116 protein-coding genes and 1 tRNA gene (2 of these 117 running past the window's edge) are annotated in these 111,237 nt (G+C 64.3%); 80 read left to right on the plus strand and 37 right to left on the minus strand.

The genetic code is table 11. The features are described from left to right. Positions 1–329, plus strand: the 3' portion of a protein-coding gene (locus WS89_RS30725) for a DoxX family protein (protein ID WP_059504810.1). 85 nt of this gene lie to the left of the window's left edge; only the last 329 of its 414 coding nucleotides appear in the window; its start codon lies beyond the left edge, outside the window; the stop codon is at positions 327–329. Between the two features lie 147 nt (positions 330–476). Then, on the plus strand, positions 477–1,136 hold the full coding sequence (locus tag WS89_RS30730; RefSeq protein WP_059504812.1) for a ParA family protein: 660 nt from the start codon (positions 477–479) through the stop codon (positions 1,134–1,136). A gap of 191 nt (positions 1,137–1,327) precedes the next feature. On the opposite strand, the gene panD is transcribed toward WS89_RS30730, so the two are convergent. From panD to WS89_RS30750, 4 genes are all read right to left on the minus strand, one after another. Then, on the minus strand, positions 1,328–1,714 hold the full coding sequence (gene panD / locus WS89_RS30735; protein ID WP_059504814.1) for an aspartate 1-decarboxylase: 387 nt from the start codon (positions 1,712–1,714) through the stop codon (positions 1,328–1,330). A gap of 45 nt (positions 1,715–1,759) precedes the next feature. Beyond that, complete coding sequence (gene panC, locus WS89_RS30740) at positions 1,760–2,599, minus strand: pantoate--beta-alanine ligase (protein WP_059795801.1); 840 nt, start codon at positions 2,597–2,599, stop codon at positions 1,760–1,762. Between the two features lie 261 nt (positions 2,600–2,860). Then, complete coding sequence (locus WS89_RS30745; protein WP_012329011.1) at positions 2,861–3,733, minus strand: segregation and condensation protein A; 873 nt, start codon at positions 3,731–3,733, stop codon at positions 2,861–2,863. Between the two features lie 4 nt (positions 3,734–3,737). Then, complete coding sequence (locus WS89_RS30750; protein ID WP_059795803.1) at positions 3,738–3,926, minus strand: DUF3460 family protein; 189 nt, start codon at positions 3,924–3,926, stop codon at positions 3,738–3,740. Positions 3,927–4,173: 247 nt separating this feature from the next. Here WS89_RS30750 and WS89_RS30755 point away from each other — a divergent pair, with 247 nt between their 5' ends. Both WS89_RS30755 and WS89_RS30760 read left to right on the plus strand, forming a co-directional pair. Further along, entirely contained in the window at positions 4,174–5,988 is a 1,815-nt protein-coding gene (locus WS89_RS30755) for an autotransporter assembly complex protein TamA (protein WP_059795805.1), read from the plus strand. A gap of 40 nt (positions 5,989–6,028) precedes the next feature. Next, entirely contained in the window at positions 6,029–10,072 is a 4,044-nt protein-coding gene (locus WS89_RS30760) for a translocation/assembly module TamB domain-containing protein (protein WP_059795986.1), read from the plus strand. Positions 10,073–10,163: 91 nt separating this feature from the next. On the opposite strand, the gene metG is transcribed toward WS89_RS30760, so the two are convergent. Together metG and WS89_RS30770 are read right to left on the minus strand one after the other, a co-directional pair. Continuing rightward, the gene (gene metG / locus WS89_RS30765) at positions 10,164–12,314 is read right to left on the minus strand and encodes a methionine--tRNA ligase (protein WP_059795808.1); all 2,151 of its coding nucleotides are present in this window, start codon (positions 12,312–12,314) and stop codon (positions 10,164–10,166) included. A 379-nt stretch (positions 12,315–12,693) separates the two neighbouring features. Next, a complete protein-coding gene (locus WS89_RS30770) occupies positions 12,694–13,341 on the minus strand; it encodes an OmpA family protein (protein ID WP_006485420.1) in 648 nt (215 codons plus the stop codon). Between the two features lie 351 nt (positions 13,342–13,692). Between WS89_RS30770 and apbC the strand changes: the two genes are divergently transcribed. The 5 genes from apbC (at position 13,693) to WS89_RS30795 (ending at position 19,386) form a co-directional block, all read left to right on the plus strand. After that, the gene (apbC, locus tag WS89_RS30775) at positions 13,693–14,784 is read left to right on the plus strand and encodes an iron-sulfur cluster carrier protein ApbC (protein WP_059504822.1); all 1,092 of its coding nucleotides are present in this window, start codon (positions 13,693–13,695) and stop codon (positions 14,782–14,784) included. A gap of 133 nt (positions 14,785–14,917) precedes the next feature. Continuing rightward, positions 14,918–15,454, plus strand: coding sequence for a superoxide dismutase [Cu-Zn] (sodC, locus tag WS89_RS30780; protein ID WP_034208121.1), 537 nt, complete (start codon positions 14,918–14,920; stop codon positions 15,452–15,454). 189 nt (positions 15,455–15,643) lie between these two features. Then, a complete protein-coding gene (gene dcd, locus WS89_RS30785; protein WP_006398615.1) occupies positions 15,644–16,213 on the plus strand; it encodes a dCTP deaminase in 570 nt (189 codons plus the stop codon). 81 nt (positions 16,214–16,294) lie between these two features. Beyond that, entirely contained in the window at positions 16,295–18,574 is a 2,280-nt protein-coding gene (locus tag WS89_RS30790; protein WP_059795810.1) for an arginine/lysine/ornithine decarboxylase, read from the plus strand. After that, positions 18,574–19,386 (plus strand): lysozyme inhibitor LprI family protein, encoded by an 813-nt coding sequence (locus WS89_RS30795; RefSeq protein WP_059795812.1) that lies wholly within the window; start codon positions 18,574–18,576, stop codon positions 19,384–19,386. The genes WS89_RS30790 and WS89_RS30795 overlap by 1 nt, the downstream gene beginning before the upstream one ends. An 88-nt stretch (positions 19,387–19,474) precedes the next feature. On the opposite strand, the gene WS89_RS30800 is transcribed toward WS89_RS30795, so the two are convergent. From WS89_RS30800 to WS89_RS30810, 3 genes are all read right to left on the minus strand, one after another. After that, positions 19,475–20,158, minus strand: a complete 684-nt coding sequence (locus tag WS89_RS30800; protein ID WP_059795814.1) for an HAD family hydrolase — start codon at positions 20,156–20,158, stop codon at positions 19,475–19,477. A gap of 95 nt (positions 20,159–20,253) precedes the next feature. Continuing rightward, the gene (argH, locus tag WS89_RS30805) at positions 20,254–21,663 is read right to left on the minus strand and encodes an argininosuccinate lyase (RefSeq protein ID WP_059504829.1); all 1,410 of its coding nucleotides are present in this window, start codon (positions 21,661–21,663) and stop codon (positions 20,254–20,256) included. Between the two features lie 104 nt (positions 21,664–21,767). Further along, complete coding sequence (locus tag WS89_RS30810; RefSeq protein WP_059504830.1) at positions 21,768–22,577, minus strand: helix-turn-helix transcriptional regulator; 810 nt, start codon at positions 22,575–22,577, stop codon at positions 21,768–21,770. A gap of 216 nt (positions 22,578–22,793) precedes the next feature. Between WS89_RS30810 and WS89_RS30815 the strand changes: the two genes are divergently transcribed. Next, the gene (locus WS89_RS30815) at positions 22,794–23,546 is read left to right on the plus strand and encodes a class I SAM-dependent methyltransferase (protein WP_059504832.1); all 753 of its coding nucleotides are present in this window, start codon (positions 22,794–22,796) and stop codon (positions 23,544–23,546) included. Positions 23,547–23,657: 111 nt separating this feature from the next. On the opposite strand, the gene ppc is transcribed toward WS89_RS30815, so the two are convergent. Continuing rightward, positions 23,658–26,648: a phosphoenolpyruvate carboxylase gene (gene ppc, locus WS89_RS30820; RefSeq protein ID WP_059795816.1), complete on the minus strand. Its 2,991-nt coding sequence runs from the start codon at positions 26,646–26,648 to the stop codon at positions 23,658–23,660. A gap of 207 nt (positions 26,649–26,855) precedes the next feature. Between ppc and hemC the strand changes: the two genes are divergently transcribed. Genes hemC through WS89_RS30835 form a run of 3 tightly spaced genes read left to right on the plus strand, consistent with a single transcriptional unit; the run spans position 26,856 to position 31,020 of the window. Next, positions 26,856–27,860: a hydroxymethylbilane synthase gene (gene hemC, locus WS89_RS30825; RefSeq protein WP_059504836.1), complete on the plus strand. Its 1,005-nt coding sequence runs from the start codon at positions 26,856–26,858 to the stop codon at positions 27,858–27,860. Then, a complete protein-coding gene (hemDX, locus tag WS89_RS30830) occupies positions 27,860–29,830 on the plus strand; it encodes a fused uroporphyrinogen-III synthase HemD/membrane protein HemX (protein ID WP_059795817.1) in 1,971 nt (656 codons plus the stop codon). Before hemC ends, hemDX begins: the two co-directional genes overlap by 1 nt. A 2-nt stretch (positions 29,831–29,832) precedes the next feature. Continuing rightward, a complete protein-coding gene (locus WS89_RS30835; RefSeq protein ID WP_059795819.1) occupies positions 29,833–31,020 on the plus strand; it encodes a heme biosynthesis protein HemY in 1,188 nt (395 codons plus the stop codon). Positions 31,021–31,278: 258 nt separating this feature from the next. Here the strand turns inward: WS89_RS30835 and WS89_RS30840 are convergent, their stop codons facing one another. The 3 genes from WS89_RS30840 to WS89_RS30850 all read right to left on the minus strand — a co-directional run bounded on the left by WS89_RS30840 (position 31,279) and on the right by WS89_RS30850 (position 35,134). Then, positions 31,279–32,583, minus strand: coding sequence for an MFS transporter (locus tag WS89_RS30840; protein ID WP_034208110.1), 1,305 nt, complete (start codon positions 32,581–32,583; stop codon positions 31,279–31,281). A 148-nt stretch (positions 32,584–32,731) separates the two neighbouring features. Next, positions 32,732–33,490, minus strand: a complete 759-nt coding sequence (locus tag WS89_RS30845) for an SDR family oxidoreductase (RefSeq protein WP_059795820.1) — start codon at positions 33,488–33,490, stop codon at positions 32,732–32,734. Between the two features lie 204 nt (positions 33,491–33,694). After that, a complete protein-coding gene (locus WS89_RS30850; RefSeq protein WP_059795822.1) occupies positions 33,695–35,134 on the minus strand; it encodes an aldehyde dehydrogenase family protein in 1,440 nt (479 codons plus the stop codon). Positions 35,135–35,471: 337 nt separating this feature from the next. Here WS89_RS30850 and ppa point away from each other — a divergent pair, with 337 nt between their 5' ends. Next, positions 35,472–35,999 carry an inorganic diphosphatase gene (ppa, locus tag WS89_RS30855; protein ID WP_059504845.1) on the plus strand — a complete coding sequence of 176 codons (528 nt, stop codon included), beginning with the start codon at positions 35,472–35,474 and terminating at the stop codon, positions 35,997–35,999. Positions 36,000–36,051: 52 nt separating this feature from the next. Here the strand turns inward: ppa and WS89_RS30860 are convergent, their stop codons facing one another. After that, positions 36,052–36,867 carry a GIY-YIG nuclease family protein gene (locus WS89_RS30860; protein ID WP_059795824.1) on the minus strand — a complete coding sequence of 272 codons (816 nt, stop codon included), beginning with the start codon at positions 36,865–36,867 and terminating at the stop codon, positions 36,052–36,054. 49 nt (positions 36,868–36,916) lie between these two features. Continuing rightward, positions 36,917–37,951: a helix-turn-helix transcriptional regulator gene (locus WS89_RS30865; RefSeq protein WP_059795825.1), complete on the minus strand. Its 1,035-nt coding sequence runs from the start codon at positions 37,949–37,951 to the stop codon at positions 36,917–36,919. Between the two features lie 152 nt (positions 37,952–38,103). Between WS89_RS30865 and WS89_RS30870 the strand changes: the two genes are divergently transcribed. Continuing rightward, a complete protein-coding gene (locus tag WS89_RS30870) occupies positions 38,104–40,350 on the plus strand; it encodes a glycoside hydrolase family 3 C-terminal domain-containing protein (RefSeq protein ID WP_059795827.1) in 2,247 nt (748 codons plus the stop codon). A 71-nt stretch (positions 40,351–40,421) separates the two neighbouring features. Here the strand turns inward: WS89_RS30870 and WS89_RS30875 are convergent, their stop codons facing one another. Continuing rightward, a complete protein-coding gene (locus WS89_RS30875; protein ID WP_059795828.1) occupies positions 40,422–41,600 on the minus strand; it encodes a GNAT family N-acetyltransferase in 1,179 nt (392 codons plus the stop codon). Positions 41,601–41,709: 109 nt separating this feature from the next. Here WS89_RS30875 and WS89_RS30880 point away from each other — a divergent pair, with 109 nt between their 5' ends. Both WS89_RS30880 and WS89_RS30885 read left to right on the plus strand, forming a co-directional pair. Continuing rightward, a complete protein-coding gene (locus tag WS89_RS30880) occupies positions 41,710–43,419 on the plus strand; it encodes an NAD+ synthase (protein ID WP_059795830.1) in 1,710 nt (569 codons plus the stop codon). An 83-nt stretch (positions 43,420–43,502) separates the two neighbouring features. Next, positions 43,503–43,841 carry a P-II family nitrogen regulator gene (locus WS89_RS30885; RefSeq protein ID WP_006398637.1) on the plus strand — a complete coding sequence of 113 codons (339 nt, stop codon included), beginning with the start codon at positions 43,503–43,505 and terminating at the stop codon, positions 43,839–43,841. Between the two features lie 175 nt (positions 43,842–44,016). On the opposite strand, the gene WS89_RS30890 is transcribed toward WS89_RS30885, so the two are convergent. Both WS89_RS30890 and WS89_RS30895 read right to left on the minus strand, forming a co-directional pair. Next, a complete protein-coding gene (locus WS89_RS30890; protein WP_059795988.1) occupies positions 44,017–45,096 on the minus strand; it encodes a porin in 1,080 nt (359 codons plus the stop codon). A 545-nt stretch (positions 45,097–45,641) separates the two neighbouring features. Next, positions 45,642–46,568, minus strand: a complete 927-nt coding sequence (locus WS89_RS30895; protein WP_059795990.1) for a LysR family transcriptional regulator — start codon at positions 46,566–46,568, stop codon at positions 45,642–45,644. Positions 46,569–46,704: 136 nt separating this feature from the next. Here WS89_RS30895 and WS89_RS30900 point away from each other — a divergent pair, with 136 nt between their 5' ends. Continuing rightward, complete coding sequence (locus WS89_RS30900; protein WP_059795833.1) at positions 46,705–47,202, plus strand: GNAT family N-acetyltransferase; 498 nt, start codon at positions 46,705–46,707, stop codon at positions 47,200–47,202. A 64-nt stretch (positions 47,203–47,266) separates the two neighbouring features. On the opposite strand, the gene WS89_RS30905 is transcribed toward WS89_RS30900, so the two are convergent. The 4 genes from WS89_RS30905 to WS89_RS30920 form a co-directional block, all read right to left on the minus strand. After that, positions 47,267–48,046 (minus strand): ABC transporter ATP-binding protein, encoded by a 780-nt coding sequence (locus WS89_RS30905; protein WP_059504866.1) that lies wholly within the window; start codon positions 48,044–48,046, stop codon positions 47,267–47,269. 18 nt (positions 48,047–48,064) lie between these two features. Beyond that, positions 48,065–48,778 (minus strand): ABC transporter permease, encoded by a 714-nt coding sequence (locus WS89_RS30910; RefSeq protein WP_034208097.1) that lies wholly within the window; start codon positions 48,776–48,778, stop codon positions 48,065–48,067. Beyond that, positions 48,775–49,464 carry an ABC transporter permease gene (locus WS89_RS30915; protein WP_034208096.1) on the minus strand — a complete coding sequence of 230 codons (690 nt, stop codon included), beginning with the start codon at positions 49,462–49,464 and terminating at the stop codon, positions 48,775–48,777. Before WS89_RS30915 ends, WS89_RS30910 begins: the two co-directional genes overlap by 4 nt. 229 nt (positions 49,465–49,693) lie before the next feature. Then, on the minus strand, positions 49,694–50,476 hold the full coding sequence (locus tag WS89_RS30920; RefSeq protein ID WP_059795992.1) for an ABC transporter substrate-binding protein: 783 nt from the start codon (positions 50,474–50,476) through the stop codon (positions 49,694–49,696). A 365-nt stretch (positions 50,477–50,841) separates the two neighbouring features. Here WS89_RS30920 and WS89_RS30925 point away from each other — a divergent pair, with 365 nt between their 5' ends. Next, a complete protein-coding gene (locus WS89_RS30925; protein ID WP_059795835.1) occupies positions 50,842–51,558 on the plus strand; it encodes a pirin family protein in 717 nt (238 codons plus the stop codon). A 69-nt stretch (positions 51,559–51,627) separates the two neighbouring features. Here WS89_RS30925 and WS89_RS30930 read toward each other — a convergent pair whose 3' ends face one another. Next, positions 51,628–52,182: a periplasmic heavy metal sensor gene (locus WS89_RS30930; RefSeq protein WP_034208093.1), complete on the minus strand. Its 555-nt coding sequence runs from the start codon at positions 52,180–52,182 to the stop codon at positions 51,628–51,630. A gap of 224 nt (positions 52,183–52,406) precedes the next feature. Here WS89_RS30930 and WS89_RS30935 point away from each other — a divergent pair, with 224 nt between their 5' ends. Both WS89_RS30935 and WS89_RS30940 read left to right on the plus strand, forming a co-directional pair. Further along, positions 52,407–53,132, plus strand: coding sequence for a response regulator (locus tag WS89_RS30935; protein WP_006493394.1), 726 nt, complete (start codon positions 52,407–52,409; stop codon positions 53,130–53,132). Then, positions 53,116–54,435 carry an ATP-binding protein gene (locus WS89_RS30940; protein WP_059504872.1) on the plus strand — a complete coding sequence of 440 codons (1,320 nt, stop codon included), beginning with the start codon at positions 53,116–53,118 and terminating at the stop codon, positions 54,433–54,435. The genes WS89_RS30935 and WS89_RS30940 overlap by 17 nt, the downstream gene beginning before the upstream one ends. Before the next feature lie 42 nt (positions 54,436–54,477). On the opposite strand, the gene WS89_RS30945 is transcribed toward WS89_RS30940, so the two are convergent. Then, a complete protein-coding gene (locus WS89_RS30945; protein WP_011545926.1) occupies positions 54,478–54,744 on the minus strand; it encodes a double-stranded DNA-specific endonuclease in 267 nt (88 codons plus the stop codon). 508 nt (positions 54,745–55,252) lie between these two features. Here WS89_RS30945 and WS89_RS30950 point away from each other — a divergent pair. Together WS89_RS30950 and WS89_RS30955 are read left to right on the plus strand one after the other, a co-directional pair. Further along, positions 55,253–57,010, plus strand: a complete 1,758-nt coding sequence (locus WS89_RS30950) for an ABC transporter permease (protein ID WP_059504874.1) — start codon at positions 55,253–55,255, stop codon at positions 57,008–57,010. Positions 57,011–57,032: 22 nt separating this feature from the next. Then, the gene (locus tag WS89_RS30955) at positions 57,033–58,370 is read left to right on the plus strand and encodes an ABC transporter ATP-binding protein (protein WP_034208090.1); all 1,338 of its coding nucleotides are present in this window, start codon (positions 57,033–57,035) and stop codon (positions 58,368–58,370) included. Between the two features lie 88 nt (positions 58,371–58,458). Here the strand turns inward: WS89_RS30955 and WS89_RS30960 are convergent, their stop codons facing one another. Then, positions 58,459–58,953, minus strand: a complete 495-nt coding sequence (locus WS89_RS30960) for a hypothetical protein (protein ID WP_059795994.1) — start codon at positions 58,951–58,953, stop codon at positions 58,459–58,461. Next, entirely contained in the window at positions 58,950–59,501 is a 552-nt protein-coding gene (locus WS89_RS30965; protein WP_059795837.1) for a hypothetical protein, read from the minus strand. Before WS89_RS30965 ends, WS89_RS30960 begins: the two co-directional genes overlap by 4 nt. Positions 59,502–59,788: 287 nt before the next feature. Between WS89_RS30965 and WS89_RS33430 the strand changes: the two genes are divergently transcribed. The 3 genes from WS89_RS33430 (at position 59,789) to WS89_RS30975 (ending at position 62,177) form a co-directional block, all read left to right on the plus strand. After that, positions 59,789–59,998 (plus strand): hypothetical protein, encoded by a 210-nt coding sequence (locus WS89_RS33430; RefSeq protein WP_082742018.1) that lies wholly within the window; start codon positions 59,789–59,791, stop codon positions 59,996–59,998. 138 nt (positions 59,999–60,136) lie between these two features. Further along, positions 60,137–61,558 (plus strand): alpha,alpha-trehalose-phosphate synthase (UDP-forming), encoded by a 1,422-nt coding sequence (gene otsA / locus WS89_RS30970; RefSeq protein WP_059795839.1) that lies wholly within the window; start codon positions 60,137–60,139, stop codon positions 61,556–61,558. Next, positions 61,551–62,177, plus strand: coding sequence for an AAA family ATPase (locus WS89_RS30975; RefSeq protein ID WP_059795841.1), 627 nt, complete (start codon positions 61,551–61,553; stop codon positions 62,175–62,177). The genes otsA and WS89_RS30975 overlap by 8 nt, the downstream gene beginning before the upstream one ends. Positions 62,178–62,207: 30 nt before the next feature. Here WS89_RS30975 and WS89_RS30980 read toward each other — a convergent pair whose 3' ends face one another. Beyond that, the gene (locus WS89_RS30980) at positions 62,208–63,575 is read right to left on the minus strand and encodes an MFS transporter (protein WP_059795843.1); all 1,368 of its coding nucleotides are present in this window, start codon (positions 63,573–63,575) and stop codon (positions 62,208–62,210) included. A 185-nt stretch (positions 63,576–63,760) separates the two neighbouring features. Beyond that, complete coding sequence (locus tag WS89_RS30985; RefSeq protein ID WP_059795845.1) at positions 63,761–64,141, minus strand: DUF5594 family protein; 381 nt, start codon at positions 64,139–64,141, stop codon at positions 63,761–63,763. A 117-nt stretch (positions 64,142–64,258) separates the two neighbouring features. Between WS89_RS30985 and WS89_RS30990 the strand changes: the two genes are divergently transcribed. Beyond that, positions 64,259–64,660: a hypothetical protein gene (locus tag WS89_RS30990; protein WP_059499108.1), complete on the plus strand. Its 402-nt coding sequence runs from the start codon at positions 64,259–64,261 to the stop codon at positions 64,658–64,660. A 192-nt stretch (positions 64,661–64,852) separates the two neighbouring features. On the opposite strand, the gene WS89_RS30995 is transcribed toward WS89_RS30990, so the two are convergent. Further along, on the minus strand, positions 64,853–65,182 hold the full coding sequence (locus WS89_RS30995; RefSeq protein ID WP_059499109.1) for a hypothetical protein: 330 nt from the start codon (positions 65,180–65,182) through the stop codon (positions 64,853–64,855). A gap of 143 nt (positions 65,183–65,325) precedes the next feature. On the opposite strand from WS89_RS30995, the gene eco reads away from it, so the two are divergent. Next, positions 65,326–65,826, plus strand: coding sequence for a serine protease inhibitor ecotin (gene eco, locus WS89_RS31000; protein ID WP_059499110.1), 501 nt, complete (start codon positions 65,326–65,328; stop codon positions 65,824–65,826). A 21-nt stretch (positions 65,827–65,847) separates the two neighbouring features. On the opposite strand, the gene WS89_RS31005 is transcribed toward eco, so the two are convergent. After that, positions 65,848–66,480 carry a TetR/AcrR family transcriptional regulator gene (locus tag WS89_RS31005; protein ID WP_059795847.1) on the minus strand — a complete coding sequence of 211 codons (633 nt, stop codon included), beginning with the start codon at positions 66,478–66,480 and terminating at the stop codon, positions 65,848–65,850. Between the two features lie 115 nt (positions 66,481–66,595). Here WS89_RS31005 and WS89_RS31010 point away from each other — a divergent pair, with 115 nt between their 5' ends. Further along, positions 66,596–67,336, plus strand: coding sequence for an SDR family NAD(P)-dependent oxidoreductase (locus tag WS89_RS31010; protein WP_059795849.1), 741 nt, complete (start codon positions 66,596–66,598; stop codon positions 67,334–67,336). A 53-nt stretch (positions 67,337–67,389) separates the two neighbouring features. Here WS89_RS31010 and WS89_RS31015 read toward each other — a convergent pair whose 3' ends face one another. Continuing rightward, a complete protein-coding gene (locus WS89_RS31015; RefSeq protein ID WP_059795851.1) occupies positions 67,390–67,722 on the minus strand; it encodes a hypothetical protein in 333 nt (110 codons plus the stop codon). A 221-nt stretch (positions 67,723–67,943) separates the two neighbouring features. After that, a tRNA-Met gene (locus WS89_RS31020) sits at positions 67,944–68,020 on the minus strand. Positions 68,021–68,191: 171 nt separating this feature from the next. Here WS89_RS31020 and WS89_RS31025 point away from each other — a divergent pair. The 15 genes from WS89_RS31025 (at position 68,192) to WS89_RS31080 (ending at position 78,964) form a co-directional block, all read left to right on the plus strand. After that, positions 68,192–68,773 carry an RNA polymerase sigma factor gene (locus tag WS89_RS31025; RefSeq protein ID WP_082742019.1) on the plus strand — a complete coding sequence of 194 codons (582 nt, stop codon included), beginning with the start codon at positions 68,192–68,194 and terminating at the stop codon, positions 68,771–68,773. 12 nt (positions 68,774–68,785) lie between these two features. Next, complete coding sequence (locus WS89_RS31030; RefSeq protein WP_059795854.1) at positions 68,786–69,094, plus strand: hypothetical protein; 309 nt, start codon at positions 68,786–68,788, stop codon at positions 69,092–69,094. Between the two features lie 2 nt (positions 69,095–69,096). Further along, positions 69,097–69,393, plus strand: a complete 297-nt coding sequence (locus tag WS89_RS33435) for a 4Fe-4S dicluster domain-containing protein (protein ID WP_082742029.1) — start codon at positions 69,097–69,099, stop codon at positions 69,391–69,393. Between the two features lie 97 nt (positions 69,394–69,490). Then, on the plus strand, positions 69,491–70,213 hold the full coding sequence (locus WS89_RS31040) for an O-methyltransferase (RefSeq protein WP_059795857.1): 723 nt from the start codon (positions 69,491–69,493) through the stop codon (positions 70,211–70,213). Positions 70,214–70,476: 263 nt separating this feature from the next. Continuing rightward, positions 70,477–71,580: a hypothetical protein gene (locus tag WS89_RS31045; protein ID WP_156440316.1), complete on the plus strand. Its 1,104-nt coding sequence runs from the start codon at positions 70,477–70,479 to the stop codon at positions 71,578–71,580. Between the two features lie 8 nt (positions 71,581–71,588). After that, positions 71,589–72,005, plus strand: a complete 417-nt coding sequence (locus tag WS89_RS31050) for a hypothetical protein (protein WP_060354538.1) — start codon at positions 71,589–71,591, stop codon at positions 72,003–72,005. Further along, positions 72,002–72,652, plus strand: a complete 651-nt coding sequence (locus WS89_RS34065; protein ID WP_156440317.1) for a hypothetical protein — start codon at positions 72,002–72,004, stop codon at positions 72,650–72,652. Before WS89_RS31050 ends, WS89_RS34065 begins: the two co-directional genes overlap by 4 nt. Positions 72,653–72,687: 35 nt before the next feature. Then, positions 72,688–72,870 (plus strand): hypothetical protein, encoded by a 183-nt coding sequence (locus WS89_RS34070; protein WP_060354539.1) that lies wholly within the window; start codon positions 72,688–72,690, stop codon positions 72,868–72,870. Between the two features lie 105 nt (positions 72,871–72,975). Next, positions 72,976–73,491 (plus strand): hypothetical protein, encoded by a 516-nt coding sequence (locus tag WS89_RS31055; RefSeq protein WP_059795864.1) that lies wholly within the window; start codon positions 72,976–72,978, stop codon positions 73,489–73,491. Between the two features lie 42 nt (positions 73,492–73,533). Continuing rightward, positions 73,534–74,280, plus strand: a complete 747-nt coding sequence (locus WS89_RS34075; protein WP_156440318.1) for a hypothetical protein — start codon at positions 73,534–73,536, stop codon at positions 74,278–74,280. A 21-nt stretch (positions 74,281–74,301) separates the two neighbouring features. Continuing rightward, positions 74,302–74,688, plus strand: coding sequence for a Rap1a/Tai family immunity protein (locus WS89_RS31060; RefSeq protein WP_156440319.1), 387 nt, complete (start codon positions 74,302–74,304; stop codon positions 74,686–74,688). A 247-nt stretch (positions 74,689–74,935) separates the two neighbouring features. Continuing rightward, positions 74,936–75,658, plus strand: coding sequence for a hypothetical protein (locus WS89_RS31065; protein ID WP_059795867.1), 723 nt, complete (start codon positions 74,936–74,938; stop codon positions 75,656–75,658). 787 nt (positions 75,659–76,445) lie between these two features. Continuing rightward, the gene (locus WS89_RS34080) at positions 76,446–77,564 is read left to right on the plus strand and encodes a hypothetical protein (protein WP_218921307.1); all 1,119 of its coding nucleotides are present in this window, start codon (positions 76,446–76,448) and stop codon (positions 77,562–77,564) included. Positions 77,565–77,669: 105 nt separating this feature from the next. Beyond that, positions 77,670–77,900, plus strand: coding sequence for a hypothetical protein (locus WS89_RS31075; protein ID WP_059795871.1), 231 nt, complete (start codon positions 77,670–77,672; stop codon positions 77,898–77,900). Between the two features lie 68 nt (positions 77,901–77,968). Next, positions 77,969–78,964 carry a hypothetical protein gene (locus tag WS89_RS31080; RefSeq protein WP_059795873.1) on the plus strand — a complete coding sequence of 332 codons (996 nt, stop codon included), beginning with the start codon at positions 77,969–77,971 and terminating at the stop codon, positions 78,962–78,964. A gap of 8 nt (positions 78,965–78,972) precedes the next feature. Here WS89_RS31080 and WS89_RS31085 read toward each other — a convergent pair whose 3' ends face one another. Further along, complete coding sequence (locus WS89_RS31085; RefSeq protein WP_059795875.1) at positions 78,973–79,464, minus strand: hypothetical protein; 492 nt, start codon at positions 79,462–79,464, stop codon at positions 78,973–78,975. A gap of 94 nt (positions 79,465–79,558) precedes the next feature. Between WS89_RS31085 and WS89_RS31090 the strand changes: the two genes are divergently transcribed. From WS89_RS31090 to WS89_RS33445, 3 genes are all read left to right on the plus strand, one after another. Then, entirely contained in the window at positions 79,559–80,455 is an 897-nt protein-coding gene (locus WS89_RS31090; RefSeq protein WP_059795996.1) for a DUF72 domain-containing protein, read from the plus strand. A gap of 311 nt (positions 80,456–80,766) precedes the next feature. Then, complete coding sequence (locus WS89_RS33440) at positions 80,767–82,014, plus strand: glycosyl hydrolase family 28-related protein (protein WP_082742020.1); 1,248 nt, start codon at positions 80,767–80,769, stop codon at positions 82,012–82,014. Positions 82,015–82,122: 108 nt separating this feature from the next. Continuing rightward, entirely contained in the window at positions 82,123–82,434 is a 312-nt protein-coding gene (locus WS89_RS33445) for an excisionase (protein ID WP_082742021.1), read from the plus strand. Here WS89_RS33445 and WS89_RS33450 read toward each other — a convergent pair. Genes WS89_RS33450 through WS89_RS34805 form a run of 3 tightly spaced genes read right to left on the minus strand, consistent with a single transcriptional unit; the run spans position 82,424 to position 83,600 of the window. Then, positions 82,424–82,687, minus strand: coding sequence for a DUF4224 domain-containing protein (locus tag WS89_RS33450; RefSeq protein ID WP_082742022.1), 264 nt, complete (start codon positions 82,685–82,687; stop codon positions 82,424–82,426). The two genes, WS89_RS33445 and WS89_RS33450, sit on opposite strands and share 11 nt — an antisense overlap. Positions 82,688–82,734: 47 nt before the next feature. Continuing rightward, positions 82,735–83,046, minus strand: coding sequence for a hypothetical protein (locus WS89_RS31100; protein WP_257128264.1), 312 nt, complete (start codon positions 83,044–83,046; stop codon positions 82,735–82,737). 26 nt (positions 83,047–83,072) lie between these two features. Then, a complete protein-coding gene (locus WS89_RS34805) occupies positions 83,073–83,600 on the minus strand; it encodes an excisionase (RefSeq protein ID WP_179949899.1) in 528 nt (175 codons plus the stop codon). Positions 83,601–83,936: 336 nt separating this feature from the next. On the opposite strand from WS89_RS34805, the gene WS89_RS31110 reads away from it, so the two are divergent. The 9 genes from WS89_RS31110 to WS89_RS31135 all read left to right on the plus strand — a co-directional run bounded on the left by WS89_RS31110 (position 83,937) and on the right by WS89_RS31135 (position 90,321). Next, on the plus strand, positions 83,937–84,308 hold the full coding sequence (locus WS89_RS31110; protein ID WP_059795881.1) for a hypothetical protein: 372 nt from the start codon (positions 83,937–83,939) through the stop codon (positions 84,306–84,308). A gap of 272 nt (positions 84,309–84,580) precedes the next feature. Then, a complete protein-coding gene (locus WS89_RS31115) occupies positions 84,581–84,943 on the plus strand; it encodes a hypothetical protein (protein WP_059795883.1) in 363 nt (120 codons plus the stop codon). A gap of 31 nt (positions 84,944–84,974) precedes the next feature. Beyond that, positions 84,975–85,217 carry a hypothetical protein gene (locus WS89_RS31120; protein ID WP_059795885.1) on the plus strand — a complete coding sequence of 81 codons (243 nt, stop codon included), beginning with the start codon at positions 84,975–84,977 and terminating at the stop codon, positions 85,215–85,217. A gap of 155 nt (positions 85,218–85,372) precedes the next feature. Beyond that, positions 85,373–85,963 (plus strand): hypothetical protein, encoded by a 591-nt coding sequence (locus tag WS89_RS34085; RefSeq protein WP_156440629.1) that lies wholly within the window; start codon positions 85,373–85,375, stop codon positions 85,961–85,963. A gap of 42 nt (positions 85,964–86,005) precedes the next feature. Beyond that, positions 86,006–86,629, plus strand: coding sequence for a hypothetical protein (locus tag WS89_RS34090; protein ID WP_156440630.1), 624 nt, complete (start codon positions 86,006–86,008; stop codon positions 86,627–86,629). A gap of 121 nt (positions 86,630–86,750) precedes the next feature. Next, entirely contained in the window at positions 86,751–87,017 is a 267-nt protein-coding gene (locus WS89_RS34810; RefSeq protein WP_257128265.1) for a helix-turn-helix transcriptional regulator, read from the plus strand. 378 nt (positions 87,018–87,395) lie between these two features. Beyond that, entirely contained in the window at positions 87,396–87,713 is a 318-nt protein-coding gene (locus WS89_RS31125; protein WP_156440631.1) for a DNA cytosine methyltransferase, read from the plus strand. After that, positions 87,710–88,537, plus strand: a complete 828-nt coding sequence (locus WS89_RS33465) for a helix-turn-helix domain-containing protein (protein ID WP_082742025.1) — start codon at positions 87,710–87,712, stop codon at positions 88,535–88,537. The genes WS89_RS31125 and WS89_RS33465 overlap by 4 nt, the downstream gene beginning before the upstream one ends. Then, positions 88,534–90,321 (plus strand): toprim domain-containing protein, encoded by a 1,788-nt coding sequence (locus WS89_RS31135; RefSeq protein ID WP_059795891.1) that lies wholly within the window; start codon positions 88,534–88,536, stop codon positions 90,319–90,321. Before WS89_RS33465 ends, WS89_RS31135 begins: the two co-directional genes overlap by 4 nt. An 81-nt stretch (positions 90,322–90,402) precedes the next feature. On the opposite strand, the gene WS89_RS33470 is transcribed toward WS89_RS31135, so the two are convergent. Beyond that, positions 90,403–90,858: a hypothetical protein gene (locus WS89_RS33470; protein WP_257128266.1), complete on the minus strand. Its 456-nt coding sequence runs from the start codon at positions 90,856–90,858 to the stop codon at positions 90,403–90,405. 462 nt (positions 90,859–91,320) lie between these two features. On the opposite strand from WS89_RS33470, the gene WS89_RS31150 reads away from it, so the two are divergent. The 24 genes from WS89_RS31150 to WS89_RS31260 all read left to right on the plus strand — a co-directional run. Continuing rightward, positions 91,321–91,734 carry a hypothetical protein gene (locus WS89_RS31150; RefSeq protein WP_156440632.1) on the plus strand — a complete coding sequence of 138 codons (414 nt, stop codon included), beginning with the start codon at positions 91,321–91,323 and terminating at the stop codon, positions 91,732–91,734. A 41-nt stretch (positions 91,735–91,775) separates the two neighbouring features. After that, positions 91,776–92,060, plus strand: a complete 285-nt coding sequence (locus tag WS89_RS31155) for a hypothetical protein (RefSeq protein WP_218921308.1) — start codon at positions 91,776–91,778, stop codon at positions 92,058–92,060. Between the two features lie 130 nt (positions 92,061–92,190). Beyond that, the gene (locus WS89_RS31160) at positions 92,191–92,559 is read left to right on the plus strand and encodes a hypothetical protein (RefSeq protein WP_059795900.1); all 369 of its coding nucleotides are present in this window, start codon (positions 92,191–92,193) and stop codon (positions 92,557–92,559) included. 4 nt (positions 92,560–92,563) lie between these two features. Next, positions 92,564–92,854, plus strand: a complete 291-nt coding sequence (locus WS89_RS31165; protein ID WP_059795902.1) for a hypothetical protein — start codon at positions 92,564–92,566, stop codon at positions 92,852–92,854. 3 nt (positions 92,855–92,857) lie between these two features. Then, complete coding sequence (locus tag WS89_RS31170) at positions 92,858–93,052, plus strand: hypothetical protein (RefSeq protein ID WP_059795904.1); 195 nt, start codon at positions 92,858–92,860, stop codon at positions 93,050–93,052. Positions 93,053–93,054: 2 nt separating this feature from the next. Continuing rightward, a complete protein-coding gene (locus tag WS89_RS31175) occupies positions 93,055–93,501 on the plus strand; it encodes a hypothetical protein (RefSeq protein WP_059795906.1) in 447 nt (148 codons plus the stop codon). After that, a complete protein-coding gene (locus WS89_RS31180) occupies positions 93,498–94,733 on the plus strand; it encodes a PBSX family phage terminase large subunit (protein WP_059795908.1) in 1,236 nt (411 codons plus the stop codon). The genes WS89_RS31175 and WS89_RS31180 overlap by 4 nt, the downstream gene beginning before the upstream one ends. Then, complete coding sequence (locus WS89_RS31185) at positions 94,733–96,847, plus strand: portal protein (protein ID WP_059795909.1); 2,115 nt, start codon at positions 94,733–94,735, stop codon at positions 96,845–96,847. Before WS89_RS31180 ends, WS89_RS31185 begins: the two co-directional genes overlap by 1 nt. A 1-nt stretch (position 96,848) precedes the next feature. Next, complete coding sequence (locus tag WS89_RS31190; protein ID WP_059795911.1) at positions 96,849–97,154, plus strand: hypothetical protein; 306 nt, start codon at positions 96,849–96,851, stop codon at positions 97,152–97,154. Between the two features lie 106 nt (positions 97,155–97,260). After that, complete coding sequence (locus WS89_RS31195) at positions 97,261–97,983, plus strand: hypothetical protein (protein WP_059795912.1); 723 nt, start codon at positions 97,261–97,263, stop codon at positions 97,981–97,983. Between the two features lie 8 nt (positions 97,984–97,991). Continuing rightward, positions 97,992–99,200 (plus strand): P22 phage major capsid protein family protein, encoded by a 1,209-nt coding sequence (locus tag WS89_RS31200; RefSeq protein ID WP_059795914.1) that lies wholly within the window; start codon positions 97,992–97,994, stop codon positions 99,198–99,200. After that, positions 99,200–99,595, plus strand: a complete 396-nt coding sequence (locus WS89_RS31205) for a hypothetical protein (protein WP_156440633.1) — start codon at positions 99,200–99,202, stop codon at positions 99,593–99,595. The genes WS89_RS31200 and WS89_RS31205 overlap by 1 nt, the downstream gene beginning before the upstream one ends. Next, positions 99,592–100,311: a phage adaptor protein gene (locus WS89_RS31210; RefSeq protein WP_059795917.1), complete on the plus strand. Its 720-nt coding sequence runs from the start codon at positions 99,592–99,594 to the stop codon at positions 100,309–100,311. Before WS89_RS31205 ends, WS89_RS31210 begins: the two co-directional genes overlap by 4 nt. Further along, the gene (locus tag WS89_RS31215) at positions 100,311–101,735 is read left to right on the plus strand and encodes a hypothetical protein (RefSeq protein ID WP_059795919.1); all 1,425 of its coding nucleotides are present in this window, start codon (positions 100,311–100,313) and stop codon (positions 101,733–101,735) included. Before WS89_RS31210 ends, WS89_RS31215 begins: the two co-directional genes overlap by 1 nt. Further along, positions 101,732–102,655 carry a hypothetical protein gene (locus WS89_RS31220; protein WP_156440634.1) on the plus strand — a complete coding sequence of 308 codons (924 nt, stop codon included), beginning with the start codon at positions 101,732–101,734 and terminating at the stop codon, positions 102,653–102,655. The genes WS89_RS31215 and WS89_RS31220 overlap by 4 nt, the downstream gene beginning before the upstream one ends. Before the next feature lie 24 nt (positions 102,656–102,679). Beyond that, positions 102,680–103,006 carry a hypothetical protein gene (locus tag WS89_RS34095; RefSeq protein WP_156440635.1) on the plus strand — a complete coding sequence of 109 codons (327 nt, stop codon included), beginning with the start codon at positions 102,680–102,682 and terminating at the stop codon, positions 103,004–103,006. After that, positions 103,003–103,476, plus strand: coding sequence for a hypothetical protein (locus WS89_RS31230; protein ID WP_059795924.1), 474 nt, complete (start codon positions 103,003–103,005; stop codon positions 103,474–103,476). The genes WS89_RS34095 and WS89_RS31230 overlap by 4 nt, the downstream gene beginning before the upstream one ends. Next, entirely contained in the window at positions 103,473–104,324 is an 852-nt protein-coding gene (locus tag WS89_RS34100; protein ID WP_156440636.1) for a DNA transfer protein p32, read from the plus strand. Before WS89_RS31230 ends, WS89_RS34100 begins: the two co-directional genes overlap by 4 nt. A 9-nt stretch (positions 104,325–104,333) precedes the next feature. After that, on the plus strand, positions 104,334–105,731 hold the full coding sequence (locus WS89_RS31235; protein WP_059795926.1) for a hypothetical protein: 1,398 nt from the start codon (positions 104,334–104,336) through the stop codon (positions 105,729–105,731). Next, on the plus strand, positions 105,728–108,520 hold the full coding sequence (locus WS89_RS31240; RefSeq protein WP_059795928.1) for a glucosaminidase domain-containing protein: 2,793 nt from the start codon (positions 105,728–105,730) through the stop codon (positions 108,518–108,520). Before WS89_RS31235 ends, WS89_RS31240 begins: the two co-directional genes overlap by 4 nt. A 222-nt stretch (positions 108,521–108,742) precedes the next feature. Then, positions 108,743–110,596 (plus strand): hypothetical protein, encoded by a 1,854-nt coding sequence (locus WS89_RS34105; RefSeq protein WP_156440637.1) that lies wholly within the window; start codon positions 108,743–108,745, stop codon positions 110,594–110,596. A 10-nt stretch (positions 110,597–110,606) separates the two neighbouring features. Continuing rightward, the gene (locus tag WS89_RS31250) at positions 110,607–110,942 is read left to right on the plus strand and encodes a hypothetical protein (RefSeq protein ID WP_059795932.1); all 336 of its coding nucleotides are present in this window, start codon (positions 110,607–110,609) and stop codon (positions 110,940–110,942) included. Between the two features lies 1 nt (position 110,943). Then, a complete protein-coding gene (locus WS89_RS31255) occupies positions 110,944–111,213 on the plus strand; it encodes a hypothetical protein (protein WP_059795934.1) in 270 nt (89 codons plus the stop codon). Further along, positions 111,206–111,237: the start of a glycoside hydrolase family protein gene (locus tag WS89_RS31260; RefSeq protein WP_059795935.1), read on the plus strand. Its footprint extends 388 nt past the window's final position; only the first 32 of its 420 coding nucleotides appear in the window; it begins with the start codon at positions 111,206–111,208; its stop codon lies beyond the right edge, outside the window. The genes WS89_RS31255 and WS89_RS31260 overlap by 8 nt, the downstream gene beginning before the upstream one ends.

Here is a 111,237-nt window from a genome sequence, read left to right on the forward strand (position 1 = left end):
AAGTATTCGTCTTCACGCTGCCCGGCACCGCGCAGTTCTTCGCGTCGATCGGCCTGCCGGGCTGGCTCGCGTACCTGACCACGTTCGTCGAACTGGCGGGCGGGCTGGCGCTGCTCGCGGGGTTCCGCGTGCGCATCGCCGCGCTGGTGCTGCTGCCGTTCATGCTCGGCGCGCTCGCAGCGCATCTGCCGAACGGCTGGAGCTTCTCGTCGCCGCACGGCGGCTGGGAATATCCGGCGTTCTGGGCCGTCACGCTGGCCGTGCAGGCCCTGCTGGGCGGCGGCGCGTTCGCGATCGGCGCGGCGGAGGCCGCGGACCGGCCCGCGTAATGTGAACGAACGCGCACGAAAGCGGTTCGCGGTTCGCTGCGACCGGTTCCGGTGACACCCCGTTTGCCGATATCATCGCTCCCTGTATCCGCAATCGAGCGGCGCCTGCCATGCGGCCGGCGCCGCGCGGCTTTTTCGGGGGAATTCATGACGGTCATCGTGGTGGCGAATCCGAAGGGCGGCGTGGGGAAGAGCACGCTGTCCACCAATCTAGCCGGCTATTTCGCGGCGCAGGGCGCGTGGGTCGCGCTGGCCGACCTGGACCGGCAGCAGTCCGCGCATGCGTGGCTCGACCTGCGGCCGGCCGGCTTGCCGACGATCGAGGCGTGGGATCTCGATCCGGACGCGCCGTCGAAGCCGCCGCGCGGCCTCGAATATGCGGTGATCGATACGCCGGCCGGCCTGCACGGCACGCGGCTCAACGTCGCGCTGCAACTGGCCGACAAGGTGATCGTGCCGCTGCAGCCGTCGATGTTCGATATTCTCGCGACCCAGCAGTTTCTGGAGCGCCTCGCGGGCGAGAAGGCCGTGCGCAAGGGCGGCGTCGAGGTCGGGATCGTCGGGATGCGGGTCGACGCCCGCACGCGCTCGTCCGATCAACTGCACCGGTTCGTCGAAGGGCTCGGTCTGCCGGTGCTCGGCTACGTGCGCGACACGCAGAACTACGTGCAGATCGCCGCGCACGGCCTGACGCTGTGGGATGTCGCGAAAAGCCGCGTCGAGAAGGATCTCGAACAGTGGCGGCCGATCGTCGAATGGGCCGAGCGCCGCATGCCGAAGGCCGAGAAGGCCGCGAAAGCGTCCTGACCCGCTCGCGCGCGGGCCGCGCCGCAGACGGCGAGCGCGCGGCGGATTCCGTCAAACGGACAAAGGGCCTGATCCGGCATCGCGCCGAATCAGGCCCTCCGTACGTATGTGGCGGCTCGGTGTTGGCCGCCGGGCGCCCGCCGCATCGCGGCGACACCCGGCGTGTCACGACACGCCGGCGGCCGCGCGGATCAGCTCCAGCTCTGCGTCGGCACGTGGTCCCGATGGCCCTTGATCCGGTTGCCGTCGTCGATGAACACGAGCTTCGGCTTCCAGCCGGCCTGCAGTTCGGCTTCGTCGACCATCGCGAACGCCGCGATGATCACGAGGTCGCCGAGCTGCGCGCGGCGCGCGGCCGAGCCGTTCAGCGAGATCATCCCGCTGCCGCGCTCGCCCTTGATCGCGTACGTCGAGAAGCGTTCGCCGTTGTTGATGTTCCAGATGTCGATCCGTTCGTTTTCGATCAGGCCCGCCGCTTCGAGCAGGTCTTCGTCGATCGCGCACGAACCTTCGTAATGCAGTTCGCAGTGCGTGACCGCCGCACGGTGGATCTTCGATTTGAGCATGTGGCGCTGCATGGTGTCTCCGGTGAGGCGTCGTGAGAGGCGCGGGCGGGCAGCCCGTCAGATTTCCAGGTTGTCGATGAGGCGCGTCGCGCCGAGCTTCGCGGCCGCGAGCACGACGAGCGGCTCGCCGGCTTCGAGTTCGGCGGCGCTCGGTGCGATCAGGTTCGCGCGGCGGCGGATCGCGATGTAGTCGGGCAGCCAGCCGCGTTCGGCCAGGTGCGTGTGCGCGTGCCGCTCGAGCTTGCCGAGATCGCGTTCGCCGCCGAGCACGCTGTCGCGCACGCGCTGCAGCGTTTTCGCCAGTTCGGGCGCTTCCTTGCGCTCGTCGGTCGTCAGGTAGCGGTTGCGCGACGACAGCGCAAGGCCGTCGTCGTCGCGCACGGTTTCGGCCGCGACGATGTCGACCGGCAGCGCGAGCTGCTGGCACATTCGGCGCACGATCATCAACTGCTGGTAGTCCTTCTTGCCGAACACGGCGACGCGCGGCTGCACGCAGGACATCAGCTTCGTGACCACCGTGCACACGCCGGCGAAGAAGCCCGGACGGAATTCGCCTTCGAGAATCCCGCCGAGATCGTCCGGCGGCAACACGCGGTATTCCTGCGGCTCCGGGTACATGTCGCGCTCGGTCGGCGCGAACAGCACGTACACGTTTTCCTGCTGCAGCTTCTCGATATCGTCCTGGAGCGTGCGCGGATACTTGTCGAAATCCTCGTTCGGGCCGAATTGCAGCCGGTTGACGAAGATGCTCGCCACGACCGGGTCGCCGTGCTGGCGCGCGAGACGCATCAGCGACAGGTGCCCTTCGTGCAGGTTGCCCATCGTCGGCACGAACGCCGTGCGGTTCTGTCCGCGCAGCTGGTCGCGCAGTTCCTGGATCGAGCTGATGACTTTCATGATCGGGTAACGGGTTCCTCGCGCAGGCGCGCGTTGACGCCGCGGCAGCGGCGTCGGGGTCGAAGCGGAGAACGCCGGCGCGCGGGCGGCGCATCGGGCGTCGGCGGATTGTAGAGGATTTGGCCGCCGCACGCACCGATAAAAGAACGATCGTTCACTTTTTATCGGGGTGTGCCGAACACCCGCCGGACGGTCGTCCGCCGCGGCGCAGCGGCGAGCGTCGGAACGAACCGGGAACGGGAAGCGGCGGGGGGGCGGCCCTTACGCAGGCAGGTACGCGAGGCGCACGTAGATCGGCGCGAACGGCTCGGCCTGCGTGATCTCGAGCAGCGATTCGCGCGCGAGTTCGAGCATCGCGATGAAGTTCACGACGACGACCGGCACGCCGCGCGACGTGTCGAACAGGTCGGCAAACTCCATGAAGCGCGCGTTCTGCAGCCGGCGCAGGATCAGGCTCATGTGTTCGCGCACCGACAACTCCTCGCGGGAGATCTTGTGATGCTGGACGAGCTTCGCGCGCTTGAGCACGTCCGCCCACGCGGCGCGCAGATCGTCCGAATTCACGTCGGGAAAGCGCGGCGTGACGCTTTGCTCGATATATACCTCGGCGCGCAGGAAATCGCGGCCGAGTTGCGGCAACTGGTCGAGCCGCTGCGCGGCGAGCTTCATCTGCTCGTACTCGAGCAGCCGGCGCACGAGTTCGGCGCGCGGATCCTCGGCTTCCTCGCCGGTGTCGGCCTTCTTGACCGGCAGCAGCATCCGCGACTTGATTTCGATCAGCATCGCGGCCATCAGCAGGTATTCGGCCGCCAGCTCGAGATTCGACGTGCGGATCTGGTCGACGTAGCCCAGATACTGCGCGGTGACCTGCGCCATCGGGATGTCGAGCACGTTGAAGTTCTGCTTGCGGATCAGGTACAGCAGCAGGTCGAGCGGGCCTTCGAACGTCTCGAGGAACACTTCGAGCGCGTCGGGCGGGATGTAGAGATCCTGCGGCAGCTTGAAGAGCGGCTCGCCGTACAGGCGAGCGAAGGCCGCGACACCGTCGACCGTGTCGGGCGTCGAATCGGCGCCCGCGGGCGCGGCGATCGCGTCGTCCTGCCGGGCGGCGCTGGCCTCGTCGGCGGCGCTCACGTCGTCAGAAGTTCTGGTAGTAGACGTACGGCGTTTGCTTCACGCGCGATTCCTGCTGCTCGGCGCGCTCGTCGAGATCGATCGGCTGCTTGTCCCACAACAGGGAACGGCCCTTGCGTTGGTCTTCCTCGAGCGTCGGCTTCTGCTGTTTGAGCTGGTTCAGGAACTGCGTGACGTCGGACTGGTACGGCATGGCTGGATCTTCCGTTTCGGGCGGCGCACGATGCGCCGGATTCGCGATGGCGGGATTTTACCGCATCGCGGGGAACAGCCGGCGCCAATCGCGCGTCGAAACCGCGGGCGGTGCCGGCGGGCATTGGGCGGCGGCCCTGTCGGGCGCTGGCATTCTTTCACAATCGTTTGGCTGCGACGCCCGCGCCCTGTGGTCAAATACAGGGTTTTCCACGAAACCGTAACGATCCAGGACGGCGAGGTCATATTTGGCGGGGCAGTCGAACCAGCAAGCACACACGGCGCATGACGCGGGCCCGCGCGCGGCACGCGATCGCGCCGGCGCCGCGGCCCGCGTCGCGCGGGCGGCCCTCGCGGGTTGCCTGGCCGCGTGCTTCGCGCTGCCGGCCCATGCGAAGTACGACGTCGACATCGACGCGCCGCGCTCGATCCGCAAGCTCCTCAAGACCCATCTCGATATCGCCCGCTTCGCCAAGCGCGACGACATCAGCGACGACCAGTTCGACTTCCTCGTGACCGCCACGCCGCAGCAGGTGCGCGACCTGGCCGCGACGGCCGGCTATTTCTCGCCGGTCGTGCGTACCGACGTGCGCACCCGCGACGGCAAGCGCGACGTGCGCATCGCGGTCGACCCGGGGAAGCAGACCGTCGTGTCGACGGTCGAGCTGGCGTTCAAGGGGCCCGTCGAAACGGAGGATCCGGCGCAGGAGACGGCCACCCGTTTCGCGTTCTCGATGAAGCCGGGCGACCCGTTCACGCAGTCCGACTGGGACGACGCGAAGAGTGCGGCGCTCCGGCAATTGCAGGCGCGCCGCTATCTCGGCGCGAAGATCGCGTCGTCCGAGGCGCGCATCGATCCGCGCACGCGGCGCGCGACGCTCGCGGTCACGTTCGACAGCGGCCCGACGTTCACGATCGGCAAGGTCGACGTCGACGGCGTGCGCCGTTATCCGGAAAAGATCGTCACGAACGTCAATCCGCTGTCGGAAGGTGAGATCTACGACGTGCGGCGGATCAACGAATTGCAGCGGCAGTTGCAGAACACGCCGTACTACGCGAGCGTCGCGATCGACGTCGGCGACGATACGTCGAAGCCCGAGCGCACGCCCGTGCACGTGAAGGTCAGCGAGTTCCCGTACAACAACATCCGCGGCGGCGTCGGCTTCGCCACCGATACGGGGCCGCACGTGCAAGGCTCCTATACGTATCTCGACACCTTCGGCGCCGCGTGGCCGCTGACCGTGTCGGGCCGGCTCGACCAGATCCAGCAGTACGGGCAGGTCCAGCTGTCGATGCCGCCGGGCGAGAAGGGCTGGACCAACAGCGTGCTCGCGTCGTACACGAACACCAACGTGTCCGACACGCGTATCTACAGCGCGCGGGTCGGCGTGCAGCGCACGCGCACCGGCCAGTTCATCGACTATTCGTATTCGCTGATGTATTACCAGGACCGGCTCGACCAGAACGGCGCGGGGCCGACCACGAGCCGCGCGCTCGTGCCGCAATGGGCGTGGACCCGCCGCAACGTCGACGATCCGCTGTTTCCGCGCTCGGGCAACCTGATTCACGCGGAGGCCGGCTTCGCGGTCAAGGGCGCGCTGGCCGACGAAACCTTCATCCGCGGCTACGCGCGCGGGCAGCAGTACCTGCCGATCGGCAAGCGCGACCTGTTCGTGTTCCGCGCGGAGCTCGGCGGCGTGTTTACCAGCGGCAGCTCGACCGGCGTGCCGGCGTCGCTGCTGTTCCGCGCCGGCGGCTCGAATTCGGTGCGCGGCTACGGCTACCAGAGCATCGGCAACAGCGTCGACGGCTCCGTTCTGCCGACCAAGTACCTGGTGACGGGCACGGCCGAATACCAGCACTGGTTCAACCGCGACTGGGGCGCCGCGACGTTCTTCGACATCGGCACCGCGACCGATGCGTGGGGCGAGCGCGTGTTTTACCCGGGCGTGGGCGTCGGTGCGCGCTGGCGCAGCCCGGTCGGCCCGATCAACGTCGACGTCGCGTACGGGTTGCGCAACCACAGCGTGCGCCCGTATTTGACGCTCGGCATCGCTTTCTGAACCCGCCGTCCTATTGACGACGACCCGCACGACGAACCGCATGACGAAGGACCCGAACGACACGCCGCCGCCTCACGATCCGGATTCGCCCGACGGCGCGCCCGACACGCCGCCGCGCGCGCCGCGCCGCGGCCGCGCGTGGCGTGTCGTCGCGTGGACGCTCGCGACGGTCGTGCTGCTCGTCGTGCTGGCGGCGGGGCTCGTGCTGGGCGCGGTGACGACCGAACGCGGGACGCGGCTCGCGTGGCAGGCGGCCGGCAAGGTGCTCGGCGCGCGGCTCGCGGGCACGCTCGAAGGGGGCTCGCTCGCGACCGGCGTACGCCTGCGCGGGTTCGCGTGGACCAGCCCCGACGGCACCGGCACCGAGGTTCGCATCGACCGGCTCGATGGCCGCTGGGCACTGACGCGCGCGCCGTGGCGGCTGTCCGTCGCGTATCTGCGCGCCGGCACGATCGACGTGCGGATCGCGCCGGGGCCGTCGACGCCGAGTACGATGCCGCAGGACCTGAGCCTGCCGCTGCAGGTGCGGATCGACGACCTGCGCGTCGACCGCCTCGCCATTCACGAAGGCGGTTCGACGACGCAGCTCGACCATCTCGCGCTGAACGGCCGCAGCGACGGCCGTCACCATGAACTCGTGCTCGACGGCGTCGACACGCCGTACGGCGCGCTGACCGCGCGTGCGAAGCTCGACGGCGTGAAGCCGTTCGCGCTGACGGGCGAAGCCACCTATGCAGGCAAGCTGTCCGACGAAGCGGTCGATGCGCGGGCCCGCGTGTCGGGCTCACTCGAGGCGCTCGTCGCCGAGGTCGATGCGAGCGGAATGAAGCTGAACGGGCGCGCGCACGTCGAGGCCGCGCCGTTCGGCGCCGTGCCGCTCACGCGCGCGACGCTCGCGTTCGATCACGTGAACCCGCAGGCGCTTTCGCCCGGCGCCCCGGCGGCCGATCTCGCGGTGCGCGCGGAACTCGCACCGGTGACCGCGCCGGCAGGTTCGGCGTCGGCGAAGGGGTTCGCGGTGACGGGCCCGGTGTCGATCGTCAATGCGAAGCCGGGCACGCTCGGCGATCATCTGCTGCCGCTGATCGACGCGCATGCGACCGTGCATCTCGACGCGCACGCGCAACGGATCGACGGCCTCGCGCTGAAGCTGATCCGCGACGGCAGCGTGACGGGCGGCGGCACGCTCGCGGGCGGCAAGGGCCGCTTCGACATGAAGGTCGCGAACCTCGACCTGAACGCATTTGTCGCCGAGTTGCGGCCGATGCGCCTGGGCGGCCCGCTCGGCGTCACGCTCGCGGGCGATGCGACGACCGTCGATTTCGACCTGAACGACCCGAAGCTCGCACTCGGCGCGCGCGCCAAAGTCGCGCTGACGCAGAAGCAGACCGTGCTGACCGACACGCGCGTGACTGCGGCCAAGGGGCGCATCGACCTGACCGGCGTATTCCGCCACGACGCGCATTCGAGCTACGACGCGAAGGCGACGCTCACCGCATTCGATCCGCTGCTGCTCGCCGCGACGGGCGCACCGAAGGCGGGCGGCGGCAAGGCGCCGGCGAAGGCCGCCAAGGCGCCGGCCAAGCGCGGCGAGACGCGCGTGTCGGGCACGCTGACGGCGTCGGGCGCATTCGCGCCGCAGGTCTCGACGAAGGCGACCTTCAAGCTCGCCGACAGCTTGTACGACGGCGTGCCGCTGACCGGCGCCGGCGTCGTGCAGCTCGCCGGCTCGCGGATCCTGCCGAGCAACGCGACCCTGTCGATCGCCGGCAACCACGTCGACCTGCGCGGCAGCTTCGGCGCGCCCGGCGACCGGCTGCGCTTCGTCGTCGACGCGCCGCAGCTCGACCGGCTCGGCTTCGGCGTCGAAGGGCTCGTGCAGGCGCAGGGCGACCTGACCGGCAGTTTCGCGCATCCGAACGTGACGGCCACCTACAAGGCCGAGCACGTCGTCGTCGGTTCGAACCGGATCGGCACCGCGCAGGGCCGCGCGGACATCCGCGACGGCGCACACGGCGCACTCGTGTTCACGGCCGACGCGGCCGACATCGCGCTCGGCTCGTTCAAGCTGAAGTCGTTGCGCGCGAACCTCGACGGCACGCGCGCGAAGCACACGCTCGACGCAGCGGCGCTCGGGGTGGCCGGCGGCCGCGTGATCGACCTGACGCTCGCGGCGAACGGCGGCGTGGTCGAGAACCGCGACGGCATGCGCTGGGACGGCACCGTCACGCGTCTCGCGAATCGCGGCACGCCGGCGCTCGCGCTGCAGGCGCCGCTGACGATCTCGGCCGGCGCCGGGCGCGTGACGCTCGGCGCGACGCGGCTCACGCTCGAAGGCGCGGCGATCGACCTGAAATCGTTCGTGTTCGATCGCGGCCAGATGCGCTCGGCGGGCGCCGTGACCGGCGCGTCGGTCGCGCGTTTCCTCGAGGTTCGCCAGGCGCTGACCGGCCAGCGGCCGCCGGTGCGGACCGACGTCGTGCTCGATGCCGACTGGGACTTCTCGCTCGGCGCGAACGCGACGGGGTACGTGCAGGTGAAGCGCCGCGGCGGCGACGTGACGATCGAGACCGGGCGCGGCATCGCGTCGCTCGGCCTGACCGATCTGTCCGCCCGCGCGAGCTTCGCGCCCGGCAACCGGCTCAACGTGACGGCGCTCGCGAAGGCGAGCCGGATCGGCACGCTCGACGCGAACGTCGCGGTGCCGTTCGCGCTGCGCGACGGCGTGTTCGGCATCGTCGACGACGGTCCGCTGTCGGGCCGCATCGACGCCGACATCCCCGCGCTGAAGACCACCGGCAACCTGTTCGGGCCGAGCTACCTGCTCGGCGGGCGTGCGGCGCTGAAGCTGACGGTCTCCGGCACGCCGGTGAAACCGAACCTGTCGGGGACGCTGACGGGCGACGACCTTTCCGCGACACTCATCGACCAAGGCGTGCAGCTGAAGGACGGCATCGTGCGCGTGAAGCTGTCGGACAACCTCGTCGAATTCCAGCAGGTCGAATTTCACGGCGGCGACGGCACGCTGCGCGCGCTCGGCCGCGTGCGCCTCGACGGCGAGGCGCCCGACCTGACCGCCAGCATCGTCGCGGACAAGCTCGAACTGTTCGCGGCGCCGGACCGCAAGCTGTCGCTGTCGGGCAAGGCCACCGTCGCGAACGACGGGCCGCGCGGCGCGCTGTCGATCGACGGCAAGTTCGTGGTCGACCGCGCGCTGTTCGACCTGCCCGAGCAATCGGCGCCGCACCTGTCCGACGACGTCGTGATCGTGCAGCCGGACGGCACGGTGCGCGGCGAGACGCCGACCGGCACCGCGGCCGCGAAGCCGAAGCCGGTCGAAAACAAGCCGGCGCCGTCGCTGGCGCCGCGCGCGAACATCGACGTCGGTCTCGGCAACAACTTCCGCTTCAAGGGCCACGGCGCGGATCTCGGGCTGCGCGGCACGATCACGGTGATGAGCGCGCCGGGCGTGCCGCTGCGAGCGGTCGGCAACGTGCGCGTGACCGAAGGCTCGACGTACACGACGTTCGGCCGCAAGCTCGCGGTCGAGAACGGCTTCTTCACGTTCAACGGCCCCGTGTCGAACCCGGGCGTCAACATCCTCGCGATGCGGCGCAACCAGGAGGTCGAGGCCGGCGTGCAGGTGACGGGCACGATCCAGTCGCCGACGGCCAAGCTGGTGTCGGAGCCGAACGTCACGGACAACGAAAAGCTGTCGTGGCTGCTGTTCGGGCACGGCACCGACCAGGGCAACAACGTCGGCCAGCAGGGGGCGATGACGGCCGCGCTCGGGCTGCTTGGCAGCGTGACCGGCAAGCGCGTCGCGCAGACCTTCGGACTCGACGAGGTGTCGGTCGGCCGCAGTGAAGTCGGCCTGACCGATCCGCAGGTCGTGCTGGTGTCGAAGGCGATCAACGAGCGGTTCGTGCTCGGTTTCGAGCAGGGGCTGCAATCGGCGAGCAACGCGTTCAAGGCGACGATCAACCTGACGCGCTTCTGGTCGGTGTCCGCGTACGGCGGCACGTTCCAGGGCGTCGATCTGAACTACACGCGGCGCTTCGATCGCTGGTTCGGGCAGCGCTGAGCGCGGGCGCGGCGTACCGGGCGGCGATAAAAAAGCCCCGCGCGACTCGAATCGTGCGGGGCTTTTTTGCGCAGGCAGCAGCGCGTTCGGCTTACTTCACGCGCATGCCGGGCTTCGCGCCGCTGTGCGGTTCGAGGATGTAGAGGCCCGGTTCCGCCTTTTCGTCGGCGGCCGACGCGGCGAGCACCATCCCTTCGGACAGGCCGAACTTCATCTTGCGCGGCGCGAGGTTCGCGACCATCACCGTCAGCTTGCCGACGAGCTGCTCCGGCTGGTACGCGGACTTGATGCCCGAGAACACGTTGCGGGTCTTTTCCTCGCCGACGTCGAGCGTGAGCTGCAGCAGCTTGTCCGAGCCTTCGACGGCCTGGCACGCGACGATCTTCGCGATGCGCAGGTCGATCTTCGCGAAATCGTCGATCGAGATCGGCGCGTCGTCGGCACCGTTCGCGGCGGCCGGCTTCTCGTTGGCATTGCGCTTCGCATTCTTCGCGGCGTTCGCGCTCGCGGCGGCTGCACCCGTCGCTTCGGCCTGCAGCGAATCGCGGTTCGCGGCGAGCAGCGCTTCGATCTGCTTCGCATCGACGCGCGTCATCAGGTGCTGGTACGCCTTGATCGGCTGCGCCGACGACAGCGGCTTCGCGGCATCGGCCCACACGAGCGGCGGGATCCCGAAGAACGCCTCGACCGCTTCGGCGACGCGCGGGATCACCGGCTTCAGCGCGAGCGACAGCAGGCGGAAGGCTTCGAGGCTCACGCTGCAGGTTTCGTGCAGCGCGACCGCGTTGGCCGGATCCTTTGCGAGATCCCATGGCTTCGCGCCGTCGACGTACGCGTTCACTTCGTCCGCGAGCTCCATCGTGTGGCGCAGCGCGCGGCCGTATTCGCGTGCTTCGTAGTTCGCGGCGATCTGCGCAATCGCATCGCGCAGCTTCGCGACGAGCGGATGATTCATCGCGCTGTCCTGCACGCGGCCGTCGAAACGCTTGATCAGGAAGCCTGCCGCGCGACTCGCGATGTTCACGTACTTGCCGACGAGATCGCTGTTCACGCGCGCCTGGAAGTCGTCGAGGTTCAGGTCGATGTCTTCCATCGTCGCGTTCAGCTTCGCGGCGAAGTAGTAGCGCAGCCACTCGGGGTTCAGGCCCGTGTCGATGTAGCTCCGCGCGGTGATGAACGTGCCGCGCGATTTCGACATCTTCGCGCCGTCGACCGTCAGGAAGCCGTGCGCGAACACGTTGGTCGGCGTGCGGTGGCCCGAGAACTCGAGCATCGCCGGCCAGAACAGCGTGTGGAAGTACAGGATGTCCTTGCCGATGAAGTGATACTGCTCGGCCTTCGAGCCCGGGCGGATCCACGCATCGAAATCGATGCCGTTGCGGTCGCACAGGTTCTTGAAGCTCGCGTAGTAGCCGACCGGCGCGTCGAGCCACACGTAGAAATACTTGCCGGGCGCGCCGGGGATCTCGAAGCCGAAGTACGGCGCGTCGCGCGAGATGTCCCAGTCGGCGAGCTTGGCTTCGCCGGCATCGCCGAGCCATTCGCGCATCTTGTTGGTCGCTTCGGGCTGCGCGAGGCCGCTCACCCATTCGCGCAGGAACGATTCGCAACGCGGGTCGGACAGGCGGAAGAAGTAGTGCTTCGAGGTCTTGCGCACCGGCGTCGCGCCCGACACGACCGAATACGGGTTCAGCAGTTCGGTCGGCAGGTACGTCGAGCCGCACACCTCGCAGCTGTCGCCGTACTGGTCCTTCGCGTGGCACTTCGGGCACTCGCCCTTGATGAAGCGGTCCGGCAGGAACATTTCCTTGACCGGATCGTACGCTTGCTCGATTTCGCGTTCGGCGATCAGGCCGGCTTCCTGCAGCGCCAGATAGATCTTCTCGCTCAGCACCCGGTTCTCGTCCGAATCGGTCGAGTAGAAGTTGTCGAACGACACGCCGAAGCTGTCGAAGTCGCGCTTGTGCTCGGTCCACACGCGGTCGATCAGCTGCTTCGGCGTCAGGCCTTCCTGCTCCGCGCGCAGCATGATCGGCGTGCCGTGCGTATCGTCGGCGCCGATGTAGTAGACCTCGTGGCCATGCATTCGCAGCGCCCGCACCCAGATGTCGGTCTGGATGTACTCGACCAGGTGGCCGATGTGGATCTGCCCGTTGGCATAGGGCAGTGCGGACGTAACGAGGATCTGGCGGCCGCCTTGCGGCGCCGCAGCCTGCACGGAAGTGAGGTCGGATGCGGACATAGGGTCTGGAGAAGAACAGCGGGAAAAACGACGGGAAACCGCGATTCTAGCAGGGGCACGGGCCGGCGCGGCGGGCACGCGCCGCGGACCGGGCGGCGGAAGGGGCGCAGCCGCGCATGCGGCGCGCCCGACAGCGTCGTGCTGCATTGCAGCACGAATTTCGCGGGCAAAAAAAACCGGGGCGGATACGGCCCCGGAGCAACAACGACAAGAGGAGAATGGTGACGCGCCGGCAACACCAGCCGCGTACCGTAAATACTGACCACGGCCTGCGACAGAAGTTCGAAAAATTTTTCGATTTGTTACCGGCCCCGCCGAAAGCCTTGTGAGGCGGGGCTGTGCGGGCAGGGCGCCCGCACGTTTCCTCTCGTGGTCGCGCTTACTGATGCTGTTGCGGCGCGCGCAGGTAGATCTCGACGCGGCGGTTTTGTGCGCGGCCGGCTTCGGTCGCGTTGTCCGCGATCGGGTTCGATGCGCCCATGCCTTGCGCCGACAGACGGCCGCCGTTCACGCCGCGCTGCACGAGCGCGTTCACGACGCTTTGCGCGCGGTTCTGCGACAGCGTCTGGTTCAGCTGCGCCGAGCCAGTGCTGTCCGTGTAGCCGACGATCGACGCCGTCACTTGCGGGTTCTGGTTCAGCGTCGTCGCCAGGTCGTTCAGCAGCGGCGTGAACGCCGGCGTGATCGCGTACTGGTTCGTCGCGAACGTGACCGAGCTCGGCACGTTCAGCTTCAGCGAGCCGTCCGGCTGTTCGGTGACCTGCGTACCCGTCTGCGCTGCCGACGGCGCGAGCTTGTTCTTGATCGCTTGCCAGTTGTAACCCGTCACGCCGCCGACCAGTGCACCGACGCCCGCGCCGATCGCCGCGCCCTTGCCGCCGCCGGCCAGTGCGCCGATCCCTGCGCCCAGCGCCGCACCCGTGCCGGTGCCGACGGCCGTATTGTTGCCCTGCTGCGTGGCGCAGCCTGCCAGCAGCGCGCCGGCGAGTGCGAAGACGGACAGGCGAGTCGCGATTTTCATGTTCATGTTGGATTCCTCTCTTGGTTGAACGAGTCGACAACGACGACAAACAACAGCTACGGCTCCCTGCGCGGGCCGGCCGAAAAAGGAAGGCCGGCCTGCGCTCGCGGCAGCCGCCGAGGCGGTCGCATGCCCTGTCCGTCAGCGTGGCTGTTCGGACAGTGCGACGCGTCAGCCTCTACAATATAGGCGTAAGCGGCCGATTTGGCCCTATAGCGTGCCGCACGCGAAGAGTGCGCCGGGTCGCGCGTTCGCGCAATGGCGTGCAACAGATTCTTTCACTTTTCCCGATTTTCGCAGCGTAATTTGATATTTTTTGACGTTTGCGCGCGCGAAAAACGTTTTCACGGAGTTTCGATGAGCATTGACCGGGCACAAGTCGACGCCGCACTGGCGGCAGTCGTCGACCCCAATACCGGCCGCCCGTACGCGGCGAACAAGGGCGTGCGCAACGTCGCGATCGACGGCGATGTCGTGGCGCTCGACGTGGTGCTCGGTTATCCGGCGCGCAGCCAGCACGACGACGTGCGCGCGCGCGTCGCCGCGGCGCTGCAGGCCGTGCCGGGCGTGCGCGATGCGCGCGTCGCCGTGTCGCAGGAGATCGTCGCGCATACGGTGCAGCGCGGCGTGAAGTTGTTGCCGAACGTGAAGAACATCGTCGCGGTCGCGTCGGGCAAGGGCGGCGTCGGCAAGAGCACGACGGCCGTGAACCTCGCGCTCGCGCTCGCCGCTGAAGGCGCGGCGGTCGGCATCCTCGACGCCGACATCTACGGCCCGTCGCTGCCGACGATGCTCGGCATCCACGGCCAGCGCCCCGAGTCGCCGGACAACCAGTCGATGAACCCGCTCGTCGGCCATGGGCTGCAGGCGAACTCGATCGGCTTCCTGATCGAGGAAGACAACCCGATGGTGTGGCGCGGCCCGATGGCGACGTCCGCACTCGAGCAACTGCTGCGCCAGACCAACTGGCGCGAGCTCGACTACCTGATCGTCGACATGCCGCCCGGTACGGGCGACATCCAGCTCACGCTCGCGCAGCGCGTGCCCGTCACCGGCGCGGTGATCGTCACCACGCCGCAGGACATCGCGCTGCTCGACGCGAAGAAAGGGCTGAAGATGTTCGAGAAGGTCGGGATTCCGATCCTCGGCATCGTCGAGAACATGAGCATCCACATCTGCTCGAACTGCGGCCACGAGGAGCACATCTTCGGCGCGGGCGGCGCGGAGCGGATGGCGAAGGATTACGGCGTGAACGTGCTGGGCAGCCTGCCGCTCGACATCGCGATTCGCGAGCGCGCCGACAGCGGCGCGCCGACGGTTGCGGCCGAGCCGGACGGCGCGCTGGCGCGGCGCTACCGCGATATCGCGCGCGGCGTCGCGCTGGCGATCGCCGAGCGATCGCGCGACATGACGTCGAAGTTCCCGTCGATCGTTGTTCAAAATACGTAAAACCCTTGCGGGGCGGGGCCTCACGCTGTTTACGGCGCCGCGAGGCGCGGTATCATGGCGACTTTTCCCGGGTCCCTTTACCCACCCGGCGCGGCCGTCGTCTCACACGGCCGCCAGCCGGTATGAGGATCGAATGAAACAACGACATCACGGCGTGCGCGCCGGCCGCGCGCGGCGCGCGCTGCTGGCCGCCGCCGCGCTGGGCCTGCTGGCCGGCTGTACCTCCTTTTCCTCGTCGCACGAAAAACGGGCCGACGCGCAACTGCAGCCGACGGTCGGCTCGCAGGCGCGCGGCGCGGTGACGTTCGTCGAGCGCCCGGACGGCGTGCAGGTCACCTACAACCTGGTCGGCCTGCCGCCGAACAGCGATCACGCGCTGCAGGTGCACGAACGCGGCGACTGCAACGCGGGCGACGGCTCGAGCGCCGGCCAGGTGTTCGCGCCGGCCGCCGACCGGCTGCGCGCGGGCGCGCGCGTCGCCGGCGATCTCGGCAACATCCATGCGGATGCGAACGGCGTCGCGGCCGGCTTCATCGTCGCGCCCGACCTGGCCCTCGATGGCGTGCGCTCGGCGATGAACCGCGCGGCGCTGGTGCACCGCGACTCGAGCGACCCGGCGTTTCCCCAGCATGGCGCGGGACCCGCGCTGGCTTGCGGGGTGATCCGTTGACGGCCGCCGCATGCGCGGGCCGACGATCGCGTAAAATGTGCGCCTTTCCCGGCCGCCGCCTGGCGCGAGCGGCCCTTCCCGACTGTCACGCAGCGTTTCCTGGCGCCCCGATATGAAACGACCCCAACGCTCACTTCGTTCGCTCGGGGGGACGCAGTCCCCCCGTTCCCGCCATGCGCGGAGGCCGGCATGAGCATCAAGTCCGACAAATGGATTCGGCGCATGGCCGAAGAGCACAAGATGATCGAGCCGTTCGTGCCCGATCAGGTCCGCGCGTCCGAGGACGGCCGCCGGATCGTCAGCTACGGCACGTCGAGCTACGGCTACGATATCCGCTGCGCGGACGAATTCAAGATCTTCACGAACATCAACTCGACGATCGTCGATCCGAAGAACTTCGACGAGGGTTCGTTTGTCGATTTCAAGGGCGACGTGTGCATCATCCCGCCGAATTCGTTCGCGCTGGCTCGCACCGTCGAATATTTCCGCATCCCGCGCACCGTGCTGACGGTCTGCCTCGGCAAGTCGACCTACGCGCGCTGCGGGATCATCGTCAACGTGACGCCGTTCGAACCCGAGTGGGAAGGCTACGTCACGCTGGAATTCTCGAATACCACGCCGCTGCCCGCGAAGATCTACGCGAACGAAGGCGTCGCGCAGGTCTTGTTCTTCGAGAGCGACGAGGTGTGCGACGTGTCGTACGCCGATCGCGGCGGCAAGTATCAGGGTCAGCGCGGTGTCACGCTGCCGAAAACCTGATCTGGTTGCATAACGTCTCACCAGTTTCCGGGTGACCGCTGCGCGTGACGCGCCGCGGTCGTTCTTTTTGGAGAATCGCCCATGAAGTTTCGTTTTCCCGTCGTCATCATCGACGAAGATTTCCGCTCCGAGAACATCTCGGGCTCCGGCATCCGGGCGTTGGCCGAAGCGATCGAGAAGGAGGGCGTCGAAGTCCTCGGCCTCACGAGCTACGGCGATCTGACGTCGTTCGCGCAGCAATCGAGCCGCGCGTCGTGCTTCATCCTGTCGATCGACGACGACGAACTCATGCTCGGCGAAACCGGGCCGGACGGCGAGCTGCCCGAGCTCGCGACCGCGATCATCGAGCTGCGCGCGTTCGTCACCGAAGTGCGCCGCCGCAACGCGGACATCCCGATCTTCCTGTACGGCGAGACGCGCACGTCGCGGCATCTGCCGAACGACATCCTGCGCGAGTTGCACGGCTTCATCCACATGTTCGAGGACACGCCGGAGTTCGTCGCGCGCCACATCATCCGCGAAGCGAAGGTCTATCTCGATTCGCTCGCGCCGCCGTTCTTCAAGGAGCTCGTCAAGTACGCGGACGAAGGCTCGTACTCGTGGCACTGCCCCGGTCACTCGGGCGGCGTCGCGTTCCTGAAGAACCCGCTCGGCCAGATGTTCCACCAGTTCTTCGGCGAGAACATGCTGCGCGCGGACGTCTGCAACGCGGTGGACGAACTCGGCCAGCTGCTCGATCACACGGGCCCGGTCGCGGCGTCCGAGCGCAACGCGGCGCGCATCTTCAGCGCGGATCACCTGTTCTTCGTGACCAACGGCACGTCGACGTCGAACAAGATCGTCTGGCACGCGACGGTCGCGCCCGGCGACATCGTGCTGGTCGACCGCAACTGCCACAAGTCGATCCTGCACGCGATCACGATGACGGGTGCGATCCCGGTGTTCCTCACGCCGACGCGCAACCATTTCGGCATCATCGGGCCGATCCCGCGCGACGAGTTCAAGCCGGAGAACATCCGCAAGAAGATCGAGGCGAACCCGTTCGCGCGCGAGGCGATGCGCCAGAACCCGGACATGAAGCCGCGGATCCTGACGATCACGCAGAGCACGTACGACGGCGTCGTCTACAACGTCGAGATGATCAAGGACCTGCTCGGCGACCTGCTCGACACGCTGCACTTCGACGAAGCGTGGCTGCCGCACGCGACGTTCCACGATTTCTACCGCGACATGCACGCGATCGGCGACGGCCGGCCGCGCACGGGCGCGCTCGTGTTCGCGACGCACTCGACGCACAAGCTGCTCGCCGGTATCTCGCAGGCCTCGCAGATCGTCGTGCAGGATTCGGAGAACCGCACGTTCGACAAGCACCGCTTCAACGAGGCGTACCTGATGCACACGTCGACGAGCCCGCAGTACGCGATCATCGCGTCGTGCGACGTCGCGGCCGCGATGATGGAGCCGCCGGGCGGCACCGCGCTCGTCGAGGAATCGATCGCCGAGGCGATCGACTTCCGCCGCGCGATGCGCAAGGTCGACGCCGAATACGGCGACGACTGGTTCTTCAGCGTGTGGGGGCCGGACAACCTGTCCGAGGAAGGCATCGGTTCGCGCGACGACTGGATGCTGAAGCCGAACGATCACTGGCACGGCTTCGGCCCGCTCGCGGAAGGCTTCAACATGCTCGACCCGATCAAGGCGACGATCATCACGCCGGGGCTCGACGTCGACGGCGAGTTCGGCGAGACCGGCATTCCGGCCGCGATCGTCACGAAGTATCTGGCCGAGCACGGGATCATCGTCGAGAAGACGGGCCTGTATTCGTTCTTCATCATGTTCACGATCGGCATCACGAAGGGCCGCTGGAACTCGATGGTGACCGAGCTGCAGCAGTTCAAGGACGATTACGACAACAACCAGCCGCTGTGGCGCGTGCTGCCGGAATTCGTCGCGCAGCATCCGCGCTACGAGCGCGTCGGCCTGCGCGACCTGTGCACGCAGATCCACGACGTGTACCGCGCGAACGACATCGCCCGTCTGACGACCGAGATGTACCTGTCGGACATGGAGCCGGCGATGAAGCCGTCGGACGCGTTCGCAAAGCTCGCGCACCGCAAGATCGACCGCGTGCCGCTCGACGAGCTCGAAGGCCGCGTGACGAGCATCCTGCTCACGCCGTACCCGCCGGGCATTCCGCTGCTGATCCCGGGCGAGCGCTTCAACAAGACGATCGTGAACTACCTGCGGTTCGCGCGCGACTTCAACGAGCGTTTCCCGGGCTTCCACACCGACATCCACGGCCTCGTCGCGGAAGAGGTGAACGGCCGCGTCGAGTACTTCGTCGACTGCGTGCGCGACTGATGGCGACGCACGGACGATTCCGGACGACGCGCGCGGCGCTGGCCGCGCTCGTCGTCTGGGCGGCAGGATTGACGGGGCTCGCAGGCGCGGGTGCCGTTCACGCGGAAGTCGCGGCGGCCGACCCGATCGACGTCGCGATGCGGCAATGTCTCGCGCGGCGCGACCGGTCGTCGCCGGCCGGCCAGATCCAGTGCATGGGCGAAGCGCAGCAGCAGTGGCAGGCAGTGATGGACGGCGCGTACCAGCGCCTGTCGAAGGATGCGCCGGCCGACGCGAAGCGCGGCTGGCAGGAGAGCCAGCGCCGCTGGCTCACGTGGCGCAAGGACGAAGTGCAACTGCTGAAGGCCGTGTACGACACGACGCGCGGCACCGCGTATGCGATGTCGAGCGCCGACCTGCAACTGCAGCCGGTGCGCGATCGCGCGCTGGCGCTGCGCGGGGCGGCCGATCGCTATGCACCGCCGCCCGCCGCCGTGCCGGTCGCGGCGACGAGCGGTGCGCAGGGCGGTGCGGCTGCACCGGCCGGCGCCAAGCCGGCGAACGCGCCGCGCGATCCGGCGATCCGCCGCGTGCGGCCGTGCGCGCAGGACGCCGCGTGCGAACACGCGCTGTTCGACCTGAACCGCTATTACCAGAAGCTGCGCCGCAAGATGCCCGCGCATTCGGCCGCGACGCTCGTGCGCGCGCAGCGCGCGTGGGTGGCGTTCCGCGATGCGACGGCGCCGCTCGTCGGCGAGGACGGCCGCGTCGACCTGATCGGTGCGCGCATCGCGACGATGAAGCGGCTGTCGGAGACGGCCGGCAATCGGTAGGAATCGCGGCGAGGCCGATGATCCGGCTCGGCAACGCAAAACGGGCACCCTCGGGTGCCCGTTAGCATTGGCGGGCCGTGTGCGCCGCTTACGCGCTCTGCTGCGTGTCCAGCCGGCCGAACCACGTCGGCACGAGCGCGACCGCGTCGTCGAGCGACGCGAGCACGTGCAGGCTCAGCGCGACGATGTCGCGCGTCGGCGCCTTCAGGTCGGGCACGGTGACGACCGCGGCGCCCGCGCCGGCGGCCGACAGCGCGCCGAAGTCGCTGTCCTCGAACGCGACGCACGCGTGGGCCGGCACGCCGAGGCGCTCGGCCGCGAGCCGGTAGACGGCCGGGTCGGGCTTGCCGCGCGCGACTTCGTCGCCGCCCGCGATCGCGCGGAAGAACGGCAGCACGCCTACTGCGTCGAGCCGCGCGCGGATCACGTCGCGCGCGGACGACGACGCGACCGCGCACGGAATGCCGGCCTGCGCGAGTGTGTCGAGCAGCGCAAGCGCGCCCGACTTCAGCGGAAACTTCGGATGGGGTTCGGGTGCGGCGAGTTGCTCGCGCACGCGGATGCGCACCGCGTCGAACGTGTCGGGGTCGCCGATCAGTCGCGCGAGGATCACCTGGCCTTCGGCGAACGAGCGGCCGACGATCTGCAGATAATCGATCTCTGTCAGCGCGACGCCGTGCGCGTTCGACACGTCGATCCACGTGTTCATGATGGTCCGCTCGGAATCGACGAGCAGGCCGTCCATGTCGAAGAGCGCGGCGGAAAAGGTCATCGGGGCATCCGTGAAGCGGGGGAGGCGGCGGGCGGCGCGTCGGCCGCCCGAATGAAAAACGGACGCCGAAGGCGTCCGTCGGAGACTGCGGGTCGTTACTTGCCCAGCGCGGCGCGGGCAGCGTTGACGGCCGCACGCACCTGGTCGGGCGCGGTGCCGCCCGGATGGTTGCGGCTCGCGACCGACCCTTCGAGCGTCAGGTAGCCGAACACGTCGTCGCCGATCAGGTGCGCGACGTTCGGCAGTTCCCGCTTCATCTCGTCGAGCGTCAGGTCGGCGAGGTCGATGCCGCGGTCGTCGCAGATCTTGACCGCGTGTGCGACGGCTTCGTGCGCGTCGCGGAACGGCAGGCCGCGCTTCACGAGGTAGTCGGCGAGGTCGGTGGCGGTCGAGAAGCCCTGCAGCGCGGCCGCGCGCATCGCGTCCGGCTTCACGGTGATGCCCGCGACCATCTCGGCGAAGATCCGCAGCGTGTCGGCGACCGTGTCGACCGTGTCGAACAGCGGTTCCTTGTCTTCCTGGTTGTCCTTGTTGTAGGCGAGCGGCTGGCCCTTCATCAGCGTGAGCAGCGCCATCAGGTGGCCGTTCACGCGGCCGGTCTTGCCGCGCGCGAGTTCCGGCACGTCGGGGTTCTTCTTCTGCGGCATGATCGAGCTGCCGGTGCAGAAGCGGTCGGCGATGTCGATGAAGCCGACGCGCGGGCTCATCCACAGCACGAGCTCTTCGGAGAAGCGCGACACGTGCGTCATCACGAGCGCGGCCGCCGCGGTGAATTCGATCGCGAAGTCGCGATCCGACACCGCGTCGAGCGAGTTCGCGCAGATGCCGTCGAAGCCGAGCGTCTTCGCGACCGCGTGACGGTCGATCGGGTAGCTGGTGCCCGCGAGCGCGGCCGCGCCGAGCGGCAGGCGGTTCACGCGGGTGCGGCAGTCGCGCATGCGTTCCGCGTCGCGCGTGAACATCTCGACGTACGCGAGCAGGTGATGGCCGAATGTGACCGGCTGCGCGACCTGCAGATGCGTGAAGCCCGGCATGATCGTGTCGGCGTTCTGTTCCGCGAGGTCGATCAGTGCGCCGCGCAGGTCGTTCAGCAGGCCGCCGATGCGGTCGATCTCGCCGCGCAGCCACAGGCGGATGTCGGTCGCGACCTGGTCGTTGCGCGAGCGGCCCGTGTGCAGGCGCTTGCCGGCATCGCCGATCAGCGCGGTCAGGCGCGCCTCGATGTTCAGGTGGACGTCTTCCAGGTCGAGCTGCCATTCGAATTCGCCGCGCTCGATTTCGCCCTTGATCTGCGCCATCCCGCGTTCGATCGCGGCCAGGTCGTCGGCGCTGATGATCTTCTGCGCGGCGAGCATGTTCGCGTGCGCGAGCGAGCCGGCGATGTCGACGAGCGCGAGGCGCTTGTCGAAAAACACCGACGACGTGTAGCGCTTGACCAGCTCCGACATCGGTTCCGAGAAGCGGGCCGACCAGGCCTCGCCCTTTTTGTGCAGTTGGGACGTCATGGCGATTCTTCGAAGGGGAGTTGGGCGGCGTGCGCCGCCGAGGGAATCCCGCGATTCTAACATTCGCGGGCCGGCCCACCGGCCTTTGCCGGCGCGGGCGGTGCTCAGTCGCGTACCAGCACGACGAGCTTCAGGTCCTCGCGGTGCGCGGGCTTCAGCGTGATCTGCTGGTACACGAGGCGGCCGTCGGCCGGGTGGTCGAATTCGCGCAGCCCGCCTTCGCGCTCGAACACGTCCTGGGATGCCCAGTACTGCGCGAACGCGTCGCTGCCGGCCGTCAGCGCGTCGATCAGCGCGCGCGTCGGCGCATCGGTCAGGTGGCGGATCGCATCGGCGCGGAATTCGGCCGCGAGCCGCCGCGCGCGGGTTTCCCAGTCGACGATCAGCGTGCGGGCGTCCGGCGACATGAACGTGAAGCGCAGCAGGTTGCGGTCGTGCTCGCCGTCGAGCCAGCCGGAAAAGAGTGCGGCGGCCGGCGCATTCCACGCGAGCGCGTTCCATTGGCGGTCGAGCACGTAGGCGGGCGTCGCGATCGCCGCGACGGTCGCGGCGAGCGTCGGCGGCAGGTCGCCGCCCGCGACATCGGGCTCGGCCGGATCGCGCTGCGCGGCCAGCTCGAACAGGTACGCGCGCTCGGCCTTCGACAGTTGCAGCGCGACGGCGATCCGGGCGAGCGCGTCGGCCGACGCCGACACGGGCCGGCCCTGTTCGATCCACGTGTACCAGGTCGGGCTGACGCCGCACAGTTGCGCGACTTCCTCGCGCCGCAGCCCCGGCGTGCGGCGGCGCGGGCCGGGCGGCAGGCCGACGGCCTGCGGCGACAGCCGCTCGCGATGGGCGCGGATGAATTCGCCGAGCGCGCGAGCGGGCGTGGCGTCGAGCGGCGGGACGGGAGCGGAGGACGGCTGGTTCATGCGGAAACGGCGAAATGGAGACGAAGACGCGGCAACGATCAGACAGGTGGATCGAATACCAGAATAACTGCTTAACTTGTACTGGTACACGTGCGGGCCTATTGTAGCGGCTCGCGCGCTGGCAGGGCAGCGGGCGTCCCACAAAACGTTGCACGGGGCCGGATCGCGCGCGGGAGCGCCGGGTTCGGCCGGCTGCATCAAGAAAAGGAGCGAACGATGAAACACCACGACCAGGTCGCCGACGCATTCGGCACGACGGCCGCCGCCTATCTGACGAGCACGGTTCATGCGACGGGCGCCGACCTGCAGGCGCTCGCCGACGCGGTGAGTGCGACGCCCGATGCGGCGGTGCTCGACCTCGGTTGCGGCGCCGGCCACGCGAGCTTCGCGGTCGCGCCGCACGTGCGCGACGTGGTCGCGTACGATCTCGCCGCGCCGATGCTCGCGACCGTCGACGCGGCCGCACGCGAGCGCGGGCTCGCGAACATCCGCACGCAGCAGGGCCCGGCCGAGCGGCTGCCGTTCGACACCGCGACGTTCGACTGGGTCGTGAGCCGGATGAGCGCGCACCACTGGCACGACATGCGCGCGGCGCTCGCCGAGGTGCGTCGCGTGCTGAAGCCGGGCGGCCGCGTGTTGATGATCGACATCGCCGGCAACGACCATCCGCTCCTCGATACGTACCTGCAGGCCGCGGAAGTGCTGCGCGACGCGTCGCACGTGCGCGACTATCGCGCGGACGAATGGCTCGCGATGTTTCGCGCAGCCGGTTTCGATGCGCAGGTGCACAGCCGCTGGCGGTTGCCGATCGATTTCGACACGTGGGTCGCGCGCATCCGCACGCCGGCCGACAGCGTCGCCGGCATTCGCGCGCTGTGGGCGCATGCGCCGGACGAGGTGCGCGGCTATTACGCGGTGCAGCCCGACGGTTCGTTCGAGCACGATGCGTTGCTGATCGACGCGCACTGAGCGTGCGGCGCGCGGTTTCTCGTCGCATGAAAAAAGCCGCGATCCGCATGGGCGCGTATCGCGGCTTTCGTTGTCCCGGGCGGCGCGGAATGCACCCGCGCCGCGCGCGGATCAGCCGGTGTTGCGCAGGCCGGCCGCGATCCCGTTGATCGTCAGGTGAATCCCGCGGCGCAGCCGCGCGTTCGTGTCGCCCGCGCGGTGACGCTTGATCAGCTCGACCTGCAGGTGGTTCAACGGATCGAGATACGGGAAGCGGTTCTTGATCGAGCGCGCGAGCAGCGGATTGGTCGCGAGGCGGCTTTCGTGCCCGGTGATTTCCGCGAGCGCCTGCGACGTGCGCTCCCATTCCGCGACGATCCGCTCGAACACGTGCTTGCGCAGCTTGCGGTCGGGCACGAGTTGCGCATAGCGCGACGCGACCGCGAGATCGGTCTTCGCGAGCACCATGTCCATGTTCGACAGCAGGTTCGAGAAGAACGGCCAGGTCTTGTTCATCTTCTTGAGCAGCGCGACGCGTTTCGCGCGTTCGGCGTCGTCGGGCGCGCCGTCGAGATACGCGCTCACCGCGCTGCCGAAGCCGTACCAGCCGGTCAGCAGCAGCCGGCACTGACCCCACGAGAAGCCCCACGGAATCGCGCGCAGATCCTCGATCTTGCGCTGCTTCGGATCCTGCAGCTTGCGCGACGCGGGGCGGCTGCCGATGTTCAGCTCGGCGATCTCGGTAATCGGCGTCGACGCGAAGAAGTAGTCGGTGAAGCCCGGGGTTTCGTAGACGAGCGCGCGATACGCGGCCATCGCCGAGTCGGACAGCGTCTGCATCGCGGCTTCGAACGCGGGCAGTTGCGCCGGTGCGTTCGACTGCGGCAGCAGCGACGCCTCGAGCGTCGCGGCGACGACCGTCTCGAGGTTGCGCCGGCCGATCGACGGGTTCGAGAACTTGCTCGCGATCACCTCGCCCTGTTCGGTCAGGCGGATCTGGCCGTTCACGGTGCCCGGCGGCTGCGACAGGATCGCCTGGTAGGTCGGGCCGCCCCCGCGGCCGACCGTGCCGCCGCGGCCGTGGAACAGTCGCAGCGTGATCTTGCGCTCGCGGAACAGGTCGACGAGCGCGAGTTCCGCGCGATAGAGCTCCCAGTTCGACGTGAGGAAGCCGCCGTCCTTGTTGCTGTCGGAGTAGCCGAGCATCACTTCCTGTTCGGCGCCCTGGTGCGCGATCAATGCGTCGATGCCCGGCAGCGCGAAGTATTCGCGCATGATGCGCGACGCGTCGCGCAGGTCGGGGATCGTCTCGAACAGCGGGATCACCATCAGGCTGTTGCGCGCGTCGCCGCCCGGTACGCCGAGCGTGCCTTCGAGCAGGCCCGTCTCCTTCTGCAGCAGCAGTACTTCGACGAGGTCGCTGACGGTTTCCGTGTGCGAAATGATGTAGTTGCGCACCGCGCGCGCGCCGAATTGCGCGCGGACCTCGCGCGCCTTCTCGAACACGCCGAGCTCGCTCTGCGCGAGCGCCGAGTATTCGAGGTACGGCGAGCGCAGCGGGCGCGGATCGGCGAGCGCGGCGAGCAGCACGCGCAGCTTGTCTTCCTCGGCGAGCGCCGCATAGTCGGCCTCGACGCCCGCGCGCGCGAACAGCTCGGCGACCACCGCCTCGTGGATGTCGGAACTCTGGCGCAGGTCGATGCTCGCCAGATGGAAGCCGAATACTTCGGCCGCGCGTACGAGCGGCGCGAGGCGCGGCGCGGCGAGCGACGTGCCGTGGTGTTCGTCGAGCGACGCGGTCAGCACCTTCAGATCGGCGACGAACGCTTCGGAATCTTCGTACGGAATCGCGCGCACCGGCGGCGCGCCGCGGCCCGCGCTGCGCACGGGCACCGTGCCTTCGCCGACGCGCACGCGCGCGCTCGCGGCGAGCCGCGTGTAGATGCCGATCAGCGCGCGGCGATACGGTTCGTCGACGCGGTGCGGCGACTGGTCGGGCGACGCTGCCGCGAGCGCCTTCACCGCGTCGTTCGCGCCGACCAGCAGGTTCGACACCGACAGCTCGGCGCCGAGCTTGTGCACCTGTTCCAGATAGTGTTCGAGGATCACCGCGGCCTGGCGGTTGATCGCCTCGTCGAGCGTCGACGCGGTCACGTTCGGGTTGCCGTCGCGGTCGCCGCCGATCCAGCTGCCCATCTGGAAGAACGCGGGCACGCGGGCCGACAGGCCGTGCTCGGCGAGCGCGGCCTCGATGTCGCCGTACAGCGCGGGCAACTCGTCGAGGAAGGTCGCGCGGTAGTACGACAGCGCGTTCTCGATTTCGTCGCCGACCGTCAGGCGCGAGTCGCGCAGCATGCGCGTCTGCCACAGCGCGGTCACGCGCGCGCGCAGCATCGCTTCGTTGTACTGGCGCTCGCGCGCGGTCAGTTCCTGGTCGCGCTCGGCGAGCAGGCGCGCGATGTCGTGCTGCGCGTCGAGGATGCTCTTGCGCTGCACTTCGGTCGGGTGCGCGGTCAGCACCGGCACGATCAGCGCATCGTCGAAGAAGCGTTGCAGCAGGCGCTTCGACGCGTTGCCGGTGGTTTTCAATTGATCGAGCGCGTACGCGACCGTGCCGGGCTGCGGCGCGGAGCCGGCCAGTGCGTGGATGCGGCGGCGGCGGTTGTGATGGCGGTCTTCCGCGATGTTCGCGAGGTGCGAGAAATAGCTGAACGCGCGCACGACGCTCACCGTCTGCTCCGGCGTCAGCTTGCGCAGCTTCTTCTCGAGCGTCTGCGCGGCTTCGCTGTCGTCCTCGCGGCGGAACTTGACCGCGGTCTGGCGGATCGCCTCGACCACGTCGAACACGGTATCGCCTTCCTGTTCGCGCACGACGTCGCCGAGCAGGCGGCCGAGGAAGCGGATGTCTTCGAACAGCGGGCGGTCCTTGTCGTCGCGCGCGCGGGTGCCGGCCTTCGTCGCCGTTTTTGTCTGACGTATCGGGTCTTTCGGTTTCGTTGCCGTGGGTTTCGTTGCCGTTTTCGCACGGCCGTTCGCGGCGGTGGCGAGCGTGCCCGTCGGGGCGTCGGAGGAGGGCAAGGCAGCATTGCGGCGCGCCGTACGCGCCGATCCGGAAGACTTCACGATGGGTTTCCTTGGGAAAGCTCGAGTCAAAAGGAACTGCGGAAACTGCGGGAACTGCGGTCAAGCAACCAGCTACGTGCGGCACATCCGCACAACGGCGCCGCGACCCGCACGGAAGCAGGCCGGGCGCAGGCTCCGGGCTCGGGCCGCCGGGGCGTGCGTGCTACCATTGTTCGGTCTTCAATCCCGTCCTTCGATGTTCCAGCAATGAATTCCGAGACCCCCGCGGCCGGGCCGCAACAGGCACGGCCGCCCGCGACGTTGACGATCGCTTCGCGCGAGAGCCGCCTGGCGATGTGGCAAGCCGAACATGTGCGTGATGCGCTGCGCAAATTATATCCAGCTTGTGACGTGAAAATCCTCGGGATGACGACGCGCGGCGATCAGATTCTCGATCGCACGCTGTCGAAGGTCGGCGGCAAGGGCCTGTTCGTGAAGGAACTGGAGAGCGCGCTGGCCGACGGCCGCGCCGATCTCGCGGTGCACTCGCTGAAGGACGTGCCGATGGCGCTGCCCGACGGCTTCTCGCTCGCCGCGATCATGGAACGCGAGGACCCGCGCGATGCGTTCGTGTCGAACGACTACGCGTCGCTCGATGCGTTGCCGGCCGGCGCGGTCGTCGGCACGTCGAGCCTGCGTCGCGAAGCGATGCTGCGTTCGCGTTATCCGCATCTCGAGGTCCTGCCGCTGCGCGGCAACCTCGACACGCGTCTCGCGAAACTCGACCGCGGCGACTACGCGGCGATCATCCTTGCGGCGGCGGGGCTGAAACGCCTCGGTCTCGAAGCGCGGATCCGCACGCTGCTCGACGTCGAGGCCAGCCCGCCCGCAGCCGGCCAGGGCGCGCTCGGCATCGAGATCGCCGCGCACCGCGACGACGTCGCCGCGTGGCTCGCGCCGCTGCACGACCCGCAGACCGCGCTCGCGGTCGAGGCCGAGCGGATGGTGTCGCGCGCGCTCGGCGGCAGTTGCGAGGTGCCGCTCGCCGCGCACGCGGTGTGGCGCGCGGGCGAGCTGTACCTGACGGGCCGCGTGTCGACCACCGACGGCAAGCGCGTGCTGACGGCCGAGGAGTGCGGGGCCGTCGTGACCGTCGCCGATGCGCTCGCGCTCGGCCGCGCGGTATCCGACGAGCTCGAGGCGCAAGGCGCGCTCGACATCGTCCAGGCGCTGCTCGCGGGCTCGCAGGCCGCGGGCAAGGGCGACGCCTGATGGCGGGCGGCGCGCGCGCGTTCACCGCTGTCCTGACGCGTCCGGACGGCCAGTCCGACGCGCTTGCGTCGCAACTGGCCGATGCCGGTTGCGACGTGCTCGAATTCCCGCTGATCGACATCGCGCCGGTCGACGATCCGGCGCCGCTCGACGCCGCGTTCGCGGCGCTGGCCGACTACGCGCTGGTGATTTTCGTGTCGCCGAACGCGATCGATCGCGCGCTCGCGCGGTACGGCGCGATCTGGCCGAACGCGCTGCCGGTCGGCGTGGTCGGGCCCGGCAGCGTCGCGGCGCTCGAGCGTCACGGCATCGCGGCGCCCGCGCATCGCGTGATCGCGCCGCAGCCCTCGCCCGACGGCGGCGTGCCCCATTACGATTCGGAAAGCCTGTTCGCGAGCATCGAGGCCGCGTTCGGCGGCGCGCAGGCGCTGGCGGGCAAGCGCGTGCTGATCGTGCGCGGCGACGGCGGACGCGAATGGCTTGCCGACCGCCTGCGCGAGGCCGGTGCGGACGTCACGCTCGTCGCCGCGTACCGGCGCGTCGTGCCGGAGCCGCGCGTCGGCGCGTGGGAGCGCGTGCACGCGCTGCTCGACGGCCAGCCGCACGCGTGGCTGGTCACGAGCTCGGAAGGCGTGCGCAACCTGCACGAGCTCGCACGCGTCCACCTGAACGACGCCGAGATCGACGCGCTGAAGCATGCGCCGCTCGTGACGCCGCATCCACGGATCGAGCAGACCGCGCGCGCATTGGGTTTTGATAGGATTACGCTGACCGGCGCGGGCGATGAGCGCATCGTCCGCGCGTTTCGAACGATGGCCGACGAGGCCGTCCAACCGGCGACAGCCGCACCGGTGACTAAACGCATGACAGATACCAACGATTCCAAAAGCGTCGCTTCCCAGCCGGCCGCTGCATCCGCACCGCCGTCCAGCCCTCCTTATCTCGCGCCCGAGCCGCGTGCGCGCCGCGGCGGCAGCGCGGTGCTGTGGTTCGTCGTCGTCGTGCTCGGCTGCGCGGCGGGTGTCGGCGGCTACGCACTGAACCGCAAGATCGATCGGCTCGACGGTACGTTCGTCGCGCGCCAGAAGGCGCTCGACGCGCAAGCGGCCGAAACGCGGATGAAGACCGAGCAGGCGCTCGCCGGCACGCACCAGGTCGACACGCAGCTCGCGCAGCTCGACGGCAAGCTCGCCGATGCGCAGAGCGCGCAGCAGGCGCTGCAGCAGCAATACCAGGACCTGTCGCGCAACCGCGATGCGTGGATGCTCGAGGAAGTCGACCAGATGCTGTCGAGCGCGAGCCAGCAGCTTCAGCTGACCGGCAACACGCAGCTCGCGCTGATCGCGCTGCAGAACGCCGACGCGCGTCTCGCGACGTCGCAGAGCGCACAGGCCGTCACGGTGCGCAAGGCGCTCGCGCAGGACATCGAGAAGCTGAAGGCCGCGCCGGCAGCCGATCTCACCGGCCTTGCGATCAAGCTCGACGATGCGATCGGCAAGATCGACGCGCTGCCGCTGTCGGGCGAGGCGATCGTGCCGCACGCAGCGCCGAAGGCCGCGCCGGCCGACGCCGCTTCGTCGATCGCTGCCGGCGAACCGCGCTGGAAGGTGTGGTGGCACGACTTCTCGGCCGGTCTCGGTCAGCAACTGAAGGGCCTCGTGCAGGTGCGCCGGATCGATCACGCGGATGCGATGCTCGCGTCGCCCGACCAGGGTTACTTCGTGCGCGAGAACGTGAAGTTGCGTCTGCTCACCGCGCGGCTGTCGCTGCTGGCGCGCAACGACAGCGCGATGAAGGCCGACCTGCACGCCGCCCAGGCGTCGCTCGGCAAGTATTTCGATCAGGCGTCGAAGGACACGCAGACCGTCGAGGATCTGCTCAAGCAGGTTGACGGCGCATCGCTGACCGTCGCGGTGCCGAACCTGAACACGAGCCTGAACGCCGTTCAGCAGTTCAAGAGCCGGGGGTAACGATGACGCTTCGAGGAATCGTCTGGCTCGCGGTCCTGTTCGCGCTCGCCGCCGCGCTCGCCACCGTCGGCCGTTTCGACGCGGGGCAGGTGCTGCTCGTCTATCCGCCGTACCGGGTCGACGTGTCGCTGAATCTGTTCGTGATCGCCATCGTCGTGCTGTTCATCGTCGTGTACGCGCTGCTGCGCATCGTGCGCAACATCTGGCGCATGCCGCAGCGGGTCGCCGCCTATCGCGCGCGTTCGCGCAATGAGAAGGCGCAGGCGTCGCTGCGCGATGCGATCGCGAACCTGTACGCGGGCCGCTTCTCGCGTGCGGAGAAGGCCGCGCGCGAAGCGCTGTCGATCGACGCGAACCTGGGCGCCGCGAGTCTCGTCGCGGCCACCGCCGCGCATCGGATGCACGAGTACACGCGCCGCGACGACTGGTTGTCGAAGATCGACGCGCCCGAATGGCAGGATGCACGGCTGCTTGCCGCCGCCGACATGCGCGCGGACGCCCGCGATGCCGACGGTGCGCTCGCCGCGCTGGCCGACATGCAGGCCGGCGGCAAGCGCATCCACGCGCAGCAGGTCGCGTTGCGTGCGCAGCAGCAACTGAAGAACTGGGCCGAGGTGCTGAAGCTTGCGAAGGCGCTCGAAAAGCGCGAGGCGCTGCATCCGGCCGCAGCCGTGCGGCTGCGCCAGCAGGCGGCGGAAAACCTGCTGCGCGAACGCCGGCACGACCCGGACGCGCTGCTCGAAGTGTGGCAGTCGCTGTCGCCGGTCGAGCGCCAGTCGCCGCGTCTGGCCGATCTCGCGGCCGAGTTGCTCGTGCCGCTCGAGCGCCGCAACGAAGCGCGTCGCATCGTCGAGGACGCGCTCGCGCACAACTGGGATGCGCGCCTGCTGCGCCGTTATCCGGACACGGCCGGCGCCGATGCGCTGCCGCTGATCCAGAAGGCCGAAGGCTGGAAGAAGGATCATCCGGAAGATGCCGACCTGCTGTTCGCACTCGGCCGCCTCTGCCAGCAGCAGCAGTTGTGGGGCAAGGCGCAGTCGTTCCTCGAATCGGCGCTGAAGCTGGCCGACAACGAGGCGCTGAAGGTGCGGGCGCATCGTGCACTCGCCCGTCTGTTCGAGCATCTCGGCGAAACCGACAAGGCCGCGAAGCACTACCGCGAAAGCGCGCTCGCGATCACCGTGGTCTGACGCGGTGCCGCGGTAAAAGCCCCGAACGCCGATCGGCCTTCGGGGCTTTTTTTCGTTCGTCGCGAGGCCGTGCGGACGCATGGCGGCGTCATCCGGTCGGCGAAGCATCCGGCCGGCGCGGTCTTGCCCGTCCGGAATCGAAAATACCCCGGCGGCCGGGCAGTGCCGGGCGTCGGGGCGTTTCGTGAGGACGGCCGTCGACCGGCGTGTTCGGTGCTTGGTGCTCGGCGCGTCCGGCGCGCCTTTACGCGCCGCGCGTCACTTGTCGACGAGCCGCTTCGGCACCGACAGCGCGAGCAGCCCGCCGAGCACGAGGAACCCGGCCAGCATGTACATGCCCGCATCGTTGGCGCCCGTCGCCTGCTTGAGCCAGCCCATCAGGTACGGGCTCAGGAAACCGGCGAGGTTGCCGATCGAGTTGATCATCGCGATGCCGGCCGCGGCGGCCGTGCCGCCGAGGAACGCGGTCGGCAGGCTCCAGAACAGCGGCAGCGTCGTCAGGATGCCGATCGTCGCGAGCGTGAGGCCGAGCATCGCGAGCGCAGTCTGGTGCGCCCAGATCACCGACAGCACGAGGCCGAGCGCGCCGATCGCGGCCGGAATCGCGAGGTGCCAGCGGCGTTCGCGGCGCTTGTCCGCGCTGCGCGCGATCAGGATCATCGCGACCACCGCAGCCGCATACGGAATCGCCGACAGCAGGCCGATCACGATCGTATCGGTCACGCCCGTCGCCTTGATGATCGTCGGCAGCCAGAAGCCGACGCCGTAGAGCCCCATCACGAACGAGAAATAGATCAGCGCCATCAGCCACACGCGCGGGCTCGACATCACCGCGCCGAGCGGCAGGTCTTCCTTGGTGGCTTCCTCGGCGTCGACGTTGCGGGCGAGCAGCGCCTTTTCTTCATCGGTCAGCCACGTCGCCTTCGCGATCCGCTCGTCGAGCGTGAAGAACACGAGCACGCCGGCGAGCACCGACGGAATGCCTTCGAGCAGGAACAGCCATTGCCAGCCGTGCCAGCCGCTCACGCCGTCGAACGCCTTCAGGATGAAGCCCGAGATCGGCCCGCCGATCACCCCGGACAGCGCGACGGCCGTCATGAAGAACGTCGTCATCCGGCCGCGCCGGTGCGCGGGATACCAGTAGGTGAGGTAGAGGATCACGCCGGGAAAGAAGCCCGCTTCGGCGACGCCGAGCAGGAAGCGCATCACGTAGAACATCGCGGGCGTCGTGACGAACATCGTCAGGATCGAGATCACGCCCCACGTCGCCATGATGCGGGCGATCCAGACGCGTGCGCCGACGCGGTGCAGGATGATGTTGCTCGGCACCTCGAATAGGAAATAGCCGAAGAAGAAGATCCCGGCGCCGAGCCCGTACACGGTATCGCTCAGGTTCAGGTCGCTCGCCATCTGCAGCTTCGCGAACCCGACGTTCACGCGGTCGAGATACGCGACCACGTAGCACAGCAGCAGGAGCGGCACGAGTCGCCACGACACCTTGCGGTAGGTTGCTTCCTCGAATGCGCCGGACGAGCCCGGCAGCGACTGCGTCGATGTTGCCATGTTGTCTCCTGTCGATCAGAGTGGGCGCTCGAGCGGTTATCCGGATCCCGTGCGCCACCGTCGTTGTAGTTGGCCGGCGCAGACGCAGCGGCGCGCCCGATCCGGTTTCGTGCGAAGCAAGACGGAATAACCGTGATGCCCGGTACGGCTAGATGCAACGCCCGCCGTCGACTTCGAGGCAGACGCCCGTGATGAATTCGGCTTCGTCGGACGCAAGGTACAGCGCGGCGTTCGCGATGTCCTGCGGCGTCGAGAAGCGGCCGAGCGGGATCGTCGCGAGGAAGCGGCGGCGATTTTCCGGGGTGTCCTCGCAGCCCATGAACTCGGTCATCAACGCGGTTTCGCCGAGTACCGGGTTGATGCAGTTCACGCGGATGCGGTCGGCGCCGAGCTCGGCCGCGAGCGACTTGCTCGCGGTGATCATCGCGCCCTTCGTGCTGTTGTACCAGACGAGGCCCGGGCGCGGCCGCACGCCGGCCGTCGACGCGACGTTCACGAACACGCCGCCGCCCTGTGCGCGGAAGTACGGCACGAAGGTCTGCACGCACCAGAACAGGCTCTTCATGTTGACCGCGTACACGCGGTCGAATTCGGTTTCCGTCACGTCGAGCACGGGCTTGTTGCGGTGCGTGGTGCCGGCGTTGTTCACGACGATCTGCACCGCATGGAAATCGTCGAGCGCCGCCTGCAGCAGCGCGCGCCAGTCGTCCTCTTTCGATACGTCGCCGGCCGCCGCGATCGCCTTGCCGCCCGCGAGCGCGATCTCGCTCGCGACGCGCTCGGCCGCCGCGCCGTTCAGGTCGTTGACGACGACGTTCGCGCCTTCGCGCGCATACGTCTTCGCGATGCCTTCGCCGAACCCCGAGCCGCCGCCCGTGACGATGGCCGTCTTGCCGCTCAACCGCATGGTGTGTCTCCTTATATCTTCGATTTGCTTCGAACTTCAGTTGTGGCCCGCCGTGAGGCGGGCTGCCTGACCGGTTGGAGGCCATGGCACAGCGTGTGTCTCATGCGAGCCATCGAGCTCGAATCGCAGCTGTGCTGGTCATGAGAGTCGTCGTGCGTCGGCAGGCGGCCGGGCGCTGCCTGCCGGCTGTCGCGCGCCGTGCGTTCAGCCGTGCCGGATCGCGATCGTCTTGAGCGCGGTGAAGCCGTAAAGCGCCTCGAAGCCTTTCTCGCGGCCGTGGCCCGAATGGCCGACGCCGCCGAACGGCAACTCGACGCCGCCGCCCGCGCCATAGTTGTTGATGAACACCTGGCCCGTGCGCAGACGCCGCGCAAGCCGCATCTGGCGTGCGCCGTCGCGTGTCCAGATGCCCGCGACGAGGCCGTACGGCGTGCCGTTCGCGAGCGCGACGGCTTCGTCCTCGTCGACGAAACGCATCGCCGCGAGCACGGGGCCGAACACTTCCTCCTGCGCGAGCCGATGCGACGGCGGCACGTCGCGCAACAGCGCGGGCGCCTGGTAGAAGCCGCTTTCGGGCGCGTCGGCGACGACCTGCCCGTGCGCGGCCATCGGAATGCCGTCGTGCTGCGCGTCGGACAGGAAATCCCACACGCGTTGCTGCTGCTTCGCGTTGATCAGCGGGCCGCAGTCGAGATCGGCGCGGCTCGGGCCGACGCGCAGCCCGTTGAACGCGGTGGCGAGGCGCTCGACGAGCGGCTCGTACACCGCGCGCTCGATCAGCACGCGGCTGCCGGCCGAGCAGGTCTGCCCGCCGTTCTGCACGATCGCGGACACGAGTACGGGCAGCGCCGCGTCGAGATCGGCATCGGCGAACACGATCTGCGGCGACTTGCCGCCGAGTTCGAGCGTGACCGGCACGTGGTTCTCGGCCGCCATCTGCGTGACCAGCTTGCCGGTGGCTGGGGAGCCCGTAAACGAGATGTGGTCGATGCCCGGATGGCGTGCGAGCGCGGCGCCCGCTTCATGGCCGTAGCCGGTGACGATGTTGAGCGCGCCGGCCGGCAGCCCGGCCTCGGCGGCCAGCTCGGCGACGCGCAGCACGGACAGGCACGCGTCCTCGGCCGGCTTGACCACGCAGGCGTTGCCGGCTGCGAGCGCCGCGCCGACGCTGCGCCCGAAGATCTGCATCGGGTAGTTCCACGGCACGATATGGCCCGTGACGCCGTGCGGCTCGCGCACCGTCAGCACCGTGTATCCGGCCTGATAGGGGAGGGTTTCGCCATGCAGCTTGTCGGCGGCGCCCGCGTAGAACTCGAAGTAGCGCGCGAGCGCGGCTGCATCGGCGCGCGCCTGCTTCAGCGGTTTGCCGGTGTCGCGCGCCTCGATCGCGGCGAGTTCGTCGAGATGGTCGGCCACGCGAGCCGACAGCCGCATCAGCACGCGGCCGCGTTCGGCGGCGCTCGCGGCGCCCCACGGGCCTGCGAATGCGTCGCGCGCCGCGGCGACCGCGCGTTCGATGTCGGGCGCCGTGCCGCGCGCGATCGTCGCGAACGGCTGGCCGTCGGACGGATCGACGACCGCGATGGTTTCCAGTTGCGCGGGCAACGTCCATTCGCCCGCGATGAAGTGCTTCGCCTCTTCCATGCCTGCTCCTGTCGACCCAAGTTAGCGCTTTAGCGCTTACTTGGGTCCCATGCAACGCGGTCGACTCAAGTTAGCGCTTTAGCGCTTGGTTGGGCGTCATGCAACGCGGTCGACCCAAACTGGCGCTTTGGCGCTTGCCCGGATCCCGTGCTTTATCGTCGACGTGCAACGCCGCCGGTTCGACGGCCGGACATCCGGAACGATTATCGCGCCGATCGTCATCCGGACGCCACCGGTCGATTGGCTATAATGGCGCATTCCTTTTGGGGGACGCCCGTGGCGGTGCATCGGCCGAGGCGCCCTGTCCCGAATTCCCATCGACCTACAGAGAGTGCTCATGAGCTTCAATCATGTTCCGGCCGGCAAGGACCTGCCGCAAGATTTCAACGTGATCATCGAGATTCCCGCGCAAAGCGATCCGGTGAAGTACGAGGCGGACAAGGAACTGGGCCTTCTCGTCGTCGACCGCTTCATCGGCACGGGCATGCGCTATCCGGTGAACTACGGCTACATCCCGCAGACGCTGTCGGGCGACGGCGATCCGGTCGACGTGCTGGTGATCACGCCGTTCCCGCTGCTGGCCGGCTCGATCGTGCGTTCGCGCGTGCTCGGCATGCTGCAGATGACGGACGAATCGGGCGTCGACGCGAAGCTGATCGCGGTGCCGCACGACAAGATCTGCCCGATGACGGCGAACCTGAAGACGATCGACGACGTGCCCGAGTACCTGAAGGACCAAATCAAGCACTTCTTCGAGCAATACAAGGCGCTCGAGAAGGGCAAGTGGGTGAAGGTCGAAGGCTGGGCCGGCATCGAAGCCGCGCACAAGGAAATCGCCGACGGCGCCGCGAACTACAAGAAGTAAGCGGCGTGCCGGCCGACGGCCGGCGCGTACGGAACGAACCGCGCGTGTCTCTTCAGGAGACCGCGCGGTTTTGTTTTGCGCGCACGGTTTTCCTGCGGGTGGCCGGTGCCGGCTTCGCGCGTTTCGCGCGCGGCGGGGCAACGGCCGGAGCGATCGCCGCAGCGGCTTTCGTGGCCGCCGGTCGGCGCCGGCCCGATGCGCAAGCGGCGTCTTCGCGTACGTTCGCGGCCGCTGCGGCGGCAGCCGGGGCCTTTCTTTTCGACTGCGTGGAGGAGGGCGAGCGTGCCTTTTTTACCGGTGTGCCACGCGACGCGGTCTTTTTTGCGGCGGCATCGCCGTCGGTTCTTGCATGTTTCGCGTCCGGCGCGGCTTTATTTGCCTTCGTCGACTTCGACGCTTGTTTGCCCTTCGCAGGCTTTGCAGGCTTCGCGGCCGTTGCGGATCCGGCACGTTTCCCGGTTTTCGCCCTTTTCGCGGTGGCCGCCTCCGTTGCGGCCGTCTTCTGCGCATCGTCGACGTTTTCCGCCTTCCTTTTCTTCCGCCCGCGCCCCATCGCGTTCGTCCCGGCCGTGTCGCCGCTTTCGTCGAGCGCGATCGCCGCCGGCAACACCGATTCCAGCGTCCGCAAACCGGCCGCCAGCTCGCGCTTTTTCGCGGGCGTGAGCCGCTTCACCCAGTATTCGGCGCGCGACGCGCTCGACCGGTCGGGCAGCGGAAACGACGCGAGCACCGCGCGCGGCTTGCGCGAGCGCGTGTAGCGCGCGCCCTTGCCGGACGCGTGTTCGTCGAAGCGCGCGGCGACATCGGTCGTGATGCCCGTGTAGACGCTGTCGTCGGCGCATTCGATCAGATACAGGAACCAGGACATGGCGGAGCAGCGGAATGCGAAGCCGCCAGTGTCTCAGAAAAAATGCGCATCAACGCCACCGGTCGCCATGCCCGTCGCGAAAGCGGCTCGGCGCCGCACCGAGTTCGCGCGTGAAGAAGCGCGTGAACGCGCTCGTCGAACGGAAGCCGACGCGCACGCCGATCTCGCCGATCGGCAACCGCGTGTTGAGCAGCAGGTCGCGTGCCTCGCCGAGCCGCGCCTGCGCGACGAGCGCGTGAAAACCGACCGCTTCGCGATGTAGGCGCCGGCGCAACGTCCAGCGCGACATCGCGAAGCGCGTGCATACGTGCTGCATCAGCGTATCGGTCGGCACGTCGGCTTCGTCGGACGTGCGCAGCCAGTCGCGCACGCATTGCTCGACCGACGAGCCGAACGTCGAACGTGCGCGCACGCGCTCGCGCGCGGCGTCGGCCGCATGACGCTGGATGCCGGCGAGCGGCGCGTTGTAGCGCTCGAACGGCGTGTCGAAGTGCGCGGAGCGCAGCACGATGCGGTTGTGTGCGGCATCGAACGACAGCGGCGCGCCGAGCATGTCGCGCAGCGCGGCGACGGGCGCGAATGCGCGGCCGGCGAATGCGGCTTCGTCGACGTGCACGTGCGGATCGTACAGGCGCGCGAGCGCCGCGAGGATCGCGAGGTTCGCGAACGCGCTGCCCGCGTGCCGGCCGTCGCCTTCGTTCACGTACTCGAGCGCGATCGCGTCGCCGTTCTCGTGCGCGAATACCCAGTCGACGTTGCCGATCAGCTCGCGATAGTGCAGGTAGCCGTGCAGCGCGTCGCGCAGCGTCGCCGCATTGCACGTGATGCCCGCGAGTTCGGGAAACGGCACGAGCCACGGCACGACCTGCGGCGGCGGGCGATGCCACGACAGCGGCCAGCCGCTCGTCAGTTGCATCGCGGCCACGTGCCGGTCGCCCGCGATGCGGCGCGTGTCGTCGGCGAGCTCGGCCGGCCCGATGCCGAGCGTTTCGTAAAGCGGTGCGGGATCGATGCCGTTCGCACGCGCGTCTTCGCACAACCAGCGGTAGATCCGGACGGATACCGATTTCTGTTGCAACTCCATGTCTGTCTCCCTGTCGTCATGCCGTTCGGGTTTGTCCCCGCTGCGAGAGGTCAACGCATGCTCCTGCCGGTCAAGCGTGGTGACCGGTCGATTTTTAGACTTGGACGCTGGAGTGAGACGACAAGTACTAACAGAACGATTCTGGAGGATCAATGAAAACTTCGCTGTTCCGGTGTTCGACGATTGCGTCCGCGTGCGCGCTCACGGTGTTGCTTGCATCGTGCGGCGGCGACGACATTCACGCCCCGACCGACCCCGACGCGGCAGCCGACCAGCGCGCGACGGCCCTCGTCGCGCAGCTGACGACCGACGAAAAGCTGCAGCTCGTGCATGGCACCGGCATGCCGGCGCTCAGCCTGGGCGGTCCGTTTCCCGCCGATGCGCTGAACGGCGCGAGCTACATCCCGGGCGTGCCGCGGCTCGGCATTCCGGCGGTCAGCAGCGCCGATTCGGCGGGCGGCGTGAACGTGAAGAATGCGCGCGTCACCGCGCTGCCCGCGCCGGTCGCGCTTGCGGCGACGTGGGATCCGGCGCTCGCGGGCGCCTACGGCACGCGCATCGCGCTCGAGCTGCGCGCGCTCGGTTTCGCGGAGGGGCTCGGCGGGGGCGTGAACCTCGCGCGCGAGCCGCGCAACGGCCGCACCTTCGAATACATGGGCGAGGATCCGGTGCTCGCGGGCACGCTGAGCGCCGCGCGCACGCAGGCCACGCAGGCGCAGAAGGTGATCGCGACGATCAAGCATTTCGCGTTCAACGACCAGGAAACCAACCGGATGACGGTCGATTCGGTCGTCGACGAGCGAACCATGCGCGAGGCGGAACTGCTCGCGTTCGAGATCGGCGTGAAGGACGGCCAGCCGGGCAACGTGATGTGCTCGTACAACAAGCTGAACGGCGTGTATGCGTGCGAGAACCCGTATTTGCTGACGACGGTGCTGAAGAACGAGTGGGGTTTCAAGGGCGTCGTGCAGTCCGACTGGGGCGCGACGCACTCGACGGTCGCGGCCGTGCAGGCCGGGCTCGACGAGGAGCAGCCGGGCGCGGCCGACGACGGCAACGCGCCGCTCGGCTCGTACTTCAATTCGAAGCTGCGCGCGGCGCTGCAGGCCGGCAGCGTGTCGGTCGCGCGGCTGAACGACATGGTGCAGCGCAAGCTGCGCACGCTGATCCGCATCGGCGTGATGGACGCGCCGCCGAAGCCGGGCGGCGCGATCGACGAAGCCGCCGGCAACGCCGATGCGCTCGCGATCGCACGGCAAGCGGCGGTGCTGCTGAAGAACGCGGCCGCGCCGAGCGACACGCAGCCGGTGCTGCCGCTCGCCGCCGGCGCGCTCAAGTCGGTCGTCGTGATTGGCGGCCATGCGGACGCGGGCGTGCTGTCGGGCGGCGGCTCGGGGGCGGTGCCGGCGATCGACGGCAACGCGGTGACGTCCTGCCAGCAACCGGCCGACATGCTGTTCGGCGGCTGCGCGACCTGGTACAAGTCCGCGCCGCTCGCGGCGATTCGCGCGAAGGCGCCGAACGCGTCGGTCAGCTATCTCGACGGCACCGACGCGAATGCCGCGGCGAGCGCGGCCGCACAGGCCGATGTCGCGATCGTGTTCGCCACGCAGTGGCAGACGGAAGGGCTCGACCTTGCGAGCCTGTCGCTGCCCGATGCGAAGGCGGACCCGTACAACCAGCAATACGACCAGAACGCACTGATCGCCGCGGTCGCCGCGAAGGCCAAGCGCGTGATCGTCGTGCTCGAGAACGGCAGCCCGGTGCTGATGCCGTGGCTCGCGAACGTGCATGGCGTGCTGGACGTGTGGTATCCGGGCGCGCAAGGCGGCCAGGCGATCGCCGACCTGCTGTTCGGCGACGCGAATCCGTCGGGCCGGCTGCCGCTGACGTTCCCGAAGCAGGAGGCCGACCTGCCGCAGCCGACGATCGATCCGTCGAACCTGCAGAACGTTTATGCGGAAGGGCTCGCGTACGGCTATCGGTGGTTCGACGCGAAGGCGATCGAGCCGCTGTTCCCGTTCGGCTATGGGCTGTCGTACACGACGTATGCGTTGTCGGCGATGTCGGCACAGGCCGACGCCGCGGGCAACGTGACGGTCGGCGTGACGGTGACGAATACCGGGGCGCGCGCCGGTACGCATACGGTGCAGATCTACGCGGCGCTGCCCGCGTCGCTCGGCGAGCCGCCGAAGCGGCTCGTCGGCTGGACCAAGGTCGCGCTGCAGCCGGGCGAGGCGCGCACGGTCAGCGTCGCGGTGCCGGCGCAGCGCTTCGCGGTGTGGGATGCGAGCGCGCACGCATGGCGGATCGGCGCGGGCAGCTACGGGCTGTCGGCGGCCGCGTCGTCGCGCGACCCGCAGGCGCTGTCGCAGACGGTGACGCTCGCCGCGCACTGAGCCGGCGGCGGCCGTGCGGCATGCGGCGAGCCCATGCGTGGCTTCGCCGCATGCCGGTGCGCGGGATGACGCTAGCCGGCGCCGCGCCGAAACGGATCGTGCTCGCGCAGTTCGTCGACGTACGCGTGGATATGCTCGGTCTCGCGTTCGAGAAAGCGCGCGACCGCGTCGGAAAAAGCCGGATGCGCGAGCCAGTGCGCGGAGTGCGTGACGGTCGGCAGGAAACCGCGAGCGAGCTTGTGCTCGCCCTGCGCGCCGCCCTCGAACGTGTCGAGCCCGGCCTCGATGCAGAACTCGAGCAACTGGTAGTAGGCCGTTTCGAAGTGCAGGCAGGGCACGTGCTCGATCGCACCCCAGTAGCGGCCGTACAGCGTGCCGCCGCCGTGTTCGCCGCGCCGGTACACGGCGAGCGCGCTCGCGATCGGCCGGCCGTCGGCTTCCGCGATCACGAGCAGCAGGTTCTCCGGCATCGTCGCGCCGATCGTGCGGAAGAAGTCGAGGTTCAGGTACGGGCTCGAATAGTGCTCGCGGTAGGTCTGTCGATAGCAGCGCGAGAAGAAGCGCCAGTCGGCGTCGGTGATTCGATCGCCGGTGAGCCGCCGGAAGGTCACGCCCGCGTCGTGCACCTTGCGCCGCTCCGCGCGGATGTTCTTGCGCTTCTTCTGCTCGAGCGTGCCGAGGAAATCGTCGAAGTGGCGGTAGCCGTCGTTGAGCCAGTGGAACTGCACGCCTTCGCGCAGCATCATGCCCATCGATTCGAGGAGCCGCGCTTCGTCGCCGGTCGGGAACAGTACGTGCAGCGACGACACGTCGCTCTGCTCGGCGAACGCGAGCAGCGTGGCCGCGAGCCGGCGGCGCGCGTCGTCGTCGGCCGCGAGCAGCCGCGTGCCCTGCACCGGCGTGAACGGCACGGCGCACAGCAGCTTCGGGTAATAGGGCAGGTCGTTGCGCTGGTACGCATCGGCCCACGCCCAGTCGAACACGTATTCGCCGTACGAATGCTGTTTCGCATAGACGGGGGCGGCGGCCGCGAGGCGGCCGGTGCGCGGGTCGGTCAGCGTGACGAAGTGCGGCGACCAGCCGGTGTCGTCCACCGCGCAGCGCGCGACGTGCAGTGCGTCGAGGAATTCGTGGCGTAGGAACGGCGTGGGCTGCGCGTCGCGCGCGAGCAGCGCGTTCCATTCGTCGGCCGGCACCTCGGCGGGGGACGACAGGATGCCCGTGCGATAATCGATGCGTTCGTGTTTCAAGCGTGAATCCGTACCGTTGGATGTTGCCGGGTGCGGGCCGCCATGGCCCGCGCCCAGGTCGATTTCGTTAGCCGTTCAAGGCGCGCCGCCGGGTTGCGCCGATCCCGCCATGAAGACCCGACTCGCTCTCGCCCAGATCAACGCCACCGTCGGCGATTTCGCCGGCAACGTCGCGCGCATCGTCGCGGCCGCGCGTGCCGCGCACAACGATGGTGCGCAATTGATGGTCGCACCCGAACTCGTGCTGTCCGGCTATCCGCCCGAAGACCTGCTGCTGCGGCCCGCGTTCTACGCGGCGGCGGCCGCCGCGCTCGACGCGCTCGCCGACGCACTGAAGGCGTTCGACGGGCTCGCGGTGCTGGTCGGCCATCCGTTGCGGGGGCCGGGCGGCGGTGCGGGCAGCGCGTCAGCCGTCGATGGTAATGCAAACCGCCCGATCGAGCGCGGCGTGCCGCCCACCGACACCTTCAACGCGGTGTCGCTGATCGTCGGCGGCGAGATCGTCGGCACCTACCGCAAGCAGGATCTGCCGAACGCCGAGGTGTTCGACGAGAAGCGCTATTTCGCGACCGACACCGAGCCGCTCGTGTTCGAGCTGAACGGCGTGAAATACGGCGTGATCATCTGCGAGGACGCGTGGCATGCGTCGGCCGCGCAGATCGCGAAGGCGGCCGGCGCGCAGGTGCTGCTGATTCCGAACGGCTCGCCGTATCACATGAACAAGGAAGCGGTGCGCATCGACATCCTGCGCGCGCGGATTCGCGAGACCGGGCTGCCGATGGTGTACGTGAACCTCGTCGGCGGCCAGGACGAACTCGTGTTCGACGGCGGTTCGTTCGTGCTCGACGCGCAGGGTGCGCTCGTCGCGAAGATGCCGCAGTTCGACGAAGGGCACGCGATCGTCGAATTCGACGGCGCGCGGCCGCTGCCCGGTGCGATCGCACCCGAGCTATCGACTCACGCGCAGGTGTATCGCGCGCTCGTCACCGGCGTGCGCGACTACATCGGCAAGAACGGCTTTCCCGGCGTGCTGATCGGGCTGTCGGGCGGCGTCGATTCGGCGCTGGTGCTGGCCGTCGCGTGCGATGCGCTCGGGCCCGAGCGCGTGCGCGCGGTGATGATGCCGTCGCGCTTCACGGCCGACATCTCGACGACGGACGCGGCGGAGATGGCGCGGCGCGTCGGCGTGCGCTACGACGAGATCGCGATCGCGCCGATGTTCGATGCCTTCCGCGCCGCGCTCGCGGGCGAGTTCGCGGGCCGCGCGGAAGATGCGACGGAGGAGAACATCCAGGCACGCATCCGCGGCACGCTGCTGATGGCGCTGTCGAACAAGTTCGGCTCGATCGTGCTGACGACCGGCAACAAGAGCGAGATGGCGGTCGGCTACTGCACGCTGTACGGCGACATGGCCGGCGGTTTCGCGGTGATCAAGGACATCGCGAAGACGCTCGTGTACCGGCTGTGCCGCTATCGCAACGAAACGGCCGATTACGGGCTGCGCGACGTGATTCCCGAACGGATCCTGACGCGCGCGCCGTCGGCCGAGTTGCGCGAGAACCAGACCGACCAGGATAGCCTGCCGCCGTACGACGTGCTCGACGCGATCATGCGGATGTACATGGAAGAGGACCGGCCGCTCGCCGAGATCGTCGCGGCCGGCTACGCGCGGGCCGACGTCGAGCGCGTGACGCGGCTCATCAAGATCAACGAATACAAGCGCCGCCAGGCGCCGATCGGCATCCGCGTCACGCATCGCGCATTCGGGCGCGACTGGCGCTACCCGATTACATCATGCTTTACCGAACGGCTCGATTGAGCGGTGCTGGGCCGGATGCGGCCCGCCGGCTTACAATCGGGAACGCGATTTTTCATCCAAACGAGCATTGAGGGACATCCATCATGAAACGCATCACCGCCATCATCAAGCCGTTCAAGCTGGACGAAGTCCGCGAAGCGCTCGCCGAAGTGGGTCTCACGGGCCTGACCGTGACGGAAGTGAAGGGCTTCGGTCGCCAGAAGGGCCATACCGAGCTGTATCGCGGCGCCGAATACGTCGTCGACTTCCTGCCGAAGATGAAGATCGAGGTGGTCGTCGCCGAAGCGCAGGTCGATCAGGTGATCGACGCGGTGATCGGTGCGGCGCGCACCGGCAAGATCGGCGACGGCAAGATCTTCGTGTCGGACGTCGAGCGCGTGATCCGCATTCGCACCGGCGAAGAGAACGAAGCGGCCGTCTGAGCGCTGCGTCCGCGCCATTCGCTCGATCGCGGCCGCGTCTGCCGATCGGGCCGCGGTCGCACGAACCCGCCGCCCAAGAAAAAACGGTGCGGATACCCGGTTGGGTACCGCACCGATACGCGCCTCTCGCAGCAGCGTGGAAAGTGTTGTCGAATCGTTCTTTGACGGCGCCTGATCAGAACAGGTGCTGGATGCCGGCGTAGACGCCGGTCTGGCTGCCGCCCGGATTCGGGTTGCCCGTCGACACGGCCGTACCGGCGCCGTTCGCGTTCAGGCCGAAGTTCGCGTTCTTGCTGTTGCGCACCGTCGCGACCTGCAGGTCGAACAGCGTGCGCTTCGAGATGTTGTACGAGCCGCCGACCGTGTAGATGTTCGCGTTGCCGCCGCCGTGGTTCGCATTCACGTGATACACGGCTGCGATCAGCGCCGCTGCCGGCGTTGCTTGCCACGTCACGCCGCCCCACACCTGTTGCGTACCCGTCACGCCGGCGTTCACTGCCGGGCCACCGCTGCCGTCGGCGCGCGATGCCTGGTAGGCCGCCTGAACCTTGAACTGGCCGAGGAACACGTTCACGCCCGCGAAGTATTCACGCGAGTAGTTGAACACGTCCGAGAAGCGGCCGTTGCTGTCGCGCGTTTCGTCGTAGATGCCGCGCAACTGGAACAGCGAGTTCGTGTAGGTGACCTGCGCGCCCATTGCACGGCCCGGTTGGCCGGCCGTCGTGTTGCCGTTGAAGCTGGTCGAGTTCGAGAACGAGAACTGGCCGTAGAAGTCGAGGCCGTAGAGCGACGGCGACTGGTACGACACGTTGTTGCTGGTCTTGTTCCAGTTACGGCCGCGCACCAGCGAGGCCGTCGACCACGACGACTGGCCGAACGGGTCGAAGTCCCACACGCCGTTGGCGATCGCGAGTTCGCGACCCAACAGCAGCGTACCGTAACGGTCGTTGGAGATACCGACGGTCGCGAAACGATCCCAGATCGAGCCGCTGAAGCCGCCCGTCATCGTGTTGAACGCGCCTTCGAGGTGGAACAGGATCTTGTTGCCGCCGCCGATGTCTTCGCTGCCCTTCAAGCCCCACAGGCTCGTGCCCCAGTCGCCGCTTTCCGCGCGCACTTGGTGGCCGTTCTGCAGGCCGTTCATGTACTCGATGCCTGCATCCAGGCGGCCATACAGCGTGACGCTGCTCTGCGCGTGCGCCGTCACCACCCCAGCAGCCATCAGCGCGGCCGCGACCAAAGCTTTCTTCATCATCTCCTCCATACCCTGTCAAAAAGTCAACCCAGACTGCACGAGATGCCCGGAGCGCGAGCGCCGGGCAAAAGCGGGATAACCAGGGAGACCTCGTGCAGGGCCGGTAAGCGCAGCACGCGGGCAAGCAGACGGAAAACCGTTGAGCGGTCCCGCGCAGCCGGGTCGGCCTGCGGGGTCTCCTTGTTGTGTCGTGAAGCTAAACTACATTTCACGAACTTCGTTTTGCTACTTTGGTTACTAATTTAGCAAAAATACAATTTTGTGGCGACGGAAATCGTTGTTTGACTAACCGCTGTCGCCAAATTGCCATGCAACACGCTGCGCAACAGGGGGGGCAAGGGTGCTCGATTGCCGGAAAACCCTTGTCCCACAAGGGAGACATGGATTCCGCGGGCATGGGTCAAGGATTGCCACTATTGACGTTGCCGGGGCGCCGGCGTAAGCGCGAAAGTCGCGAAATTGGTAAGTATTTCGTAATGATTCGGGCGATTGCCGCCATCGTCGATCGACGCCTGAAACGCCTGTCCTGCTTCGCGCGGCGGCGCTTAGTCCGGACTTGGTCGCGCGTCGAGCAACTGGGCGCGAATCCAGCGATGCGCATCGGTGCGCGCGTGCTTCGCATGCGAGTAGACCTTCACCGTGTAGCGCGGGATCTCGAATGGCGCGGGGAAGATGCGGATCGGCGCCGCGTGGCGCAGCGCCTGCGCGGCGCGGTTCGGCACGGTCATCAGGAGTGCCGACTCCGCGATCACGAACGGCGCGGCGAGCACGGTCGGCAACTGCACGGCCACATGGCGCGCGAGGCCGAGCCGGTCGAGCACGTGATCGACGACGCCGCGCGCTTCGTTCCACGGCGTGACGACCACGTGGCGGGCCGCCAGATACTGGTCGAGCGTCAGCCGCCGACGGACGTCAGGATGCGTGGCGCTCGCGATCACGACATAGTCGTCGGAGAACCAGTCGAAATCCTCGATGCCGGGCGCGTCGGCCGCCGATTCCTCGTGGTAGCCGAGCGCGAAGTCGATGCGGCCGGCCGCGAGCTCGTCGACGGAAATCTTGCGGTCCGAATGGACGACGCGGATCCGCAGGTGCGGCGCCACGTGCTGGATGCGGGCCAGAAACGCAGGCAGCACCGCGAACGCCGTGTAGTCGGTCGCGGCGAACACGAACGTACGGTCGCTTTGCGCGGGATCGAAGCGGCGCGCGCGGGCGAGCCCCTTCGACATCGCATCGAGTGCGTCGCCGGCCCATGTGGCGATGTCGTCGGCGCGCACGGTGGGCTGCATCTCGTTGCCGAGGCGCACGAACAGCGCATCGCCGATCGCGTCGCGCAGCCGGGCGAGCGCATGGCTCAACGCCGACGGGCTCAGCGCGAGTTCATGCGCGGCCGCCGCGACCGACCGGTGGCGGTACAACGCGTCGAACACGAGCAGCAGGTTCAGGTCGAGGCGGCGCAGGTCGGGATGCATCATGTTCATGTCCGGATGAAGAAACTGCACTTCCTGCAGTTGCGCCGTGAACGTAGCATGTCGATCTCACCGGCGCCAGATGCGGGAGCGCCGGCGCCGTATTCCGTTTTCCGTCCGGGCCGAAGGAGGGCTCACCACCGTGCAAATCGATATCCGTTCCGCCACCGTCGCCGACGTGCCGCTGATCCTGCGCTTCATCACCGAACTGGCCGTCTACGAGAAGGCCGAGCACGAAGTCGTCGCGACGCCGGAATCGCTCGAGCGCAGCCTGTTCGGCGAAGGCTCGCCCGCGCGTACGCTGATGTGCGAGGTCGACGGCGAGCCGGCCGGCTTCGCTGTGTATTTCTTCTCGTATTCGACGTGGCTCGCGCGGCAGGGGCTGTATCTGGAGGATCTGTACGTGTCGCCGCGTTTTCGCGGCGCCGGCGCGGGGCTGCGGCTGCTGAAGGCGCTCGCGCGGATCGCGGTCGAGTCGGGCTGCGGGCGTTTCGAATGGAGCGTGCTCGACTGGAACGAGCCGGCGATCCGCTTCTACGAGCGCGTCGGCGCGGCGCCGCAGAGCGAGTGGGTGCGTTACCGGCTGGCGGGCGACGAACTGCGCGCGTTCGCCGACGGCGCGCCGGTGAGCGCCGCGTAAACGCAAAACGGGCGCCGCGCGGCGAACCGCGGGGCGCCCGTTCGGGCGTGGCGGGTGACGGGCGTTACTTGAGGCTGCCGGACAGGAAGCCGCGCAGGCGTTCGCTTTTCGGGTTCGCGAACACCTCGGCCGGCACGCCTTCTTCCTCGACGCGGCCCTGGTGCAGGAACATCACGTGATTCGACACGTTGCGCGCGAAACCCATCTCGTGCGTGACGACGATCATCGTGCGACCTTCCTCGGCCAGCTTCTGCATCACCTTCAGCACTTCGCCCACGAGTTCCGGATCGAGTGCGGAAGTCGGCTCGTCGAACAGCATCACGTCCGGATGCATCGCCAGCGCACGCGCGATCGCCACGCGCTGCTGCTGGCCGCCGGACAGATGCGACGGATACTGCTTCTCGACGCGCGGCGCGAGGCCGACCTTCTCGAGATATTCGCGCGCGCGCTCCTCGGCTTCCTTCTTCGGGATGCCGAGCACGTTCACCGGCGCTTCCATCACGTTCTCGATCACGTTCATGTGCGACCAGAGGTTGAAGTGCTGGAACACCATCGACAGCTTGGTGCGCACGCGCTGAAGCTGCTTCGAATCGGCCGCGCGCAGCGCGCCCGTCTTGTCGAGCGCGGTGCGCACTTCCTCGCCGTCGACGAAGATGCGGCCCGCGTTCGGCTGCTCGAGGAAGTTGATACAGCGCAGCATCGTGCTCTTGCCGGAACCGGACGAGCCGATCACGCTGATCACGTCGCCCGAGTTCGCCTTCAGCGACACGCCCTTGAGCACCTCGTTGTCGCCGTACCGCTTGTGGAGATCGTCGACGAAAAGCTTTTGAGTCTGGGAATTCATCAATATTCCTGCGGAAACTTATTTGCCTTGCGGGCGCAGATACGCGAGCCAGCGGCGCTCGGCCTGGCGGAACAGCCACACGAGCGTGAACGAGATCACGAGATAGAGCAGGGCGGCGATGCCGAACGCGTGGAACGACATGTAGGTCGCCGAGTTCACGTCGCGCGCGATCTTCAGGATGTCCGGCACGGTCGCGGTGAAGGCCACCGTCGTCGCGTGCAGCATCAGGATCACTTCGTTGCTGTACAGCGGCAGCGCGCGGCGCAGCGCCGACGGCAGGATCACGCGGCGGTACATCGTGAACGTGGACATTCCGTACGCGCGCGCGGCTTCGATCTCGCCGTACGATGTCGCCTTGATCGCACCCGCGAAGATTTCGGTGGTGTACGCGCAGGTGTTCAGCGTGAACGCGAGCAGCGTGCAGTGCATCCCGTCGCGGAAGAACGCGTCGAGCATCGGCGTGCCGCGCACGACCTGCAGGCTGTAGAGGCCCGTGTAGCAGAGCAGCAACTGCACGTAGAGCGGCGTGCCGCGGAACACGTACGTGTACAGCCACACGGCGCCCGACAGCCATTTCTTCTTCGACACGCGCGCCACGGCGAGCGGCACCGACAGGCAGAAGCCGAGGCCGATCGACACGACCAGCAGCCACAGCGTGATCGCGACACCGGTGATGCGATAGCCGTCGGTGTAGAGATAGTTGCGCCAGTATTCTTGGATGAGTTCGATCATAGGTCAGCCTTGCGGACGCCGGTCGAGTAGCGCTTTTCGAGCCACATCAGCACGAAGTTCGAGATCGTCGTGATGGCGAGGTAGACGGCACCCGCGATCAGCGTGAAGAAGAAGAACCGCAGCGTGCCCTTGCCGGCGTCCTGCGACGCCTTCACGACGTCGGCCAGGCCGATGATCGACACGAGCGCGGTCGACTTCACGAGCACCTGCCAGTTGTTGCCGATGCCCGGCAGTGCGAAGCGCATCATCTGCGGGAACATGATCCGCGTGAACACCTGCCAGTTCGTCATCCCGTAGGCGCTGCCGGCCTCGAGCTGGCCGCGCGGCACCGACAGGAACGCGCCACGGAACGTCTCGGTGAAGTACGCGCCGTAGATGAAGCCGAGCACGAGCACGCCGGCGAGGAACGGATCGATGTCGATCTGGTCCCAGCCGAGCGCGTCGGTCGCCATGTTCAGCCAGATCTGCAGGCTGTAGAACAGCAGCAGCATCAGCACGAGATCGGGGACGCCGCGGATCAGCGTCGTGTAGAGGGTGCCGACGCCGTTCGTCACGCGATTGCGCGACAGTTTCGCGCCGGCGCCGAGCAGCCCCAGCAGGAACGACAGCGCAAGCGAAAGCACCGCCAGTTTGACGGTTTGCCAGGTGCCGGCGAGGATCAGCGGGCCGTAGCCTTGTAGAAACATATGGGGTCCCTGGTGTGGTCCCTGAGGGCGCACGCAGTGCGCCGCGAAAGACGCGCCCGCCAAGCTGCGCGGAACGCCCCGTGCGTATCATGACCGTCCGCCCCGGCAACGGTGCCGGGCCCGCCCGTCGCGCGAGCGGCGGGCAAGGGAGCGGGCGGCGCGTGGTTGACTGCCTGTACTGCCCGGACGCGGGGCCGCCCCCGCATCCGCTGCTTCTTCTTGTCGGCGCTCAGCGAGCCGACGCCGAATAGACGCTGAACGAGAAGTACTTGTGCGACAGCCTGTCGTACGTGCCGTCCTTGTGCATGTCGGCCAGCGCCTGGTTGATCTTGTGCTTCAGGTCGGTATCTTCCTTGCGCAGGCCGATCGCGGTGCCGTCGCCGATCGTCTTCGGATCCTTCACCTCCGGCCCGGCGAACGCGAAGCCCTTGCCGCGCGGCGTGCGCAGGAAGCCGTAATCGGCCTGCAGCTCATCCTGCAGCGTCGCGTCGAGGCGGCCCGAGCCGAGATCGGTATAGACCTGGTCCTGATTCTGGTAAGGAACGATCGTCACGCCGTGCGGTTCCCAGTACGCCTTCGCGTAGGTTTCCTGCGTCGAGCCCTGCTCGACGCCGACGCGCTTGCCTTTCAGCGACGCGACCGTCGGCAGCAGCGGCGAGCCGGTCTTCGCGATCATGCGCGCGGGCGCGTCGTACACCTTGTCGGAGAAGTCGATCTGCTCGCGGCGCTTGTCCGTGACGGTCAGCGACGACACGATGACGTCGTACTTCTTCGCCTTCAGCGCCGGAATGATCCCGTCGAGATCCTGCGCCACCCACACGCATTTCACGTTGATCCGCTTGCAGATTTCCTTGGTGAGATCCACGTCGAAACCGACGATCTCGCCGCTCGGCGCGGTCGACTCGAACGGCGGGTAACTGGCATCGACACCGATCCGCACGGTCTTCCACTCCTTCGCGAAGGCGCTGCCCGCCACGAGGGCGAGGGCGGCGCACAGGGCGGCCTTCTTCATTTCCATCCTTCTGTTGCTGACTTTCCGGGGGGCGCTCGCGGCCGGTCGGACCGGGCGCCGCGGCGTATTCTAGACGGCCAAAAATCGCCGATCGGCGCTCTGGCGTTGGCGGCTGCCGGAACGGCGAACGCCAAAAGGGCGGTATTTTACCCGAACGCGATACCCGGAAAACGGCAATCCGGCACGGTCGACCGATTCCTCGATTCGGCTGTTGCGGTAATCGTGGTATTCGCAGCGAATATTTCGGCAATTGATTGCGCGAATGCAACGATGCGGTGCGCGGGCGACGGATTGTGGCGCGTTCGACCCCACCCTACAGTGGAGGTAAACCCGAACAGACAATCTGCGTCCCGAACGTCCGCCCCATGTTCCAGATCCTGCGCGCCGAAGACCGCTGCCACACGCGCCACGGCTGGCTCGAATCGAGCCACAGTTTTTCGCCCGGCTGCCGCACCGCGCCCGCGCCCGCGCATGCGCCGGTGCGTCCGCCCGTCGGCGCGCTGTGCGTGCTGAGCGAGGACCTGATCGCGCCGACGCGCGGGTTCGGGATGCAGCCGCGCCGCGACGTGGAGATCGTCACTTACGTGCTGGACGGCGCGCTCGCGCACCGCGACAGCCTCGGCTGCGGCGCGATCGTCCGTGCCGGCGGCATCCAGCGGATGAGCGCCGGCACGGGGCTCGTGCATAGTGAAACCAACGCGTCGCGCGATCGGCCGCTGCACCTGTTGCAGATCTGGCTGCAGCCGGCCGAGCGGGGCGGGCGGCCCGGCTACGAGGAACGGCGTTTCGCCGACGACGAGAAGCGCGGCCGGTTGAGGCTCGTCGCGGCGCCCGACGGCGGCGACGGCGCGCTGTCGATGCGGGCGGACGCCCGCATCTTCGCGGGGCTGATCGACGGCGACGAGACGACCGCATTCGACGTGCCGGCCGGGCGCAGCGTCTACGTGCACGTGGCGCGCGGCGAGGTCGAGGTCAACGGCCGCGCGCTGGCCGTCGGCGACGGCGCGCGGATCGGCGGCGTGGACGCGGTGGCGTTCGCGCGCGGCCGCACGGCCGAGGTGCTGCTGTTCGACGTCGCCTGAAACAAAAAGGGGAACGCAGGCAGGTGCCTGCGTTCCCCTTCCGCGCCGCTGCGGGAGCGGCCCGCCGGCTTACTGCGCCGGCGCCGACGCGCCCTTGGCGGCCGCGCGATGCTGCTCCCAGCGCTCCTTCATCTTCTCGTGGCGCTGCTCCATCTTCGCGAACTGCTGCTTGAGCGCCGTGCTGACCATCGTCTTCTGCGAGTCGTTCAGCCCGTTGTAGAACGTGAGCCACGCGGCGGACGTCTGCTCGCGCAGTTGCGCGTTTTGCGCCTCCGCCTGCTGGCGTGCCGAATGCATCGCGCTCAGGTCGAGGATCGGCTGGTTCTGCTGCGCCTTGAACTGCTCGCGCATCTGCTCGTGGCTCTTGCGCATCGCGTCACGGTTCTGCTTCATCGTGTTGACGGCCGCCTGCCATTGCTGCTCCTGCGACGCGTTGAGCTTCAGCTGATCGTGCAGTTTCATGATCGCGCCGAACGGGCCGCCTTCGTGGCCGTCATGCATCCGGTGCATGCCGGGGCCGCCCGGCGGCGGCATGTCGTTGGGCTGCGCGGCATGCGCGGTGCCGAATGCGAGAGCGAGCACGGTGGCGGCCGCGATGGCCACGCGGGAAGTCTTCTTATACATTTCAGAAACTCCTTGTATCCAAAGGGTCCGGCGATGCGGTGCCGGGAAAGCCGGGTACCGCATCCGGTAAGACGCAGGTTAGCGATCCGGGCCCCGGCGGGTGTTACGCGGGGTGGCGGCCCGGTTACCGTGCATTACAGTTCCCTTGCGCGGTAACCCGCAGTAACCCTTTCGCCCCTTTGTTTCGTTCTTCCACTCCGCCCTCGCGCGATAAACTTCGAGCCATGACTACCCAGATCCTCATCGTCGACGACGACCAAGAACTCCGAGACCTGCTGCGCGACTATCTCGTGCGCCAGGGGATGGAAGTGTCCGTGCTGCACGACGCGGCGACGCTCGAGAAACGCCTCGAGCGCGAACGGCCCGACCTGATCGTGCTGGACCTGATGATGCCGGGCGTGGACGGCCTGACCGCGCTGCGCCAGTTGCGCGCGGCCGGCGACGACATCCCCGTGATCATGCTGACCGCGCGGGCGGACGACGTCGACCGCATCGTCGGGCTCGAGCTCGGCGCGGACGACTACCTCGGCAAGCCGTTCAACCCGCGCGAGCTGCTCGCACGCGTGCAGGCCGTGTTGCGCCGCCGCCGCGCGACGCCGTCGGCGGCCGCGCCCGAGCAGCGCGAGCCGTTCGCGTTCGGCCGCTTCCTGCTCGACTTCCAGGCGCGCACGCTGTCGGTCGACGGCAAGCCGGCCACACTGTCGAGCAGCGAATTCGCGCTGCTGAAGATCTTCGTGAACCACGCGCTGCGCACGCTCACGCGCGAGCGGCTGCTCGAGTTGCTGCACGGGCCCGAGTACGACGGCACCGACCGCGGCATCGACGTCCAGGTGTGGCGCCTGCGCCGCATCCTCGAAACGGATCCGTCGACTCCGCGCTTCATCCAGACGGTCCGCGGGCGCGGCTACGTGTTCGTGCCCGACGGCGAGGCCCATGCGCAAACCCATTGATTCGCTGTTCGGGCGGCTGGCGCTGCTCGTCGTCGGCGTCCTGCTCCTGTCGCACTTCGCGTGGTTCTTCGCGATGCGGCTCGAGCGCAACCAGATGCAGACGCGTTATGCGGTCGAGGAGGCCGCGTTCCTCGTCGATGCGGTGCGCCAGCACGTGGCGCGCACGCCCGACCAGCCGCTGCCGTCGCGCGTGCGGCTCGTGTCGCCGGACAGCGCCGACGTGCCGAAGGGCGGCGATGCGGGGCTGCCGCCGCCGCTGAAGCGGTTCCGCGACGACGTGAGCGACCGCATGCCGCCTGGCACGCAGGTCGAGATCGGCACGCCCGGCCATCCGCCGGTGCTGTGGGTGAAGGAGCCGGCCGATCGCAACTGGATCGTGGTGCCCGTGCAGCCGCTGCGGCCGCCGCGCTCGCTCGACCGGATGCTGCTGTGGCTCGGCACGATCTTCTCGGCCGGCGTGATCGCCGCGCTGTTCGCGGCCTGGCAATTGCAGCAGCCGCTGCGCTCGCTCGCGCGCGCGGTCGCGCGTTTCGGCCGCGGGCAGCCGGTCCCGCCGCTGCGCGAACGCGGGCCGCGCGAGCTGCGCCAGCTCACGCGCGGCTTCAACCAGATGGTGGAGCAGGTGTCGCAGGCCGAGAGCGATCGCGCGGTGATGCTGGCCGGCGTCGCCCACGACTTGCGCACGCCGCTCGCCCGGATGCGCCTGCGGGCGGAAATGATGGACGACGCGCGGCTGCGCGACGGCGTCGTGCGCGACGTCGACTCGATGTCGCACATCGTCGACCAGTTCCTGGTATTTGCGCATGGCGGAGCCGATCGCAGCGAGCCGGTGCCGGTCGATCAGGCCTGCGAGCGGATCGCGCGCAGTTACCGCGCGGTCGCGCCGAACGCGCCGACGGTCCAGACGCGGCTGGAGGCCGATCCCGGCTTCCGGCTGCCGACGGCGACGCTCGATCGGATCCTGTCGAACCTGCTGGACAACGCGCATGCGTACGGCGCACCGCCCGTGCTCGTCGAGACGGCGCGCACGCCGACCGGCTATGTGCTGTCGGTCAGCGACAGCGGCGGCGGCATCGCGCCGCGCGACCTCGCGGCCGCCACGCGGCCGTTCGTGCGGCTCGATCCCGCGCGCGGCGGGAACGGCCACAGCGGGCTCGGGCTCGCGATCGTCGAGCGGCTCGTGCTCAGGCTCGGGGGCGCGTGCGACATCGGCAATCGCCCCGAAGGCGGTCTGCGCGTGTCGATGACGTTCCCGTTCGAGGTCGTGCCGAAGGACGACGAACGTCACGCACAGGCCGCCTGAGCGGCCGCGGCGCCTGCCCGACCGGGCAGGCGCCGCGCGGCGTCATTCGCCGAACAGCGTGCCGAGCGTCTCGGCCGCGTTGCTGTCGATCGTGTTGTAGGTCACCGTGGTGGCCTCGAAGATGTAGACGGTCGTATACCGGCCGAGACGCTCCAGGATTTCCTCCTGCAGCGATTCAGGCACGACGTTCATGTTCAGGTACCACGCCGTGGACGACAGCCGCGTCTGGAACGACCCGTACTCCTGCATGAGTTCATAGAACGCATCGGCATCCTGATCGCGACAGACGATCACCAAGTTTCCTGCCATTCCCTTCCTCCCGCTCGTCGGTCGATCCCCGGGCCTGTCGACACGAAGCGCGTGCGCATTGCCGCGACACGGCCGAAACGACCCCCGGGGGCTAGCCCCGATCATACCTGCTTCGTCGTCTCCGGCTGCTGATGCCGGACACGGTTTGTGCCCGCGTGCGGGTGGCGGGTTCACGGCCGGCCCGGATCACGGCATAATTCGGGCCTGCGTGCCGGCCGCAGGACTGCGGCCAGGCTGTTCCGTACCGCGCGCCCGCCATCCGTCCACGCGCCGGGCACGATCCCTGCGCTGCCTGCGCCGTCCGGGGACGGTTGTACCTGAAATACAGGTTGGTGTAGTGTCGTGCCGTCGCGGCCCGGCTCGACCGGCCGCGGCTGCGCATGCGTGCGTGCCCGGCGCGCCGCGCGTGCACGAGATCGCCAGTCAATCGAATTACCGCGCCCGTGCGCTTTGCCATGAATCAACATCGACTGCCGGCTTCGATCGGCCTTACCGGGGAGGGCGCCTGATGAACGTCGGATTCTTCAATCCGAACCGGACCGCCAACGCATCCGCGTGGCGCGTGCTGCCGAACCGGTGGGACTTCATCGCATTTCCGCTGATCATCTGCCTGATCGCGATGGCGGTGGTCGGCTTTCACGAAACGATGGCGCCGATCGGCGTGCTGCAGACGCAGAAGATCTCGCTCGATCCGTCGAACCTGCCCGAATATGCGCTGCGCACCACGCTGCGGATGCTCGCCGCGATGGTCGCGTCGCTCGTGTTTACGCTCGTCTACGGCACGCTCGCCGCGAAAAGCCGCCGCGCGGGCATGGTGCTGATCCCGATCCTCGACATCCTGCAGTCGGTGCCGGTGCTCGGCTTCATCTCGTTTACGGTCACGTTCTTCCTTGCGCTGTTCCCGAGCCGCGTGCTCGGCGCCGAGCTGGCCGCGATCTTCGCGATCTTCACGAGCCAGGCGTGGAACATGACGTTCAGTTTCTACCAGTCGCTGCGCACGGTGCCGCGCGACCTGGACGAAGTGTCGCGCGGCTTCCACCTGACGTCCTGGCAACGCTTCTGGAAGCTCGAAGTGCCGTTTTCGATGCCGGGCCTGATCTGGAACATGATGATGTCGATGTCGGGCGGCTGGTTCTTCGTCGTCGCGTCGGAGGCGATCACCGTCGGCAACCAGACGATCACGCTGCCGGGCATCGGCGCGTATCTCGCGCAGGCGATCTCGGACAAGAACTTCGGCGCGATCGGCTGGGTGATCCTGACGATGACGGTCGTGATCCTCGCGTATGACCAATTCCTGTTCCGCCCGCTCATCGCGTGGGCCGACAAGTTCCGGATGGAGAACACCGCGTCGGGCGACGCGCCGCAATCGTGGCTGCTCGACCTCGTGCGCCGCACGCGGCTGATCCATCAGCTGCTCGTACCGGCCGGCTGGTTTTTCGCGAAGGCCGCGCGGATCCCGCTGCGCCTGCCGCTGTCCGGTGCGATGCGCTTCACGTTGCCGAAAGTCGAGAAGAAGGCGTCGCGCACGGTCGACATCGCGTGGGCGGGGCTCGTGCTGATCGGCACGGCCTATATCGTCTGGCGCGTCGTCAGCTTCGTCGCGACCGGCGTGACGATGGCCGAGGTCGGCCACGTGCTCGTGCTCGGGCTCATCACGCTGCTGCGCGTGGTCGTGCTGATCTCGATCGCCTCCGTGATCTGGGTGCCGATCGGCGTGTGGGTCGGGCTGCGCCCGAAGCTGGCCGAGAAGCTGCAGCCGCTCGCGCAGTTCCTCGCCGCGTTCCCGGCGAACCTGCTGTTCCCGGTGTTCGTGATCGTGATCGCGCGCTTCCACCTGAACGCGGATATCTGGCTGTCGCCGCTGATCGTGCTCGGCACGCAGTGGTATATCCTGTTCAACGTGATCGCCGGCGCAACGTCCTACCCGAACGACTATCGCGAAGCGGCGACCAACTTCCGCATTCGCGGCTGGCAGTGGTGGCGTCAGGCGATTCTGCCCGGCATCTTCCCGTACTACGTGACGGGCGCGATCACCGCATCGGGCGGCGCGTGGAACGCGAGCATCGTGTCGGAAGCCGTGCAGTGGGGCAGCACCAGGATCGAGGCGCACGGCCTCGGCGCCTACATCGCGCAGACCACCGCCGCCGGCGATTTTCCGAAGATCATCCTGGGCATCGCCGTGATGTCCCTGTTCGTCACCTTGTTCAACCGCCTGCTGTGGCGCCCGCTGTATGCCTTCGCCGAAGCGAAGCTGCGGCTCGACTGAGACCGATTGAGAGCGAAACGCGATGCACAATCCGAATGCTGTAAACGCCCCCGTCCAGACGTCCCAGCCGCCGCGCCTCGGTGAAGAGATCCTGCGCGTCGATCACGTCTGCCGCGGCTTCAACAAGACGCAGGGCGAATTGCTCGTGCTCGACGATGCGAACCTGTCGCTGCGTGAAGGCGAGATCGTCGGCCTGCTCGGCCGATCGGGCTCGGGCAAGTCGACGCTGCTGCGTATCATCGCCGGCCTGATCGAGCCGACCGACGGCGAGGTGACCTATCTCGGCAAGCCGTTGCGCGGCCCGGCCGAGGGCGTCGCGATGGTGTTCCAGACCTTCGCGCTGTTCCCGTGGCTCACCGTGCTGCAGAACGTGGAAGCCGGGCTCGAGGCGCTCGGCGTCGGCGCGCGCGAACGGCGCGAACGCGCGCTGGCCGCGATCGACCTGATCGGCCTCGACGGCTTCGAGAACGCGTATCCGCGCGAGCTGTCGGGCGGGATGCGCCAGCGCGTGGGCTTTGCGCGCGCGCTCGTCGTCGATCCGACCATTCTGCTGATGGACGAGCCGTTCTCCGCGCTCGACGTGCTGACCGCCGAAACGCTGCGCACCGACTTGCTGGATTTGTGGACGCAGGGCCGCATGCCGATCAAGTCGGTGCTGATCGTCACGCACAACATCGAGGAAGCGGTGTTCATGTGCGACCGGATCCTCGTGCTGTCGTCGAACCCGGGCCGCGTGATCGCCGAGATCAAGGTGCCGTTCAAGCACCCGCGCAATCGTCTCGACCCGGCGTTCCGCAAGCTGGTCGACGACATCTACGCGAAGATGACCGCGCGCCAGACCGGCGAGGCGACGAAGAAGGGGCTCGAGCTCGGCAGCTGGTTGCCGCAGGTGTCGACCAACCTGATGGCCGGCCTGATCGAGACGCTCGCGATGGCGCCGTACCACGGTCGTGCCGACATGCCGGAAATCGCGCGCACGCTGCATCTGGAGGTCGACGACCTGTTCCCGATCGCGGAAGTGCTGCAGTACCTCGGCTTCGCGGACGTGCGCGAAGGCGACGTGTTCCTGACGCCGCCGGGGCGCGTGTTCGCGGAATTCGGCACGCAGGAGCGCAAGCTGATGTTCGCGGATCACCTGCTGAAGCACGTGCCGCTCGCCGCGCGGATCAAGAAGGTGCTGAACGAGCGTCCGGGCCACCGCGCGCCGCGCGTGCGCTTCGAGCAGGAGCTCGAGGACTTCCTGTCGGACGGCGCGGCCGAGGAGACGCTCGACGCGGTGATCGACTGGGGCCGTTACGGCGAGATCTTCTCGTACAACGACCAGACCGAAATCTTCAGCCTGGAGGACGTCGAGTCCTGATCGCGCCGGGCCGGGCCGTGCGACCCGGCCCGGTATTCGCGTGCTTCGAGCATCACGCGCCGCGCACCACGCACCACGTATCGCCCCGTTACTGCAAATTTCCCCACCGATCGACGGCCGGTTCCGCCGACGCCCACTTCCAGTGCGTGCCTTGCTGGCACGCATTCGCGAAATACCAGTCGGCCTTGTCGCCGTCCTTCACCGAGAACGCGAATTCCTTGCACAACGCGAGCGCCGACGAGTACGCGCGTGTGACCCGCACCTCGCCTTCGCCGTTTTCGAGCGGCAGCGTGTTCTTCACCTTCCACGGCTTCACTTCGCCGACGGCGAGACTGCCGGCCGTCTTCGCGATCGCGTCCTGCTGGTTCTGATGGAGCTGCTTCATCGTGCGGTTGACGGCTTCGTCGGTCGCGGCCTGCACGGCGATCCCGACACCGACGCCGACCGCCGGGTTCGCGGTGACGAGGCCCGTCGCCGCACCGGCCAGCGCGCCGCTCGCCGCGCCGACCGACCCGCAGCCCGACAGCACAACCGTCGCCGCGCACAGCGCACCGATCGCCGCGATACGAATCGCGACGCTCATTGCAGCGCGCCCCAGCGTTCGGTCGCCGGTTCGGCCGACGCCCATTTCCACACGGGCCCGTCGCGGCAGATGGTGGCGACGTAGAACGCCGATTGCGCGGCCTTGTCGGCCTTCGCCGGCGTGTCGACCGCGAACACGATTTCCTTGCAGTCGAGCGGACCGACGCTGATCATGCGGCTGACCGTCACGCGGCCCTGCTCGTCGTCCTCGATCGGGAACGAATGGTGCGTCGACCACGGCGCGACGCCGCCGACGTCGAGCGGGCCGGCCGCCTTCGCGATCTGCTCCTGCGTGTAGCGGTGCGCGACGCGTTGCGTATACTGGACGCCGGCCCGCGCGCCGGCGACGGCGCCGAGGCCGATGCCCGTCGCGACGGCGGCGTTGTTGGTGACCTTGGAGGCGATCGCGGCGCCCGCGATACCGGCGCCGGCCGTCGCGCCTTCGCTGTACAACGAATTGCAGCCGGACAGCAGTGCGGCCGTGGCGATCGCGGCCAGCACGACGCGCGCCGGCGTGGCCCGGCGCGGCGATTCGAAACAAATGTTCATCCCTGAGTGCAAGTCCTGTCTGGGTGAGCGGCGACGCGTGCACGCCTGATGCCGCGTCATTGTTTCGCAATTGTCATGGGAAAACTGCAAAGCTTTGACAAATCGCCGTGCGGCAGGCCGCGTGCGCGCGGGCGGCGTTATTGTCGGATAGATGCTCGACGAAGGGTCGAAACGTTACAAATTGAAGGTAATTGTTACCATCGGCCGCGATGACGCGACCTAGACTGTTTTGTTATGGAATGTTTCTACGACGGCCTCGAGCCGCGCCGCATATGAGACACCCAGCCATGCGCCGTTCGAAACGGTTGTCACACCGGCCGCCTGACGCGGCGGCCGGCCATCCGGAAGACCGCCCGCGTCCGCAGACCGACGCGCCATCGGCACCGCCTGCGGGCGCGCCGGACGAGACGCCGTCGGACGGCGATCACAACCAGGGTGGTGCTCGCCCGGAAGGGCTCGACTATCAACGCGACCTCGGTCAGGAGCAGGACGCTTGATACGGTCGTCGCCGCATTCCACCGCCGTATTTCATTGCAATTCTCGGAACTGAGTCGCCGCGCGGCCGCCTTCGGGCCGCCGCGCCTGCTTCGGCGTGCGTTGCGCGCCAGCCAATCGAATCGAGGAGGGGAAGTCGCATGAGCAGATTGATCGTGGTATCGAATCGTGTCGCCGCCGGCGAGGACACGCGCCCGAGCGCGGGCGGTCTGGCCGTCGGCGTGATGGACGCGCTGAAGGAAACGGGCGGCGTCTGGTTCGGCTGGAACGGCGAGATCGTCGGTACGCCGGATGCCGAGCCCGCGATCCAGCGGGACGGCAACGTGACGTATGCGACGGTCGGCCTGACCCGGCGCGACTACGACCAGTACTACCGCGGCTTCTCGAACGCGACGCTGTGGCCGGTGTTCCATTACCGCGGCGATCTCGCGCGCTTCGATCGGCAGGAGTACGCCGGTTACCTGCGCGTGAACGCGATGCTCGCGAAGCAGCTCGCCGCGCTGCTGCGGCCGGACGACCTGATCTGGGTGCACGACTACCACCTGCTGCCGTTCGCGAACTGCTTGCGCGAACTCGGCGTGAAGAACCCGATCGGCTTCTTCCTGCACATCCCGTTTCCGTCGCCGGACATGCTGCGCCTCGTGCCGCCGCACGAGGAACTCGTGAAGTTCATGTGCGCGTACGACGTCGCGGGTTTCCAAACGGAGGCCGACAAGCAGGCCTTCACCGACTACATCGAGCGGCGCGGCATTGGCGCGGCGAGCGACGACGGGATGCTGCACGCGCATGGCCGCGTCGTGAAGGTCGCGGCCTATCCGATCGGCGTGCATCCCGACGCGATCGCGCAGGCGGCCGTCCAGTACGGCACGCGCAAGCCGGTGAAGATGCTGCGCGAGGCGCTGGGCGACCGCAAGCTGGTGATGAGCGTCGACCGTCTCGATTACTCGAAGGGGCTCGTCGAGCGCTTCCAGTCGTTCGAGCGGATGCTCGCGAATGCGCCGGGCTGGCAGGGGCGCGTGTCGCTCCTGCAGATCGCGCCGCCGACGCGTTCCGACGTGCAGACCTATCAGCACATCCGCGAAACGCTCGAAGGCGAGGCCGGCCGGATCAACGGCCGCTTCTCGCAGCTCGACTGGACGCCGATCCAGTACCTGAACCGCAAGTACGAGCGCAACCTGCTGATGGCGTTCTTCCGGATGTCGCAGGTCGGCTACGTGACACCGCTGCGCGACGGGATGAATCTCGTCGCGAAGGAATACGTCGCGTCGCAGGATCCAGCCGATCCGGGCGTGCTCGTGCTGTCGGAATTCGCGGGCGCGGCGGCCGAGCTGACCGGCGCGCTGCTCGTCAATCCGTACGACCTGTCGCAGATGGCCGAGGCGCTCGAACGCGCGCTGTCGATGCCGCTCGCGGAGCGGCAGGCGCGTCACGAGGAGAACCTCGCGCGGCTGCGCGAGAACGACCTGTCGGTCTGGCGCGACACCTTCGTCGCCGACTTGCGCAGCGTCGCCGCCGCGGCGTCTGTCACGCGGCGGGCAGGCCGGCGGGTCGCGCATGCGTGAGTTCGCGCCGGGCGCCGCCGCGCCGGGCGCCGCTGCGCCGCGCGCCGCCGATCGCGACGACGAAGCGGTCGACGACACGACCGGCCGCTTCTTCGTCGTGACGGGCGGCCCGGGTTCGGGCAAGAGCACGTTGCTCGATGCGCTCGAGCGCGCCGGGTTTGCGCGCTCGCAGGAGGCCGGGCGCGGCGTGATCCGCGACCAGATGGCCGTCGACGGCCCGGCGCTGCCGTGGCGCGACCCGGCAGCGTTCGCCGAGCTGATGCTGAGCTGGGAGATGCGGTCCTACCATCTCGCGCGGCAGGCGCGCGGTCCGGTGTTCTTCGACCGCGGCGTGCCGGACGTGATCGGCTATCTGACGCTGACCGGGTTGGCGGTGCCCGCGCACGCGGAAGCCGCGGCGCGGCGTTTCCGCTATCACCGGCGCGTGTTCATCGCACCGCCGTGGCCCGACATCTATGCGCAGGACACCGAGCGGCGGCAGGATTTCGCGGAGGCGGTGCGGACCTACGACGCGATGGTCGATTGCTATACGTCGTACGGCTATCGGCTGATCGAGTTGCCGCGCGTGAGCGTGAAGGCGCGTGTGCGCTTCGTGATGGATACGCTCGACGCCGCATGACGCCCGCCGCCTGTGCGGCGCGCGACGGTGTCAGGCTGCCGTGTCCGGCCGCGGCGATGCGATGCGCAGCACGCTGACGACCGCGGCCACCGCCGCGAACGCCGTGGCGACATAGAGTGCGATCGTCGGCCCGCGGTCCGGCGCGAGCCCGAAAATCAGCGCGACGAGCGCGGCGCCGAGCGTCTGGCCCGTCAGGCGTGCGGTGCTCAGCATGCCGCCGGCGCCGCCGCTGCGTGCGCGCGGCGCCGACGACAGCATCGCGCGATTGTTCGGCGACTGGAACAGCCCGAAGCCCGCGCCGCACAGCGCCATCCGCCATACGATGTCGACCGTGCCCGGGTGCGCGCCGATCGTCGCGAGCGACAGCAGCCCGGCGGCGAACAGCGCGAGCCCGATCCCGCCGAGCATGCCGGCCGAATAGCGGTCCGACAGCACGCCCGCGAGCGGCGCGGCGAACACGATCACGAGCGGCCACGGCGTCATGTAGAGACCCGTCTCGACCTGCGAGAACCCCAGCGAATTCTGCAGCCAGAACGGCAGCGCGACGAACGCGAGCATCTGCGACGTGAACGACGCCGTCGACGTGTAGACCGACAGCGCGAACATCGGGATGCGCATCAGATCGACCGGCAGGAGCGGCGCCGGCTGCGACAACTGACGCTTCACGAAGAAATAGCCGACCACGAACGCGACGGCCAGTTCGGCCGCGACGTACGCATGACCTTCGCCGTGACCGAGCCCGTCGACGGCCGTGATCAGCAGGCCGAATACGCATGCGTTCATCAGCGCGCTCGGGAAGTCGTACGGCGCATCGTGCAGCGGGTTGGCCGGCAGCGCGCGCAGGCTGCCGAGCACGGCCGCGATGCCGATCGGCACGTTGACCGCGAAGAGCCACGGCCACGACGCGAACGACAGGATCGCCGACGCGACCGTCGGCCCGATCGCCGACGACAGCGCGACCACCATCGCGTTGATCGACAGCCCGCGCCCGAGCATCGACGACGGGTAGATCATCCGCACGAGCGCCGCGTTGACGCTCATGATGCCGGCCGCGCCGAACCCCTGGATCACGCGCATCGCGGCCAGCATCGGCAGCGAGCCGGCGAGCGCGCAGCCGAGCGACGCCGCGGTGAACAGCGCGAGCCCGGCGATGTAGATGCGGCGATAGCCGATACGTTCGCCGAGCGACGCGAGCGGCAGCAGCGTGATCGTGACCGCGAGCTGATACGCGTTGACGATCCAGATCGACGCGGCGTCGGACGCGCGCAGGTCGCGCGCGATGGTCGGCAGCGCGACGTTCGCGATGGCGCCGTCGAGCACGGCGAGCGTGATGCCCAGGGCGACGCAGACGATCGCCCAGTAGCGTTGCGGAAGCGGCAGGCCGGTATCGGCGTTCATGACAGGAGCGAGAGCATGGTTGTCCGCGCGCCCGCTTGCCGGTTGCGTGCGCAACCATGTGCAGGGGTGGAGGCGGCGATGAACGGCCCGGCCGGCGCGGCTGCACCGGGACGGGGCCGGTCGAGTGTATCACCGGGCCGCATCGCGCGACGTCGCGCCGCGCGGCCGTCGGCGGGCGCGCGCATTCAGCCTTCGAAGTCGAGGCCGCCGAGCCGCACGAGCGGGTCGGCCTGCGTGCGCGATGCGAGATCGATGTCGCGCGCGCCCTGCCACGCGCCCAGCTTTCTCGGCAGCGCGGCGAGGTAGTGCTCGAAGCGCTGCGGGCCATCGGGTTCCATCAGCCGCTCGATCTCGTCGGTGTCCCACGTCAGTTCGAGATTCAGCGGATGCACGAAGCCACTCACGTGCGCGTGCGGCGCGCTGCGGATCTGCACGCGCGTCGGCTGCCCGTGCCCGCCATAGGGGACGACGTCGGTCTGCACGTGATCGGCGAAGAACGCGGCGATGGCCTGCGCGATGCGCGGTGCGAATTCGGTATCGAAACGGCGGGCGGTTTCGGGCTGCATGACGGCGTCTCCTGTATGCCGAAAATCGTAGCACGGCGACGCCGCGTTTCGGCGGGTGCGATACCGGTAATCGCGCGTTACCACTTGCTGCATCTATTACGGTCGCGGACCGCCACAATGCATCGCATCCAGTACCACTTCGCGTGGGAGTCCATCATGAAAAAGATTGCCGCAGTATGTGTCCTTGCCGGTTCGCTCGCGGTCGCGGGCCCGGCGTCCGCGCATGGCCGCGATGGCGGCGCCGTCATCGGCGCATTGATCGGCGGCGCGGTGCTGGGTGCGATCGTGACGTCGGCGATGAATCCGCCCGTCGCATATCAGGCACCCGCGTACCAGGCGCCGGCCTATCAGCCGCCGACCTACTACCAGGCGCCCGCGTACCAGCAGCCTGCCTACCCGACCTATCAGCAGGCGCAGTACCAGGACGACGGCCCGAACTATTGCTACGACCGCTACCAGCGTGCGTATGTGTGTGGGGCGCCGGTGCAGGGTGGCTACGCGCAACCGGCGGGCTGGTAAGCGGCGGCGCGCGAGCGGGTTTGGTGCCCGGCGGCCACGCTCTCGCCGACGTTCGCTTCGACCGGCCGGACGACGAAAGGCCCTCGCTCGATGCGAGGGCCTTTGTCTATTGCGTGGCTGTCCGTTCGCCGGTGTGATGCGCCGCCGGCCATCGGCGGGCCATGCATGGATACAAACGGTTGCAATTGCGCGTCAGTGGCGATGACCGCCGCCGTCGCCGCGACCGTGTCCGCCGCCACCGCCGCCTTCGTTCCAGTCGCCGCGGCGTCCGCCGCCGCGCCACCAACCGTTGCCGCGGTTGCCGCGATCGCCGTCCCAGTGATGGTAGTCGCGCCGGCCGCGATCCCAGTCGCGTCCACCGCCTCCGCCCCAGATGTTGACCGTGCCGTACACGGGAGACGGGGCATACGCATAGCCGGGATCGGAATAGTAGGGCTGCCCGTAGCCGTATCCGGCGTCCGGGGCGACGACGCAGCCGGCCAGCAGGGTGGCGACGCCGGCGGCGGCAATGAGCTTCAGCATGATGTTCTCCGTTGGTTCCGCTATAAGTACCGCGCCCGGGGATTGCCGGCTGTTTGCAATTGTGTCGCCAAATTACAGCCTCGTAAGGTCTTGAGACGAAAGTGTTAGCATCCGGGGCTCATTTGTTTTTCAGGAGCACATCGATGAAATTCGCGATCCGGGCCGCGCTGGCCGCCTTCTGCGTGACGACGGCCGCCGCATGCGTGGCCGCGCCGGCATCCGCACCCGCCGTGCCGGCCGAGTCGATCAAGATGTTTCCGCAGGCAGCCGCCGGCCAGCAGCGCGCCGTGATCGCGCTGCCCGCGCTCGAGAACGAGGGCGATGCGCGCGTCGAGTTGATGATCGGCAAGACGCTGCAGACCGACTGCAATCAGCAGTGGTTCGGCGGCGAGCTGACCGCCGAGGACGTGAAGGGCTGGGGCTACACGTATTACCGGCTCACCGACGTGAAGGGCCCGGCATCGACGCTGATGGCGTGCCCGGGCCAGGCGCCGCAGCAACGGTTCGTGCAGGTGCGCGGCGACGGTCAGCTGCTGCGCTACAACAGCCGTCTGCCGCTCGTCGTGTATGTACCGGATGGCTTCGACGTCCGCTATCGCGTGTGGCATGCGTCGAAGGACGTGCAGCAAGCCGCGAAACAGTAATCTCCCGGCGGCGTCCTGCCGCTATCCGCCAGTCGCGCCGGCCGCGCCGCGCGCGCCGACGAGCGCCGGCCATGCGGCCAGCGCGGCCTGCGCGACGGCCTCCAGATCGCGGCGGCTCGCGCCGTCGCGCGCCTGGATCGACATCCCCTGCTGAACCGTCACGTAGTAGCGCGCGATCGCATCGACGTTCGCGTGCGCCGATATTTCGCCGGTCGCGACGCCTTGCGCGAGGCGTTCCCGCAGCGCGTCGACCGTGCCCTCGCGCATCGCGATCAACGTCTGCCGGACCATGTCGGAACGTTCGGCCGGATGCAGCGCAGACAACACGATCAGGCAGCCGGCCGGCTTCGAACGCCGCGTGAACACGCGTGCGGTATCCATCAGGTAGTTCTGCACGGCGCCGTACGCGCTGGCCGCCCGTTCGACGCCCCCCCAGATTTCCTGCCCCTCGGTTGCGCGGTAATGTTCGAGGGCTTGCCGGAACAACGCTTCCTTGCTGCCGAAGGCCGCATACAGGCTCGGCGACGCGATGCCCATCGCGGCCGTCAAGTCCGTCATCGACGCCCCTTCGTAGCCGAGACGCCAGAACACCTCCATCGCGCGATCCAGCGCCGCTTCCTTGTCGAAGCTTCTCGGTCGGCCTCGTTCAGCCATTGCGTCCGTTCCTTCGTCGATATCTGTATCGATCGATAAAATAAATCAATTGACTGTGCGACGCAACTTGCCACATTCTGTGTCGGTCGTTACATAAATGAGGAAAGGAACCGACATGAACCGACTTCAGGGCAAGCGTGCACTCATTACCGGCGGCAGCCGCGGCATCGGCGCGGCGATCGCCAAACGGCTGGCAGCCGAGGGCGCCGACGTGGCGATCACGTATGAAAAATCGGCCGAGCGGGCGCAGGCCGTCGTCGCCGGCATCGAAGCGCTGGGCCGTCGCGCCGTGGCGATCCAGGCCGACAGCGCCGATCCGGTGGCCGTGCGCAACGCGGTCGATCGTGCCGCGCAGGCGTTCGGCGGCCTCGACATCCTCGTCAACAACGCGGGGATTTTCCGGGCCGGCGCGCTGAACGACCTCACGCTCGACGATATCGATGCGACGCTGAACGTGAACGTGCGTGCGGTGATCGTCGCGTCGCAGGCGGCGGCGCGTCATCTCGGGGAGGGCGGGCGCATCGTGTCGACCGGCAGTTGCCTCGCGACGCGTGTGCCCGATGCGGGGATGAGCCTCTATGCGGCGAGCAAGGCCGCATTGATCGGCTGGACGCAAGGGCTCGCGCGCGATCTCGGCTCGCGCGGCATCACGGTGAACATCGTGCATCCGGGCTCCACCGATACCGATATGAATCCGGCCGATGGCGAGCACGCCGATGCGCAGCGTTCGCGGATGGCGATTCAGCAGTACGGCAAGGCCGAAGACGTGGCCGCGCTCGTGGCGTTCGTCGTCGGGCCGGAAGGACGATCGATCACCGGAACCGGGTTGACGATCGACGGCGGGGCGAATGCGTAAACGCCGATGCCCGGCGTAAGTGAGCCGGGTGACGGAGGGTTCGTCGTTGTTCGTTATCGGCAGCCGAGGCGCTGGTGCTCGGCTTCCAGGTCGGCCCGTTTGTCGTAGGCCCGCAGTTCGTTGCGCGGCTTGCCGTCCGGGCCCATCCCGCGCGCGACCTTCCGGCCGCGGTCGGGCGAGTGCATGACCGCGTCGATGCCGGCGGCCAGTTCCCGGCAGCGGGTGTCGGGGGACGTGTTGTCCGGACGCGGGGCTGCCGACGCAGTGACGTTGGCGATGCCCGGGCTGACGTAGCGCTGTTTGGCCGAGGCCGTGTCGGTGTCGGCGGCGTTGGCCGTGCCGGTCATCGCTGAAAGCGCGGCGAGCGCCGCGATCGTCCGAAGCATGGGCGAAGTCCGTGTGCCGAACTGAAGAAAGTTCGGAATTCTACGCAACGTTCAGTGCATATCAGCGGCGAACGGGCGAGGTGCGCGCGTGTGTCGCATATCGTAGTGAATGCTCGATTGCACACATCATTCGTGTGCCGCCTGCGCGCGCCAGCAATATCCCGGACCGTCGAATGAAAAAAAGCCCGCTTGCTTTCGCAAAGGGGGCTTTTTTCGGTATTTGGTTGCGGGGGTAGGATTTGAACCTACGACCTTCGGGTTATGAGCCCGACGAGCTGCCAGACTGCTCCACCCCGCGGCGCGAAGTGTACTTGGGTCGGTGCGCAGAGTCAAACGATTCGTGCGAAGACGGCCCGACTCATATCGGGCCTGTTCCTTGAAACGACTGCAACGCAGGGAGCCGACGCGTACGACCGGAAATTTTTCACCTTCGCCACAATATTCGCGCGCCTGAAACGTCTTCAGACGCATGGAACCGCCACCCACTTCGCACACGATGACCGACCCAGACCGCGACATCACTGCGACGGTGATGCGTGAACGAACGAGGCTAGGGAACTTCATTCGGCGCCGGATACGCGATCCGGACGATGCCGAGGACGTTCTGCAGGATGTGCTTCACGAATTCGTCCAGGCTTATCGGCTTCCTGCGCCGATCGAACAGGCGAGTGCGTGGCTGTTCCGTGCCGCGCGCAACCGCATCATCGATCGTTTTCGCAAAAAGAAGGAGCAGCCGTTGACCGATCTGCTCGATGCCGACGACGAAGCGGACAGCGAGTATCGCCTGGATCTCGCGTTACCGGCGCACGATGCCGGCCCTGAAGCGCGCTACGCTCGCACGCTGTTGCTGAAGGCGTTGCAGGACGCGCTTGACGAGTTGCCGGCGAATCAGCGCGAGGTTTTCATCGCACACGAACTGGAGGGGCTGTCCTTCAAGGAGATGGCCACGCAAAGCGGCGTCACGCTCAATACGCTGCTGGCGCGCAAACGCTACGCGGTCTTGCATCTGCGTGCTCGACTGCAGCCCATTTATGACGAACTGGATAGCTAGAGGAGTCGACGGATGAATTTTCGAATCAGATGTGCGGGCAAGGCGCTGCTCGTGGTGGTAGCCATAGGCGTGCTCGGATGGGTCGTCATGATGCTGTGGAACTGGGTGGTGCCAGCGCTGTTCGTCGGCGCCCGGACGATCGACTTCGCGCATGCGCTGGGCCTGCTCGTATTGAGCCGCATCCTGTTCGGCGGATTTCGCGGACACCGCGGCTGGCACGGCCGGCGCCACTGGCGCAAGTGGGAAGCCATGACACCCGAAGAGCGCGAGCATTTCCGGGCCGCATGGCGATCGCGCGGCAGCCGGCGCACGGAGGAGTGAACATGCGCGAAAAATCAACGGCCGACTGCAAGCAGAAGGCGGGCGTGATCGCGCCGGTCGTCGATCTGAAACGTTGCGAAGGCAAGGGGGATTGCGTCACCGTTTGCCCGGAAAACGTGTTCGAGGTGCGGCGCGTCGATGAGGCCGATTACCTCGACCTCGGGCTGATGCATCGCTTGAAACTGCGCGTGCATGGAATGAAAGTCGCCTACGCGCCGAATGCGCAAGCCTGCCGGTCATGCGGGCTTTGCGTGACTGCGTGTCCCGAACGGGCGATCACGCTTGCCAGAAGGGCATAGCGTCGGCCGTGCTCGCCGATGACGGCACGGTGTCGCAGGCAGTCTGACGGATGGCAGTCGCTGGATACGCCGTTCACATGATCAATCTCGTCAAGGAATGCACTTGGCTTCAACTACCGACGTTCTTTTGCAACGGCTTCATGAAGAAAGCCGGAGCGAAATCATCGCCCGCGCCCGCGCGCAGTTCCAGGGGCCGAACGAGGCGTTTCCGACGCTCGTCGACGAATACGAAACGCTCGTCCCACGGTTGCGAGGGCGCTTTCTCGAAACGTTCGGCCTGTTCAGCGACGACTTCGAATCGTCGGAAAGCGGTGCGCTATCGTTGGCCGTGTCGGCGGAGACGGGAAGATTCTTGCGCAACATCGTGCTGTCGCAACGGTCGGCCAGAATCCTCGAGCTTGGTAGTTCCTGCGGTGTGTCGACCCTGTATTTGGCCGACGCGCTGCGTATGCTGGGCCGTGGCGTGGTCATCGCGACCGAACGTGATGCGCTCAAATGCGCGCGCCTGCGGGCTCACGTCGAAACAGCGGGGCTGGATGCCTATGTCGACGTGCGGGAGGGCGATGTATTCGAGACGGTTGCCGAACTGGACGGGACCGTCGACATGGTGTTTATCGACGTGTGGGCTGACGCGTATCTGAAGCTGTTCAGGCAGATCGAGCGCTTGTTACGGCCGGGATCGGTCGTGCTTGCCGACAATATGTACACGGCCGAGGACGCCGTTCGACCGTACAAGGCTTACCTCGACGAGGATCCGCGTTTTTCGACCACGACGCTGGATTTCGAGTCGGGGGTCGAGTTTACGGTGGTCGTTGCTTGAGCGGGGGGCTGTGAGTCTTGGGGGCGGTTTGGGGCTTGACTGGTCCCCGACAGAATTCATGGTGGTATAGCGGGCGCGCCTTCCGGTTGAATTCGCGCGGCATATGCCCCCCAAAAATGCCCCCAAAGGACGGGCGTGGAGAAGCGGATCTGACCGATTGTGATCGGTATCGACCCCTTATACTAGGTAAACACGCATACCTAGAATTGCCCAATACGGTATGTTTCTGGCAAACCAACAAACGGCATAGACCAACGAGGGGTATGAACTCGAGAGACCAAGGCGCGACGGCAGCGCAGATTAAGAAGGAATTGATCCAGTACCTGGAAGCACTGCGCGCGCGTTCAGATTGCTATCCAGTAAGGTTTGTTACCGCTCGGCTGCGTGCTGCGGCAATGCCGACCGCTCAAGGTTGGCCGCCGCTCTTGGCCAAGTACAACGACGTGGTCATGTCACAGGACAGCCTTATCGCGTGTCGGGATCTGGTTAAGGAAATATATCTAGATTCGCTGCTTGTCGGTGAACGCGCTGTTTCGGTGTTTAAGGTTTCGCCCGCGGAGGCGGTAGAGGCTGGGAAGCGCGTTGTTGCGCTTGTCGATTCCGATTCCGAGTATGCCGAACGCTTTCCTCTGCCGCTGTCGGAATCAAAACTTCGCCGCGCATCGTTTAACGGCGTATTCTGCCATGCGGTAACGCAGGCGGACAAATCGGTACGTGTGTTCGCTTGCTGTAAGCGCGCGTTCCGCATGCGTGAGCCGATTGACTTGACCGAGCTTGATGGCGACGCTCGATCTGCACTGGATGGGTATGACGAGGTGATCGGGGTGCGTAGCGGGTTCGTCCAAGCATTCGATTCGATCATATTTCGACCATCCGGTAGTGTCGAGGTCCAAATCGACATCTCCTGCCGTCTGACAAGGGACGATTTCGCGAAAGCGCGCAATTTCTATACCGAACGGCTGAATAGCTTTTTTGGGGAACGCTTTCAGAATGAGAAGTGGCTGCTACATGCCGAGAACTTTTTTCCGTTGATCGCTAAGCTCTATGCTCAGAACGATGGATTTGTGAACAGTCTTGGTCACGCGACAACTACGCAATCGATCAAAGAGGAGCGTATGCGAGGACGAAAGTCCGATCTCCGTCGAGAACAGTTTCATGAAGAGGGGATGAAAGCGATCAGCGGAGACACGGATGAGTATTCGATCCGAAAAGCGTGGCTTTCGAACGATGGCGCGAGGGCACCAACGGTATCGATTTCCGGGCACTTCTCGATAGCCGGGGGCGCGGACGCACACGTGAGCTATGCTATCGTAGATGGGTGCGCGAATGAGGATGACTTCGCGCTGGTCATGGGCAAACTTGAGTGAATAGGGTTGTGGAAAAGGACATTGCTATCGCACGCATCGAAGAGGATCTCGGGCGCTTGCCCGAGGTTCGTCGCGCGTGCCTTGCGATAGTCGAATATTTTTCACTGCAGAATAAAAGTTACCTTGAACGGATTACATTTGGTCAGCTTAGTAAGATCGCTGGCCTAGCAGATGTGGCGGATATCCTTCCATCTGTCGAGTATCTTTCTGGTGGACGACTGCACCTGCTTGATCCTCGGTTTGAATTCATTGATCAGAAGAGCGATTACATTGAGGAATTGTCGATAGAGGACGTGGCGCAAGCCCGGGATGAATCAATTTTTTACCATCCTAAAACGGGAGAGCCGGTGCCGGATTTCGAACATTCGCTGTTCATGTTCTTCGTGCTTAGCGACGACGCGCGATCATTGGGGCGTGTGTCGTGAGTCTTGACTCAATGTCGCTTGCGGATATCCAGAAATTTGGCGCTATCCGGCCAGACTGGGCGTTGTTTGCCGAGCGGTTGCTTGTTAAGTCTTATGGTGATTTTGTACGGGTTCTGTACAAGGATATCGATCAATGTATCGCAAAGATTGAAGAGGATCCGGGTGTGCGTGCGGATGACGGCGAAGATCGATTGACGGCTGAACTGATCGGAATGCTGTGTTCTCGCACATACGATGCTTCACACGACGAGAAGATCGGTGGTCATTCAGATATCGTCATTCGGCATCTCAATGGATATATCTGGGTTGGTGAGGCAAAAATTCACAAAGATTATGCGTACACCGAGAAAGGATTCAATCAGCTCACTACTAGATATTGTCCGGGCACGCCGAACGCAGACGAGGGGGCATTGATTCTGTATGTGCGAGGCGCAAACTGTTCCGGCGTTCTTGCTAAGTGGCGTGAGCGACTGCAGGGACTAAAGCTGCCGGCATATGAAGAGGCTGAATGCTCCAGCCGTGCCGAGTTGGCCTTCTTCTCGACGCATACTCACGAGGGGTCCGGACGTCCAGTGCGAGTGCGCCACATCGTGGTAAAGCAGTATTTTGACCCGAAGGACAGGAAACCTGTTGCTGATGCCGCATAACACGGACATACCCCACCCGTTGGATCAAGAACGACGTGAAGAAACTCGCAGTCGCTCTCGTTGCATCGATGTTCGTTACAGCCGTATTTGCGCAGGCGATGACGCCGGCTGCGGCACCCGCGAAGACCGGCGCCAAGGCGAAGAAGCACAAGGGTCATAGCAGCAAGCCGTTCACCTTGGACAAGTCGAAGCTCGACAGCGGCGACAAGCTGCCGTGAGTGCGATCTGGCCGAAATGAAGCCCCGCCCCGAGCTGGCCTTTCATTTCTGATCGGGCATGGTTCATGAGCGTGCTACGATCCCTCGGCGGAAAGAGGAGCGAAAGTGACAATCGCGGACGTGGCCGCCCTCGTGCAAGCGGTCGGATCGATTGCAGCGATCATTGCTGCCTTCTGGATCGGAGGAGCCCAAGGGCGCCTGGCCGTGCAGATGCGCCAAGCCGACCGAGCGGAGCGGTTCAATGCGATCGAGAAGATTTTAGCCATGACGCATGAGCGCGCCGAATCATTGCAAGCAGTGATTTTGCGGCTTCCAGCAATCAATGGAGTGAAGCATCCGGACATGCATCTAGTTGACCGACTGCGGATCGTAATGTCGGCAATTGATGAGCTATCTATCGACGGAGTCGCGTCGGCCGATGTTGCAGAAGCACTGATCGAGGCCAAGACCGCGAACGTGCGAGTAGACAGTCACTTGCCCAATACTAATGTCAGGAACCCAGGCGCATACTTTGTCACATCCGACGGAGAGATCGCGGCCTACGTTACGGCGATCGACGGAGCCGCAAAGAAGGTTCGGCATGAGGTCCGGCGGTTAATGTCTACTTTCCCCAAGTCATAACATCAGCTTCATACAACGAGTGCTGAGGCATCCGGTTTCACCTTGGCAGTACACAAGTTGAACGCAGCGGCGTTGGTGAGCGACAGTGTGTCGATCCCAACGACCGCCGCATGCGGTTTTTATGTCTGTTCGTTTCAGGGGCACGGAATGATTGCAACCGAGTTTCTAGAGAAAGCACGGGATCCGATCGCATGGCGCAAACATTCGCGTGCACTCCGCCGCTCGGCAATTGCTCTTTGGAACGTGTTCGAAAGAACGGTCGTCGACGAGGTCGAAGCCGCGGCCGAATCCAAAACCGAGCCGACCTTTGCTGCTGCACTTGAGGCTCTAGAAACGACGAAGCTTCTTTACGGACTCGCTCTCGAGACTGCTCTAAAGGCCTGGATTGTCGAACATCATCCGGCCAAAATCGAGGTGCGAGTTGTGATGGATGGGAAAGGCGAGGCCACCGGGGCTGAACTGCGAGCCTTAGGAGTTCCGACGTCAAACGGACACAATTTGCTTGCGCTTGCCGAGGCCGCCGAGCTTTTTGGCGATCGATTTCGTACCGTCATCCGAACCGATGGTGACGTCCGAACCGTCAAGAATATTTGCAGAGACCTTGGAGAGGTCGTCGTTTGGCGGGGGCGGTATCCGGTACCGCTCACGTCTTCTCAGCCGCAACGATTGGATCCGAATGCGCCGGTAAGGGCGTTGGCGCACTATATGCTTGATTGGCTAGATCCCGTCTTAGATGCGCTCTTGGTTGATGATTCTGAGGTCGGCCGACAGGGCCGCACGAACGACTGACCAAACTATACGACGGCGACAATGAGAAAAATCACTGCATCGATTGCAGCCATGTCCGGTGCGGGCCTCGTGGGATGCTTGCTGTTCCCGCCTTTTGCAGCCCAAGCTGCTCCAATGATGGGGCGGCAACTGGAAAGCTGGATCAATTCGAACGACGGCGCTCTTCATTTGGCCGCCAGTATGTATGTCATGGGAGTCGTAGATGACGACGCGGTGCTGCAGGCCGGCGAGAATCAAAGGCTGACAGAACGATCAAGCGTCGTGCATATGTGCGCCGCTGGCAAAGCAAACGCGACCAAGTTACGACAGATTGTCGGCATGGCGCTCCAGCGAGATCGAGAATTCGGTGCTCAGCCCGCAGTCATTGTCATTCGAAAGGCCGTCGCGGAAGCTTACCCCTGCGACTAGGTCCCTAGTCGTGTGCACGGGAAGCGGTCACATGAACGGCCTGATCAAATTTTGATGGTTTTCAATTTAAGAGTACTGCTCCCACGAAAGTTGTCGTAGTGCTTTTATCTGTCATACGAATAATCTAGCATCGCCCGATGCACCCTAGATCGAGTACCGGGCACTGCGCCCGGCTATCGTTGCCGAAGAATTTCTGCGCTGCCGATGCGGTAGCCGGTAAGACGTCCCCGGCCGGTCGGGAGGGCCTTTGAACCGGGCCTTTGCATTCTTCCAGCGAGTCATCGGCCTAATTCGCAAGCAGCTCGAGCGGATCGCTGGATCGTCCCAGGGCGATCACTCCGTGGAGGATCTGACGAACGAGGCTTGGCTGATCGTTGACGAATTGCACGTTGAGCCGGATGCAAACCCTGACCCTGAAGACGAAGGTGTGCGTGAACTGATCGTCACGCGCCTACAGCGAGAGTTCGGCAGGTTCGTCAACCGTCAGGAGCGCTTCGCCACACGTATCGACCGAGATGATGTCGACGACGACGGCGACTTCATGCCAAACGCCATCGCTGCCCGGCTCTCGGCGCCGGAAAAATATGAGCCGTTGGCATCGATGGAGATGCGCGAGGAGGCCGCCGCAGCGGCGCGCATAATCGGGGAGCGGTTTTCCGAAGCGGTTGCGTATCTGCGGACGTTCGAGCGATTTGACGGCGATAAGGTCGGTGTGGCCCGGCACCTCGCCATTGGCTTGCGGGCGCTCGACCGTCGCGTATCCCGAGCATCACACGTCGAATGGACACAGCCGTCAATGTTCGATGGCATCGAGGCGCTTCCAGCTGATTTCATGCCACACCCTGGCCGTTGGAATGCGCCGCCGCTCGCGCAACAGTATCGGGGTGCGTGTGCGATTGCGTGGCCTGTGCAACTGCAGTTGTTCGTGCGTTCGTGCAAGCTGTTCTTCAGTCGACGATGGAAGGGGTGATGACAAGCAGCGATGGATATGACGAACTGATTCGACGTTTGCGTGCGCGGATGCCCCCTTGGCTTGTATTGGGCAACCTTGGGCAATGATGGCAGCAAAAGTCCAGGCGACACAAGGCTGTGCGCGACTTTTGGGGCAAACTTGGGAGGTATTGGGAACTTAGATGGTCCCCCCGACAGAATTCATGCGTCAATGCTGTTCGGGCTTTGCGAGGTGATTGCTGTAATTTATACCCCCAAAAACACCCCCAAAAAATCGTAGTCGTGAATTCTACAGGTGCGGTTCCCAAGGCGCTCGACTGCGGGTCACGAGCGCGCGAAGAGCGCGCGCCTCTGCAGGAGCCGGGCAGCACCCGGAAGGGGTATTCGTTTGGCATGAGATAGTGTATCGTTTGTGCCACACAATATTGATAAACCGGGGGTGAGCCTGTGGCATTCGATTTGCCGCTTCCAGAGGGATGTCCGGGAACAGACGCGAGAGAGTATGAGGGTACGGTGTTCCGAGTTGTTAAGACCGATCCGCCTACTGCCGCTGACCTTCAAACTTACTTGGAACTGGGTTTGCTCCCCAAAGCTAACCTCTGCAAACGGGGCTCTGTCTCGCTCTATTCGACGGCGATAGAAGCTCAACAACTCGCTGAACTGAGGCCCTACATCGGTGAATTCGTCGCCTCTATTTCGCTGACCCCAGCGCACGGCAAAGTTGGCGGCCCAAGCGCCTCCGGCCATATTGATTGGTGGCCTTACGTGGGGATGCGTAATCCTGCGGATCTGACGGTAATCTGATGATGGAAATCGATCTTCAACCAGACGCCCGGTTACCCGATGGATTGTTTGATTTTCCATTGCCTGTCGAGCGTGTGCTGTACGAGGCTGAGCAGCCGATTATCTACCTGACGAAAACGAGGCAAGGCCAGGAGATGTTGGCCTACCTTTCCGGTGAAACAGCAGAATCTCAATTTATCATCGTAGCTCCTGCATCTCCTAGCTCGATTAGACGCCTAGAGACTGGAAGTATCGGCGTCCGCGAAGCGCTTACCGACACTTGGATGTGGATGGTACAAGAGAGCTTTGCGCAAGGCTCATCGCAAGTTTGGATTGTTACGGAAGACGCTATTCCAGCCTTACATCTTCCCCGGCCAGGCACCCCGCTATTAGCAGAGCATCGTGTCGCGTTCAGTGCTCGCGCTGTAGGAGATGGTATTGCCTTGGGTAGCGTTCCATGTAGCGTGATCGCTCACGTTGCGAATGCAGCTAAGTCGGCGCTTAAGGCTATGTTTGATCATGCATTGGGAGCAAATATCGAGGGGCGCCCAACAGATGCGCAGCGAGCGCTGTATGACTTGCCTGTGCGACAGCTGAAATTCTCTAGCTTTGAAGTGGGCCTATCGGCGCCGCAGCAGGATCTTTTTGCGAACCACGAGGTTCTGCGGGCAGTGGAAGACCTGCAAACCGGATTGGAGTGGGCGCAGGACGCAGGCAATGATGAGGCTCTAGATGCTGACGACGACGCTAAAGTTGAGGCGATTTTGCGCGCTACTTTGGCTCTGACTCCACCGGGACACGGGATCATTACTTCGGTGGAGGTGGGGGGCTACTGGCTGAAAGGTCACCGTTATACCCTTACTAGACAGTCTCGCACTAAGGTCGCAAACCGGTTGCGTCAACTTAGAGAAGAAGAGATAGTCTTTTTGTCTGGCCGGATCGGCGAGATTGATGACGATAAGTTAAGTTTTATCTTGCGTGATGTGGACGGTGAGGATGGTGAGCGACGCGGTAGTTTCGACGAGGATATGCTCGACGATATGCGCCTGCACTATTACGATGGAAACCGTATTCGGATCTCTGGCGTTTTGCGTGGAGGAAGGCTCAGAGTCACAGCGGTTGTACGTCAGAATGAGGAGTGATCTTTTCATTTGCTGAATTGATCAAACGCCCCGCCCCGAGCGGGGCTTTTCACATCAGACGAAACGAGCGATGATGCGACGGTGCCATACCGAGAGGAGGGCCTTATGCCAGTCACCTCGTTCCGCATCCCACTCTTCGACATTTACGACTTCGTCAATGATGTGAGTGTCTGGTCAGCGTCGGTACACATCGACGCCAGCCCCATGATCGCTGATCGTGAGGTGTCGAAGACGGACCCGTCCATGCTACCGTTTGTCGCGTTCGTCGAGGAGGCATTCTTCGAGAAGTATCCGCGATGGCGGCGGTTCGTGGCGGGCCGTTGTAGTTCATCCTGATCGAATCAACAAAGCGCAGGTCTATTCTCACCCTCAACGCACCCTGGCAATCGAGGCAAGGACTGGTCATGAACAGAACGCTTGCGACGTGGTTGATGTTTCTGCTGCTATCGACGCTGGGCGTAAACGCTTATGCGGATCAGTCAGGGCTACTGATTCAGAAGGGACCAACCAACCGGTACAACTATGTTCCCAGCGTGATCATGCTCGCGGATGGGACGCAGAAGATGTGGTGGTGTGCCGGCGGAGCCTCAAGCGACGTTATTCTTTACCGCTCCATCAATGCGAATACGCAGCAAATCATTACGGACACGACGCAGGTTCTCGTGGAAGGTGCAAGCGGATCATGGGATTCTGCATTTGTGTGCGACCCATCGGTCATCATGGGCGACTTTGTCTATCCTGATGGCAGTGGGACGCATTACTCGTACTTGATGTACTACACCGGGACTGATAATTCTACCAATGGGGGAATTGATAACGGTGTCGGGGTTGCATATTCAAATGACGGGGTCACTTGGCGGAAGTGGCCGTACCCGATATTGCGTACTTCGTCGACGGAGTATGGAATTGGCGAGCAGTCTGCAATAAGCGCGGACGGGAAGTCTGCGGTGTGGTTGTTCGTCCTGCAGAAGCTCGACTCGTCGCCTCAGCACTATCACTTGTACTACTCGACAGACGGGGTGCACCTTCAATACAAGTTACAGGTATCGGAGTCTGGTGTAATCGGCAATTTCATCACTGAAGCCGATTTCGCTTTTGACTACAATGGCGGAAATGTCTATATGGTCACAAATCGTATAAACGATGAGGCGACAATGGATGTTTACCAGATGCCGTGGACGAGTTTAAGTAACGGTACGTGGCAGCACTTCGCGTCGCTTGGGGCGAATGGAACTTATAAGCCTACCCCGATAAGCTACAAGTACAATGGTGGGGCGGGATTTCTGCGGAACGAGTTTGGAAACAACTCGACCTGGCTACCGATGGTCGAGGTATTTTTTGGCGCCGGATTGGTTATTGACCAAACGGACATGTGGTGGTGGCAAACGACTGGCAACTGAGTGGCCCATTACCTCATTCCAGCACGCCTCATCTCCTCGCGCAGCAAATGCATCAGTCGATACAACTGCCCCTGCGCGCCGGCAAGATCGCCCTTGTTCGCGACGTTCTTATCGGTGTAGAGGTACCACTCCTCGATGCGCTCGAGAGACTGGCGTAGTGCTCGGATCTCGAGGATCAACCACCGCACCTGAAGATCGGTGTACTCGCGCCACAGCGCGCGCAGCTCGGTGTCGGTCGGCGCGTCAAACTCCGGGACCACCGGCCGGAGCTTGAACCGCGGGTCCGTTAGGGGAACGCGGTTGCGGTCGATCCTAGTTGCCTCGATCGGCGTGCACGTGCCAAGGAACACCGACCGCGGGTCTTTGTCGACCCAGTTCTCAAATTCACGTTTCGTGAGCTCGATCGGAGTCCTCAGACGATTCTTGTCGCCCTGGAATCCGTACTCCCAGATATAAGCCCACTGCGGCTTGATCACGCTGCCACCACTGTATAAAAACACAGTGTATCCCGCGCTAAGATGGTGACGTCAAGGCGAAAAATTGGGGACGGCCGGTCTGCATGAGCTCAGTCCCGACACCTCACCGGAGGCAGGCATGTCGATTCTGGTAGGCACGGCTTCGTGGACCGACAAGACGCTCATTGAGTCGGGCGCCTTCTATCCTCCTGGCTGCAGCAGCGCCGAGGCGCGCTTGCGGTATTACGCGAGCGTCTTTCCGGTGGTGGAGGTGGATTCCTCATACTACGCAATGCCCAGCGCCACGAACAGCGCGCTGTGGGTTGAACGTACGCCGCCGGAGTTCGTTTTCGACATGAAGGCATTCCGGCTCTTCACGGGCCACCAGACCGAGCCGAAGTTCTTCCCGAAGGATCTACAGGCGGAGCTGCCGAGTACCGGGAAAAAGAACCTCTACTACAAGGACGTGCCCGAACCGATCATCGAGGAACTGTGGAAGCGGTTCTTCGAAGCACTGCGGCCGCTGCACGACGCGGGCAAGCTCGGAGCAGTGCTGTTCCAGTTTCCGCATTGGGTGACCGCGGCGCCGAAGTCGCTCGCACACGTCGAGCATTGCGCCGAGCGCATGCATCCGCTGCTCACCGCGTTCGAATTTCGGCACGAGAGTTGGTTTGGCGAGAAGCACCGAGAATCGACGCTCGCGATGGAGCGGGAGCGGGGCATCGTGCACGTCATCGTGGATGCACCCGAGGGAGTAACGAACCGCGTGCACTCGGTCTGGGAGGTGACGTCGCCCGATATGGCGATCGTTCGGTTACATGGCCGAAACGCGTCGACCTGGAGCGGGTCAGAGTCGGCCGCTGAACGTTTCAACTACGAGTACAGCGAGGACGAATTGCGCGACCTTGCCGCGCCGATCGTTGATCTGGCTGGGCGCACGGCACACACGCATGTGGTGTTTAACAACTGCTACCGTGACGTCGCGCAGCGCAATGCTGGAACGATGAGGCAGTTGCTAGATGATGTCAGATCATGATGTGCACGCCGTAGACCGGCGACAGGTAGTAATGGCCGACGGTCTCGGACGCCGGGGCGGCGGCCGATGCTGCAGCTATACGTATTTGAACTTGCCGTCGCCTGTACGTGAGGCTGCGCTGAGTGAGACTTTTCACGTCAGACGAAACGCGCGATGATGCGACGGTGCTAGACGGAGTGGGAGCGCGTGCCAGTCACTTCGTTTCGCATTCCCTTGTTGGACGTCCACGATTTCATCAACGATGTCAACGCGTGATCGACGTCGGTGCATGCGGACGCCAACCCCATAATCGTTGATCGGGAGCCTTTCTTATGGCGGACGTTTCTCTGGATACAGTAACTGTCGGCGGAAGCGGCGCCGTCGCGCGGACCTTGCGATCGATGGCGGCCGACGTTGCGAACGTCAAAAGCTTTGGCGCGATAGGGGATGGGACCAGTGACGATACGGCGGCAATTCAGGCTGCCGTGAATTCTCTCGGCTCAGGCGGGATCGTTTTCTTTCCTGCTGGTACATATCGAGTCTCGTCCGTTATCAACTCCACCGTCCGAGGGATAGTCTTTTCTGGATCAGGATCTCAAGGGTCCATACTGTCGACATCTTCCGCAACAGCAGATGTGTTGACCATTTCAGGTTGGGATTCTGGGGTCGAGGCTCTTGGATTTGCATCGTCAGTTACGCGAACTGCAGGGTCATTTGTTGTATTGACCGGGGCGTTTGGGCATATCGAGAAATGCAGATTTGATGGGCATTATTGTGCGGTAAATATAAATTCACCTGCTGCTCCGGTTTCTGTTCGTGATTGCGTATTCCATAATGCGACCCCGGCATCCACTTCGCCAGGAGGAGGTGGGATATGGATTAATGTTCCGGGGACTGACGTTCGGTTGGATGGATTGATTTTTATCAACGATACTGTCGCGTCACCAACCTATGGAATTAATGTGGTCGCGGTTGGGGCGTTGATGCTGGACAACAGTGATATTGTTGGTCAGGGAACGGCTCTTCTGGTGAACCCGGGCTCTGGAAGCACCGCGCAAGCAATTTTCGCAACCAACACCTATTTTGATACTTGTACCGGTAATTGCGTAACAATACAACCTGCCGCAGGTGGCAACGTGTTGTGGGTGAAGTTTACCAATGTCTGGGCAAGTCCGGCGAACGGCGGGGGAAATGGAATATTTATCGATGGAAGTTCGGGTGTTGTTGCGGACGTGAATATTTCCAGTTTTGTGGTCCACAACGACTACGAGCCGTCTCAATCTGGAATATTGTTCCAGGGTGATCACGTCAAAAATGTGAGTATTTCTAATGGAATGTGTGCCGGTTTTGTCTACGGCGTAGCAGCCGGTCCGGGGGTGTGTGACTTCACAATTACTGGCGTAACAGCCGGTGCTTATGATCCGACAACCCAGCCAAACAATTATGGAATTGTTGTTAGCACGGGGGCTTCTGACCGCTATATTATTAGCGGAAACAGGGCTTATGGGAATCGGATTAAGAACTTGGTCGATAATGGTACCGGGACGAATAAAATCGTTGGGTCGAATTTGGCCCCTTGACGGGGGTGTCACAAGATCGTGGCGAGCGGCTGTCGATAGCTACTCGGCAATCCGTTTTGCCCGTGGAATTCCTCGTATTTCTTGATCCAGACACTGTCGAGGCCAAAAATGAAGATCAGACTGAACCTGTGGCTCGAGCGCGAGTTCTTTCCGCCGCCCGCGATGCGGACAGCCTCGCGCTGGATCAAGCAGGGGAAGATTTACCCGCCGCCGATCAAAGTCGGCAACGCGTACTATGTCGAAGAGAAAGCCATCTACCAGGAAGGAAATCGACCGCTGAGATTGGCAGAACGCCTGGCGCTCGAAGAAATCGAAGAGCGGGGCCAATCTAAGCGAGCCAAACAGGCCCGTTCGACCGTTGGCTCCATTCTCGAAAAATCTCTCCATCTTAGGTCAGAACGGAGCGCTCTTAACCAGTAGCGTCACCATCGGTCGAAGGACGCAGTGCGGCGGGTTGCCACTTTGGCCTTGGTGGCGACTCTGTTGGTTGACCCGTAATGCGGGCGCGGGCAATGATCGGGCGGCCACGTGCATTCACCCAAAAAGGGATCCCAGAGGTACGCAACCATGCGACTTGCAATTCCTCCCGCGATTTCCCACGGCGCCCAATGCGGACGCCCGTGAGTTCAGCGACCTCTTCGCTAGTGAGAAACAAATCGCTCTTGATTTCCATATGTCGGATCCTTCGGCATACTGATTCGAGGTCATCTCGAGCCGTCGTTATCTGGCCGCGAGTAGCTGATCCACATCTTCAATCGAAACGAGTCCGCAGCGATTCAGTCTCAGCGCCTCGGAACGGATCAAGTTGTGCATCGTGCGGGCACTGACTCTGAGCATTTCTGGCGCCTGCTTCTGGTTGACTTGCGGAGGGCGCGGATGGCGGTTCGCATAGAGTTCGACCGCTCGAAGAGCGATGCGCAGTTCGCGTTCCTCGTCGTTGTCGCGCCCACCGTCGCTGACAGTGGCACCGATCCATGAGCGAAGCCACTCGTCGAAGTTGATCGACAGATCTCCGTGCTGGTCGCTCTGCATCGTCTGCTCCCGGTAGATTCCATTTGTCAGTATCCAACCATCCGACGAATCCGTAGATCGGATGCTGTCATGTATTCAGCGTCCGGTCTGACGTAGTACTTACTTCCGATCTTCTTCGGACTAGGGTGGATCATGCCATTCTTCACCCATCGCCGAATTGTGCGTAACGGCGGAGCATATTCCCCAAACGTCTCTTCGGCCCAAACACTGAGAGGTATCAGCTTGGGCTTGGATTTCGACGGCGGTGGGGATTGAGGAGGAGAGGACTTCTTAGCGATATTGTCGAGGGCTTCCTTGATCTGCTTTTCGTCTCTCTCCATCTGCCGGACGACTCGTTCTACAAGGGGGCGCTTGCGCTCCTCTTTCTCGTCTTGCAACCATCGGAGATATGCAGGGATGTTGAGCTCAAACTCGCCGTCTCCGACGAGACGAAATTGCACCCCCCGCTGTAGGCGACCGTTCCGCATTTGGCTCTTGATCCGCGATACATTGCGTTTCATCAGTGTGGCCGCTTCCTCCAGCGGAACCCACTGCTCTTCGGACGGATTTGACATCGACATGCCCTCGTCTGTTGACCATACCTTCCCGCATCAGCGTACAGTTTACAAATTTCTGCTTGACGACGAAACACACCGCGCATAATCTTGAACTGCGCTTGAGACAACAAGCGCCGGGTTTGGCGACCTGATTTCTAGAGGCGGACGACGACCGCCATGTGGCGGTATTTTTTCGTCTGTATACTACGCACGCGTCCAGTTCATGGGCGGGCGGTGGTAGGGAGACCTTCGGGTCTGCCGGATTCCTCTAGATCCGGTTCGCCAACCTTGTCATTCGCCTGCCCACCCTCGTTTGGCGACGAGCGGGCGGGCATCCACTCTAGAGGATGCACCATGTCTACCGTCAAGCCTTCTGCTGTTCCCTCTCCGAAACCTGACTATAACGACGTCGCATTCTGCGGCGCGCTGACGAGCGATCACTGGTCTCGCGACGACTTTCCGGAGCTAACAAAGATTCCGACCAGTTTGATCGCCGATGTCGGCCGTGCGTCGAATGCCGTTACGACGATCGCTAGAATCGTCCACAACAGCCTGTGCGAGCCGGATATGTCGGACGCCGTGCCCCTTGGGCACTTCGCACATCTTGCCTTGCTGGACGCTGCGGAACTCGTCGGCAAATACCTTGCCGAAATCGCGGACCGGATGAACGAGACAGCGCAGCTCTACGCACGTCTGGAAGAGACTGCGGAGGTGCACCATGACTGACGTTCGCTCGCTTAAGACTGTGTCGGAGAAGCTTCCCAACGTCAGCATAATGACATGTCTCCTTTCCGTTACGGCAGATCTCCCGGTATTGGATGCTCTCGAAGCGTCGTCGTGTCATCTGACGGTTGCCCTTGACGTGTTGCACGAGGCGGCCGCAAATTGCACTGAAGACGCAAGCCAGCTGTATGCCGTTTTCACGGCCGTCGGAATAGCCAGAGGGTTGCTCAATTCTGCGCTTACGGCTATTGCGGCCGGTGGCAAGGAGGCGAGTCATGGTTGACCGAAAAGCAGACGCGGCCGGGATCGTCGAGTTCTTGGTGAACCGATTGGAAGTCAAAAGTCTTGACGAAAGCGACCTGAACTTTCTTGCGTGTGCGACCGAGCAAGCAGTTCAGGAAGCCAGAAATCTGAGCGAAGTTGTGTCCGGCATTGGTTGCCTTATTTCGGAGGATCAAACCCGTGACGGTGTCCAGTCGGGTGCACTATGGGACAACGATATTCCGACGTTGCTTTGGTCCATCGCCAGTCAGATCGGCATCATCGGGAAGTTGGCGTACGTCGGCGGCGAGGTCGATTTTGAACTTCGCCGTCGTGCCGAAATGCGTGTTCCCGAGAAGGGGGCCCATTATGGCTAAGCGCTACTTGCCTCCTGGGTACCGAATCGGTGTGGCCGCGTTCGTCACTAAGCTACGGGAGTGGCGGGCGGATCCGGAACATACCTATCCGAATCAGACCGCGGCGAAGATTCGCGATGCCCTTGCCAGCCTGGAGGGTGCTCAGCGGCAGGGATTCGAAGACACGCTGGCGCTGTGGATGCATATCAACATGTTCGAGGGAGGGGAGCCGATGCCGGACGTCTGGGACCCGATCAAGGAACTGGAGGATGCTGAGTACTGGCGCTCCGAGTAACGCTGCTCCGCACCATGCGAACGGGTTTCTATGCGGCATAATCGTTTCAACCGCGCCTAGCTCGACGGGGCGAACGCAGGGTCCCCTTACCCTGCTGGCGCGGCTTTCTTTAAGGGTGCGTGAGGGCGCAGATGGGGCATTTCGAGACACGGTTTATGAGCCGTACCGAAGATTTAGTAGCTGATCTTATCGATATGGTCGAGGACGGAGAGATTGATCGATTACATAGTATCGGGAGATTCGGTTGGCTATTGACCGCTGGTCGGAATTATCCAGATGATGAGTTTCTCGTGCAAGAGGATATTGACCTACTTGCCCAAGGGGAAAGTATTTGGGCGAAGTCCTTGAAAACCGAAAGTGAAAACTTGGCCTTCATTCGTGCGTGGATAGATGCAAGCAAAGTGGAAAGGGATCTCGGACTTGGAATTTACTGCTGCGTCAAGTTGATAGCCTGCGATTTTCGCAGCGACGACGAGGCTATCGTTTTGTTTCGAGTCGCCAGTGAGAGCTACGCTTACGCGATCGCAGCCGACGATCCTAGCCATAATCCAGCGGCGAAGTTGGCGAATTTGCGCCACGCAGAAAGTCGCGCATTGATTAGGGATGCAGTAAAGCATTGGAGGGAAAAAATCGATCCCTCGCTATCGGCACAGAAGGCTGCTACGGAACTCACAAAGATTGTCCCGCTTTCTCATAAAAAACTTGCCGAGATAGTATCTAAAGCAAAGAAGGGGGGTGATTTTTAATGGCCTGGCGTCGTTGTGCATCTATGTTGCGGGTAAATTAATATGAGTAAAGATGATCTTTATAATCCTGTTCCCAGGGAAATGAGAACTCCGATAACAGTGGCTGGAAATGTAATTTCCAACGCGTGCGATGTTTTTGTTGCGGGATTGGGCGATCTCATGGAAAAGAATGGGGGCGACCCGGAGCAGCATTATTTTGAGATGATTTTTAAAAAAACATGGGACAGTGATACGACAGATGGTGACCGTGAGGAGAAGGATTTTTTTGATGACTTTGAAAAGGATCCGGTCGAGGCGAGTAAATTTGCAATGCTCCGTGCCATATTAATCGCGACTTCTTATTCGGTGCAGGCCATGAAGGCGGAAAAGGATAGTGCGCTTGCATGGAGTTATGCCTCATCGGCGAATTATTGGTGTGGAATCCTCAGGGCGGCACCGTATGGTTACAAAGAAAATCGATCGCAAGCGGCATCGGTTATGGCAAAAAGCAGGCATGCGGAGAGCTACGCACTAGCCGAAATAGCAAAGAAGCATTGGAAAGAAAATATCGACCCAAAATTGTCTGCTCAGAAGGCGGCGACTGAACTGACGAAGGTCGTCCCTTTGTCGCACAAGAAACTGGCCGAGATCGTATCGGAGGCAAAAAAGGAAGTGAGCGGCGGTTGAAACCTTCCCGTCTGCGCATAGCGGAATGTCTACGCAAGGCGGAACCTATGCGTACACGTGTAGCAGTAGAGGTTACGGTCAAATAGCATTAGCTCACCAACACCCACAATGGTGAGCGAAAGTGAAGAAGACAGCAGCGCCAGCCGATTCCGGCAAGCCGGCCGAGCCAATCCTTCCTCGGATCGGCCTCTCCAAATGGGCTCAGATCGCGCCCTTTATTCCGATGTGCCGCGAGTCTTGGCGGAAGCTGGGACTCGCTGGCAAGGCTCCTCAGCCGATCCGCTTCAGTCCGACTCATTCCGTGTACAGCAACGCTGAAGTGCATCGGTGGCTGGCGGATCCGCTCGGCTACGCTGCGGCACCTCAGGAACAGCGGGAGGCGGCGTGAAATCCAGCCGAGATGCACACGAACATCGTCGACAAGGTCGTCAAGATCGGCAAGGTTTATGCGCCACGTTCAGGTCTTGTACGGCTACTTCCTCGACATCAGTGGCAGCGTTTCTGCCGTGTCCGGTGGACGATTCGGCGTTTGTTTCGCGAACTTCATACAAGGAGTTCGCGAAACAAACGGGAAATTGATTTAGCTTATGTGCATCGACTGCCAATCGATGGAGTAAGAGGGAAGCCCCGGTTTTGGGGAGAGTTGAGGTAAGCCGAACCCTCCGGCAAACCGAACCGGCTTGGCCGCCGGCAGCTTTCCCCAAAGGCGGGGCTTTTTTACGACTGTTTAGCAATCCTTAGTGGATTATGGGCAAAGGTGGTAGGTATGAACGTCCTCGATGTAATTACAGCATCGTCTCCCTGTCAGCAGTTTTCGCGCGTGAGCGAACGGCGAGCCTTGGGTGTGCCGAATCTGCTTGCATGGTCGATCAAGCAGGCGGATGTCGCGGAGGTGACAGGGTTGGCCCGCGAAGATTACGAGCGCGAGCTTCGGATCAGCGCGCTCGACGTCCTCATGCGGTCGCCCGTTGCAACGCCTCTTTGGCGGCGCGTCTGCAAGCACGCAATGTACAGCGAGATCCGAGCGCGTAGCGCCGACCGACGACTCGTCATGGAACTGGCGATCCAGGAGTCCATGCGATGAGCTTCCAGGCCATGACGTGGGCTGTGGAGCAGGATTTGCCAGCCCTCCAGAAGCTCGTCTTGCTGATGCTGGCGAACTGTTGTAACGCACATACCGGACGCTGTGATCCGTCACATGACACCCTCGCTAAGGAATGCGGCATGAGCCGAGATTCTGTCCGTCGGGCGATCGCCGAGATCGAAAAGAAAGGCTTGATCGAGATTCGCAGACAGACTCAAAACGGTGTCAATCTCCCGAATCAGTACGTCCTGAGGGTGGGGTCATCCGTGGGGGTAGTAGGTGCTGATAGCACCGAGGGGTATGTGCACACAGCACCTACGGTAGGTGCAGACAGCACCGGGGGTAGGTGCTCACAGCAGGGAGGGGTAGGTGCTGACAGCACCACAAAACAGGAAGTTAAACCAGGAAGTAAACCTACTCGTTCGTGCGATTCGAAATTCGACGAAGCGTGGCGGCAATATCCGAAGCGTGAAGGCTCGAATTCGAAGCAGGCTGCGCTGCGAGCTTGGAACGCTAGGATTGGTGAAGGCATCGATCCGGGTGTGCTGATCGCGGCAGTGGTCGCCTATGCTGCGGCGATGAAGGCTGCAGGGAACATCGGCACGCCGTACGTCAAGCAGGCGTCGACGTTCTTCGGTCGTGATCGGCACTTCGAGGAGTTCACGAGGCCCGGCGTGAAGGGCGATCTCTTCGCCGGCGGCGATGCGGTTCCATGGTGGAAGGCCGCCGGCTTCACGTACCAGTGGCAGGCTACCAACGCCGGCTGTAGCGAGCGTTCGGCACACCTCTGGGCCAACGGTGTACGCCAAGGAGCGCCGGCATGAACGCGCGAGAACTGGCCGAGCTGATGGCGCAGAACGCGCAGGCAATCGCCGAGCACTTGCTGCCGAACGGTCGCAAGGCGGGCAAGGAGTGGAAATCCGGCAGCACGGCGGGCGAGAAGGGGCAGAGCCTGTCGGTGTGCCTCAGCGGCGCCAAGCGCGGCGTGTGGAAGGATTTCGCCAGCGGCGAGGCGGGCGATCTTCTCGACCTTTGGTGCGCGTGCCGGTCGCTGTCGGTGGCCGACGCAATGCGCGAGGCGAAGCAGTTCCTCGGCGTCCGCGACGACATGCCGAAACGGCAGGCTCCGACGTATCAGCGTCCGGGCCGGCCGAAAGCCACGCGCCCGACGAGCTTGCTGGACGAGTGGTTCGGCGGCCGTGGAATCAACGCCGATACCGTGAAGGCCTTCCAGATCGCCGAGCAGACCAACGGACCGAAGACGCACATCGTGTTTCCGTACCTCCGCGGCGGCGAGCTGATCAACGCCAAGTACCGGAACATCGCGGACAAGAAGGACATGCGGCAGGAGGCCGGCGCCGAGCCATGCCTGTTTGGCTGGAACCTCATCGACCCGGCCCTGCGCGTTGTCGCGATCGCCGAAGGCGAAATCGACGCCATGACGTTGCACCAGGTCGGAATCCCGGCGCTGTCGGTGAACGCCGGCGCCGGCAACCACCAGTGGATCGACAGCGACTGGGAGCGCCTCGAGCGGTTCAGCGAGATCCTGCTTTGCTACGACAACGACGAGGCCGGCCGGAAGGGGGCGCACGAGGTCGCGAACCGGCTTGGCATAGAGCGTTGTCGCGTCGTGTTCTTCGGCGAGTCGAAGGACGCGAACGAATACCTGCTGTCCGGCGCCACGGTCGAGGATTTCCGCCGCTGCTGCGATCAGGCATCGGGCTTCGATCCGGACGAGCTCAAGTCGATCGAGCGTTTCTGGTCGAACGTCAAATCGATGTTTTACCCGGCGCACGAGGACTCGAATTTCCCGTACCTATCGTTCTGCGGCCGCAACGAACTCTGGTTTGAGTTCCGCCCGGGCGAAGTGACGGTCTGGACGGGCATTAACGGGCACGGCAAGTCGCTGTTGCTTGGCCAGGTGCTTATCGGATTGATGTGCCAGGGCGAACGCGCCTGCGTCTTCTCTGGCGAGATGAAGCCGGAAATGCAAGGGAAGCGGATCGCGAAGCAACTGGGCGGCCTCGATCGGCCGGCACCGGAATACCTCGACCACATGGGCGCGTGGCTGCGCGACCGGATGTGGGTCTTCGATCTCGTCGGAGTCGCGGCGATCGAACGCTTGGTGACGGTATTCACGTACGGCTTCAAGCGCTACGGGATCCGTCACTTCGTGATCGACAGCCTGATGATGACCGACGTCCCGGAAGACGGACACGGTGCCATGACGGCGCAGAAGGAGGCGATGCGTCTGCTTGCCAACTTCGCGCGTCAGTACAACGTCCATGTGCACCTCGTTGCCCACCCGCGCAAAGGCCAGGACGAAAAGCGCAGCCCGGGAAAGATGGACGTCGGTGGCAGTGGGAAGATCACGGACGCCGCGGACAACGTGTTTTCGGTCTGGTCCGCGCAGAAGGATCAGGACGACAACAGCGTTGATGAACCGGACGCGTTCCTTACGCTACTGAAGGCGCGGAACGGCGAAACGCAGCGCAGATCGCTTGCGCTGTTTTTCAACCGTGAATGCATGCAGTTCGGGCCGAGCGAGAGTCGGCGTCCGCACACATACCTGCCGTATAGCCGTTCACATCAGGAGCAGCCAGCGTGAAAAAAATCGACCATACGAGCGACTGTGCCGTTCACAGTGAGCCAGCATATCCGGCCGGTCCGTGTAACTGCGGAGCGCAGCTCAGATCTGAGCGTAGATACGTTGCATGGCTGGGTCGTTGCGCTTGTAACCAGGTTTCGCGGTTTGGAAGAGAGATCCGTTTTCGTGCAAAGAACCAATTTCGTTGGTTAGCAGAAGCTTCCAGCCAATCCGATTTCCAGACTGGCTTCCACCCCCGGTCTGATAGCAACGCAGAAGATGGTGGCCATCGTGATTGACGCCGTATGCATATGGTTCGACGACGCGGGAATAGCCGTCGTATCGCAACTCGAGCACGCGGCGCTTCTGTATGGCATCAATCAGTTGATGATGAAATTTCATGATGCTGTCCCCATTTGTACGATTGTTGTCGGTGTGCGGCACGATGATTTTGGCACGTCTGGGAACATCACCCAGACCAAACTGCTCGGAGCGCGGTGATGGATGATCAGAACGTGGACGAACTTGTAGCCCGATGGGTTTGGTGGTGCGAAACACGACGGATCTTTGCTCCTCGCCCGTCAAGCAATGTGCTGGCCCGGTTGCAGCCGCGACGCCGGCGACCGATAGAACCGGACTCATTCCTTGATCCAGAGATGCCGTATCTGAACATGGCTATCCACTCACTTTGCGATCAGATCGATCAGCAGACGTGCGCAAATGCCTTCTTAGCGGTCTACTGGTATCACATCCCGATTAAGCAGGTTGCATACGAGATGAAATGCGCGCGTGGGACGGTGTACAACCGAGCACGCACCTTCGCTTCACGCGCTGCCATGCTGGGCAAGTTAATCAAGTCAATTCACGACGGGAGCTTCACGGAGAAATGTTCAACTAAGATTGAACAAAATAGTGCTGTCGTTGATTGAACATCAACCGTAAAATCCCGGATGTTTATGCCAGTCTCGAAAATTGCGCCCGCAATCGGATATGATGGGTCTCCCACGCACGGAGATATTCATGTCAATCTACGACGACTACAAGAACGCGCTCGTCGCGAGAAGGGATGCGGAAAGACGAGAGCTGGCTGAGATCGAAAACGAGATCTCTGGTCTGTTTGAGGCCCTCCACGACGAGCTCGGTTGTCCTCCGGAAGCCCTTACACTACTGAGGTCGGATGGTGAATTGGCTCACCCGTTTGATTTTGCACCGGATGAGAACAGGGAGACGAGCTTCATCATCGAACTGAAGGTTCGTGACGGAGACGAAGTTCTTGATACGATAAACATCCCTGTTACTGGTGTCCCGGCAATGGGTTCATCAAAGCGGCTGATCAAAGTTAGCCGCAAAGAAGTTCATGGTGTAACGGACAGTTTCAATTCGTCGCCTGTCGTTGATGCTATTAAGGCGATTCTTTACAAGAAGATTTCGTAAGTAGCTCGCGCTTTGGCGCGAGGTTTGAATCGAAAGCCCGCTTGGCAGCCGCCAGCGGGCTTTTTGCTTTGGAGCTTGCCATGGCGACGATGAGCACGAAGAAGCGCGACAAGCTGCCCGCGAAGGCGTTTGAGGGCCCTGATCGGTCGTATCCGGTCAACGACAAGGCTCATGCCGCGAACGCCAAGGCTCGCGCCTCGCAGGCCGTCAACGCCGGCCGGATGTCCACCAGCGAGAAATCGAAGATCGTCGCCGAGGCCGACAAGGTGCTCGGCGAAGGGCCGAAGCGCGGCGAGCGCACGGCCAAGCACAAGGCCAAGAAGTGATTCTTCCGCAAGCCGTGAGTGCGCGAACCGCGGCAGCTGCTGACGTATTGGAAGCCAGTGGTCTCCGCCGGATTCCGGAACTCGTGCTGGCGACGGGCGGCAGCAATTCCCTCAACGAACGGAGCAAGACATGGACGAACTGAACGCAGCGCCGAGCAGCACCGAGCCCCGCATCGACCCGAGTGCGGGCGCGCCGGCCGATTCACTCGCGCCTGTCGAGCGGGCCGCGGCCGCGGCATTGGGGGAGGCTGGCACGGCCTCGTCGGGGGAGGCGATTTCCGATGGTGCGGGCGATGTGGCCGTATCGTCGGCGCCCATTACTGCGGCTGCTACGTCGGTCGATGATTCGCCCGCAGTAGGCGGCGGCGTCGACGCCCCGTCGCACCTTCTGCTGCTTGACGCCATGCTCGCCGAGATCGAGCGCAAGATCGGCGCCGGCATCCACCTGTTCGCGCACGAGGTCACGGCCGCGCGCGATCACCTGGCGAAGCTGCTGTAACGCCATGAAGATCACCAAACCCGGTCTCAATATGAGCGTGCACGTCGTCGATATGACGTGCCTTCTTTGCCTGACGGAGTTCGAAGCTTCGGCCGATCCGAAGGCGAAGGAGGCGCTTGTCTACGACGCTGGAGACGTTCCTCCGGAAGGAGAGGCAAGGCAGTTACGTGCGCATTGCGCATGCCCGAATTGCGGCGCGCCTGTTGACCATACCGTGCGGCTGCGCGAAGGTGCGGCGAAACCCAAGCCCATGATTAGCGGCCGGATGGTGATGCCCGATTGGCGAACGCTGTAAGCCATGCGCACCGAAGCCACGCACGTCATCTGCTGCCCGGCCAGTCCGAACGACGGCAAGCGCGTGCGCATCGTGGCTGATCCCGGCTACAACGTGCGTGAGGACGTCGTCGACGATTCGGCGTGGTTGACGGTCGAGATGGTCGATACCAGCATGATCGGTTCTATCGAACGTCGATTCGTGAGCGAGATTGCCTGATCATGGGTCGCCCAAGCAAGTACAAGCCTGAGTACGCAGATCAGGCGAGAAAGCTTTGTCTGCTCGGCGCAACAGACAAGGAGTTGGCCAGCTTCTTCGAGGTGGCTGAGGACACGATCAACGAATGGAAGCGTGTTCATCCCGAATTTTCCGTGTCCATAAAAAAGGGCAAGGATCAGGCAGATGCTGAGGTTGCAGATCGGCTCTACCAGCGTGCTCTAGGGTTTGAGCACCCAGAAGTCGATATTCGCGTGGTCGCTGGCGACATTGTGCAGACGCCTATCACCAAGATCTATGCGCCCGATCCGACAGCGGCCATCTTCTGGCTGAAGAATCGCCAGAAGGAGAAGTGGCGCGACAAGGTCGACCACGAGCACGCCGGCAAGGACGGCGCACCCATCCAGTTCCAGCGCGTCGAGCGCCGCATCATCGACCCGAAATCGGAATGACCGTCCTCGAAATCCAGACGCCGCGGGTGTTTGCTCCGCTGCTTGCCCCTGCGCGCTACAAAGGTGCGCACGGTGGTCGCGGATCGGGCAAGTCGCATTTCTTCGGCGAATTGTGGCTCGAGGAAAACGTCTCGGACAAGTTCGACTTCGTGTGCCTGCGGGAAACGCTGAAGTCGCTGGAGTTCTCGGTGAAGAAGCTGCTGGAGGCGAAGATCGAGGCGTTCAACGCCGGCGACTACTTCGAGGTGCAGGACCGCCGCATCCTGTCGCGCCATGGCGGAGTCACGATCTTCGAGGGCATGCAGAACCATACGGCTGACTCGATCAAGTCACTTGAGGGCTTCGACCGCGCATGGTTCGAGGAAGCCCAGAACGCGAGCGAGAAGAGCCTGACGCTGCTGCGTCCGACGATCCGCAAGCCCGGGTCGCAGCTCTGGTTCGGGTGGAACCCGGGCAAGCCGACTGACCCGATCGACGTTCTGCTGCGTGGTGAACAACCGCCGCCGGATTCGATCGTGGTTGAGGCGAACTTCATGGACAACCCGTGGCTTCCGCGCGAGCTCCATGAGGAAATGGAGTACGACAAGCGCCGCGACCCGGATAAATACGCACACGTGTGGCTCGGTGGCTATCAGCAGCGCAGCGAAGCCCGTGTTTTCAAGAACTGGCGCGTCGAGGAATTCGAGCGGCCGCCGGGTACGGTGCATCGGCTGGGCGCTGACTGGGGCTTCTCGGTTGATCCGTCGGTACTCGTCCGTTGCGACATCGAAGGGAATCGGTTGTACGTCGACTATGAGGCGTATCAGGTCGGCTGCGAGATCGTGAACCTGCCCGAGCTGTTCATGAGCGTGCCGGACGCCGAGAAATGGCCGATCACGGCCGATTCCGCCCGGCCCGAGACGATCAGCCACATGCAGAAGAACGGCTTCCCGAAGATCCGCGCAGCCATCAAGGGCGCAAAGTCGCTGGAAGAGGGCGTCGAGTTCCTGAACTCGTTCGACATCGTCGTGCATCCGCGGTGCAAGCACCTGATCGATGAGTTGACCCTCTACAAATACAAGGAAGACAAGCTGACTGGCGCCGTGCTGCCGATCCTCGAGGACAAGGACAACCACGTGATAGACGCCCTGCGCTATGCCTGCGAAGGTGCGCGCCGGGCCGCTAAGCCCGTGAAGCAGAAACAACCCGTCGTGCGCCGCTCCGTGATGGGCGGTGGCGCTTGGATGAGCTGATGGCCCGCAAAACGAAAGAAGCGTCCGAGTCGCCGGAATCGAAGATCGTCGCCGAGGCGAAGGAGCGGTTCGAGCGCTGCCAGGAGTTCGAGTCCGAGTTCCGTCAGCGGTTCGTCGAAGACCTTCGTTTCTCGAACGGCGATGCGGACAATGGTTGGCAATGGCCTGACCAGATCCGGACGACGCGCGAAGGCGATGCCCGTCCGTGCCTGACGATCAACAAGGTTCGCCAGCACAACCTGCAGATCATCAACGATGCGAAGCAGAATAAGCCGAGCGTGAAGACGCTGCCGGTCGACGGCGACGCCGACATCGAGATCGCGAAGATCCTCGATGGCATCGTGCGGCACATCGAGTACAACTCGCACGCCGAGATCGTCTACGACACCGCGACCGAGTTCGCGGTGCAGGGCGGCTTGGGGTATTGGCGCGTCGTCTGCGAGTATGCGCACGACGGATCGTTCGACCAGGAGATCTTTCTGCGCCGGGTGAAAGATCCGCTGACGATCTATCTCGACCCGGACATCCAGTCGGCCGACGGATCGGATGCGAAGTTCGCGTTCGTATTCGAGGAGATGTCGAAGGCCGAATTTAAGGCGAAGTACCCGGGCGAAGAGGCCCAGAGCGTCATATTCGGCGACGACACGCAGAGCGACGGCTGGATCAGCAAGGACAAGATCCGCGTCTGCGAATACTTCCGCAAGACGGCGAAGGTCGACAAGCTTGTGAATCACCCCGAGCGAGGCCCGATTCGGCTGTCGGAGATCGAAGACGCTGACGAACGCAAGGCGATCGAGGCGGACAAGTCGATCCAAACTCGCGAGATTACCGAGCCCGAGATCACGTGGTATCTGATCGCTGGCGACAAGATCATCGACCAGAAGCCGTGGGCTGGCCGATACATCCCGATTGTGCGCGTGGTCGGCGAGGAAATCGTCATCAACGGCAAGATCGAGCGCAAGGGCCATACGCGGAACCTGAAAGACGCGCAGCGCATGTACAACTACATGTCATCGGCGAACGTCGAGTACATCGCGCTCCAGACGAAAACGCCGTTCGTCGGGCCGGCCGAAGCGTTCGAAGGCTACGAGAACGAGTGGGCGAACGCGAATAAGGACAATCTGCCATATCTGCCATACAACGCGCGCGACGAAGCCGGAAATCCGATCGATCGGCCGTCGCGAGAGCAACCGCCGGTCGGTGCGAATGCATACCTCACTGGCATGCAGAACGCGCAGCAGGAACTGATGATGGCCTCCGGTCAGTATCAGGAGCAGTTCGGCCAGCCGTCGAATGCGCAGGCCGGCGTCGCGATCCAGGCGCGGCAGCGGCAGGGCGACCGAGCAACGTACCACTTCATCGACAACGTGGCGCGCGCGATCCGTTATACGGGCCGCGTGCTGATTGACCTGATCCCGAAGATCTATGACACGAAGCGCGTCGTGCGCATCGTCGGAGAGGACGGAACCGAGACATTCGCAACCGTCGACCCTGATCAGCAACAGCCGTTGCAGCAAGCTCCGCATCCGACGATCGCTGACGAAGTACAGATGATCTTCAACCCTGGCATCGGTCGCTACGATGTGACAGTCGAGGTCGGCCCGAACTACGAGACGCGCCGGCAAGAGGCGTTCAACGCCCTGACGCAGATCATGTCGCAGGATCAGGAGCTCATGAAGGTGGCCGGCGACCTGCTGTTCAAGGCGGCCGACTTCCCGATGGCTGATGAGGTCGCGGAACGGCTGCACCGCACGATTCCGCCGCAGATTCTCGGCGAAGGTCCGAGCCCGCAAGAGCAGGACATGCAGCAGAAGATGCAGCAGATGGGGCAGATGATCGAGCATCTGTCTGCCGAACTTCAAAACGCGCGCCAAGGCAAGGATGCGCAGGAAATGAAAATCAAGGCATTCGACGCCGAGACGAAGCGTTTCGCAGCCCTCGGTCAGCCTCTCGATCCGCAGCTCGTTGCGCATGTTGCGACGCAAGTCGTCATGGAGATGATGAACACCGGCGCGCCGGATGCTGCACCACCGACGACGCCTGACCCGATGCAGCAGCAACCCCAGAACCCGCCGAGTGCGGGTTTTTTTACGCCCGCACCTCAAGGACAGTGACATGAGCTATCCCGGCTTGATTCAGGACGCGTCGAATCCGACGCCGATCACCGCGCTTTTCATCATCCGCCAGACGCTCACGCCGGCACAGGTCGCCGCGAACACTACGGCCGAGCAGACGTTCACGGTTCCTGGCCTGCAAGTCGGCGATTCGCTCGACATCAACAAGGCGTCGCACCAGGTCGGTCTGTCGATCGGCAACGTGCGCGTCTCCGCGGCGAACACGCTGGCGATCCAGTTCGTGAACACGACGGCGAGCCCGATCACGCCGACGGCCGAGCAATACATCATCGGCGGCCAGCGCTAACACCTGACCGTCCAGATTTTCCAGAAGGCCCGCATCCGAAAGGAGCGGGCCTTTTTGCATTCCGTACCGGCGCGGCATCACCGGGCGCAAATCCTTGGATACGTCCATGCAAACCGAAGACCAAGCAGCACCGCAGGAACTGACCGTACCGCCGACGACGGAAACCCCGGAACAGGCGCATGAGCCCGCTGAAACGAGCACGGCACCGGGCACCGAGCAACCCGCGAACGCAACCGAGCAGCCGCAGCAGGAAAAGCCCAAGAACGACTGGGTGCAACGGCGCATCGACAAGCTGACGCGGGAGAAGCACGAGGAAAAGCGGCAGCGCGAAGCCCTTGAGGCACGTCTGCGCGAACTTCAACCCGACGCGACGACCACGACGGCTCAGCCGATGACCGCGGATCAGATCCGCGCAGAGGCGGCCCGGCTCGTTGCGCAGGAGAAGTTCGACGCGGCCTGCAACAAGGTTTTCGACGCCGGCAAGACCGAATTCCCGGATTGGGATGCATCGCTGCGCACGTTCCAGATGCTCGGCGGCGCATCTCCCGAATTCCTGGAGGCGGTCACTTCGATGGATGCAGGCCACAAGGTGCTTCATCACCTCGGCCAGAACCCCGAAGAAGCCGAACGGCTGCTGTCTCTCCCTCCGCTTCGCATGGCGCTTGAACTGGCTCGTCTGGAAACGACGGTCGGTCAGGCGAAACCCGCTCCCGTATCGAAGGCGCCCGCGCCGATCTCGCCTGTTGGCGGAAAGTCCGCTCCGGTTGAACCGGAGGAATTTGCCACGACAGCGGATTACATCGCGTGGCGCAAACGCAACCGCTCATGAGGCTTTAAATGGCAAACACTCTTCTCACACCCGTCAAGATCCTCGACGAATCGCTTGCGATTCTCGAGAACATGCTGACCTTCACGGCCCGCTCGAACCGCGACTACTCCGACGAGTTCGCGATCAGCGGCGCGAAGATCGGTGCCACCGTCAACGCCCGCAAGCCGAACCGCTTCGTCGGTACGACCGGCCCGGCGCTGAACATCGAAAACGTGAACGAAACCTCGGTGCCGATCACGTTGACGACGCAGTTCCACGTCGACTTTACGTTCAGCTCGCAAGAACTGACCCTCATCGTCGACGAGTTCGCCGATCGCTACCTGAAGCCGGCCATGGCCACGATCGCGAACAAGATCGACTTCGACGGGCTCGGCCTGGCGACGACGGTCGCGAACAACGTCGGCACGGTTGGCACGACGCCGAGCGACATCGCCGTGCTGCTGAACGCTGGCGTGAAGCTCGACAACGAGGCTACTCCGCGGGATGGTCGCCGCACGGTCGTCTGGGATCCGGCAACGAACGGCTCGATGGTCAAGTCGGCCGCCGGCCTGTTCAATCCGTCGAACAAGATCGGCGAGCAGTACGAAAGCGGTATCTTCTCGCCGTCGGGCCTCGGTTTCGACATCGGCATGGATCAGAACGTGAACACGTTCACGACCGGTACACGCACGAACGGCACCGTCTCGGGTGCTGGTCAAACCGGCTCGACGCTGCTCGTCACCGGCCTCGGCGCCGCGGCGACGGTGAAGAAGGGTGACACGTTCACGATCGCCGGCGTGTTCGGCGTGAACCCGCAGAACCGCCAGTCGACCGGCGTCCTGCGCCAGTTCACGGTGCTTGCCGATGCGACCGCCGACGGCTCGGGCAACGCGACGCTGACGATCTTCCCCGCGATCAACACGGCCGCGTCGAACCAGCAATACCAGACCGTCACGGCCGGTCCGGCGAACGCTGCCGCGGTCACGTGGGATATCGCCGCATCGACGCAGTACACGGCGAGCCTCGCGTATCACCGTGACGCGTTCACGCTGGCTACGGCTGACCTGGAAGACGTCAGCAAGTACGGCGCCTGGGGCGCTCGTCGCGTGCACAAGGGCATTTCGATGCGGATCGCACGTCAGTACGCGATCGGCACCGATACCGTCCCGTGCCGTATCGACGTGTTGTACGGCTGGGCACCGGTGTACAACGAACTGGCCTGCCGGATCGTCCGCTGATGGGCGCTCTGCTTCAGCAATCGACCCCCGCTTCGGCGGGGGTTTTTGTTTCCGGAGGCGATGTGTTCCAAGAATTCCCGATGTGGGTGACTGGTCCGAAAGGCGAACAGCAGATCGTCGAATCGCAGGCGGCGTTCGAGGCGCTCGGCGAGGGCTGGAAGAAGCCGGCGCGCGTCGAGCTCGTGCCGCGCGAGCAAGCGCCGGATTTCCTCGAGTACCCGAAGTGGGTTGGAGGTGTCCTCGTACATACCGCCGACGAAGAAGCCGCGCTTGCGCCGGCTGTCGAGGCTGATGACGAGCGCGCGGCACTGATCCAGATCGCTGACGAAAAGGGCGTCAAGATCGACAAGCGCTGGTCGAACGAGAAAATCCGCGCTGCGCTGGAGGCAGTGTGAGCACGACCGCAGTCGACCTGATCACCCTCGCGCTGAAGGACATCGGCGCGCTGGGTATCGGGCAGTCGATTTCGCCCGACGACACCGAGGACGCGCTGAACACGCTCAACATGATGCTAGGCCAGTGGCAAGGCGAGCGCCTGAGCGTCTATCACCTCGTCGATACGGCGTTGCAATCGACCGGCGCGCAGTCGTACACGGTCGGCCCCGGCGGCAACTTCAACACGCCGTCATGGCCGTACCAGATCAACGCAGCATATGCGCGGCTGAATCCTGGCACCGCGACGCCGATCGATTACCCGGTGACGATCATCCCGGCGCGTGAGGACTATGCGCGCATCGCGCTCAAGGCGCTGGTTTCGTTCCCGAACTATGCGTTCTACGACTCGGCGTGGCCGCTTGGGACGCTGTTCATGTATCCGGTGCCGAACGCGAGCTTTGAGCTTCACATCGTGACGCTCGAGGTGCTCCCTCAGTTCGCGACGCCGGCCGACGTGATCAACCTCCCCCCGGAATACATGGCCGCGATCCGGTACAACCTTGCGTGCTATCTGGCGCCGTCGTATCAGCTTGATCCGCAGCCGGCACTTGTGCGCCTAGCCATGAACGCGAAGCGCGTCGTGAAGCGGATGAACGTTCAGATTCGTGCGATGAGCATGCCGCGCGGGCTCGCGACGAAGCAGCGATACAACATCTACAGCGATAGGCCGTATTGATGCGTGTCCCTCTGACCCTCGGCGCATACGCCGCGAAAAGTCTGATCGCGGAGGCGCAGCGCTGCGTGAACCTCTACGGCGAGCAGAACCCGCAGGATGCGCCAGCTCCGTTCACGTATTACCAGACGCCCGGTCTCACCCTTGTCTCAGTGCCGCCGCTCACTGGCCCGTCACGAGGCATCTATACGGCGTCAAACGGGATTCGATACGAGGTTGTCGGCTCAAACGTCTTTTCGGTTGGAGCAACTTCAAGCTATACGCGTATTGGTTCGTTGCTGTCCACGAGCGGCCCCGTGTCGATGGTCGATAACGGCACGTCATTGTTTATCGTCGACGGGACACCGGCTGGATTTATCGTTGGGTTGTCGAGCAATGTGATGTCCCAATGTACGGATCCAGCTTTCTATGGGGCCGACAAAGTCGATTTTGTAGACGGGTATTTCCTGTTCAATCGGCCCGGCACGCAGCAGTTCTATATTTCGAAATATCTCGATACCACATTCGATCCGCTCGACATCGCGTCGAAGTCGACGTACTCAGACAATCTTGTGACGCTTGCAGTCATGCACCGAGAAATATGGTTGTTCGGTGCGCTAACGACGGAAGTCTGGTTCAACACGGGATCCTCCGATTTCACGTTTGGTCGCATGCCGGGCGTTTTCATCGAACACGGCTGCGCAGCGAAGCATTCTGTCGCGAAAATTGATCTTGCTCTTTTCTGGCTTGGTCGGGATTTGCAGGGTCAAGGCGTCGTGTTTGGTGGCCGAAACTATCAGGCAGAGCGCATTTCGACGCATGCGCTCGAGCAGGAATTCAGCACGTATTCCCGTATCGACGATGCGATTGGATTCTCGTATCTGCAGGAAGGTCATGCCTTTTATGTATTGACGTTCCCTACCGCTAACGTCACGTGGTGCTTTGATGTGACGACAGGACAGTGGCATCAGCGCGCATATCTCGAGGCAGACGGAACGCTGAGCCGGCATCGGATGAACTGCCACTCGTTCGCGAGGGGCATGAACTTGGTAGGCGATTGGGAGACAGGAGCGGTCTACGCTCTAGACCCGAACGCTTATACCGACAATGGGAATCCGATCCAGCGCATTCGATCTTTTCCGCACATTCTCGGTGCTGACGGAAATCGGGTGATGTTCCGCCAGTTCATCGCGGATATGGAAGTAGGCGCAGGGATGCCGGACGACGCTACGAATCCACTCGTCAGCCTACGCTGGAGCAATGATCGGGGCGCAACGTGGGGAAATCCAGTTACGGGAACAATGGGGCGCCGCGGAGAATTCCTGACGTCAATTCAGTTCCAGCGGCTCGGCTATGCGCGGGATCGGGTGTTCGAACTTTCGTGGTCTGAGCCCATCCGCACCGCACTCAACGGCGCGTGGGTGGACGTGGCGAGAGCGCGCACGTGACGAACGTTACCGCAAATTTTCCGACTGGGGATCCGATCGATCCGCGCGGTAGGTTGACGCCCGAATGGAGAGCATTCTTTCTATCGCTGTTCACGCGTACCGGCGGTAGTGGCGGCGATGACTCGGCAACGATTCGTGCTGACCTCAACAAAGCAATCAAGAATATCTCGGATCTCCAGACGGAAAGCCAGCAAGGAAGGCCGTCGGCCGATCTTGGCATGGCCTACTCGATGATCTTTGCGATCGAAGCGCTAGCCGCCCAAGCAATGGCATCGGCATGGCGCACGCCCGATGAACGTGGGGATAGCGGAGAGGCGCTTGGTACCGCTCAAATGGCTCAGCGCATCGCCGAGCTCGAGCAACAGTTGGAGCATTACCGATCCGACGACGCATTGCGTCAGCGCATTGCTGATCTTGAAGCGCGCCTGGACGGAGTTGTGCCGGTGGTCGGAGACGCGTCACAGATAACCGGCCTCGGCACGATGGCGAAGCAGGACGCGAATGCCGTTGCGATCACGGGCGGCTCGGCGGCGTTCACGGCCCCCTCATCCGTTACCGACTCGTCCAATTCGACAGCGACCTTGACGCTGACGAACACGGGATCTAACGGAGCGAATCTGAAGCTTGTAGGAAACGGCACGACAACGCCGAACAAATACGTTCGAGTGAACGCAGGTGTTCTGCAAATTGCAAACAGTGCTTACAGCGCGATCATCCTGGCGTTGACCGATGCGGGGAATTTCTCGATCGCCGGCACGCTCACGTCGGGCGACAACAATCTGATGAGGACCTCGGTTTCTCTGACGAACGGCGCTGCAGCACAAACGGCAACGCTGGCGAACGCGCCCGTCGCCGGGAATCCCACGAAGTGGGTACCCATCAACGATAACGGTACTACCCGCTACATGCCTGCGTGGTAACGCAAATCAAATAGAGGTCATCACATGATCACATGGAAGCAGTTTTGTGAAGCCGTGCTTGGCGCGTCGCCTGCCGCGGTTTATACGTCTCCTGCCAGCACGGCTGCCGCGATTCATCAGGCGACGGCATGGAATCCGACCGGTAGCGTAGTGACCGTGAAGCTGTATATCGTTCCTGCCGCCGGCAGCGCCACGGACGCTACGACGATCTGGTCGACAAACGTTCCTGCAGGAAGTCCGGCTCAGATCCCGCAAATCATCGGCCACAAGCTTCAGGCCGGCCAGCAACTTTTTGCGAGCGGGAATGGCGTGACGTTGACGATTTCGGGTGCGGAGAACGTGCAGCAATGAGTGATATGGCGGAAGTCGGTCTTCTTGATCCTGCGCTTCCGACGGACATGCGCGCGCGCGTCGAGGCTCTCGAATCGCAGATCGAGAAGCTTCCGCAGGCTGAATGCCCAGTGCGCCATCTCTTTGCGCCGGGTATCTATGCGCGCGAGATGACGATCCCGGCCGGCGTTGTTCTTACTGGCGCCGTGCACCGTACCGAGCATCTCAACATCGTTTCTAAAGGGCGCATCACTGTATCGACGGACGATGGAATGAAAGAAGTATGCGCGCCGTTCACCTTCGTATCTAAGCCCGGTACGAAGCGCGTCGGCTACGCGCACGAGGAAACGGTGTGGACGACCATCCACGCGACGACGACGACTGACCTCGATCAACTCGTCGAAGAACTGACCGAATCGACCGCACAGCAGTTGCTCGGCGGAAGCGAGAACGTCCAATTGCTGCATGAACGAAAGGAGCTTGAAAAATGAGCTTCGGAGTAACCGCCGCTGTCGTCGGGGGTGTCGGGTCGCTCGTCGGTGGCCTTGTCGGCGCCGACGCGAGCCAAAGCGCAGCCGATACACAATCAGATGCCGCACGTTATTCGGCCGATCTGCAGAACAAACAGTGGGAGCAAACGCAGAAGAATCTCAAGCCCTTCATGGACTTGGGGACGTCTGCAATCAATCCTCTGCTGCAGGCGATGGGATACAACTTCTCGAAGAACGATGACGGAACGTATGCGTTCAATGGAACGGATCCGAACAATATTCTTCAGCAACGCTTTGCTGCCCCGACTGCCGCAGAAGCAGCCGCCACGCCTGGGTATCAGTTCACCCTGGATCAGGGCCTAAAATCTGTGCAAAACAGTGCTGCTGCTCGTGGGCTAGGCACATCCGGAGCCGCTCTAAAGGGTGCGTCGTTGTATGCGACCGGCCTCGCGAATTCGACGTACAACGACGTGTTCAATCGCGCGCTTCAGACCTTCAACACGAACTACAGTTCAGCAGCAAATAACGTCAACCGGCTCAATAGTCTCGTCGGAAGCGGCCAAAATGCAGCGGCAACGAACGGTTCATTGGGGGCGCAAGCAGCAGGCAACATCGGCAACACGCTGATGAGCGGTGCGAATGCGCAAGCTTCCGGGGCTATCGGTGGCGCGAATGCGCTGACGAGCGCGCTCGGCGGGATCGGAAATAGTGCTTTGACGTACGGGCTCTTGAACAATAACGCTGGAGGCGGCAGCAGCATCTCGCCGTGGTCGATGGCCAGAGCAAATTTGTCTAGCGATCCGATTGGCTCCCTCAATGCAAGCCAAGGCTGGACCGGCGCCGTATAAGGAATCGTCATGCCACTCGATACCTCGATCCCCCTTCAGGTCAAGACGCCGGAATACAACCCGCTGCAGCAGGCGCTGCAGGTTGCGCAGTTTCGCTACATGAACGCGAACAGCAATCAGCTTCAGCAGGCAGTGGCGGCCAACCAAGCCGTCGGGCAGGCGATCCAACGCAACACAAGGGCCGATGGTTCAGTCGACCTGCCGGGCGTGCAGCGCGACCTCGCGGGCAATCCGGTGGCTGCATACAACCTGCAAGCCGCGACCGGTACGAACCTCGCTCAACAGGGGCAGCAGATCGGAAACCAAGGCGGCCAAATCAGCAACCAGAGTGCGGGATTGCAGTTGCAGGCTGTTCAGCAAGCGCATTTGACTCAACAGATTGGCACGCTGTTGAACAAGCCAGATCTCTCACGTGATGACGTAGTTAATATGGCCATCACCTCGGCCAAGGCGTACGGTATTCCAGACAATGTCGTGCAGCAGTCGGTCGCCAACATTCCGAGCGATCCAGTGCAACTCAAGCCGTATTTGTACAGCAAGCTCGCGGCACTCGGCTCGCCGGCGGCGCAGTCCGAGGCGATGACGCCAGGAGGCGGCACGATCGATACCGGACCGACGGTCGGTATCATCAACACGCGGCCGGCGGCTGGTCCGATTGGCGCGCCGGTCGCGACGTATGCGAAGGATCTTTCGCCGGAAAGTGCAACGGCTCCGACGCAGATTGGTACGACTGCAGATGGAGCGCCGATCTATGGCACGCGCGGGCAGTTCATCGGCAAGGCGGCCAGTGGTGGTGTCGTGGGTGCATCCCCGTATCAGACCAACGCGTCTGCGAACGCGGCCGAGTACGAGAAAGGTTTGACGCAGCGCGCTGGTGCAGCGAATAACAGCACGGCATATTTGAACGAAGCCCAAAGCTTGATGCAGGGCGTCAGCACTGGCGGGGGGGCGTCCACGTGGAAGGGGCTCGCGGAGAAGGCGCAGGCAATCGGCGTGCCACAGTCGATTGTGGATCAGATCGCGGGCGGCAACTTGGGCGATAAGCAGGCGCTAAGCAAAGTGCTGATGCAGGGCGCGATTCAGCAGATGCAGGCCAACTTCTCAGGCACCGGCGCTGCTGCAAACGTCGATGCATTCATCAAGAACAATCCGAACATCGACGTCGATCCGCGCGGCATGCAGAAGATGATCACCTTCATCAACGGCATGAACACAGTGACCGGCAAGGAACAACAGGCGTATCGCCAATTCGTCAACGGTGGCGGCAATCCGGCCGACTTTCCGGCGAAGTGGAACACCAGCACGACCATGCGCGCTTTCACCGGGCAGATTCAGCCGGTCAAAACCGGGACGTATAACGGGCGCAAGGTCGTTCAATACTCTGACGGCTCGGTGGATTATCAATGAGCGACGTGAAAGCGTTCGTCGACGCCAACCTGCCGGCCGCACAGGCGGTCGCGCAGAAGATCGGTGTCGATCCGATGGTGATCCTCGGGCAATGGGGCCTTGAAACGGGCTGGGGCAAGTCTGTTGTCCCGGGCACGAACAACCTCGGGAACATCAAGGGTCGGGGCGTCGCTGCGACCGACAACCAGACCGGCTCGACTGATCAGTACCGCGCGTATTCGAGCCCGGCGCAGTTCGGCGCTGACTTCTCGAATGTCATTGCCAGCCGATTCCCTGGCGCGGTCGGCAGCGGTCCGGACGCGGTTGCCTATGCGAGCGCGCTCAAGCCGGGTCAGCAAGGCGGCTACGCGCAAGACCCGCAATATGTGAGCAAGCTGGCGAACGCGGCAGCTGCTGCGCGGTCCGCTTCCGGCGTCGATATTGACCCGTCGAAGGTGCAATGGGATTCGCCCGGGAAAGGGGCAGCCCCGGGCATCGTTCCCGGGCCATCGCTCGATCCACAGATCGATGCGTCGAAGGTGAAGTGGGACGCGGCGCCGGCCGCGCAGCCGAACGGGCCGAAGCAGGGCGGTCAACCGGCCGACAGCTCATCATGGCCTGGCGGCGAGCTCGGGCGGCAACTTGGCCTAACCGCGCGGGCTGCGGGCCACGGCATTGCTGATGCGGTAGATCTCGTTGGGGCACCGCTGAATGCGACGATCAACACTCTGTTTGGCGCTCACCTTCACAATCCTGGCGATGTAATCCGGAGCGCTACCGATGCCGTTACTCCGGCGCCGCAAAACAATCTCGAACGGGTTGTCAACGCAGGAGCCGCCGGCATGGCGGGGGCAGTTCCTTCGATCAAGGCGAGTCAACTTGTGGCCGGAGCAGCCAGCCCGCTTCTACAGGCGATCGGCTCTCAGATGGCGGCGCAGCCGGGATCACAGATTGTTGCTGGTGCCACAGGCGGCATGTCGGCCCAGGCGGCCGCGCAGGCAGGCGCGAATCCGCTGGTGCAGATGCTCGCGGGCATCGCTGGTGGGACCGCGGGATACGGTGCGGCGCGTGGCGTCGCGAATGCGGCAAATCGTCTGGCGACGGGGGCAGGGACGCCGATCGGTGAAATGCCGGTCGGCGATCGCGTTGAGCCGACAATGACGAAATCAGGTTCGGCCGATGGAAGCGGTAGGGGCGCTGCGGCGCCGGTGACCGATGCGCAGTCTGGCTCGGCTTTCAACACCGATTCTCGGGGCAATACTTCGACAACTCCACCGGCGGGAACGGGAGCGAATGCTCAAGGCTCTACGCTGCGCGGTGTCGGTGCGGCTCAAGCGAACCTGAATCCATATGCGGGTCAGCTGACGGGGGAAGAGGCAGCCCGGGGCGGGAGTTCGGCCTTCCCGCAGGTCAAGGTGGCGAAGGGCTCCGGCGACGTGGCGCCGGCGGAGCAGGCCGTGCGCGCTCAAATCGCGAATGAGGTGTTGGGGGCGGATAACAACGCCGTGCGTACAGGCGTGATTACCGGGAACGAAGACACGCTGCGCAGCGAGTACACGAACGCCAAGAGCCCGGAGAACACGCCGGCGCAGCTGGTACTTCGTGATCAGATTGCGCGGGAGCAGCAGGCGCTGTCGAACTATGCGCAGGATCGCATTGCCGCGACGGGCGCCAACCCGAACCTGATCAACAATGAGCAGCGCGGTCTGGCCATAAATGACGCTCTCTACGGACCTGATAGCCTCAACGACTATTTCCAGCAGGCCAAGAATCGGATCTATGACGAGGCCAAGGCACAGACTGGCGCGAACCCCATTCAGTCCACCCATGTGGATGAACTTCTGAGGGATCCGCAGTTCCTTGCCGAGGCAGAGCGCAACGGCCATAGCGGCGTGGTATCGGGCGTACAGCGCCTGATTGATCTGGCGCGCACAACGGGATTCAAGGATCCGATTACCGGCGAGTTGACGGCACCGGGCAGCGTCGCAGCCTGGGACGCTGTGCGCAAGTCCAACAACGCTGGCTGGACGCCCGACAACGCACGCACGATCGCGGCGGTGAATCGCGCGATCGATCAGGATGTGGCGGCCGCCGCAGGCTCGGAGTCCTACAAGCTTGGCGATGCCGTCCACCAGGCGCAGAAAACCCTGTTCGACGCACCCGGGATCGCGAAGGTATTCGGCGATGCCGACGCGAACGGCATCAAGGGCGGCGTTGCGTTCGAAAAGCTGCCACAGAAGCTGAACAATCTGCCGCTCGACCAGTGGCGCCATATCTACAACACGCTCGACGATCTGTCACGCGGGCAGATTCGCGGCGCGCCGGATGGCATGCCACCCGTGCCCGCTGAGACCCAGCAACTGGCGGCCGCTGCGCGCGATGAAATGAAGGGTGCGCTGGCGCGTGAGGTCTACGAACAGGGGGCCGGTAAGACGGGCGTGTGGAACCAGAACAGTGTGAATAAGACGCTCAATTCGGTGGTTGGGCAGAAGATCGCGGAGACCTTCTCCCCGGACGAGGTGGCGCGGTTCCACGCCCTGAATTACGCCGGCCAGATTATGCCTGGGGTCCACTCATACGAAGGCGCTGGCCTTCAGGCATCACGACTCGACAAGCCTGGATTCGTCGAGAAATACGCACCGGGCACCGCCTATCTCGCTGGCGCGAAGGTTGGCGGTCCGATCGGCGGTTGGGTCTCGGAGAAGACCGCGAATTTACTGACCAGCAATCTGAAAGAAAAGCGGCTGGCGGCGCGCGGCAATCAATTGATAGACGCGATGCGGGCCAACTCGAGCCTCGGCAAGAACTAGCGGGTGTGGGACGCAAACGGCTCTAGCCCGAAAAACAAGAGTGCTCCAGCAACGATTCCAAAGGTCGGATTGATGCAAAAGGCGACCACTGTAAGTGTCCCTTTGAAAGTCCACGCCGAAATTCTTTTCAGCTTTCTCATGTAATCCTCCGAACCCCGCCTAGTGCGGGGTTTTTTCATTATAGGCCGCTCCTCGGAGTGGCCTTTTTGTTTTGAGGTGGCAATGGCCTCCATTCTTCCGAACGGGAAAACCCAGTTCGTTGACCAGAACGGCAAACCTCTTGCCAATGGTACTGTCACGTTCTACCAGGTCGGAACGACGACAAAGAAGGATACGTGGCAAGACCCGGCGATGACTCAGCCGAATACGAATCCTGTCGTTCTCGATTCGCGTGGACAGGCAACGATTTGGGGCGATGGCTCGTATCGTCAAATCGTCAATGACAAGTTCGGTGCGCTCATCTGGGATCAGACGACTTCAACCAATCCGTCCACGCCGATCGGGCAGCTTAGCATTCTTGACTACGGTGCGAGATGCGATTGGAACGGTACTACTGGAACCGATGACACGGCAGCGATCAATCTCGCGTTTACGCGTGCACTTGCTCAGGGCATCAGCGTTGTTACGGCTCCATCGAATGGAAAAAGCTACTGTCCCAATGGAATTGTCGTGCCTACGGGCATCTGCTTCCAGTCCGAGGGCTTCATCCCGTCGACGTCTGGCACGCCGAGCGGATTTCAAATCGTTGTGTCGAGTGGTGCTGCTGTAGCATGCCGCCTGCAAGGAAATGCGGGGCTTGGGGCTGCGGCACTTAAGCGCATGACGATCACGCGGGTTGGTGTTCCTGCTGCGGGCACATATGGCGTATATGTGGACAACGGATACAACCCCATCATCGAAGACGTCGCTTCAATCGGTCATGCGATCCCGTGGGTGTGGGATGGTACGAAAGGCGGCATCAGCTGCAGCCCACTGCGCATCTTCAGCGGCTATGCGACCGATGCGCATGTGCTGGTGAACTCGTGGCCGGAACTTCGGCCGGCGCAATGCCGGTTCGGCTCGAACGGCCTTATCGATGTGGCCTGCAATGCGTACGTCCGTTTTACTGGCGGCGGCAGTGGCCCGAATACCGCGATGTTCGATAACTGCCAGTTCAACCAGGGCGAATCTGGCGACAACATCATCGGAACGTTCCTTGATTTCGTGAATTTCGGAAGTGGTCAAGGTCAGATCATTGGCCAGTTCAACTTCTCGAATTGTCACGTCGAGCAGGCGCAGCATGCGATTCGCACCGACTCAACTGTTTCAATCCTCGACAACCTGCAGATCACGGATACCCGATTCCAGGACAACAATAACGTCAGCGGATCGGCAGAATTTTGGGCGCTCAATGCAGCGACGAAACTCCAGTCGTTCAAGATGGCCGACTGTGTGCTTACAACGAAGTCTTTCACGTTGGCACCGGGTCAGCAGATGGACGGCGTCACCGTGACAAACGTCAAGTTCTTCAAACCTATTTCGGTCACTGGTGTTGGAAATTCCGTCGTCAATTTCGAAGCATGCGACTACAACAGTGTGACGATCGCGGGCTCGTTTGGTGCCGCGAAATTCACGGGTGTTGCATCGACAGGCGCACTGTCGAATACCGCGACCGGGAAGGTCACGCTTGATATTACCAATCAGAGCAACTGGACTGCGGCTGCGCCTCCTCAACTTCAATTTGGTGGGGCAACGACGGGGATCTCCTATTCCGTACAACAGGCGCAGTGGAGACTCCAAGGCTCTACGGTGATTTATCAGTTCGCGATTTCCCTTACCAGCAAGGGAAGTGCAACGGGGGTTGCAACTATTGCGGGCCTTCCTTTCCAGATCCAAGGGGTTGTCGGAGCGGCGGGGGGCGGCGCAATTCCAGTCGCTGCGAATCTGACGGGTATGACCGGGCCAGTTATTGCGCAACCGGCTGCGTTCGCCACCATGAATCTATTGCAGTCGGCTCCAGGCGGCTACGCGCAGATGACCGATGCGAATTTCACGAATACCACAAACATCTCCGGCGAACTGATCTATCCGGTCTGAGGAAAATTCCATGGCTGAACCAACCTCCAGCATTGCAGCTGCGTCGATCGCGCTACTCGTGAAAGTCGTCCCCGGCGCAGTCGGCTCGCTGATCGCATTGAGATTCATCGGAGACGGGCTAAGCGGGCGCCAGAAGGCCGCTTCGTTCGTCTCCGGTGCCGCGGTTTCGTACTTCATCGGGCCTCTGATCGTGGCTTGGTTCGGCATTACCGATGCCGGCGCACAGCAGGCGATCGGCTTCTTGATCGGCCTGTTCGGCTTGGCAATCACGAAAGAACTGTTCAAAGAAATCAACAACGCAGACTTCATCGGGGCTCTCAAACGTCGCTTCCTCGGGGGGCAATGACATGGTCTCGATCTTTGTGTTGGCAAACCTCATCGCGCTTCTGTTCTGCATCTGGATCACCGTGACGGATGGAATCTCGACCGGCTGGTGGGGCACTCTTGGATTCTCCGTCATTGGCGTGGCGGCCATGGGGAATGTCCTCAAGTCGGTGCGCATGATCGCAGCTATCGACATGCCGGAAACGGTAATGATGGTCGGCGTCGCCATCGTCTGCGTGTGGGTCATGGGACGTCGAGCTTACTGGTGGAAGAAGGAGCACAAGCATGGATGACTTCGACCGCTCGGCGTTGATGGC

It is taken from the genome of Burkholderia sp. MSMB1072, assembly GCF_001524725.1.
In the GTDB taxonomy this organism is placed as follows: Bacteria; Pseudomonadota; Gammaproteobacteria; order Burkholderiales; family Burkholderiaceae; genus Burkholderia.

Bases quoted from the DNA above. Each gene is read 5' to 3' on its own strand.
- WS89_RS30965 (WP_059795837.1), bottom strand. From the start codon at position 59,501: ATGAACATTTGTTTCGAATCGCCGCGCCGGGCCACGCCGGCGCGCGTC.
- WS89_RS31060 (WP_156440319.1), top strand. From the start codon at position 74,302: ATGAGAAAAATCACTGCATCGATTGCAGCCATGTCCGGTGCGGGCCTC.
- ppa (WP_059504845.1), top strand. From the start codon at position 35,472: ATGAGCTTCAATCATGTTCCGGCCGGCAAGGACCTGCCGCAAGATTTC.
- panD (WP_059504814.1), bottom strand. From the start codon at position 1,714: ATGCAGCGCCACATGCTCAAATCGAAGATCCACCGTGCGGCGGTCACG.
- WS89_RS31180 (WP_059795908.1), top strand. From the start codon at position 93,498: ATGACCGTCCTCGAAATCCAGACGCCGCGGGTGTTTGCTCCGCTGCTT.
- WS89_RS34090 (WP_156440630.1), top strand. From the start codon at position 86,006: ATGAGTAAAGATGATCTTTATAATCCTGTTCCCAGGGAAATGAGAACT.
- WS89_RS31235 (WP_059795926.1), top strand. From the start codon at position 104,334: ATGCCACTCGATACCTCGATCCCCCTTCAGGTCAAGACGCCGGAATAC.
- WS89_RS30760 (WP_059795986.1), top strand. From the start codon at position 6,029: ATGACGAAGGACCCGAACGACACGCCGCCGCCTCACGATCCGGATTCG.
- WS89_RS31045 (WP_156440316.1), top strand. From the start codon at position 70,477: ATGAACTCGAGAGACCAAGGCGCGACGGCAGCGCAGATTAAGAAGGAA.
- WS89_RS33430 (WP_082742018.1), top strand. From the start codon at position 59,789: ATGCGCCGTTCGAAACGGTTGTCACACCGGCCGCCTGACGCGGCGGCC.
- WS89_RS30955 (WP_034208090.1), top strand. From the start codon at position 57,033: ATGCACAATCCGAATGCTGTAAACGCCCCCGTCCAGACGTCCCAGCCG.
- WS89_RS33465 (WP_082742025.1), top strand. From the start codon at position 87,710: ATGAGCTTCCAGGCCATGACGTGGGCTGTGGAGCAGGATTTGCCAGCC.
- WS89_RS31240 (WP_059795928.1), top strand. From the start codon at position 105,728: ATGAGCGACGTGAAAGCGTTCGTCGACGCCAACCTGCCGGCCGCACAG.
- WS89_RS30910 (WP_034208097.1), bottom strand. From the start codon at position 48,778: ATGATCGAACTCATCCAAGAATACTGGCGCAACTATCTCTACACCGAC.
- WS89_RS30915 (WP_034208096.1), bottom strand. From the start codon at position 49,464: ATGTTTCTACAAGGCTACGGCCCGCTGATCCTCGCCGGCACCTGGCAA.
- WS89_RS30930 (WP_034208093.1), bottom strand. From the start codon at position 52,182: ATGTATAAGAAGACTTCCCGCGTGGCCATCGCGGCCGCCACCGTGCTC.
- WS89_RS30815 (WP_059504832.1), top strand. From the start codon at position 22,794: ATGAAACACCACGACCAGGTCGCCGACGCATTCGGCACGACGGCCGCC.
- WS89_RS33450 (WP_082742022.1), bottom strand. From the start codon at position 82,687: ATGGAAATCAAGAGCGATTTGTTTCTCACTAGCGAAGAGGTCGCTGAA.
- WS89_RS30880 (WP_059795830.1), top strand. From the start codon at position 41,710: ATGAAGACCCGACTCGCTCTCGCCCAGATCAACGCCACCGTCGGCGAT.
- WS89_RS31150 (WP_156440632.1), top strand. From the start codon at position 91,321: ATGTCAATCTACGACGACTACAAGAACGCGCTCGTCGCGAGAAGGGAT.
- WS89_RS31110 (WP_059795881.1), top strand. From the start codon at position 83,937: ATGTCTACCGTCAAGCCTTCTGCTGTTCCCTCTCCGAAACCTGACTAT.
- WS89_RS30790 (WP_059795810.1), top strand. From the start codon at position 16,295: ATGAAGTTTCGTTTTCCCGTCGTCATCATCGACGAAGATTTCCGCTCC.
- apbC (WP_059504822.1), top strand. From the start codon at position 13,693: ATGAGCATTGACCGGGCACAAGTCGACGCCGCACTGGCGGCAGTCGTC.
- WS89_RS30835 (WP_059795819.1), top strand. From the start codon at position 29,833: ATGACGCTTCGAGGAATCGTCTGGCTCGCGGTCCTGTTCGCGCTCGCC.
- WS89_RS31190 (WP_059795911.1), top strand. From the start codon at position 96,849: ATGAGCTATCCCGGCTTGATTCAGGACGCGTCGAATCCGACGCCGATC.
- WS89_RS30865 (WP_059795825.1), bottom strand. From the start codon at position 37,951: ATGGAGTTGCAACAGAAATCGGTATCCGTCCGGATCTACCGCTGGTTG.
- WS89_RS31205 (WP_156440633.1), top strand. From the start codon at position 99,200: ATGGGCGCTCTGCTTCAGCAATCGACCCCCGCTTCGGCGGGGGTTTTT.
- WS89_RS31015 (WP_059795851.1), bottom strand. From the start codon at position 67,722: ATGCTTCGGACGATCGCGGCGCTCGCCGCGCTTTCAGCGATGACCGGC.
- hemDX (WP_059795817.1), top strand. From the start codon at position 27,860: ATGGCGGGCGGCGCGCGCGCGTTCACCGCTGTCCTGACGCGTCCGGAC.
- WS89_RS31080 (WP_059795873.1), top strand. From the start codon at position 77,969: ATGAACAGAACGCTTGCGACGTGGTTGATGTTTCTGCTGCTATCGACG.
- WS89_RS30840 (WP_034208110.1), bottom strand. From the start codon at position 32,583: ATGGCAACATCGACGCAGTCGCTGCCGGGCTCGTCCGGCGCATTCGAG.
- WS89_RS34805 (WP_179949899.1), bottom strand. From the start codon at position 83,600: ATGTCAAATCCGTCCGAAGAGCAGTGGGTTCCGCTGGAGGAAGCGGCC.
- WS89_RS30980 (WP_059795843.1), bottom strand. From the start codon at position 63,575: ATGAACGCCGATACCGGCCTGCCGCTTCCGCAACGCTACTGGGCGATC.
- otsA (WP_059795839.1), top strand. From the start codon at position 60,137: ATGAGCAGATTGATCGTGGTATCGAATCGTGTCGCCGCCGGCGAGGAC.
- WS89_RS30870 (WP_059795827.1), top strand. From the start codon at position 38,104: ATGAAAACTTCGCTGTTCCGGTGTTCGACGATTGCGTCCGCGTGCGCG.
- WS89_RS30895 (WP_059795990.1), bottom strand. From the start codon at position 46,568: ATGATGCATCCCGACCTGCGCCGCCTCGACCTGAACCTGCTGCTCGTG.
- WS89_RS30770 (WP_006485420.1), bottom strand. From the start codon at position 13,341: ATGAACATGAAAATCGCGACTCGCCTGTCCGTCTTCGCACTCGCCGGC.
- WS89_RS34095 (WP_156440635.1), top strand. From the start codon at position 102,680: ATGATCACATGGAAGCAGTTTTGTGAAGCCGTGCTTGGCGCGTCGCCT.
- WS89_RS31010 (WP_059795849.1), top strand. From the start codon at position 66,596: ATGAACCGACTTCAGGGCAAGCGTGCACTCATTACCGGCGGCAGCCGC.
- WS89_RS31175 (WP_059795906.1), top strand. From the start codon at position 93,055: ATGGGTCGCCCAAGCAAGTACAAGCCTGAGTACGCAGATCAGGCGAGA.
- WS89_RS30750 (WP_059795803.1), bottom strand. From the start codon at position 3,926: ATGCCGTACCAGTCCGACGTCACGCAGTTCCTGAACCAGCTCAAACAG.
- WS89_RS33440 (WP_082742020.1), top strand. From the start codon at position 80,767: ATGGCGGACGTTTCTCTGGATACAGTAACTGTCGGCGGAAGCGGCGCC.
- WS89_RS31215 (WP_059795919.1), top strand. From the start codon at position 100,311: ATGCGTGTCCCTCTGACCCTCGGCGCATACGCCGCGAAAAGTCTGATC.
- WS89_RS31230 (WP_059795924.1), top strand. From the start codon at position 103,003: ATGAGTGATATGGCGGAAGTCGGTCTTCTTGATCCTGCGCTTCCGACG.
- WS89_RS30985 (WP_059795845.1), bottom strand. From the start codon at position 64,141: ATGCAGCCCGAAACCGCCCGCCGTTTCGATACCGAATTCGCACCGCGC.
- WS89_RS31025 (WP_082742019.1), top strand. From the start codon at position 68,192: ATGGAACCGCCACCCACTTCGCACACGATGACCGACCCAGACCGCGAC.
- metG (WP_059795808.1), bottom strand. From the start codon at position 12,314: ATGTCCGCATCCGACCTCACTTCCGTGCAGGCTGCGGCGCCGCAAGGC.
- hemC (WP_059504836.1), top strand. From the start codon at position 26,856: ATGAATTCCGAGACCCCCGCGGCCGGGCCGCAACAGGCACGGCCGCCC.
- WS89_RS30945 (WP_011545926.1), bottom strand. From the start codon at position 54,744: ATGGCAGGAAACTTGGTGATCGTCTGTCGCGATCAGGATGCCGATGCG.
- WS89_RS30950 (WP_059504874.1), top strand. From the start codon at position 55,253: ATGAACGTCGGATTCTTCAATCCGAACCGGACCGCCAACGCATCCGCG.
- WS89_RS31100 (WP_257128264.1), bottom strand. From the start codon at position 83,046: ATGCAGAGCGACCAGCACGGAGATCTGTCGATCAACTTCGACGAGTGG.
- dcd (WP_006398615.1), top strand. From the start codon at position 15,644: ATGAGCATCAAGTCCGACAAATGGATTCGGCGCATGGCCGAAGAGCAC.
- WS89_RS31075 (WP_059795871.1), top strand. From the start codon at position 77,670: ATGCCAGTCACCTCGTTCCGCATCCCACTCTTCGACATTTACGACTTC.
- panC (WP_059795801.1), bottom strand. From the start codon at position 2,599: ATGAAAGTCATCAGCTCGATCCAGGAACTGCGCGACCAGCTGCGCGGA.
- WS89_RS30885 (WP_006398637.1), top strand. From the start codon at position 43,503: ATGAAACGCATCACCGCCATCATCAAGCCGTTCAAGCTGGACGAAGTC.
- WS89_RS33445 (WP_082742021.1), top strand. From the start codon at position 82,123: ATGAAGATCAGACTGAACCTGTGGCTCGAGCGCGAGTTCTTTCCGCCG.
- WS89_RS30810 (WP_059504830.1), bottom strand. From the start codon at position 22,577: ATGAACCAGCCGTCCTCCGCTCCCGTCCCGCCGCTCGACGCCACGCCC.
- WS89_RS33435 (WP_082742029.1), top strand. From the start codon at position 69,097: ATGCGCGAAAAATCAACGGCCGACTGCAAGCAGAAGGCGGGCGTGATC.
- WS89_RS31030 (WP_059795854.1), top strand. From the start codon at position 68,786: ATGAATTTTCGAATCAGATGTGCGGGCAAGGCGCTGCTCGTGGTGGTA.
- WS89_RS34105 (WP_156440637.1), top strand. From the start codon at position 108,743: ATGGCCTCCATTCTTCCGAACGGGAAAACCCAGTTCGTTGACCAGAAC.
- WS89_RS30925 (WP_059795835.1), top strand. From the start codon at position 50,842: ATGTTCCAGATCCTGCGCGCCGAAGACCGCTGCCACACGCGCCACGGC.
- WS89_RS34100 (WP_156440636.1), top strand. From the start codon at position 103,473: ATGAGCTTCGGAGTAACCGCCGCTGTCGTCGGGGGTGTCGGGTCGCTC.
- WS89_RS30995 (WP_059499109.1), bottom strand. From the start codon at position 65,182: ATGCTGAAGCTCATTGCCGCCGCCGGCGTCGCCACCCTGCTGGCCGGC.
- WS89_RS34085 (WP_156440629.1), top strand. From the start codon at position 85,373: ATGAGCCGTACCGAAGATTTAGTAGCTGATCTTATCGATATGGTCGAG.
- WS89_RS31165 (WP_059795902.1), top strand. From the start codon at position 92,564: ATGAAGATCACCAAACCCGGTCTCAATATGAGCGTGCACGTCGTCGAT.
- WS89_RS31255 (WP_059795934.1), top strand. From the start codon at position 110,944: ATGGTCTCGATCTTTGTGTTGGCAAACCTCATCGCGCTTCTGTTCTGC.
- WS89_RS34080 (WP_218921307.1), top strand. From the start codon at position 76,446: ATGGAAATCGATCTTCAACCAGACGCCCGGTTACCCGATGGATTGTTT.
- WS89_RS31040 (WP_059795857.1), top strand. From the start codon at position 69,491: ATGCACTTGGCTTCAACTACCGACGTTCTTTTGCAACGGCTTCATGAA.
- WS89_RS30860 (WP_059795824.1), bottom strand. From the start codon at position 36,867: ATGTCCTGGTTCCTGTATCTGATCGAATGCGCCGACGACAGCGTCTAC.
- WS89_RS30730 (WP_059504812.1), top strand. From the start codon at position 477: ATGACGGTCATCGTGGTGGCGAATCCGAAGGGCGGCGTGGGGAAGAGC.
- argH (WP_059504829.1), bottom strand. From the start codon at position 21,663: ATGACGTCCCAACTGCACAAAAAGGGCGAGGCCTGGTCGGCCCGCTTC.
- WS89_RS30905 (WP_059504866.1), bottom strand. From the start codon at position 48,046: ATGAATTCCCAGACTCAAAAGCTTTTCGTCGACGATCTCCACAAGCGG.
- WS89_RS30800 (WP_059795814.1), bottom strand. From the start codon at position 20,158: ATGACCTTTTCCGCCGCGCTCTTCGACATGGACGGCCTGCTCGTCGAT.
- WS89_RS31195 (WP_059795912.1), top strand. From the start codon at position 97,261: ATGCAAACCGAAGACCAAGCAGCACCGCAGGAACTGACCGTACCGCCG.
- WS89_RS31250 (WP_059795932.1), top strand. From the start codon at position 110,607: ATGGCTGAACCAACCTCCAGCATTGCAGCTGCGTCGATCGCGCTACTC.
- WS89_RS30960 (WP_059795994.1), bottom strand. From the start codon at position 58,953: ATGAGCGTCGCGATTCGTATCGCGGCGATCGGTGCGCTGTGCGCGGCG.
- WS89_RS30940 (WP_059504872.1), top strand. From the start codon at position 53,116: ATGCGCAAACCCATTGATTCGCTGTTCGGGCGGCTGGCGCTGCTCGTC.
- WS89_RS30920 (WP_059795992.1), bottom strand. From the start codon at position 50,476: ATGAAGAAGGCCGCCCTGTGCGCCGCCCTCGCCCTCGTGGCGGGCAGC.
- WS89_RS30850 (WP_059795822.1), bottom strand. From the start codon at position 35,134: ATGGAAGAGGCGAAGCACTTCATCGCGGGCGAATGGACGTTGCCCGCG.
- WS89_RS30935 (WP_006493394.1), top strand. From the start codon at position 52,407: ATGACTACCCAGATCCTCATCGTCGACGACGACCAAGAACTCCGAGAC.
- WS89_RS31135 (WP_059795891.1), top strand. From the start codon at position 88,534: ATGAACGCGCGAGAACTGGCCGAGCTGATGGCGCAGAACGCGCAGGCA.
- sodC (WP_034208121.1), top strand. From the start codon at position 14,918: ATGAAACAACGACATCACGGCGTGCGCGCCGGCCGCGCGCGGCGCGCG.
- WS89_RS31160 (WP_059795900.1), top strand. From the start codon at position 92,191: ATGGACGAACTGAACGCAGCGCCGAGCAGCACCGAGCCCCGCATCGAC.
- WS89_RS30795 (WP_059795812.1), top strand. From the start codon at position 18,574: ATGGCGACGCACGGACGATTCCGGACGACGCGCGCGGCGCTGGCCGCG.
- WS89_RS31185 (WP_059795909.1), top strand. From the start codon at position 94,733: ATGGCCCGCAAAACGAAAGAAGCGTCCGAGTCGCCGGAATCGAAGATC.
- WS89_RS30975 (WP_059795841.1), top strand. From the start codon at position 61,551: ATGCGTGAGTTCGCGCCGGGCGCCGCCGCGCCGGGCGCCGCTGCGCCG.
- WS89_RS31200 (WP_059795914.1), top strand. From the start codon at position 97,992: ATGGCAAACACTCTTCTCACACCCGTCAAGATCCTCGACGAATCGCTT.
- WS89_RS31005 (WP_059795847.1), bottom strand. From the start codon at position 66,480: ATGGCTGAACGAGGCCGACCGAGAAGCTTCGACAAGGAAGCGGCGCTG.
- WS89_RS31115 (WP_059795883.1), top strand. From the start codon at position 84,581: ATGGTTGACCGAAAAGCAGACGCGGCCGGGATCGTCGAGTTCTTGGTG.
- WS89_RS31170 (WP_059795904.1), top strand. From the start codon at position 92,858: ATGCGCACCGAAGCCACGCACGTCATCTGCTGCCCGGCCAGTCCGAAC.
- WS89_RS31090 (WP_059795996.1), top strand. From the start codon at position 79,559: ATGTCGATTCTGGTAGGCACGGCTTCGTGGACCGACAAGACGCTCATT.
- eco (WP_059499110.1), top strand. From the start codon at position 65,326: ATGAAATTCGCGATCCGGGCCGCGCTGGCCGCCTTCTGCGTGACGACG.
- WS89_RS31125 (WP_156440631.1), top strand. From the start codon at position 87,396: ATGAACGTCCTCGATGTAATTACAGCATCGTCTCCCTGTCAGCAGTTT.
- WS89_RS30890 (WP_059795988.1), bottom strand. From the start codon at position 45,096: ATGATGAAGAAAGCTTTGGTCGCGGCCGCGCTGATGGCTGCTGGGGTG.
- WS89_RS30990 (WP_059499108.1), top strand. From the start codon at position 64,259: ATGCATCGCATCCAGTACCACTTCGCGTGGGAGTCCATCATGAAAAAG.
- WS89_RS30845 (WP_059795820.1), bottom strand. From the start codon at position 33,490: ATGCGGTTGAGCGGCAAGACGGCCATCGTCACGGGCGGCGGCTCGGGG.